A 96164-nucleotide genomic window follows, 5' to 3' on the forward strand; every position below is an offset into this window, starting at 1 on the left:
AGGGCTCTTTCCCCCCCACTCGGCACCTCGCCTAGGCTCGGTGTGCCCGAACGCAGGCTTGAATCCGTGGGCCGCCGTCATGGGCCATCCCTGGCCCAGGACGGCTAACCCGGCGTCCTGCCGGGTTACCCACGGATTCAAGCCTGCGTTCGGCCAGCGTGGTTTAACGGGGCGCCTCAGATCAAGATCAAGAGCCTCGCTTCGCATTGTGGAGTGCTTTGGATCAAAAGCGGATCAAGAGCCTCGCTTCGCATTGTGGGGTGCTTTGGATTAAAAGCAGGTCAAGAGCCTCGCTTTGCATTGTGAGGTGCTTTGGATCAAAAGCGGATCAAGAGCCTCGCTTCGCATCGTTGGGCGGTTCTTTTTGGGGCGTTAGAAGGTGGTGCGCAGGCCCACTTGTACGCTTCTGCCTGCTGCCGGGGCGATGTCGCGCAGGATCGAGCTGGCATAGCGCACGGTTTGGTTGGTCAGGTTTTCGCCATTGACGAATGCCAGCCACTGGCTGCCGCCGACGTTGAAGCGATAGCCGGCGCTGGCGCCCAGTGTGGTGTAGCCGTCGGTGCCGCTTTCGTTGGAGGGCACACGGCCTTGTCCGGCGGCGTGTTCGATGTCGATGCGCGCTTGCCAGCGGTCCAGTTCCCACAGCAAGCCGCTGTTCAGGCGCAGCGGTGCGATGCGCGGCAGGGCTTCGCCGGTGTCGAGGTTGGTGGCGCGGGTGTAGTCGCCCGACAGTTCCAGTGCAAACTTGCCGTAGGCGCCTTCGCCGAGCTTCCAGTGATCCTGGGCTTCAAAGCCGGCGAAACGGGCGCGCACTCCCGAGTATTCGTATTCGGGGATGCCGCCGGCGTCTTCTTCACCTTCGTCGTTCAATGTGCGACCTGTGCCCAGCAGGCCGATGTAGTTGGAGAAACGGCTGTAGAACACGCCGAAGCTGCCCTTGTGCGTGCCGTTGTCAAAGCGCAGTGCGAGGTCGCTGGATACGGCTTTTTCTTTCTTCAGGTTGGCGTTGCCCAACTCGTAGGTGCCGGTGGCGACGTGAGCGCCGTTGGCGTACAGCTCGTAGAAGGTTGGCGCGCGTTCGGTGTAGCCCAGGGTTGCGGCCAGCGACCAGATCGGCGTGAGGGTGTACACCGCGCCGGACGACAGGCTGCCGGCGGTGAAGTCGTTGGTCTTGTCGGCATTGGCGAAGCGCGCGTTGCCTTTGCTGTCCGGGTCGACGCTGGTGTGCTCCAGGCGCCCGCCGAGGCTGAGTTTCAGGCGCTCGGTGGCCTGCATTTCTTCGAGGATGAACAGCGCGCCGGCGTTGGTGTCGGTCTGCGGTACGAAGGCTTCTTCGCCGAGGGCCGAGAACTCGTTGCGGGTCACTTGTGCGCCGACCACGCCGTCGAACGGGCCGAGCGGCTGGTGGCGCGCTTCAACCCGGGCTTCATAGCCTTTGTTCTTGAAGATCGTGCCGGTTTCGCCGCCTTCGATTTCGCGGTGCTCGTAGTCGGTGTAGCCGGCGTCGAGTTTCACCGAGGTGAACGGGCCTTGCAGGTTGCGTACCTCGGAGGCAAACGCGTAGTGGTCCTGCTTCATGCGGATCCGCACAGCCTGTTCGGCGGGTGAGCCGTAGTTGCTGTCGTAGGTGCTGTAGGACAGCCCGGCATAACCGTCGTCCCAGGTGTAGGAACCGCCCAGCGCACCGCCGTCCTGGCGCCCGTCGCTGTTGCCCAGGCGGCCGTTTTTGCCGGGGCCGTCTTCGGCTTCCGGGGCGTGGCGGCTGCGGGCTTGGCCCGGGATTTTGAGGTCGTTGAATTCCCGTGCATTCGCGTCCAGGTGCAGGGCGAAGGTGCCGTTGCCGGCTTCGAGTTTGCCCGCGCTGCTGCGCGTGGTGTCGGCGCCGCCGTAGCGTAATTCGCCGGCGCCGTGGATGCCTTCGATGGCTTCGGTGGGGATGCGATTGTCGAAGGTGTTGACCACCCCGCCGATGGCGCTGCCGCCGTACAACAGGGCCGCCGGGCCGCGCACGATTTCGATGCGGTCGACGTTGACCGGGTCCAGCGGCACGGCGTGGTCGTAGGACAGCGACGACGCATCCAGCGCGCCCACACCGTTGCGCAGCAGGCGAATGCGGTCGCCATCCTGGCCGCGGATGATCGGTCGGCTGGCGCCCGGGCCGAAGTAGGACGACGACACGCCCGGTTGTTTGTTCAGGGTTTCGCCGAGGCTGCCTTTTTGCTGCAGGGTCAGCTCATCGCCTTCCAGCACGGTGGTCGGCGAAGCCAGTTGCGCGCTGCCCAGGGGGTTGGCGGTGATGACTTGGGGTTGCAGTTCCAGCGCATGGGCTTCGGAGCAGATCAGCAGGGCGGCGGCGAGGGGCGACAAGCGCCAGGCAGAGGAGAGGGACATCGGACATTCCTTGGCAAACGACAAAAAGAGAAGGCGGCAAACGGTAACGAACAGCTTACGGTTGATAATTATCGTTACAATATAACATCTCTTTTTATCCTGAAAAGGGCAACTTTTCCCCAGGGGCTATATTCAATGCGGTGCTTCCACCTGTTCGCCCCGTCGGCTAAGGTGCGCGGCTGTATTTCCTCTTTTTGCAAAAGGCCTGGCATGACCGCGACAAGCAACGACCCGCTTCACGGCGTGACTCTGCAACACGTCCTCACCACCCTGGTGGAACACTACGAATGGAGCGGTCTGGCCGAGCGCATCGATGTCCGCTGTTTCAAGAGCGACCCGAGCATCAAGTCGAGCCTGACGTTCCTGCGCAAAACCCCGTGGGCGCGGGAGAAAGTCGAAGGGCTGTACGTGAAACTGATGCGTACCAAACGCCCGTTGGACTGAGCCCATGAAACGCGGTGTGACGGCGGCGGCCCTGGCCGGTTGGGTGGGGTTGGCGATTCAGCAATACCTGATTTTCTATTCGCGCTGGTCGACGGGCGCGAGCCTGTTGGGCGGGCTGGTCAACTTCTTCAGCTTCTTCACCGTGTTGACCAACACCCTGGTGGTGGTGGTGCTGAGCTACGCCGTGGTTGATCGTGATTCAGCGGCGAAGCGGTTTTTCCTGGCGCCCAGGGTCAGCAGCGCGATTGCCGTCAGCATCGTGCTGGTGAGCCTGGCCTATAACCTGTTGCTGCGGCACCTGTGGCAGCCCGAAGGGTTCCAGTTCATCGCCGACGAATTGCTGCACGACGTGATGCCGCTGCTGTTTGTCGTCTACTGGTGGCGGTGTGTGCCCAAGGGCACGTTGCAGTGCAAACACATTGGCCTCTGGGTGTTGTACCCGTTGCTGTACTTCGCCTATGTGCTGCTGCGCGGGGATTTGCTCGGGCAATACCAGTACCCGTTTTTCGACGTCGGCACCCTCGGTTATCCACAGGTGTTCGTGAATGCCGGGGGGATTCTGGCGGGGTTTGTGCTGATTGCTCTGGCGGTGGTGGGGTTGGATAAAAGCATCAAACCCCACGGATGACTCACTCTTCCTCACTGCCCTCGGCGCGCCAGTAGCCGACGGCCTTGAGGAACGCTTCATCGACCTTGTGCGTATCCAGCAGCACCCGGCGCACCTGGCGCGACAGCTTGGTTTCCATCGCGACGAAGGTGTACAGCGCACCGCTCGGCAGCGTCAGTGCGCGCACGGTGTCGAGCAGGTCGGCCTGGCCGCGCACCACCCAAATCACTTCTACCTCGGCCGCGCTTTGCAGTGTTTGCCGTTCCGCCGCATCGGCGATTTCGATCACCGCCAGCACCGTGCGCCCGGCCGGCAGTTCTTCGAGGCGGCGGGCGATGGCGGGCAGGGCGGTTTCGTCGCCGATCAGCAGGTAGCTGTCGAAGATGTCCGGCACGATCATCGAGCCCCGTGGGCCGCCGATGTACAGGTGCTGGCCGACTTGAGCCTGCTCGGCCCAGGTGGAGGCGGGGCCGTCGCCGTGCAGCACGAAGTCGATGTCCAACTCACCGAGGTTCAGGTCGAAACGCCGTGGTGTGTAGTCGCGCATGGCCGGCTGCGGGCCATCGCCCTTGATACTGAAGGTCGGGCTTTGCAGCGCGGCTTGCTCGGCGGCGTTCTGCGGGAACATCAGCTTGATGTGATCGTCACTGCCCAGGCTGACAAACCCCGCCAGTTCGGGGCCGCCGAGGGTGATGCGGCGCATGCGCGGGGTGATATCGACCACCCGCAGCACGTCGAGGCGACGGCGTTTGATCTCGTGGCTGACGCGATGGATGACGGGCGTATTCATTGATTTTCCCCCTGGACAGCTTGAACGGCCGGGCCGTCGACGATGGCTTGTGCGGTGCTGTTGAGCAGCGTGGCGACCCGCGCGATTTCTTCGGCGCTCCAGCGTCCGTGGTGCAGTTGCAAGGCATGACGCAAGTTATGCACCGCCTCGTGGATTTCGGGCGGGCGATCATGGCCGCGCAGCGAGCGTTTGCTCACGTCGATACGCATTCGCACGCCTTCCAGTGCAATCGCCTGCTCACTTAAAGAAAGACGACCGGCGTCGGTGATGGTGTAGCGTTTTTTTCCGCCTTCGGCATCGCCGCTGATCAATTCGCTTTCTTCAAGGAAGGTCAGGGTCGGGTAGATCACACCGGGGCTGGGGCTGTAGGCGCCGTCGAACAGGCCTTCGATCTGGCGGATCAGGTCGTAGCCGTGGCACGGCTGCTCGGCGATCAGCGCCAGCAACAGCAACTTCAGGTCGCCGGGGGCGAACACGCGTGGGCCGCGACCACCGCGTTCACGGCCGGGGCGTTTTTCGAAGCCGTCGCGGCCGTCGCCGTGGGAATGGGGATGATGCTCTCTCATTTTGGGTCTCTCCGTTTTGGTTAAGATATAACTTAAGATATATCTTTAGACTGTTCAAGATCAGTCGACCAACGGTCGCGGCCTACTTAACTACCACCGTCCCGCGTGATACGCCCAGCATGCTGATGGCTCTTCCCATGTGCATGGAGCCAGTGCGATGAGCACATTGATTTCTCCCCCTTACTCGCCAACCTCCTTGGAAATACGCGGTTATCTGCATCAGATCGGTCACCAGTTGCTCGAAACCGACACCCCGTTACTGTCCAAGCGGCCGCTCCCCGTCGAGTTACAACAGCTTGAAAAACTCAACCAGACGCTCACGGCGCACGCGCGCGCTCACTTCGACCGCTGTCGTGCGCTGTATGCCGATGTGGCTCAGGCCGACCTGCAAAGTGACGAGGGCAAGCAACGGCTGGCGACGCTCAAGCGCGACCTCACGGCGCACTTGCAGAAACTGGACGAAACCGGGGTGTTGGGCGGCCAAAGCCTGCGCACGTTCATGGCCAACGACGCCGGCCTGGTCGCGTTGGAACTCGAAGCCAGGCTCAACATCCAGGACTCTCTGCTGCATCGTGAAGAGGCCCGCCTGGTGCAGAACCTGGGGCTCGGGCCGAGCTTTCGACCGGGCATCTATGCGCTGACTTTCAGCTATCGAGCCCAGACGATCGAGTTCGCCGGGGCCTTTGTGTTGACCGAAAAAAACACCCCCGTGGTCGCGCAGCTGACCCCGGCCGACGATGCCGGCTACGTCGTGCTGTTCACGCCGGCCCGCGGCTTCGAGTCGTTCAGCTCGCTGGCCGAGATGAACCGCCGACTGCGCGAGACGATGGCGGTCGGCGGCTGGCGCAAGGAGTTCATGCGCCTGCTGCCGCGCCAGTACTGGGGGCTGTCCGTCATGGGCGTCTGGCCGTTGCAGCTGGTCCCCATCAACAGCGAACCGCTGTGCGAACACACCTACGACGCCAGGCTGGCCAAACGCGCGCTGGATATCGATTGGGCCTTGAGCCTGGACGCCAACCCCGACCATAGCGCCCGGCAGCTGCTTGCCGAGTTGGACGACGCGATTCGCGCGGCCTTGCCCGACCTCAGCCCGCGCCTGGAATTGCGCGCCCAGCGCCTGCTCGACCGTTGCCTGGAGCACAGCGCCCCGGCCTGGTATCGCAACGCGCCGAGCCACCAGCGCGAGGCCCTGGCGCGGCAGCTGAGCGAGTACGACGAGGCCCGCCAAGCCCTGCTGAACCTGTTCGGCCATGCCGCCTCGCCGCAGGCCCTGGCGCGCTATCAGTTGCTCGAACAACTGGCCGCTGACCTGGAAATCACCGACCTGGACCCCGACCGCCTGCAAATCCGCACGCGCCGCAGTGTGGCCAGGGTCGGCGCCTACGAGCAGAAACACAACCTGACCGCGCTGGCGCTGCGCGGCCTGCACACCGGCGACGAACTGCCCGGCTCGGCGTTTTTGCTCAATACCACCCTCACGTATGCCGACGCGCCACTGCCCGAGCGCTATCAAGACCTGACCCCGGCCTATCTGGTCAGCCTGCTCGACAGCCTCAAACCGCGTGCGGAGTTTGAGGCCGTGCGCCGCGAGTACTACGCCAAGCCGCAGATCCACGCCGCCATCGAACAGATGCTCGACCGCCGCATCAATGCCCTGGCCTACACGGCTACGCTGCAAAACCACATCACCGAGGCCGACTATCAACGCGTTACCCGCCTGCGTCGCGGCACCGCCGCGCAACTGCACGCGAGCAGCGTTGCGCTCAATGGCTGCGTGCTCAAGGACCTCTGGCTGCTGCGCGAGCGCGACGAGCAGGGCGCGATCCAGCGCTTGCTGCTGTGTACCCCCGAAGCGCCGCAGGCCCAGCAGTTTCATGGGTTCGACACGGAAACCGGCTGCCAGGCGCATATCCTCGGCTGGTGCGCGGACGAAACCATGCGCGCTTATCTGCTGGGGCAAGTCGCCCTCAAGTCCCGCGCGGGTCTGGAAACGTTCATGGCTGGCCTGGGCTTCATTCCGGCGCGCCAGGAATATCGCCACGTCACCTTCAGCCAGGCGGCCGACCACGCCGATTGCCTCAAGGCCCTGCGCGCCCAACTGCTGCAGGTGCAGACCGACGATTACCACTGGGGCACCCCGACGTGGTACCGGGCCGCCACCGAGGCCCAGCGTCGACAACTGACTCAACTGGCGGAAAACGCCGAAGGCGCGGCGAACACCTATGCGCAAAACCCGTTATCCGACGCCCGCTTCATCAGCTTCGAGCGCTTCCTGCATGCCCAGGCCAAGACGCAGCTCAACGCCCTGCTGGGGCGCCAGCGGCAAAACGATGTCGACCCCGATACGGTGTGGGTGCATTACCCCAAAGACTTCCCGGCGTTGACGCGCCCCGCGTCGGTGTCCTACACCCGCCTGTATCGCGATGGTTATGAGGATTCGCTGGGGTTTCTCGACGCCAGGTTCGACACCGTCGCCACCTTCATGGGCCCGGCCGGGGTCGACCTGAGCAAGCTCACGCCGCGCAACGTCGCGCTTTCGGTGCGCGGCGTATGGATCGGCCAGCGCTACGCCGATGAAGTCCAGGCCACACTGCAAAACCCGGCCAGCCCCGGATATGCCCTGCGCCGCGACGCAACGCTGGCGATCAACCAGTTGCAGTTGCACAGCGCGGCGCTCGAATCGCGCCTCAAAGGCCATATCGCCCAGGTCGATCTGGATTGGTTTGAACGCGCCATCAAGAGCCTGGACGACACCTCGGTCGAGACGCGCAGCACCTACAACGTGCATCGCCTGATGATCGACGGCGACTGGGTGATCGACACCTTGCTGTTCAGCCACGGCGCGAATCCGGTGTTGCTCTATACACCGCAGGCGCCGGACGGCGTGTTCTTGCGCGAAGCCCGGCTGTTCAACTACCTGCTGAAAAAAGTCGACGGCATGCTCGATTACTTCAGCGCCCGCGTCGGTGTGCAGTCCCGGGTGCGCGTCCGGCGTTTTCTGCAAACCGCCCAGGCCGGCCTGCCCGCAGACCTCAACAGCACCGACCTGAGCCTGGCGCGCTACGACGCGATCGAGCGCGTGCCGCCCGTGCTCGACCTGCGTCACCTGCTGCACGACATGAAGCTGCAACGCAAGATCGACGACGTTGCCGCCACCACGGTCAATCGCACCGACATGATCATGGGCCTGGTCTGGAGTTGCCTCGAACCGCTGATCGCCATTGCGACCGCGCCGTTCCCGGTGTTGAGCCTGAGCCTGGGCCTGCTGCTGGCGCTCAAGGACGGCATGCTGGCCCTGCACGCCTACAACCAGGGCGACACCGATGCGGCGCTGCAACACTTCGTCGGCTACCTGAGCAACAGCCTCGGCGCAGTGTTCACCGACCTGCGCCCGGCGCTCAAGTCCATCGGCCCGCTGCTCCGGCCGATGCGCCACCTCATGCGCCCAGCAGCGCCGCGCCAGGCCATGGCGTTGATCCAGCAACTGCAGCCGCCGAGCCCCGCGCTCGCCGGTATGCAGGCGGTGTGGTTCGAGGGCCGGCCGTTGTGGGCGGGCAAAACCCCCGATGCCCTGGGTCGCTATCTGCTGTTTCGCCAGGACCCGGTGAGCGGCAAACTCGTGTCGACCACCCGCCTGGTCAACCAGAACGCCAAGGGCCGCTGGGTGCGCTCGGGCCTCACCGGCGGGGCGCCGAAACGCCCCGCGCCAAGCCCCCCCGCGTTGCAGCGCTATGAAGTTCCGCCGGAGCTGGCCAAGGACTACGAAAGCGTTCTGAGCGTGGAGTTTCGCAACACCTCCAGCGTCGATGAGTTGTTGGGCGAGGGCACCCGCGACAGCCTGCTGACCTATGAAATGGCCCCGCTCCAGGCCCCTTACCTGCACGCCTACCTGCAGTTGCGCGGCGATGCCGACACGTTCTTCGCCCAGCTCAATCCCATCGTCCCCAGGGCCGATGTACTGGCCTTCGAAGCCAGCGCGAGCCATCGGCACATCCTGGAAAGCGCCTTCAAGGAAAACCCCGGCTTGGTGGTGGGCGCCGTGCCTGGCTCGCTCGCCGCCAAACAGCTGCTGATCGACAATATGCACACCCTCTACGAGCAGGGCGTGCGGCGCCTGTACATCGAGTACCTGCCGGCGGACCTGTTCCGGGTCAAACTGGACAAGTTCAACGCCGGCGGCAGCTACCGGCACATCAGCGAGTACCTGAAAAAAGTCGAGGCAGCCCTGGGGATCGCCAACGACTCGCCGCATTCCTATCGCGCCCTGATCCTTGCGGCGCGCCGGCAAAACATCGCCGTCTGTGGGCTGGACGCGTCCACCGGCTACGAGGTGGACAAAGCCTTCAACCTGAAAAACGGTGCGCTGGTCAGCCCTCGGCCCAACGCCCAGCGAAACTTCTACTCCCACACGCTGATCGAGGCCGACCTCGGCGCAAAACCCGGCGAAGGGTGGGTTGCCCTGGTCGACAGCCGCCGTCTCAACACGCACACCCAGACCCCGGGCCTGGCCGACCTGCAAAAGACCCTGAGTGTGCGCGTCGAAGACGCCGCCCCCGGCCAACCGGTGGGCATCTGGAACGATACGCCCGGCGCGATCGTCGACGACCCGGCGGCCAAAGCCGACTTCAAGCTGACCCTGCAAACCGCCTACACGGCGCCCCCGGCATTCGTCACCGCGCCTGGCCGCGCAAGCGCGTACAGCGAGTTCGACATCGACTCGCGGTTCGTCCCCGAGCTGCATGAAATGGGCAAAGGCGCGCATGCGTTCGACACCCGTTATGGGTCGCTCAACCCGAAAATCGCCGCTGCCGAAAGCGCCTTCCGCAAGACCCGCGAGCGCCTGAACACAGCGGCGCAGGCGTTCTTCAAAACCCCTGAACTACCCCCCAGGCCGACGTTGCCGGACCTGCCGGCGAACACCACGCCCGCCGACTTTATCGCGCAAAGCTACCAACACGCTCGGGGGCTGATTGTCTGCGAGAGCCACGTCGAGCAATCGAGCAAGGCGCTGCTGATCGATCAGATGAAGGCGCTCAAGCAGCAAGGCGTCAAAACCCTGTACATGGAGCACCTGTTCACCGACCTGCACCAGGCCGACCTGGATACCTTCCAGCACACGGGCGTATTGCCCCCAGCGCTCAAAGACCGCCTGTGGACCCTCGACCGGGGCCACATGCCCGAGTACCGTGGGCCGCACACCTACACCAGCGTCGTGGAAGTGGCAGGCAAACACGGCCTGCGCATCCGCGCATTGGATTGCGTATCGAGCTACCACACCAAGGGCATGAGTGCGCCGCAGACGTCGCGCATTGCGATGTTCAACTTCTTTGCCGGCGAGGTCATCCGTCTAGACCAGGCTGCCGAGGGCGCGCACAAGTGGGTGGCGCACATGGGCAATGCCCATGTGCATTCGGTCGAAGGGATTGCGGGGGTGGCCCAGACGCAAGGGGCGATCAGCCTGCGGCTCTCAGATGTACCGGCGGGTACGGCCAGCGAGCTGCGCTCAGGGCTGCAATGGACCGTCGCCTACGGATCGTCGTTGTACCCCAACCGGCTGACGGCGATCCGCAGCGACTTCACCCTGGCTGTCGGCGTCCCTGGCATGCGTCCTCCTCGCGCCTATGTTCCCGCCGATCGTTCACGCTTGATGCGACCGGGGCAGTTCATGGTCGAGCAGCTTTCACCCCATGAAGTGAATCTGGTGCATCACTCGCGCAGCGGCGAGATCCTTTCCACGCCGGTGCAGATCGACGATCAAGGCCGCTTCTTCATCGAGCGCTGGGCAGAACTGAAGGACGAGCGGTTCAGCGCGTTCGAACGGCTGCTCTCGGCCCTCGATCAGGTGGTGAAACTCACCCACGTCCAGTAAACCTGACCCCCCTGCCGGCGCGGGCAGGGGGGTGGAAAAGTCCAGATCCTACGTCAATAACAGCGTCGTCAATCTAGGCGGTGGCCGTTGAAGGCGTAGAGTGATGCCCTCGTGTAGTTCCAATACTACAGATATGAAGTTGTGCGTTAAGTGTCTCCTGATAACTGTACTGCTTTTATTGAATTATCTGTGTGTCATTAACGTCTTACAGTCGTTTTTTTAAAAATCGTATTTATTGCATTTCTTCCTCCAGCGTAATGGCCTATTGGCCTGCATGTTTCTCGGAGCTTGCCTGCTTACTTTTAAAGCGCATTGGTCGAATATTTCCCGGCGTTGAATGTTCAGCCAAACAATGAACATTGCGCCGCGCTGTTAGTTGGAAGTGAGTCTTGACTTGCTTTTTAGTTAACCGCCTTCCTTTAAATGACTACTAGGTATTCAAGCATGATCAAGAAGTTTGCTGTTCTGCTCCCGCTGGCTGTTGCGGTATTGGGTTCTTCGGCTGCCATGGCCGCCAACGATGCAAGCACCACGATCAACATCAAGGCCGACATCCCTACCAAGCAGTTCCACGCCCAGCCCCTGGACCCCAACTTCGGTCGCGACGAAATCATGACCTACAACACCGTGACCGGCGAACTGAGCACGCTGTCCTCGATGTTCACCCTGAAAAACACCGGTGGCTCGATCGACGCCTACCTGCAGGACGGCCCGGCGGCGCTCACCAACGGCACGGACTCGATCCCGCTGACCATCACCCTGGGCACCGTGGCCCTGACCGGTAGCCCGCAAGAAGTGGCCGCCGACGCAGAGTCCAACCCCGGCCTGCAAAAGCTGATGACCATCAAGGCCGCCAAACCGGCGGACACCCAGACCGGTCTCTACACCAGCGTCGCCACCGTGATCTTCGACAACGTGCCGCGCACCGCTTTCTAAGCACCCGGCACGCGATAAGGCCGCACCTTATCGATCACACCCACCGCCCGCAGGTTGTGTTCGCCTGCGGTCGGTTTCCAGATGGTTTGCAGTTCGCCATAGAGTATTAAGTTCATGTTCCCGATGAAACCCATCGCGGCGGCGCTGGCCCTGCTTGCCTGTTCGGCTGCCTGGGCGACGGCTGATAACAGTTATACGCCACGCAGTTTACTGGCTCAGGCGAAAGGTTTGCCGAGCGAATTCGAAGAGCATTTTTTTGATGTGCCCCTGGCCGTGCGTATCGAACGCGACGAAGTCTTTCTGGGCGAGGCGATGGTGATACTTTCGCGCGATGACCGCCTCACGCTGCTGGACTTTACCGATATCAGCGACAGCCCGATACAACCCGCTGAGCGCGATACCTGGAGCGACTACCTGCAACAAGGCGCGGCCCTGGGAAGTTGCACGCAAACCTGCCCGGAGAAGATGTTGGCGGTGCATTACAACCTGGAAAACTCGCTGGTCTCGATCCTCACGGAGAACGCCGAGCACGACACCGATCATCAGCGTTATTACCACCAGCCCCAGGATGGCAGCACGGGCTTGATTGTCAGCAACCAGTTGAACCTCAACGGCGGCCAAGCGCAGGAACTCGGCGGACGTTTCGGGGTTGAAGCCAGCAGCAGCCTGGGGAACTGGAGCCATGCGCTCAACCTGCAACTGGCACGCCTCGGCGGGCCGGACACCCAGCTTTATCACGCACTGTATTCGCTGTACGCCCAGCGCGAATTCGAAGGCCAGTTCCTGCGCCTGGGCTATTTCACGCCCACCTCCGAGGGGCTCAATCGCCAGCCGCGTGCGTTCGGCGCCGCGCCGGATATCGCCGTGGGTGCGATGCTCGGCAGTTCCGACAGCCTGGCTATCAACAACCCCAAGCCCAGCGTGTACCCGATCTACGTCACCTCCAACCGCCAGGGCTCGGTAGAGATTTACCGCAACGGCCTGCTGATCAACACCCAGGCGGTGGCCGCCGGTTTGCAGAGCATCGATACGCGGCCGTTGCCCGGTGGCATTTATGAAGTGGAAGTGCGCCTGGTCGAGGACGGCCAGGTCACTGCCACCACCCAGGAGTTGGTGTACAAGCCCAACAACTGGCGCAACCATGACGAGCGCTGGCGCTACAACGTGTTCGCCGGCCGCGAAAGCACCTTGTTCAACAACTGGGAGCAACGCGACAAAGGCGATATGACCGCCGGCGCTTCGCTCAATTACCTGCTGCACCCGCGCGTGATCGTCGGCTTGTCCGGGCGCCAGGTGCAGGAGCGCATGCAATACGGCGTTTCCATCGACTGGACGCTGGCGACCCAGGCGAGCCTGTACGCCAACGTCTACCAGACCCAGGACCACGGCACCGGCATGGACGTGCAAGGCCTCTACAGTTATGGCGCCGGCAGCGTGATCGCCAGCCACAACCGCAGTTGGCTGGACACCCGCAACACCTACGACACGCTGCCCGACGGCACGCGGCTGCGCACCCGGCAAACCTTCGTCGGCCAGACCAGTACCTCGTCGCTGTCGATCAACCACCGCCTGATCAACCAGCATTCGCTCAATGCACGCCTGTCCCACAGCCAGGGCAACGTCGAGGGCGTCGGCCTGGACCTGGGTTGGAGCAAGCACGACCGGTTGTTCGGCAGCGATGCCAATTGGCGCCTGTCGCTGTTCGACCGCCCCGCCAGCCGCAGCACCGGCGACCGGCGCAACCGTGGCGTCGACCTGACCCTCAACCTGGCCCTCGGTGGGCCGGGCGAGCAGTGGTCGGGCAGCATCGGCTCGCGCACCTCGCGCGACGGCAAACGTGACAACAATGGCTCGCTGACCTACCGCAAAGACCTCAGCGGCCATGTGCTGCAGAACGTCTCGGCCACCGTGCTGACCGACACCTATGGCGTCGGCCTGTCCGGCATGACCAGCTTCCACGGCGACATGCTCGCAGGCGATGCGTTTGCCCAGCGCTCCTCCTTCAACGGCAACCTCACCGGCGGCCTCAACCTGCACAGCACCTTCGCCGTCGGCGGCCAGAAGATGGCCCTGACCAGCCAGTACCACGGCGACGGCGCGGGCATGATCGTCGATGTGGAAACCGACCTCGACGACATCACCCTGCGCGCCGACGACCTCAGCGGTGGCAGCACCGCGCTGCGGCCGGGGCGCAACTTCGTGCCGCTCACCGCTTACCGAACCGGCTCGGTGGCGTTCGACTTCGACGGCAACCACCCGCCGGCAGCGAACATCCAGCCGCCGCGCAGCGCCTACCACATCAACAAGGGCGGGGTGGACTACCGCAAGATCCGCGTGATGAAAACCGTCACCGTGCTCGGTCGCCTGCTCGACCCGCAGGGCCGCCCGCTCAAGGGGCATCACGTGATCAACCATGCCAGCCGTGGTGTCAGCGAGGTCGACGGGTTCTTCTCGATGGAAATGAACGCCGGCTCGCCCACCCTGGAAGTGCGCCGGGGCAACCAGTTGCTCTGTCAGTTCCGCCTCGATCCGAGCAAGGCCCGCAGCGAAAACGATGTGCTGATGATCGGCGACCTGCGTTGCACGCCGGATACCTTGGCCGATGGCGCATTCGAGCGGCCGACGTCGGGGTGATTCGCACAGGGTGTAAGCCATGAACATCGATACGGATAGGCCTGTTCGGGCGCGGGTATTTGCGCTTCGCAAGTCGAGTGGGTTGGCTTCAGGCCAACCGTTAATGAGGTGTAAAGCAATGAAAGTATTAGCCGCAATCCTGGGCGTGTGGATGGTTTCCCTGGGGGTCCAGGCGGGCCCGAATATCAACGTCGGCGTGGTCTATGACTACCTGGACGGGAGCAAGAGCAGCTACCTCAAACGCATCTTCAACGGCGGCACCAGCACCGCTTTCGTCAAGGTCGAGATCCTCGAAATCGTCTACGACGCCAGCGGCGTGCCCCAGGAAATTCCCGTGCAATCCCAGGCCGACGCCAGCGCCCGCGATGGCCTGATGGCCAGCCCCGCGCGCCTGATCGTGCCGGCCAACGGCATGCAGGGCACGCGCTTGCTGTACATGGGCGAGCGCGCCAGCGAGCGTTACTTCCGGGTGCGCTACATCCCGGTGGTGCCGGAAAAAGAGGACGCGTTTGCCCTGTCCGAAGAAGAGCGTGAGGAATATCAAAAGACCCTGCAGGCCGGCGTCAGCGTGCTGGCCGGCTATGGCACGGTGTTTTTCGTGCGCCCCAAGGACACCCGCTACGACACCCGCATCAACGATGGTGCCACTCGCTATGAACTGCGCAACAACGGCAACAGCGTGATCGTGGTCGACGAGTTCAAGAACTGTGTGGCCGGCAAGCCGACCGATTGCCATCCGACCACCAAGAACCACGTGCTGCCGGGGCGTGCCTTTACCTTCGATAAACAAACCGGGCGCCACTACACCTTCAAGCTGGTGGAAGGCGACACGCAGAAGAATCAAGAGGTGAAAGGATGAGCCGCTGGGCCGTGTTGGCGCTGTTGAGCGCGCTCAGCTTCAGCGCCCTGGCCGCCCGCGAGGAGGCGGTGTTCCAGGTGTCGGTCAAAGTCCCCACCAGTGACTTCTATGTATTGCCGCTCAACCCCGGCTTTCTGGAGCGTGAGCAAACCCTGAGCTGGAACCCGGTGACTGAAACCCTGAGTGCGCTGCGCGAGCCTTTCGATGTGAAAAACGTGTTGGGCGCGGTGGACGCTTACCTCGCCTATGAACCGGTGCTGTTCAACGGCCGCGACAACATTGCGCTCACCGTCACCTTCAATCAGCAGGTGCTGGGGCTCGACGCCATGCGCGTGGTGCCGGAAGCCGAGGCCCGTGTCGGCAAACGGGTGCTGCTGGAAATTGCCGCGCAGAAGCCTGAGGACGGTTACCTCCCCGGCCAGTACTTCGGCAACGTGCAGATCATTTTCGATGCGTTGCGCCCATGAACCGGGGGCCACGCTTGAGTTTTTTCAGAACGAGTGAACCCATGCAAATCAAAAACAAGGTGTTGGGGCTGTGGTTGGCCGGGCTGCTGGTGGGGCTGCCCGCCGACGTAACGGCGGCCACCGTGGACATCCTGGCCTCGTTCCGGCCGGACCCCAGCCAGCCGGCGCGCAACGTGTTCAAAAACCACACGCCGCCGGGTAACAGCTATTGCACCTGGGCGCCGCAGTACTGCAACGAGACGCGCTACAGCATCGGTCTTCCGATCGATTTTCGGATGAGCGCGCCGATCGTGCCGGGTGGAGACGATCGCAATCATCTGTTGTTTCATGCGCCGACCGAACGCAGAAACATCACCGTCGTGCATGACGAAACGGGAGAGGCCGAAACCCTTCAGTTCCGGATCAGTGGCATTGGCATGGTGTTCCGGTGGCTGCGGCAGGACCCCACTGTGCGTTGGGAACACGATTATCCACCGCCACCGTGTCAATCCAGCGGGGTGAGTGTCGGCAACCAATGGCTTTTCGCGTTCACCTGGTTTTTGCCGGAAGGCGTCAGGGGGTGTGCGCAAAGAGCCGCCAGCCATATTCCCGCCGAGACATTTTGGTTCGATGGCCTCGGTTTCACCTACGAATTGGTCACGCCCGACCCCCTGGGGATGAGGGCCGGGACCTACCGCGGGCAGGTGACGTACAGCGTCGGGCCGCACAAGGACTTCGACCTGGGCAACGTGATGTTACCCAACGATGAGCAGATCACCCTCAATTTCATTCTTTCGGTCGATCACATCCTCAAGGTCGAGATCCCGCCGGGCGGTGAGCGCGTCGAGTTGCTGCCTCAGGGTGGCTGGCAAGGCTGGTTGAGCCAGGGGCGCAAACCGACGCGGCTGTTCAGGGACCAGACCTTCAACTTCTATTCCACCGCGCGCTTCAGGATCGGCATGGAATGCCAGTACGTCGAGGCGGCAGACAACACCTGCCGGATCCGTGACGCCAGGTCGGGGCGCTCGGTGCCGTTGCAGGTCGGCGTGACCATGCCCCACGGCATCGTCGACCCCGAGGGCCAGCCGGTCCAGCGCCGTCCGCTGCGGCTGGACGGCAGCGGCACGCACCTGTTGCTGTCGACGATGTTCGTCGACCGCAAGCCTGGCACCCTGCATTTCGAAGTGGCGCGCGACGACGTGGAGACGATGTTGCAGCCCGGTGAGTCCGGCACCTATGAAGGGAACGTCACAGTGATCTGGGATTCGGAGGTGTGACCCGCGGGGGTTGCAGGCGCGGGCATGCGCGCGCCTGCAGTGCCCTCATGTGTCGGACAACGGCGCCCGGTTACGCTGTTGAGCGGCGTTTTTCAGGGCTGTGCGGGTCAGGTCGCGCATCCAGTCCTTCTCCTTGTAGCCCAGGTCGTTGAGCAGGCGGTTGTAGAGCGCGTCGCTGATCGGCGTGTCGCTGAGCACGAGGTTTTCGGCCGTGTCCAGTTCGTCGGCCAGGGCCTTGAGCTGCTCGGCGAGCCGGGCTTTTTGCTGCGGCTCCTGTTCCTCGCGCCATTGCGCCTGCAGGGTTTGCAGGTCGTCCAGGCGGTAGAACTTGTGCGTGTACTCGGTGAGATTTTGTTGATAGCGGTTGTCGTAGGTTTCCTGCAGGAAGGTCTCCCAATACGGCTCAAGGAGGATCTGGTTGACCAGGCCGTCGCCCTGGCCCATTTCCCTTACCGTGGTGTACGCCTGCTGGATGCGGTCCGGGCTGACATTGGCGGTGTCGCGGTAGAGCATGTGGTCCGACAGCCAGGGCAAATCCAGCCTGTTGGCCAGGGCGGTCTGGTAGGCCAGGTGGATATCCACTTCGTCCACCGCGCCGGCCTCGCCGTCCACCAGCTCGGAGCGCAAGCGCTGGCCTTCGCCGCCGGCGTCGATGGGCCGCAGGCGCCGGGCGACGTCCGCCTGGGCCACCAGGTTCAGGTGCTTGAGGCGCGCCGCGCCCTTGGCCAGGGTCACCAGTCGGCCTTCGAGTTCAGCCAGTGACGCGGAAAAGCGCCGGGCTTCGCTGGCCATGACCTCGATCCCCATCTCATTGAAAATCTGCGCGCCGCCGTCGCCGCACAAACCGGGGAAGCTCGACAGCTTGAACAAGCGCTCGCGCAGGGCGCTGTCGGCGTGGGTGGCGTTGATCAAGCGCCATACCCGTTGCGTCAGCTCCGCTTGGTTGCGGGCGTAGCGCTGCTGGTCCTGGGGGTTCTCGAAAAACTCGGGCGGCTCAAGCAGTTTGATGACTTCGAAAAAGCCCTGGGAGCCGTGTTCGTCTTCGACGGCGTCCCACAGCTGCTCGCGGACAAGCCGGGTGTTGGCGTCGACGCCTTCCAGCCAGGGATCGCTGCTGCCCTGGGGCTCATAGGTGCGATACGGGTCCAGCCCGGCCTCGCTGCGGTAGCGTTCGTACAGAGTGCGCTGATCGTCGTTCAGCGTGTTGCGGTCCAGGCGGGTGCGCGCCACGGTGCGCGCAGCCGTGGGTTCCGGCGTCAGGGTGGGCAGGGCGCGGATCGGGTTGCCGCTCAGGTTCAGGTCGAACGCATCGTTCCTGGGGTGGGCAAACAGGCCACGGGGCCATTGGCCGATCTGTGTGTGGCTGAGGTCGAGGCGGCGCAGGTTGGGCATGCGCGTGATGTCCGGCGCGAGGCTGAGCGGGTTGTGGCTGAGGATCAGGACTTGCAGGCGGCGCAGGTTGCGCAGGCGCGTCACGTCTTCGGGGAACAGGGCCAGGCGGTTGCTCGCGAGGTTGAGGTTGCGCAGCAAACGCATCGCGCCAAGCTCGACCGGCAGGCTGGTCAGGTGGTTGTCGCTCAGGTCCAGGGAGTGCAGCGCCGGGAAGTGCTTGAGCAAGCCGCAATGGGTTTGCCCGACGCTGCTCTGGCTCAGGTCCAGGAACGTCACATGTTCAAAGTTGACGGTCAGCGCGGGCAGCGATTCGGGTAACGGCATGCCGTTCAGGTCCACGCGCGCGCCGTGTTGGGTGCGGCCCCAATCGTCGGTGTATTCGGCGTAGCGGTCGGCCCAGGTCTGTTCGAGGAGCAGCGCCAGGCGTTTGCGGCTGGCCAGTTGTTGACGCTCCTGGACGCTGCCTTTGGGGTGATGGGTGGGCGATTGTTTCCAAGTCTGCAATTGGCTGTGCAGGGTTTGTTTCTCCAGGGTCAGGTCGTTCAGGGTGGTGCCCAGTTGGTCGGTGGGGATCGCCTCGATAAAGCGGCTCAGCCGTTGCTCGCTGAGGCTCGGAAACAGGCGTTGCAAGACCTCCCTGGCAAACGTCGCCGGGTGATCGGCAGGCGCGGCGCGGCAGCGGCTGAGCAGCGGGCCGCCGAGCAACTGTTGGGTGTGCCGCTCCATCACCCGGTGAGTCGCCGGCTCAGCGAGGAGCGTGCGGCGCTCGGCCAAGGGTTCCAGGGCGGTCATCAGCCAGTGCCGCAGGTCTGCGCCTTCGCCGGGGCGGTAACCCAGCCCGCTGTGCGACGCGGCGGGCAGGCTCGACAACACGGCTTCGTACAGATTGGCCGGGCTGTGCAACGGTTGGCCGGCGCCGTCATAGACCGCATAACCGAGGCTGTTGTGGACCAACACCCGGCGAGTGGTGGCAGTGTCCGGGCCGGCCTGGCTGCGCAGGGGGCCGGTGACGGCGCCGTTGCGGATTTCAAGGTGCAGGTCGCTGAGCACGTCGGCGTGCAATTGCAGGGTCTTGAGTACCAGGGTTTCCGTGGCCGGGCTGGGCGACGCCGGTGGATAGAAGCCTTCGTAGGCGCGTGCCGCCTCGGCGGCCACGTGCAGCTCGTCGGCCAGGTTGCGCAGGCGCAACGGCCCGCGCCGGTGCGCGGCCAGGGCCTGGCGTTCGGCGGGGCGGGCGGTGTCGAGCAGGCGGCGGGCCAGGCTCAGGTCGAGGTCGGGATGGTCGTGGCGCAGGCTGATAATGCCGGGGTCGTCGCTCTCTTCACGGGCGCGGTAGACCGCCGGGGCGATGTCGCGGCTCTGGCTCAATACGTAGTCGGCCAGTTGCTCGCGCAACGCGTGTACCCGCTGCGACTTCGGCACCTCGGCGCCCAGCAGGCGGGTGATTGCCGCTTCATCGAGAAAGCCCAGCACCCGTTCCGGCAAGTGCCCGGACAGCACTTCGCCGAGGCTGATGCGCAAGGTGTCGGCGGCGCTGGCTTGCGCAGCGCCATAGCGGTGCGAGCTGCCGCTCAGGTCGGGCTTGAGGAACACTTGCAGTGCTTTGTTCGGGGGCCAACCGTCGAGTTCGGTGACCATCTGCTCGAACCAGTCCGAACTCGGGTCGGCGCTCAAAGCCTGCCCGGCGCGGATTTTTTCGCTGGCCGCCTGGATGGAGTCGGCCGCTTCGAGCCGTTTGAGGCCGGCATCGAGCAACGGTGGCAGTGTTTCGTTGTACTCGTACATGCGGCGTAGGGCGCCGTCTTCGGTGGCGCTGGCGACCCTTAGCTGTTCCAGCTGCGTGTCACTGAACGGTTGCACCCGATGCCCGAGACGTCGCAGCAACTGCGCACGCTCCCAGGTGCGCGGGCGTTCGCCCTCGTGGGTCGCCGCGCCGTCGCCGTTCAATTGCAGGCGCGGGCGGTAGGCGTCCGGGCGATCGGGGTGGACCACGCGGTGCGCGTCGCTGAGCGGGTCGTATTGCACCTCCAAGTGATGCTCGCCCAGGGCCAGCAGGGTTTTGCCGTCATGCTGATGCAGGCCCGCGGGCGACGGTATCGAATCGGCGGGGATCGGGGTTTTCCGGGCGAACGCGCTGATGTCCGGGTTCCACAAGCGCCGGCTGCCGTCGGCCCGCTGCACCGGGACCAGGCTTTCGATGAAGGGCGAGAGCTTGAGCCGCGCCAGCTGACCGATGTGGCCGCCCGCGGCAAACAGGGCGAACTGGATCACGCTGTCGGCCACCCCCGCCACATGTTCCCAGGCTTCGGTGCGCCGGCCTTCGCTCCAGTCGACGACGCCTTCGCACACCTCGTCCATGATCTGGTAGGCGCTGTAGACCAGCATCAGTTCGCCGAGCACCGGCACGAAGGGCGTCAGCACCAGCAACGCGGCATTGAGGAGGTCGGCGAGCATCTGCTCCAGGTTGTCCCACCAGGCCCAGCGGGCGTGGCGTTCGACGTCGGTGCTGGACACGGCGATAGTCCGCGCATCGTTGACGATTTTGTTCAGTTGCACGCGAAACAGGTAGCTCCACAGGTTGTCCGCGTGGGGTGTCGGCGGGCGTTGGCGATAATCGTCCTGCCAGCGTTGCACGCTGAAGTGCAGGTTGGGGTCGCTGATCGGCGTGTCTTTCCAGCTCGGCCCGCTGTCGGTGCGGGCTTTTTGGTGCCATTGGATGTGGCTGAGGCGCGCATTGAGCCCGGCAAAAAAAGCCCCGCGCTCGGCATGGGGCACGAACTGGCTGAAGAACACCTGGTAGCGCGCCTTGTCGCGCAACTGACGGGTCAGTTCGGCCATGAACGCCTGGGGCGACGGGTATGCCTTGAGCGGGTGTTCGGGGTCGTCGGCGACATAGGCGATCACCCGAGGGCCTGGCGCGGCGATAAACAGCACGATGCCCACCAGCGCGACGTTCATCACGCTGAGGGTGTAGGCCTGGAGCGGGCTCGGCCGGTCGTTCAGCAGGTCAAGCATCAAACCGTGCGTATCGGGCATGAGGTCGCCCTTGGCCAGGGCCAGGTGGGCGGCGCTGTTCAACGCGGCTTTGTGGCGTGCGACCACTTCGTCGTGAACCGTGCGGGCCAGCGGCGGGTTGTTGAAGCCGAGCGCCTGGCTGAGCTTGAGTTGATACTGCGCGCCGAGATCCAGCTGGCGGCAAATAGCTTTGAACCCCTGCGCCGTGAGGCGGGCGCCGCTGGTGCGGTGGGTGATCGACAGCACATCGCGCTGGCCGCGTGCATCGCTCGGGCCGAGGAAGGCGAAGTCGAGAAAGTCGTCACTGGCGGCGAAGTTGCCCAGCGCCGCATCGAGCAATGACACGGTCTTGCTGGTCTGTGCGCCGCTGATGTTGATCTTCCACCAGGCCAGGTTGGCTTCGACATAGAGGCGCAGGTAGGTGTTGCGCACATCCACCGTGCCATAGTCGCGCAGGGCGTGTTTGAGCAGCGGTTCGGCGAAGGCGTACACATCGTTCAACCCGGCGAACCGTTGGTCCAGGCGGTTTTGTCGCTGCCAGTGCTCGGCAATCGCGGCCTTGAGCGGGGCCGGTGCGCTCAGGCTGTTGAGGCGCGCGGTTTTCAATGCGCCGAGGCGTGCGGGCGTGGCCTGGGTGAGCCAGGCCGGCAGGGCGTTGCGGATATGCGCGTAGTGGGCGCCGTTGAAGGCGCTGTCGAGTGACGGTAGAGCGGGCATGGATCAAGTCCTGTAAAGGGTGATCCATGAGTGTGTGTGGCGGCGTCGCGCCGCGGTGGCAGATAGGTAGTGCAGCCAGGCGTCAGGGTTGGCGGGCCAGGCACAGCGTCGGGTCGCCTGGTTGCAGCAGCGGGTTGAGCATCGGCGCCATGCCCTTGAGCACCTGCACCGGCAAGGCCGAGGTGAAGGTGAAGTGCTGCGCCGACGCCCCCGGCACAAACGCGGTGAGGGTGCCGAAGTGATGCGCGCCGATGTAGAACACGAAGGTCGCCGTGCGGTTGATCGATTTCGAACTGAGCATGCGCCCGCCGGGCCCCATGGCCTCGATGCGGTTATCGCCGGTGCCGGTTTTGCCGCCCATCGCCAGCGCCGTGCCGTCCGCCAGTTTGAAGCTGCCGGCCACTCGCTTGGCGGTGCCGGCGTCGACCACTTGCGACAGCGCGCCGCGCAACGCCGTGGCGACTTCGCTGGGCAGCACCCGTTTGCCGCGGTTCGGGTCGTTGACCACGCGGGTTTCATAGGGCGTGCCGCTGGCGAATTGCAGGCTGTCGATACGCAGCACCGGCAAGCGCACGCCGTCGTTGAGGATGATGCCCATCAGTTCCGCAAGGGCGGCGGGGCGGTCGCCGGAACTGCCGATGGCGGTGGCCAGCGACGGCACCAGATGGTCGAACGGGTAGCCCACGGCCTGCCAGCGCTGGTGGATATCGAGGAACGCTTCGATCTCCAGCATGGTGCGGATCCGGCTGTCACGCGCACTCTGGTGACGGCTCTTGAACAGCCAGCTGTAGACCTCCTGGCGTTCGAATTCACTGGCTTTGACGATTTTGTCGAAGCTCGCCTCAGGGTGGTTGAGCAGGTAGCCCAGCAGCCATAGGTCCAGCGGATGCACCTTGGCGATATAGCCCTGGTCCGGCAGGTCGTAGGCGCCGGGGCCGTAACTCTGGTAGAGCCGTTCGAGGCGCTCGTCGCTGAGCGTGTCGGGGGGTTTGAGGTTTTTCAGGTGCGAGCGCACGAAGGCGTTGAAACTCGCCTGGCTGGCCTGGGGCAGCAAATAACGGTGGACGGCGGCCAGGCGGATCGCGGTGGGGTGCAGGCTGTCCATGAAGGTGTCGAGCCGGGCCTGGGTGTCTTTGTGGCGGTATTTTTTCCAGAACTTGAGCAGGAACGCGGTGCCTTCGTGGTCGGCGAACTTGGCCAGGTATTCCTGGCGGCGCGGGTCGTTGTCGTCCTTGAGCAGCCGTGCGCTGTTGTCTTCGCCCGAATAGGTGGTGTAGCGCACCAGGTCGCGCATCAGGCGAATGAACGGCAGGTTGATCGACTCGCGCAGGGCATCGCGCAAGGTCGGGTTGCGGCCGTTGTCTTCGTTGCGAAAGTTATGGAAGCGGTGCAGGCCGCCGCCGGTGAAAAACGCCTCGCCGGGGCTGGCCGAGTAGGTGCGGTCGAGGGCGGCGTCGAGCATCTTCGCCAGGTCGCGGTCGCTGTGCTGGATCAGGTAATTCAGCGCCCAGCGCGAGAGCACATCCTGCTCGGGCAGCTCGACGCTTTTCAGCTCGGCGGGCGTGCGCGCCTGGTAGCGTGCATGCAGCTCGGTGACGATCTGCAGGTAGGTGGTCAGCACCCGCAGCTTGGCGGTGGAGCCCAGTTCGAGTTTGCTGCCTTCGTTGATATCGAACGGCTGGTCGGTGTTGTCGGTCTGCACCCGCACGCGTGCGCCGTCGGGCGTCAGTTCGTAGAGGGTGAAGCTGTAGCGCACCTGCGGTGTGCTTTGCGGCGTCAGCAGGCGCGGGCCGAGCAGGCCCATCTGCGCGGCGAACGCCGGGTCGGCCAGGTGCTTGAGGTAGTCGGTGGCCTGGGTTTGCAGCGCGTAATGCAAGGTGCTGGTGGCCGACAGGTCGAGGCGGTCGAGGTCATACAGCGAGCGGTTGAGCAGGCTGGCGAGACGGCTGCGGGCGACGTTGATGGCTTTGTTGGTTTCTACCGGCTGGAGGGTCGGTTGCTGCTGCCAGTCGCGGTAGGTCACGTGGCTGGCGAGGGCTGCGGCGGACAAGGTGGCGGGGATCACCTGGTTCTGCGCGAGCAGGCGGATATGGCTGTCGGTCAATTGCGCCAGCTCTTCGCGACCTTTGGTCAGGTAGTGCGAGGGCCGGCGTTGGGCAATCATCAGCGACAGCACCTGGCGCAGGGCCAGGCCGCGTCTGGCCAGGCTCGCCGGGTCTTGCGCGCTGTCGCTCAGCGCCTGGTTGACCTGATTGAAGTCGGCGCCGTACCACACCCGCAGGCCTTCGGCCAGGCCATGCACTTCGCCGTGGCCCGGCACGGCGGACAACGGCACGCTGTTGAGGTAGTCGCGCACGATATTGCGCCGGCTGCCCGAGGTGTCCGGCCCGGCCTGGTAGGCCCGCACGCTGGCGGACATCATCTGGCGGACTTTCTCGCCGCCGGACAAGGTCAAGCCGTCGGGCGAATGGCGATATTTCTCGAGCTGCGTGGCCAGGGTGCTGCCGCCGGCGGTCTGCCCCGGCAGATGCAGGAGTTTGGCCACTTGCGACCAGGCCGCCTTGGCAAAGCGCGGCCAGTCCACCGCCGGGTTGGCCAGCGGTTGCGTGGGGTCCAGCAGGTCGCGGTCCTCAATGAACAACAGGCTCTGCACCACCAACGGCGGGACCTCGGCAAAGCTGGCGTAGAGCTGTTGCGGGTAGGTGAAGGCATACAGCGGCGCGGCGCGGCAATCGGTGATGCTCAGGCCGGCCTGGACTTTTTCCGCGTAGGGCACGAACAGCCCGTGCTCGGCATAGCCCAGCAAGGCCGGGGAGAAGCGTGTCTGGGCCTGGATCAGGTAATTGCGCTTGAGCAGGCGCGGTAGGAATTCATTCAGCGCGCTGTAGCCCAGGCGCCGGTCGAACGGGCCGTCGCCGGGGTACACGATGGCATCGCTGGCGCCGGGCTCCAGGCGATAACTGAGGGTGGCGGCCAACGGGCTCAGGTAGCGGGCCTGCAGGCGCGAGGTGTGCATTTCCACACTGGCGGCCCAGCCCAATGCCAGCAGCGCGAGCAACAGCACCAGCCACACCAGGCGCCACCACCCGGATCGCCGGCGGGCGCTGTGTGGCAATGGCAGTTGATCCGGGCTGTCGGTTGGCAGCGCAGCCTGTTTCGAATCGGTTTGCCATAAAGCGCCCATAGTCGATTCATCCATTTACGCAGATTGATCGGACTTGGGTGAAGCTTAGTCGTTGGTGACGAAATGTGTCGGCTCACGGCTGCGGGCGTTTCACGCCGTTGCGCAGCAGCGCCAGCCAGTTGCGGTCGTTGGCCTGGCCCCAGCGGTAGGTGCCGCGATCGTTGAAAAACACCGAAATGTCTTCCAGGTACCACATGTGCATTTTGACGTTGAGTTGACGCACGTAGTCGCTTGCCGGGCAGACGATGGCTGCCCAGGGGTCGCATATCCACAGGCCGACCCAGCCCGCTTCGCTGAAGTCCAGGGTCGAGCCCAGCGTCGCCGGCGGGTTCCCCACCACCACAAACGCGTGGGCGGGCGGGCTGGTGCCCCAGACGCGCGCGGCGCCGCCGTTGAACCTGATCAGTTCGCTCGCCACGTGGGCCATCTGGTCGCAATTGCCTGCGCCGGTCTTGAGGATCACTTCGGTGTAGTTAGGCTGGCCCGCCCGGCTGTACTGCCACATCACCAGCGGTTCGGCGATGGCCAGCCGTTCCAGCTCGTCGACCCCCGTGCCCACGATGTTGGCCGAGCCGATCCCGGTGCTTTTGACCAGCGCCACGGTGCTGGCCTGGGCCTTGCTGGCCAGGTACTGATTGAGGGTCTGGCCAGGCTGGGCGAGGTAGGGCGGCCAGGTGTCGAGTTTCAAGGGTGTGACGGCCACGCTCATGCCCAGGCGCTGCCCCTGATCGCTGGCGTTGAGCAACAACTCGCGCTGCTTGATAACCCGCAGGCCGCGTGACTGCTCGAGCAGGCGCTTGAGTTTGGCCGCACCGAAGCCGCGCCTGGCCAGTTGTTGGCTCAGTACCTCCAGGGTGGGCAGTGTGACCAACGGGCGGTTATGCACAAACCCGGCGGCGCTCAAGTAGTCGAGCTTGCGCTGGCTGAATGCGCGGATCAGCTGTTCGGGTTCACCGCCGAGGTTGAAGTCCAGGCGGTTGAACAGCATCGCCGGAGCGGGGGCGATGGCGATGCCTTCGTAAAAGACCCCAGCGTCGGCCTCCACGATAATCCGCGTGCCTCCCGCCGGGGTCAGTTCGATCGCCATGGCGCGCAGGGTTCGGCTGTCATCGGTGCCCACTGTCAGCCCGGTCAGCTCGACCACGCGCGTGTCGCGGTTGAGTTGATTGTCCAGCTGATTGTTGGGCAGGCCGAATTGCGCTTCGTTGGCGATGAGCCGACCGGTGAGCTGGGGCTTGTAGGTCAGCGGCGCGGTCCTGGCCACTGGCGTCAGTTCAAAGCTGGTGCCTTGGGGCAGCGCTTCGTACAGCCGACGGTTGTGGACCAGCTTGCGCGGGTCGGGGCCGACGGCGGGGGCGGGGATCAGGCGCAGGTGCTCGATGGCCTGGGCGCGGCGTTGCTGGATCGAGGCGTTGAACGCGGTGAGTTTTTTGGTGAAACAGATCAGTGGGATCGGGCTGCGTTTGCTGCGCGCCGCACCGCACAGGCTGTCGAAGCCTTCGGCGGCCTTGAAGTAGGCGGGCGAGGCCAGGTCGTCCAGGTGGGTCGGCGCCTGGTGCTCCAGGCGGAACAGGTTGTCGCCGTCGAGCAGGTCGGTGGCGTCGCGACGCGCAATCAGCAGCGGCTGGGTGGCGAACAGCCGTTCGCTGACCAGCACCTGCTGCTCGCGGGCATTCTGCATCGGCGCCACGCCAAGGGCGCTGTCCAGGCGAAAGGTGTGGCTCGGTGGCCCATAGGGTTTGCCGGTGAACGGGTGGCACGGGTACCAATATTTTTTGTGCAGCAGCGCGTTGATCCGCAGCAGGTCGCTGCCGCGCAGCAGCGTGCCGCTGCCGAGGTCGGCGCCGGCGAGCAGCCGGGGGTAGTCGAGCAGGAACCGGTCGGCGGTGCGACGTTGAACCTGTTCGATGGCCGTGTGGAGGATTTTCCGCGCACCGCCGCTCAGCCGGATCACCCCGCTGCGAGCCAGCCTGAACAGGCCCGGAAGGCCGTCCAGCGGGTTCAGCGCGGTGTTGAGAAAGGCGCCGCTCAAGCGGGCCAATTGCAGCAGTTTGATCGGCAACGGCGCGGTTTTTTTCAACACCGCCAGGGAGGCCGTGAGAAAGCGCTGGGTGGGGAACAGCAGCGCCAACAGGTCGATAAAGCAGGCGTAGCCGCCGTCGATGACACGGCGGGTGTCGCCGGAAGCGAGGTCCTCGGCGCAGGACCAGAACGGCACGAGGGCTTTGAGGCGTGTCCACAACCGATCCCAGCGCTGTTGCATCTGCTCGCGCTGCGTGGTCCCCCGGGCTTGCAGGTGCAAGGCGTCGACTTCGAGGAAGAAGTGCTCGCGCACGATGGCTTGGGCAATGGCGCGGTTGAGCGTCGAACCATAGGTCAGCGCCGCCGCCGTCGGCGGCTGGGCGGGGGGCGGGCTGAATGACCACAGCGTCTGCACAATGACCTTGGCGCGCACCCCAGGCCGTGGCGGGCGCCCGTTGGCATAGGCGTCCCAGTCCAGCGGCAGTTCATCGCCCATCAGCAGTTGGGTGACCGGGCGGGTGGCGTGGGGTGTGCCGGTGGCCACCGACATCAGCGTGCCGCCCTCGCGGAATGCCAGCGGTGCGCCGCGGCGTTTGTCGACGCGGTTCAACAGCGGGAACAGCTCGTATTCCTGCACCGCGCTGGGCGATGTGCCGCGCAGGATCACGCCCATTCGGGCACTGCGCGCCAACGCTTCCTCCGGGCTCAGCAGGGCGAGGTCTTTGCCGGGTTCTTTTTTCAGCACCAACAGCTGCAAGTCGGCCTGTTGCAGGTGGTGTCGGTCGGCCAGCGGCAGTTGCGCCAGCAGGTCTTCGATCAGGCTGCTGTAGGCCTGCTTCAGGCGTTCGATGTAGGCCGCGAACGCGCTGTCGAAGCGTTGATGGATGTTGCCCAGGCGCCCGAACGATGGGCGCAGTTGTGCCAGGTCCAGTTGGGGCTCGATGGACTGCCAGCGGCTGTCGCCCAGTTGGCCATCCATGTGCAACTCCACCAGGCTGTGCAGGCTGTAGTTCCGGCGCTCGTGATGGTGCATCGGGAAGCGCAGGCTGCCGCCGGCGAGCGGCGGGACGGGGCGCCACAGGCAGGCTTTGTCCAGCAGCGTCTGGTTGGGGAATAGGTTTTTCAGGTCGGCCAGGGCAATGCTGCGGCGGGTCGGTGGCGCGTCGGCAAAGGTGATCAGGGCTGCCTTCAAGGCGTGCAGGCGTTGGCTGAGGCGCAGCTTCAGCGCGTCGATTTCATGCGCGAGGTAGGCGGTGTTGTCGCGTTCGGGCAGTTCGCCCACGGTGATGGCCCAGTCGAGCAGGGTGCGGGTGGCGAGGTATTCGCGCCACTGTTGTTGCTGGCCGGTCGTGGCGGGCATGGATGCCAGGGCGAGCATGTCGTGGTAGCTCAACTGGCGCGGTGAGCCGGGCGCCATGGCCTGCGCGATCAAGACCCCTTGCTTGAAACTCATCCAGGCGATCGAGCTGCGAAAGCGCATCGTCGCGGGCAGCCCGCGCACCAGAAACTCCGGCGCGGCGCCGGCCAGCAACAGGTGGGCGGCGAGGGGCGCAGCGCGGGTGGAGACCTTGCAGGTTCGCACCAAATGCAGTTCCAGGTCTTGGCGCACTTCACCATGGGGCTTGCCCGCGTGGGCGCTCAGCTCGAAACCGGCGATGGGAGCGCCTGCTTCGCCGGCTCCAGGGTCGAGGTCGAGGATCAGGGCGCTCAACACCAACAGGTCGAGGCTGGTCTGGCTGGCGGCTTCGTCCGGGTGCTGGCCGTACCAGTGCAGCGCCGTCACCAGTTGTTGGCCCAACTGCCGCGCCGGTCCGCGCCGCAGCAGTTGTTTGAGCAAGTGGTCGGCCTGGGCGCGGATCGCGTCAGCACTCAGGTCGCCCAGCAGTGTGCCGCACAAGCGGTCAAGCAGGCGTGGGTGGCCTTCGGGCAGGCCGTGATTGGCGGTGGCGAGAACGCTGTGGCGCTGTTCGCTGAGCAGTCGCACCGGCGAGTGGGGCGTGGCGCTCAACAGCCCATGATAGTCGTCGAACTCGGGGCGGCGGGGCAGGTTCATCTCCAGGGTTTGCAGGGTGTCCTGGGCTTCGTCGACGCTGGTCGGTGGGGCAAGATCATGCTGTTGCAGCAGTTGCTGGAGGGTGAAGGGGCCGCAGATGGGGTGCGGGACAACGGCGGGATGGTGCGGCGCGCCGGAGTCCGGTGCGGGGTGCAACGTCACGCTGGCCGTGTCGATCACGTGGTCGTTGGGCGGGGCTTGGATCAGGCCTTTCAAGCACTCGGCCATGACGTCGCGGTCATGGTCCTGGGCCAGCCACTGCTGGTGCTGCATCAGGGCGAGATCGGCGTTGGCCAGGTCGCTGACCGGCAGCGTGGTCAACGCCGTCGACTGGCGCAGCGTGTCGATCAGCACGCGGGCTTCGGCGGGTGTGTCGGGCACCGGCAGATCATGGCAATTGAGCAGTTGGGCGAGGCTGAACTGGCCGCTCTGGTGGACAAAGCTCCCCAACTGCTCGGCGACTTCGACCAGGTGTTCGAGCTGGCCGTCCAGGGGCAGCGCCAGCAGTTGTTCGATGCCGATATCCGCCAGCCCGCCCCAGGCTTTTTTGCCGCTGAGCCGGCGTGTGGCGGGATCGAACATATACGTGCCGGGTTGCAGGCCGTCGACCGCTTCCAGCGCCAGGAACGACGGGCTGCGGGTGATGGCGTCGAGTAACGCGGCGCCGGTTTGCTGGGCGGTGGCCCAGAACGAACCGGAGTCGAGTTTGAAATAGCTCCTGTAGCAGGAAAACAGACTGAAATCGTCGTCGTCGAGCAGGGTTTGCAGTTGGTCGGCGATCTGTTGCCGGTCTTGATTCAACCGCTTCAACCCGTCATCCAGCCCCGCCTTGGGCTCGGCGAAACTGTTCGATTGATCGAGTGCCTGGGAGATCACCCTGCGCTCGCCGCGATGCTCGGGGTAGGGATAGCCATAGAAATTCAGCACCGATTGCGCCGGCAGTTCGAGCGGCGCGGTTTCGAGCGGCACGTCCAGGCCGGCCAGCTCCACCGGCAGGCGCGTGGCCCAGGCCCGCAGGTGTGGGCGGCTGAGTGCGCGGCGGTACACCTGCAGCCAGCAGCCCAGGGTGGAGTGCTCGGGCACGATCACTGTGGTGGAGTCGCCGTTTGTCAGGTGATTGAACAACGCGCTGATCAATTGGCCATCGGCGGCCAGGCGTCGTGCCCGGCCTTGTTGGAGTACGTCGAGGGTGGTCGGCATGGGGAGATCCTTTCGCTGGGATTGCCGTCCTGGCAATCGAAGCACCCCATGGTGAAGGGGCGGCCCGGCGGCGGGTATGGCGATGCTTCCCGTTCGGCCGTGGCCGGCTTCCGCGTTGTCCGCCCGATGGGCTGAAAGTATTGAAGCAGAGCCTTCGGCTGGGTATATACGGCCTAGGTAGGGGCATGACGCTGCACCAAAGCTGTGCAATACTCGGCGCGCGTCAAACGGAGAAAATCCTTACGCTATCCAGGTAATGCCCCTCCACAAAAGCCGCTTTTACCGCGAGTTCTCGCTGAATCTTGCCGTTTATTAAGTGAAAAACCCTGGGTTGAGCTTTTTATACTGCACCCCCGCTGAACTGGCCCTGGCCAGACGGGTTGGCCCATGAGGCGAACCCGGTGTGAGGCGTCCTGGCGGACCTGCTGTGACGTCGAGTACTCGGTGGCTTAATCCAATAACAAGACGAGGTTGTACCCCTATGCCAGTTGGCAACCACCTGCCTCATGGCGAGACCGCTCAGGGCGGCCCGCTGAAACGTGAACTGGGCGAACGGCATATTCGCCTGATGGCCCTCGGCGCCTGCATCGGTGTCGGCCTGTTCCTTGGCTCGGCCAAGGCCATTGAAATGGCCGGCCCGGCGATCATGCTCTCTTACATCATTGGCGGCCTGGCGATCCTGGTGATCATGCGCGCGCTTGGCGAAATGGCGGTCCACAACCCCGTCGCCGGCTCGTTCAGTCGCTATGCCCAGGATTACCTCGGCCCGTTGGCGGGCTTTCTCACCGGTTGGAACTACTGGTTCCTGTGGCTGGTGACCTGCGTCGCGGAAATCACCGCCGTGGCCGTGTACATGGGCGTCTGGTTCCCCGATGTGCCGCGCTGGATCTGGGCCCTGGCGGCCTTGATCAGCATGGGCACGATCAACCTGATCGCGGTCAAGGCGTTCGGTGAGTTCGAGTTCTGGTTCGCCCTGATCAAGATCGTCACCATCATCGCCATGGTGATCGGTGGCGTCGGCATCATCGCGTTCGGTTTCGGCAATGACGGCGTGGCGCTGGGGATTTCCAACCTGTGGGCCCACGGCGGCTTCATGCCCAACGGTGTGCAGGGTGTGTTGATGTCCCTGCAAATGGTGATGTTCGCCTACCTGGGCGTGGAAATGATCGGCCTCACCGCCGGTGAAGCGAAGAACCCGCAGAAGACCATCCCGAATGCCATCGGCTCGGTGTTCTGGCGCATTCTGTTGTTCTACGTCGGCGCGTTGTTCGTGATTCTGTCGATCTACCCGTGGAATGAAATCGGCACCCAGGGCAGCCCGTTCGTGATGACCTTCGAGCGTCTGGGCATCAAGACCGCCGCCGGCATCATCAACTTCGTGGTGATCACCGCTGCATTGTCGTCCTGCAACGGCGGCATCTTCAGCACCGGGCGCATGCTCTACAGCCTGGCGCAGAACGGCCAGGCCCCCGCGACCTTCGGCACCACCTCGCGCAACGGCGTACCGCGCAATGCGTTGCTGCTGTCGATCGCTGCGTTGCTGCTGGGCGTGCTGCTCAACTACCTGGTGCCGGAGAAAGTCTTCGTCTGGGTCACCTCGATTGCCACCTTCGGCGCGATCTGGACCTGGGTGATGATCCTGTTGGCGCAGCTCAAGTTCCGTAAGAGCCTGAGCCCGGCGGAACAGGCGGGCCTCAAGTACCGCATGTGGCTGTACCCGGTCAGTTCCTACCTGGCATTGGCGTTCCTGGTGCTGGTGGTGGGCCTGATGGCGTACTTCCCGGACACCCGCGTCGCGCTGTATGTCGGCCCGGTATTCCTGGTGCTGCTGACGGTGCTGTTCTACACGTTCAAATTGCAACCGACCCAGGTTGCCCAAGGCGTCGCGCGCTCGGCGTAACGCTTGTTCAAGGCGGCCTGTGGCGCACAGGCCGCCTTGATGCGCTCAATCGCGCGGCAACGCGTGAAGGGCGGCGTCCGTCAACTGGCCGATGAGGCGGTTGCGCTCGGCGGTCTGCGTGTCGATCAGCGCTTGCAGGCGGTCGAGGTGTTCATCGGAGTGTTTGTCCGGCAGCTCCTTTTGCAAGAGCCCGATCTTGTAGCGGGTCACTTCCTTGATCGTTAAGAAGGGCGCGGGAAAGCGTCGTTCCAGGTAGTCGAGCCAGAAGTCGCAGGTTTTGTATGCGTTCGCCAGCCCAGGGGAATCCTTCAACCCGCGCAGCATTTGACGCGCCTGTTGGACATCGTTGTCGACCACGCCGTACCCCTCCACTGAATACAACATTTGGTCCGCCTGGACCGGCAGGTTGAATTCCTCGCGCAACATCACCCGATAGAACAGGGTGATTTCGGCGGGGTCCGGCGAACGCCCTTGCGCGGTCAAGCGGCTGATGTGATCGTCGGCGAACTGGTCGAGCTGCTCCAGGTAATACACTTGTTTGGCCAGGCCGAGCAGTTCGCGGTCGATGCGGTTTTCGTCGTATCGAGCGAGGGTCTGATGCACTCGGTGCATGAGCTCCATGTTGTTGAACAGCAGTATGGCGCCGTCGCCACAGGTGCCCGCCGCATGGGTGTTGAGGAACACTTTTTCGCGCAGCTCGGTGGAGTTGCTCAGGCCATCGAGCAGGTTCCAGACCCGGAATGTCAGTTTTTTACGTGCATTTCCAGCGACGGTGTACTCCAGAGACTTGGTCAAGTCCGCCAACACTCTGAAGACATCATCGGGACGGGCGCCTTCATGGCTTGACAGACCGTTCCACAGTTCTCTGGCGCTGTCGTGTTTAAAGGGTTTCAGGTGGACCAGCCAAGGCAAAATGCCGCGTTCGGCGGGCGGCGTGTGGGCGATGCCGGGGAGGGAGCCCCCTACGGCCATGCCAATGTCGACGTGGTATTGCCTAACGCGCTGCAAGGTTTGGGGCGACAGCGGATTGTCATGCAGGAACGTCGAACGATTTCGGATGATGGCTCTGGGGTGGGTAAACACGCGCTCGGGGATGCTGGAGATCTGGTTTTCCTGCAAGTACAGGGTGTTCAGATTCGCGTGATCTGCGGCGCCGATCGGCCATTGTTGGGTATGGGTTGCTCTTAAATCCAAGGTCGAGAGTTGGCTCATTCGCGTGACGTCGAGCGTGATCCCCAGGGGGTTGTAACCCAGGTTGAGGTTTTCCAGGTTGACCATGGCGGCGAGGCGTGCGGCGGACTCCTCGGTTAAAACCAGCGCGTTGCCTTCCAGGTTCAGGCGGGTGAGTTGCGTCATCTGGGTGATGGCGCTCGGTAGCTCGCTCAACTGGCAGTCGATTTGCAGGGCCCGTAAGCCTGGGAAGAGCGCGAGGAATGCATGGCCCGAGGCGGGGAAGCTGTCCCCGGCGATACTCAGGTGCTCGATGTGCTCGAAGCCCCTGAACCCGTTGATAAAGGCCGCCGTGGGCAGATCGATGGTGTCCAGTTGCAGTGTTAATGACTCAGCATGAAACAACCCATCGATGTAGACCTGTGGCGGCTCATCCCGTCGCCAGGCCCTGCGCAGTGTGTTGGCGATATGGCGACGACGGCCCAGATGGAGGCCCAGTGGGTCGGTTTCGTCGTTGTCGGTGTCACGGGGGGTGTCGCTCCAGCGGGTCAGTTCAATGTCCATGAAGCTGTATTCGGCCTGGCGTCGGTCAAGCTCGATCAGGGCGGCCGGCTCATCCAGGTTGAGCCAGCGGATGAAGGCGCGGGCGGTGTCATTGTCGAATCGGGGGTAGAGTTCCTGGACCCTGTTCACCAGGTCCGGCGCGCGATTACCGCCGAATGGCCACAGCCAGTTCCAGACGGGGTACACCAGAAATGAGCGATCCAGGCCCATCGGCGGTTGCAGCCAGGGTTGCAGGTGCGGCAGGTCCAGCAGGCTTTTTATCGCCACGCGCTGGGACAGCGCCAGCTTGGCGATCTGCTCCTGGAGTGGCGCGAGGTCGTCTTCATGTGTGATTCCCAGCGTGCTCCGTTCGGTGTCGGTCAACGTCTGGATGATGGCCGACAGCAGGTTGCTGCCGCTGCCGACGGGCGCGGCGAGAGGCGCTCCTTGTGAGTCGTAGGCGCGGTAGACCTGGTGTTGCTTGACCAGCACTTTTTGGCGCGTCCCGGCCGGGTTGCCGGCGGCTTCGATGCTGGAGCCGCTGAAGTGTCGGTCGCGGACTTCGATGCGCAGGTCGCTGGGCCAGCCGGGCACGGTGTTGAGCAGGTGCAGGATGATCCGGTCGCTGTCCGGGTTGATCAGGTTGTCCAGGTACAAGCCCTCGAAGGCTCGGTTCAGACGCACCTCGTGGGCGGTCAGTCGGGCTGTTTCGCCGAGGCGCAGGCTCACCTTGCCGTGTTCGTGCAGTTGCTTGAGTTCGCGGGGCGTTGCGTGGTCGAGGATGCTGTCGACGGTGTTGTTGGGTAAGTCGGCATGTGCGGCCTTGAAGCGTTCGCGCGCGACGTTGGGGCTGCGGTGCTCGCTCTCTTGGTAGAGCGAATTGAACAGATGGTTGGTTTCTTTCTCGGCGAACTCGACGATTTTTTTCACCAGTTTGAACAAGCGCTCTTCAGCGGAGCTGGGCAATTCGCCCAACAAGGCATTGATCAGCGTGTCGTCGCCGGTGAGTTGGTTCAGTAGTCGGGCGTCCCTGTAGTCCTGCTCGGTCACGAGGATTGTTTCAGCGTTCGGGCCCGCACTGGCCGGGTATTGATAGCGCACCTCGTTCCCGGTGCCGACGATCTGCAGTCTGTGGTTGTCCGGCCATCCCGGCAACGCGGAGATCACCAGCAATTGCAGGGCCGGCTCGGCTTCCTGGGTGTTGGGGTTCACCCGCAGTGCGTTGATGAAGTGTTGAATCTGTTGCTCGATCTTGAAGCGTTTGCAGGTGTCGGCCAACAACGGCGGCACCGGGTGGGTGGCACGGTGTACCTGGCGCAGCACGTGGTCCGGGGTGTCGGTCAGGGCGAGGATTTGACTGGCCCGTTCCTGCGTAAACGCGTAGTCCTCGTGCCCCAGGCGGTGGAATAGCTGGTGGGTGTCCCAGGTCATCGGGTTCTCGCTGGCCAGACGCCAGGTGCCCTGGCCGTTGTGCTCCAGGAGCGGGGTGTCGACACCGATTTTTTTCGGGTGCTTGAGCCGCCATTTGAACAGCGTTTTATCGAAGACGATGCGGAACAGGCTGCCGAACAGCGGCAGGTATTCGTTGCCCTCAATCATGAAGATCCCGTCGGTCCTGGGTTTGAGGCCAGGTGACAGCATTAGGTTGTGTTGGTAGGGCACCAGCGAGCCATTGACCAGGCTGACGTGACCTTGGGGGTTGCGTCGGGCGCTCATGTTGTCCCCCAGGGTTTTGCGCAGGCCCTTGGCGTCGGTGACACTGCTCATGCCCAGTTGTTGACGTTCGTGGGGGTGGAGCACCGAGGCGATGGCCAGGTAGAAGCTGTCTTGGGCGGGTGAGACGGGGATTTCACTGTCGTTGCGGATGTCATAGGCCTGGTAGCGACCGCCGGGGTGCAAGCGCAGGTTGACGGTGAGGTCGTCCGCACCGCTGGGCACGAAGGTCTCGCCCTGGCTGACATCCGTGACCACGAAGGGACGCTTGAGGGTGTCGCGGATCAGCGCGCCGGCAAATTCCCGGGCCCAGAGGTCGGTGTCGGCATTGAAGTCGCGGGGGTTGTACAGGCTGTCGATCACCGCGTCGATGCGCAACGCGGTACGTTGGCGATCGAGTGTTTCAACGAACGCTACCGGCAGGGTGCCACCGCTCAGAAACGCCTCTTGCTGGCGTGCTGTCAGCGGGTGCTCGGCGAGTAATCGCGCAAGGTTGGCGGCGGTCAGGGGCGGATTCAGGTCGCGCAGTTTTTTCAACAGGGGCGTGACGGTAATCAAGGCCGGTGACACCTTGACCGGCAGAAACCGTCTTGCCGCCGGTGCGGCGGCGAGCTCCGCTTTTTCGTAGCCCCAGTAATCGAACAGCGCCGAAAACAGCGCGTGGCGCTCGAGGCTTGCCAATGCGCCAACCTGTTGGCGTACGCTGCTGACGCGCGCGTCCTCGGAGGCGTTGGGTTGGTCCTCTTTACCCAGGGCCGAGTCGCGTGGTTGCTGGCGGATGATCAGTTGAAGCAGGTGCTCGTTGCCCTCGGGGCCGCTGCCCGCGTCGTTGAGGTCTGTGTAGCTGCCATCCTCGCGGCGCTTGAGGTTGATGGCATGGGCGCGTGGGGGTGGTTGCTCGGTTTTGCCGTAGGTCTCGATCCGCGTGCCTTGTGCATCGTGGATATGCAGCAGGGTGTCGGTCGGCCAGCCGTTGAGTTGGGTCAGCAGGCAGAAGACCGTGCTGTCGGCATGCGCCGGCAGTTGGCCGGGTTGGGGGAACCGCTCGATGATTTGCTGGATGACCTGATCGACCTGCAGTCGCCGGGCGCCTTCGATCAGGTTCAACGGTGCCGGCTGGGCGCGCCACACGCGATCCAGCGTATCGCGAGTGGTGGCGGTGCTGCGTAGCATGTGTTCAAGGTCGGCCGACGGGATCGTCGACGCCCCGTTGGGCAGCATGCGTTGCAGCAACTCCGGGTTGGACAGGAGATGGGCATTGTGCAGATCGAAGGTCCAGGCCTGGAGCTCTGGAGCGAATATGATCGCTGGGGTGTAGCCGTCTTTACCGCGTGTGAGTACATAGCGTTTGTGCGCGTCGTCGAATTTGACTTCGATCAGCACGTCCAGCTCGCCCTGGCGCAGTTTGGCGTAGAGGTGACCCTCGACCGTGTAAATGCCCAGTGCGTTGGGGGTGATACCGTTGACCAGGCGCTGGTTGTCGTGGGCATACGGTTGGGCGTCGGCTTTCCAGAGCCCATGGCTGCCGTCGGCGCGCGTGATTTTGTATGGGTTGCCGAGTTTTTCCAGGTACGCGTGCATGCGTTGGCGATGGGCCCTTCCGGCGGTTGAGATCAGCTTGCCGCTGACGGCCAGGTCGGTGACATCGGCCAGCGCCGAGGCAAATCCGCTGGCTTCGCCCTTGGCCAGCTCATTCACGCCCTGGGCGGCGCTGTAGGTCAGGCTGCCCATGACCGCGAGTTGCATGACCCGGTTCATGCCGGTGACGCCGCCGGGCAATGGCGTAAGCAGCATCTGCAGCACTTCACCGGCAATCGCCGCCGCCGCATCTTTGAGGGCTTGCCAGTCTTTTTCCGAGCGGGTTTGCGCCAGTGTGTCGAGGTCTGACTGAAAGCGCTGGATCTGGCGATAGGCACACGCCTGCACCAGGGTGATTGCGCGCCCGGATTTGATGTCGGTGTTGAAGCGGATGTTGTCCAGGGTCTTTGTTGAGAAGGCCAGGTGAAAACCGTCGTACACATAAGCGCCTAACCAACTGAACCCCTTCAGATGCGGCGCTTTGTTGATCAGTGATCTGAACACCGACAGCCCGATCAAGGGCAATTGCCGGGAGAACCAGCCCAGGTCTTTTTTCGCGTGGCTGTCAGTGAGTTGTGTGCGAAACGCGTACTCGGCGGCCTGGGTATCGTCGTGGTATTGCAACGCCCCGCCGGGACGGAAAGGGAAGTAGGACAACACGCCCAGGCTGGCCACGCGAATCAGCATTAAGGGCACGGGGATGCAACTGTCCCAGGGGACGAAGGGCACCGAGATCAGGGGGGTGATACCGGAGCTCAGGTTCAGCGTGTCGAACGGCAATTGCGCACCAGTGCCTTCGATGGCGGCGTTGAGTCGCGTGTAGATCTCCAGGGTGACGCCGGTAGTGGCACGGTTGCGGTAGGCTTCGATTGCGTCGAACAGCAGGCTGGCCTTGGCCGACGCCTCGAACAATGGGCGCAACGGCCCGCCCGGCGCCATGGCGGTACGGGCTTTGTCGCGCAGTTGAGCGCCCAGGTCCAGCGTGCGGGCGGCTTCGATGAAGGCCAGTGCGCCCAGGCTTCTGTCGTTGTCCGGCCCCACGATATAGCTGGCCTCCACCAGGCTGAAACCCGAGTCCCCGTGAATGGAGTGGGTGAAACCGTAGTTGAGACAGGCCGCTTCCCACAGCGACATGTGCTTGAGATGCTCAATGTAATGGAAGTCGTAATGGGCCCGACGATAGCGCGCGGCGGGCAAGGGCACGGTATTGAGCGGAAGGAGCGGCTGCGGCGGGTCCCAGGGGAAGCCCTGCTCCCGTTTCTCCTTGTAGCGGGTGAACAGGGTGTATTGCTCGGGATCGCGCCCGCCGATTTTTTCCCGCAGTTGCGCAAGGCCTTGAGTCTTGAAGTCGCGGGTCAGTGCTTGCTGGGCGTGTTCCAGAGCGGTCAAGGCGCTCAATGCTTCGCGTTGCAACCTGACGTAGCGGGCTTTTTCCTGTGGGTTCAAGCTGCTCATGGCTTGAATCACGTTGTTCTGAATCTGCTCAAGGGCTTGTTGCCGTGACCAGGAACTGCTGGACTGCAAGTTGCCTGATAACCCGTTGAGTCGTTGATAAGTTGACATCAGCCATACCCTTTCACGATAAGTGGAAGGGCATGGAAGCACCGTCGCGAAAACGGCCGGGGCTATCTATTTAATGATGACGTGGGCAGTGCGCGACGCGCTTGCAACCTGCTGTCCAGGCGTTTGTTGAATTCCAGCCAGGTCGCCAGAGCGCCCATCAACACCACGCCTGCCAACGCGCTGAATAGCTGCATGGCCAACGCGTCGCCGGCCAGGGCGTTGAGCATGTCCGCCAGCGGTGCGAGCAGCACGCCGAGACAGAACACCTCCAGGGAATAGCGGCCCATGCGGCAAGTCTGTTGCGCCAGCCAATGGCGGGTCCAGCCGGCATGGGGCAAGAGCTTGGCGGTGACATAAGCCAGCGCCAGGAAGTGCACCAGGCGCACCGGCGACAGGTCGGTCTTGCTGATGGGGTACAGCCGTTCGCTGAGCCACGCGGGCATCAGCGCGTCATGCACCTCGGGCCAGCGCCAGGCCAGCGTGATGATCGCGGCCAGCAGCGAGTAGCCCGCCGCCGCCACAAACAGCGGCTGACGCAGCAGCGCGCGGCGCTCTGCCGGGCGCGGCCGGCGGGCATGAATCGCCGCCGCGCCGCCGAGCACAAACAGCAACTGCCAGGTGACGGGGTTGAAGTACCACACGCCATCGGCAATCGCCCGCAGGTTCCAGCCCATCCACGGCGCCAGCAGGTACACGCTCAACGACACGCCCACCACCGCCCAGGTCTGGCGCAGCAGCAACGGCAGCACCAGCGGCAGCCCGCCGAGCAGCACGATGTACAGCGGCAGCGGGTCCATCAGGTTGGGCTTGAAGCGCAACAGCAATTCATCGGTGAGCGCCTGCTGCGGGTGGGTGACGAAGTGCGTCAGGCCCATCTCTTCGACCAGGTCGCGGGTTTCCACATGGCTGTTGGCGAAGAACACGATGCCCATCAGCATCGCCAGCAAAAAGATATGCACCACATACAGCACCCAGGCGCGCCGCAGGATTTTCAGCGAGGCGATCCAGTAGCCGTCGCGTTGCAGGACGTTGCCGTAGGCCAATACGGCGGCGTAACCGGCGAGGAATACAAACACCTCTGCCGCATCGCTGAAACCGATGTTGCGCAGGGTGATCTGGCCGAGGGGGTTGTGGGGGACGTGATCCCAGAAAATGAAGATCAACGCCAGGCCCCGAAAAAAATCGATGCGCGGGTCGCGTCCGTTCAGCATGGCAGCGGGCTCTTGTACGAAAGGTTTAGTAATGACTGGCGCGCGCGGCTGTTGTCTTACGCCGCACGTCGAGCGGGCGCAGGTTGGCGGTATTTGTAAGCGATTGCAAAGGCTGGGTATTACTGAATGTCTCAATGGCGGCACGGGGGCAACATGGGCCATCGCCAGAAAAATCTGGCGATGGCCGCGAAGTCCCGCAACGGCATGTGAACCTGCTGGTTTCAATAGTGCCGTCGGTGGTCCGCTTCAGCGCGGTAAAGGCTGGGTCAGAATGCGTCCATCAGCAGCACCCTGCAGGGCTTGGCTTGGTGCTCATTGATCTGCGGCACCAGCCGAGTGAAGTGTTCGGTCTGGCAATGGGTATCGAGTGCCGCCTGATCGGGCCATTGCTCGACAAAGATAAAGTGCCCCGGGTCTTTCTGATCGACAAACAGATCGTAGGCGATGCACAGCGGTTCCTGGCGGGTTTTTTCCACCAGTTCGGCGTACCACGGGCGCACCGTGTCCAAGTGTTCGGGCTTGATGAAATCTTCCGCGATGACTTTCAACATATCATGGCTCCCTTACGCCGCAACGACTTCCTGCGGCTCAAAACTATCCGCCCGCGCCATCTGCCACATGCGCGAATAAAACTCGCCGTTCACTTCCCCGGTCAACAATTCCCCAGGCTTGAGGAACACATGCAGCTGTGAGAACAGCTTGATTTCGGTCGCCGACATACGTCGCACCAAATGCTTGGCCGACAATTGCGACGGGTGTTCCAGGCCCGCTGCCGCGAGCATTTCGGCCAGGGCCTTGAGGGTGTTGCTGTGGAAGTTGAACACGCGCTGGGCCTTGTCCGGCACGACCAGGGCGCGTTGGCGCAGTGGGTCCTGGGTGGCGACGCCGGTCGGGCATTTGTTGGTGTGACAGCTTTGCGACTGGATGCAGCCGATGGCGAACATGAAGCCGCGCGCCGAGTTGGCCCAGTCGGCGCCGATGGCCAGCACGCTGGCGATGTCGAAAGCGCTGACGATCTTACCGCTGGCGCCGAGTTTGATCTTGTCGCGCAGGTTCAAGCCCACCAGGGTGTTGTGGACGAACAGCAGGCCGTCGCGCAGCGGCACGCCGATGTGGTCGGTGAACTCCACGGGCGCGGCGCCAGTGCCGCCCTCCTTGCCGTCGACCACAATAAAGTCGGGGAGGATGCCGGTTTCGAGCATGGCCTTGGCGATGCCCATGAATTCCCACGGATGACCGAGGCAGAACTTGAAGCCCACCGGCTTGCCGCCAGACAACTCACGCAATTGGGCGATGAAATGCATCAACTCGATAGGCGTGGAAAACGCGCTGTGGCGCGACGGCGAGACGCAATCTTCGCCCATCAGGATGCCGCGTGTCTCGGCGATTTCCTGGGTGACCTTGTGCTTGGGCAGAATCCCGCCATGGCCAGGCTTGGCGCCTTGGCTCATCTTGATTTCAATCATGCGTACTTGCGGGTTCTGGGCCTGCACCGCGAAGCGTTCCGGATCGAAATGGCCGTCGCGGGTGCGGCAGCCGAAGTAGCCGCTGCCCAGTTCCCAGGTGAGGTCGCCGCCGTTTTCGCGGTGATAGGGGCTGATGCTGCCTTCGCCGGTGTCGTGGGCGAAGTTACCCAGCTTGGCGCCCTGGTTGAGCGCGCGGATCGCGTTGGCGCTCAGAGAGCCGAAGCTCATGGCCGAGATATTGAATACCGAGGCCGAGTACGGCCGCTTGCATTGCGGGCCGCCGACCATCACGCGAAACGAGCTCGGGTCAGTCAACGGCGCGGGGCGCATGGAGTGGCTGATGAACTCGAAGCCCGACTGGTACACGTCGATCAGGGTGCCGAAGGGTTTGTCGGCGGTTTGGTTCTTGGCGCGCGAGTAGACCAATGAGCGTTGCGCCCGGGAAAAGGGCAGGGCGTCGCTGTCGGACTCCAGCAGGTACTGGCGGATCTCCGGGCGAATGCCCTCGACCAGGTAACGGATATTGCCCAGGATCGGGTAGTTGCGGCGTATCGCGTGGGGGCTTTGCAGCAGGTCGAAGAGGCCGAGCAGGCTGAGGGCGCCGGTGACCAGGGTAATGGGCCATAACCATTCATGTTCGACAAAGGGCAGGCTGGCGAGGGTGAACATCACGCATACGGCAAACACCGCGTAGCGGCTTAGCAAGGACAGGCTCATACGGTTACCTTGGGATCGGACTCTTCTGGTCGGTGCGGCATTCTGCGCCAGTAAGGAAACCCTGAACAACCTGTAGGTGCATTCGCTTGGGTCGCATAGACACGGCGGACTGGCCCGATATAGACAGTTGGCGTGAGGCGTTCCGGCCTTACCTCTAAGGCCGTTCCAGTGTCTGGAGCGGCTTTTTTTGACGGCGGCACTGACCGCTCGTCGCCCTCCCTCAGCGCCTATTCAACTGTCGGTTGAATATATCGACAACCCATGTAGAACTGGTCATTAACGAATAACGTTAAGCATTAAGCGATGATCAGAAGCTTTAAATGCGCCGAAACCCCAAAACTGTTTGAAACCGGTCGAACCCGACGTTGCTCCGCTGTCGTTTCCGTGGTGGAACGACAGCTGAGCATGCTGGATGCGGCGGTTGAACTCGCTGATTTTCGCTCACCGCCCGGGAATAGGCTGGAACCGTTATACGGTGGCAGAGAGGGGCAACACAGTATCCGAATCAATGGTCAATTCCGGGTCTGTTTCATTTGGGGGCCTCACGGCCCTGAAAATGTTGAAATTGTGGATTACCACTGAGGTGAATGATGTTTAAGAATGGCATGCGACCTGTACATCCTGGGGAAATACTCAAGGAAGAGTACCTGGAGCCGCTGGGCCTGACCGCAGCCGCTCTCGCAAGGGCGCTGCATGTTTCCGCCCCTACGGTGAATGACATTGTATTGATGCGTCGGAGCATCAGTGCGGACGTTGCATTACGCCTGGCAGTCGCGTTGGAGACATCTGCACAGTTCTGGCTGAACCTGCAGACCGCCTATGATCTGCGCACTGCGGAAATTGCCAAAGGCGCCCAGATTTACAAAGAAGTCGAGAGAGTTGCGCATTGCGCATGAGCTCGTATCGGGTCCTATTCGAACTCGATGGAAAGTTCGGGCGTTGATCCAACCGTTGCGTGATGCTTTTTCGAACGGGCCTACACCGCTGTTTGGCGAATGGGCAGCACTACCCGGAACGTGGTGCCTTTGCCCAGTTCGCTGCTGACGGAGATTTCGCCATGGTGTTTCTTGACGATGCCGTAGGAGAGTGACAGCCCCAACCCCGTTCCTTCGCCCACCGGCTTGGTGGTGAAGAACGGATCGAAGATTTTCAGCTGGGCGTCCGGGGCAATCCCGCAGCCGTTGTCCGCGATTTCCAGCCAGATGTTCTCGCCGTCCACGCCGTCGCTGATGGTTATGGTGCCGCGCTCCGGCCCGATGGCTTGCGCTGCGTTGATCACCAGGTTCATCACCACTTGGTTGAGCTGCGAGGCCAGGCATTCGATTTCCGGCAAGGGCGCATAGTGCTTGATGACGTCGGCTTTGTACTTGAGCTCGCTGGCGACGATGTTCAGGGTCGAATCGATACCTTGTTGCAGGTTGGCCCACTGCCAGGTCTGGTCGGTGTCCACTCGGGAAAAGTCTTTCAAGTCCTTGACGATCTGCGCCACACGGCCAATGCCCTCCTTGGATTCGTGAATCAGCGTCGGAATATCTTCCCTGAGAAAGTCCAGGTCCAGGCGTTGGCGCAGGGCTTGGAGCTGATCGTCGCCGATCGCGGCTTCGGCCTGGCGGTAGGCATCGAGCATCTGCTGCAGCTGTTTGAAATAGCCTTCGAGGGTGCCGAGGTTGGAGGAAATGAACCCTACCGGGTTGTTGATCTCGTGCGCCACGCCCGCGGCGAGTTGCCCCAGGGACGCCAGTTTTTCCGATTGCACCAACTGGCTTTCGAGCTGTTTGCGCTCGTCGATCTCCAGTTGCAGGGCCTGGCTGGTCTGGGTCAGCGCTTGGGTACGCTGTTCCACCAACAGCTCCAGCTGGCTGGTTTGCAAGGATGCGCGGCGGGCCATGTCCCATTTGGCGGTCAGGGTGTTGGCCATTTGCTGGACTTCGATATTGTCGAACGGTTTTTTCAGGATCAGCAGCCGGTCATGGGCACGCAGGCGAAACAGCAGCTCTTCCCAGGAATAATCCGAGTACGCCGTACACACCACCACCTGCAGGTTCGGGTCGACCTTCCACAGTTCTTCGATGGTTTGCGCGCCGTCCCAGCCCTGGGGCATACGCATGTCGACGAAGGCCAGGGCGTAGGGCAGTTGCGCCGCCATGGCCGCCTCGAGCAGTTGTAAACCTTCCTGCCCACCGTAGGCGGAGTCCAGCTCGAACAGCGGGCTTTGCGGTTGTTTGTCGCTGGTGCCGAACAGCGCGGCTTCCATCGCGTCCAGGGCCTGGTTCTGTTCCAGGGGCGGCTTGAGGATCTTGCGGAAATCTTCGTGAATCGAGGGCGTGTCGTCGATCAGCAGAATGCGCCGGTTCGGTGGTTGGTTCATGCGGGGCCTGCAGCATCGTTGAGGGGGATTTGCAAGGTGAACAGCGCGCCTTTGCCCGGACCATCGCTATAGCCGGTAAGCCGGCCATTCATTTCAATCGCCGCCAGGGCGCAGCTGTGCAGACCGAAGCCATGGCCTTCCTTGCGAGTGGTGAAGCCGTGGGTGAAGATCCGCGTCATGTTTTCGGCGGGGATGCCTTCACCTTCGTCTTTGACGCTGATTTGCAGGATGTTGTCCTCTATCGTCTGGATCGACAACGTAATCTGCCGAGGCCGGTCGGTCAGGTTGGACATGGCGTACTTGGCGTTGCTGATCAGGTTGACCATGATCAGCAGCAGCCGGTGTTTGTCGGCCATGATCTGCGGTACGTCGGCGTATTCCTTGACCACCGTCACATGATGGCGATTCAGCGCGCCGGAATTCATGCGCAGCGCGTCGTCCATCAGGGCGCTGACCTGCAAGGGCTCCAGCACGCTGGAAACGCCGGCGTAGGATTGCTGGGTGGAGACGATGTCCTTGATGTGGTCGACGCTTTTGCTCAATTGCGCCAGCTCGTCGGTCAGGCCCTGTTGCTCGACGGCAATGGCTTCCACCAATTGGTTGAGGTAGCCCGGCAGCAGTTTGCCTTTTTCGTCTTCGCGCAGGTAAGTGCCCAGGTCATCGGGGTGTTCGTTGATCAACTGCATGGCCTTGCCCAACCCCAGTGCTTTGCTGGTACGCAGCTTACGGGCGACCAGGTCGGCGGAGATGTTCACGCTGTTGAGCACGTTGCCCACGTTGTGCAGCACATTGGTTGCGATTTCCGCCATGCCGGCCTGGCGGGCGCTGTCGAGCAGTTCGCTTTGCGCATCCCTGAGCTGGCGCGTGCGTTTTTCCACGCGCTGTTCCAGGCTGGCATTGGCGGTGTGCAGGGCGCGGTTGACGCGGTTGATCACGGTGAAACTGCGCAACAGCCTGATGGCCAGGTACAGCAGCAATGCCACCAGCAGGGTGGAGAACACCAGCAAGTAGTTGTGATACTTCTGGTCGATCAGGTCGGCGGCCTGCTGATCCTGGTTGAGGTGGGTGGTCAGTTCGTCCAGGCGTTCGGCCACGGGAACCGCGGCGATGCGTTCCAACAAGGTGTTGACCAGCGGCTGTTCGCGCAGGATCAGCGCGACGTGGTTGCTGAGAATCTCCACCGGCAGGTGGAAGTCGGCCGGCAAGCGTTCTTTGTTCACCGCCAGCAGGTTCAGGCCCAACAGAATCTCAGCCGCGCGGTCGGCACTGGCGACCTGGGCGAACTCCATGCTGCTGAGCAACAGGTCATAGGTGTCGGTGGCCACGCTTTGCAGTGGCAGCCGCTGTTCGTCGTCGAGCCGTGTGAACGCGGCCTGGATATCGTTTTCAGCGGTCGGCAGGAACGCCAGGGAGTTGCGCAGCACGGCGTTATGGGACTTGAACTGGTCGACCAGCCGCGCTTTATCCTGGATCGCCGCCTGACCGGCCTCCAGGCTGGCTTGCCAGCCGGGCAGGTCGTTGGGCGCGTGATACGACTCGTGCTGGCGCAGTTCCTCCCAGATTCTTGTGATCTGCGTCAGCGGCGTCACCAGGGGGTCGTAATTGTGGGTCAGGGCGATTCTGGCCTTGAGCACCTCACTGTCCCACTGCGCGTTGAGCTGCTGCATCTGGCGGATCAGGTCGCGGGATTCGGTGTAATGGCTGGTCTGGTCAGTACTTGATTTGATGTACAGGAACACCAGTATCGATGCCAGCAGCAGGGTCGCGGTGCCCAGTAGTAGTTGGATGACGTAGTGGCGGGAGAGTCTCATGACCGTCTGCTCATAAAGGTTTGCCCGCCCATTGGCCGGTCAGGGTCTTGAGAAACTTGATGATCTGGTCCTTGTCTTCCGCCGAGGGCACGCGCCCCAGTTGGAATCTGAACATCACGTCCACGGCTTCTTCGAGGGTCTTGGCCGAGGCGTTGTGAAAATACGGCGCGGTGACGGCGACATTGCGCAGGCTGGGCACCTTGAACACGTTACGGTCTTCTTCGTCGTGGGTCACCAGATAGCGGCCCAGGTCGGTCTCGGCGGGCGTGCGGCCCTTGAAATAATCATCCATCACGCCGAACTTCTGGAACATGTTGCCGCCGATATTCATGCCTTGATGGCAGGCGATGCAGCCATATTCCTTGAAGCGTTGGTAGCCGTATTTTTCTTCGATCGTGAGGATCTCGGTATTGCCCAGCAAGTACTGGTCGAAGCGGGAGTTGGGCGTGAGCAATGTGCGTTCATACGTCGCCAGGGCATTTTGCACGTTGGCCGCCGTCACGCCGTCGGGGTACACCTGACTGAAGGCGGCCTGGTACTGCGGCATGGCGGTGAGGTTGTCGACCACGGTTTTCCAGTCGCTGCCCATTTCCACCGGGCTGATGACCACTTGTTCGATCTGGGCCTCGAGGGTATCCACCCGACCGTCCCAGAACTGCTTGAAATTCAGGCTGGCGTTGAACACCGTGGGTGTGTTGAGTTTGACCGGCTTGCCATCAAAGCCCAAGGAAAACGGCTTATCGTCGCCCCCGCCCGTTGCCAGTTGGTGGCAACTGGCACAGGACAGGCTGTCATTGACCGACAGGCGTTTCTCGTTGAACAACTGGCGACCCAGCTCAACTGTTGCCGCATCCAGCGGCGGCACCGGCGGCAGCGGTTTGAGCGGCTCATCCAGTGGCGCGGCCACTGCGGGCAGGGCGGCGCCGACCCCGAGGGCGACGGCAAGGCCGAGTGCCCAGGGTGACGGGCGAGGAGAGCGGGTGAGGGGACGGATCAAGCGTTCGTTCCTTGAATAGACAGTCACTGGGGGGGCATCAGGCTGCGTTGCCCGGCTTGCATCAATTGGGCGAATTCAGCGGCCGCCACGGCTTTGCTGAACAGGAAACCCTGGCCCTCCTCACAGCGGTGGGCTTTGAGGAATTCCAATTGCTCAAGGGTTTCGACGCCTTCGGCAATGATGTTCAAGTCCAGACTCTTGCCCAGGCTGATGATGGCACTGATCAGTTGTGCATCCTGGCTGTTTTCGCCCAGGCCGCGCACGAAGGATTGATCGATCTTCAACACATCGATGGGAAACCGGCGCAAGTAACTGAGGCTGGAATAGCCGGTGCCGAAATCGTCGATCGACAGCCGCACGCCCAAGGCTTTGATGTCTTGCAGGGTGACGAGCGTGTCCTCGACGTTTTGCATCAGTACGCTCTCGGTGATCTCCAGTTCAAGCAAACTGGGCGTCAGGCCGGTGCGTTGCAGAATGGCCGCCAGGTTGGCGACAAAATTGCGCTGGCGAAAATCAATCGCCGAAATATTCACCGAGATACACAGTGCAGGCAGGCCGGCGGCGCGCCAGGCTTGTGCTTGCTCGCAGGCTTGGCGCAACACCCATTGGCTCAAGGGCACGATCAGGCCGCTGTCTTCGGCCACGGGAATGAAGGCTGACGGGTAGATCCAGCCGTGATCGGGCTGGTGCCAGCGAATCAGGGCTTCGGCGCCGACGATCCGCCCGCTGCTCAAATCCAGTTTCGGTTGGTAGTGCAATATGAACTCATCGCGCTGCAAGCCCTGCCGGATCGCGCTTTCCAGGCTTTGCTGGGCCTGGGCGCGCAGGTTCATCTCGTTGACGAAGAAACTGAAGTCGTTGGGGCCATGGGCTTTGCTGGTGTGCATGGCGGTTTCGGCGTTCTTGATCAGCTCCACCGCGCTGAAACTGTCGTTGGGGTAGATGCTGATGCCCAGGCTTGCGGTGACACTCAAGTCATGCCCGGCCACATAGTGTGTCGTGCTGATGGCGCCGAGCAGTTTTTCGGCAATGTACTGGGTTTGCTGGGGATGCTTGATGTCGTTGAGGATCAGCACGAACTGGTCGGAGCCGTAGCGAAACACCGAATCCGACGCGCGCACCGTGGCCACCAGGCTTTGGCTGACCTGCTTGAGCATTTCATCGCCGACCGGATAGCCCAGGGCATTGTTGATGCGCTTGAAGCGGTCCAGGCCGATAAACATCACGGCCAACTGGGTGTCATGGCGCCTGCAGACGGCAATGGCCTGCGTCAGCCGGTCGCCCAGCAGGGTGCTGTTGGGCAGTTCGGTCAGGGCGTCGTATTGCAGCAGGTGTGAGACCTTCAGCAGTTCCTGCACGCGTTCTTCGACCGTGCGCTCCAACCCCATCAATTTGAGCGCGGCATCCTGGGCCAGCTGCCATTTCCAGGTCAGCGCGCTGGCCATCTGACGGATTTCCAGGTTGTCGAACGGTTTTTTCAGGATCAGCAACTGGTCGCTGTATTGGATGCGCGCTTCGATGGCTTCGAAGGAATAGTCCGAGTAGGCCGTACACAGGGCGATCTGCAGGTTCGGGTCGACGTTCCACAGTTGTTCGATGGTTTCCAGGCCGTCCCAGCCCGGCGGCATACGCATATCGATGAACACCAGGGCGTAGGGCGCGTTGTCGGCCAGGGCCTGGTTGACTAGGGCGAGGGCTTCCTGGCCCTGATAGGCGGAGTCCAGCACAAAAGTCTGGCGCACGGTGGGGGCGGTGCCGAACAGGGTTTCTTCGATGCTGTCCAGGGACTGGCCGCCTGTGGTATCGGCGCACAGGATCTTGCGGAAATCCTCGTGGATGGAGGCCGCGTCATCGACGATCAGCACCCGTCGATTGGCCCTTCCTGAGCACGGATTCATGGCTGACACCGGGACGCAGGCAACTGAAGATTCTTACGCATCGGGCTTCCTTACCTTGAATGCTTCAATAAACGGGGAACAGTCATGGCTTCATGCTACTAGCATAGTCGGGTCCCTTGAATAAGTACGCCAGTTGGCGTCAAATCACCCTCAGTTACCCCAGCCTGCATCTAGCGCTCATTGCTTATGCAAGTACAGTGATCGATCACGCCGGGGCGCAATGAAGCAACCGAGTACCATCGCCAGGAGGTGTCGCCATGGATGAACAAACTGCTACGACGTCCCCTTACAGACCTACTATTTTGCTGGTCGACGATGAAGAATCGATCCTCAACAGCCTGCGCCGTCTGCTGCGGGGCCAGCCTTATGATGTGCTGCTGGCCAGCAGTGGTGCCCAGGCCCTGGAAATCATGGCTGCCGAGCCCGTCGACCTGCTCATGACCGACGCGCGCATGCCCGCGATGGACGGGGCGATGCTGCTGGCCGAGACCCACCGCCTGTACCCGGCCACCACGCGCATCCTGCTGACCGGCTATGCCGACATGACCATGATGATCAAGGCGATCAACGAAGGTCAGATCCACCGCTATATCAGCAAGCCCTGGAACGACGAGGAAATGCTCCTGACGTTGCGCCAGTCCCTGGAACACCAGCATTCCGAACGCGAGCGCGTGCGTCTTGAGCAGTTGACCCGCGATCAGAACGAGCAGTTGAAGGCCCTCAACGCCACCCTGGAAAAGCGCGTCGAAGCGCGCACCAGCGAGCTGCAGCAAACCGCCGACATGCTCGACCTGGCCTACGACGAGCTCAAGCGCAGCTATGTGACCGGCACCGAAGTGTTTTCGCTGCTGGCCAACCTGCGCCTGCCCAAGCAGAAGCAGACCAACCGCCAGTTGATCGAGCTGATCCGCGTGTACTGCAAAGCCCAGGCGCTGGACGAAGCCAGCGCCCGTGACCTGACCATGGCCGCCGCGCTCTACAACATCGGCAAATTGAGCTGGAGCGACGGCATGATGGCCGTCCCGTCGGAACTGCTGCACAGCAACGACCGCGAACGCTATCGCGCATACCCGGCGCAGAGCGAGTCGTTGCTGATGACGCTCGAGCCGATGAAGGACGCCGCACGGCTGATCCGCCATCACCAGGAGCGGTGGGACGGCACCGGGTTTCCCGATCACCTCAAGGGTGAAACGATTCCCGTAGGCGCGCGCTTGCTCAAACTGGCGGTGGACTTCATCGAACTGCAGAAGGGCCTGATCCTGGAACGGCAGATGAACAGCGATGAAGCACTGCTGTACATCCGCAAGTACGCGGGGCGGCTCTATGATCCGGACATGGTCGAAGACTTCGTCCTGGCCTGCGCCGCGTTCCTCAACGACGTGACCCTGGGCGACCCGAGTGTCAAAGTGCTGAGCACCCGCGAACTGGCCGACGGCATGATCCTGGCGCGCAACCTCAACGCCGATAACGGCATGTTGCTGCTCAATGCCGGCAAAGTGCTCAACTTGCCGCTGGTGGACAAGCTGATCGCGTTTGAAGCCATGGAGGGCGCCAAGTACAGCGTGTTTATCCGCGAACCGGAAGAGCCCCATCTTTTGAGCTGAGGCGATTCATGGGATCATTGTGTCTTTGCATTCAAGGTGATTTTGTCCATGCCAACCACTATCCGTATCGCCGCCGCGCTCCTGATCGGCGGCGACGGCCAGACGTTGCTGGTGCGCAAGCGCGGCACCCAGGCATTCATGCAACCGGGCGGCAAGATCGATGCCGGCGAACAACCGGTCGAAGCGCTGGCCCGTGAGCTGCACGAAGAGCTGAACTTGCGCATCGAGCCGAGCCAGGCGGTCTACCTCGGCCGTTTCTCGGCCCCGGCCGCCAACGAGCCAGGTTTTACGGTGCAAGCCGAACTGTTCCAGGTACGGATCGACGTGCCGGTGACCCCGGCCGCCGAGATCGAAGAAGTGCGCTGGATCGACCCGGCCGGAGACGGCGGCCTGCACCTGGCGCCCTTGACGCGTGAGCTGATCCTGCCGTTTTATCGCAAATCGCTGACCACCACCGCCTGATTGGCGGGTTCCAAGGACTGAGCCGTGCCCCTCAACGCACGGCGCTGACCCCATCCAGTGTGGAAAACGACGTGTCCTTGGCCGTCAGCAGGAAGTCGCGCATGTACGGCGCGTCCAGCATGTCTGCACGAATCCCCGCATACAGCGTCGCAAACAGGCCTTTCTCACCCAGGCGCTTGGCCTTGACGTAACCGCGCGAGCTGTATTCATGCAGCGCCCAATGCGGCATGCCGCAAACACCACGACCGCTGGCGACCAGTTGCATCATCATCACCGTCAGCTCCGAGGTGCGTACCTGGGCCGGTTCGACATCGGCGGGTTCGAGGAAGCGGGTGAAAATATCCAGGCGGTCGCGTTCCACCGGGTAGGTGATCAGGGTTTCGCTGAGCAGGTCTTGCGGCACGATGTACGACTTGTTCGCCAGGGGGTGCTGGTTGGCCACGGCCAGCATGGCTTCGTAGGTGAACAGCGGCACATACGTGATGCCCGGCAGCTCCAGCGGGTCGGAAGTGACCACCAGGTCCAGGTCGCCACGGGCCAGGGCCGGCAGCGGGGCGAAGGCGAAACCGGACGCCAGGTCCAGCTCGACCTCGGGCCAGGCATCGCGGAACTGGTCGATGGTCGGCATCAGCCACTGGAAGCAGCTGTGGCATTCGATAGCCATGTGCAGGCGCCCGGCGGTGCCACCGGCCAGGCGCGCAATGTCACGCTCGGCGCCGCGCAGCAGGGGCAGGGTAGCGTCTGCCAGTTGCAGCAGGCGCAGGCCGGCGCTGGTGAAACGCACCGGTTTGGTCTTGCGCACGAACAACGGCATGCCCAGTCGCTCCTCCAGTTCTTTGAACTGGTGGGACAGGGCGGATTGGGTCAAGTGCAGGCGTTCGGCGGCTTCGACCAGGCTGTCGGCCTCGCGCAAGGCGTGCAGGGTTTTCAGGTGGCGGATTTCCAGCACCATGGTCTCCATGAGCAATATTGATGAGCAATTCGAATAGGGTGAGTTTGTCTCATGTTGCGCGGGCTGTCGACCTGCCGGCCGGCGCACGAGGTTCATATCCCGCCATACATTGCGAAACGGCGCTGGCCCGGAGCCCCGGCGGGCCCCGCGTGTGTCGACATAGTCAATTACGCATTTCTTGTTTCACCGTAGGGATGAGTGGGTATTTTTGCCGCGACATTCGTCCCGAAGGGCGCTCCATGCGTCGTTGGGACGACACCGTACCGCCCCGCCAAGGATGTGCCCCATGACCGCTAGCGCCGCTGCAATGCCCTTCATCCCTCGTCTGTACCCCGCTGTACCGCCGGCCAATCCGAGCCTTTCGCCCTCTGCACCCGCGCCCACCTCCCTGAGCCGTGCCGGCGCCATCGCCGAGGTGCAACCCCGGCCCCGCGCCAGCCACCTCGCCGCCCACGTCGTCAGCAGCCAGTTCGCGACGCGGCCCGACGTGCGCTCGGTTGTCAGGGACATGCTCGGCGAGGCGATCAACAGCCTGTATCCCACGCTGGAATTCGACGTAGCGCGGACCTCGGTGGCAGAACCGATCGCGGAAAACCCGGTTCAATACCGCTTGACCCCGCTGCTGGATGTCGCGCTCAACCACCTGGCCGCCGGGGCCGATATCGATTTCGCCGACAAGTATTCATGGCCGCAGAAACTGGTCAAACAAGGAACCGGCACCACCCTCAGAGTCCCCGACGCTTCAGGCAACCGACGCGAAGACATCGACATGTCGGCCATCGAACTGGCGATCCGCAGCCTTCGGCCCAGCCTCAAAGAAGCGTTTGCGCGAGCCTTGACCCGTTACTGGGGACAAAATGCTGGCGGGGCGGACAACCGCTGGTTGTGGCTCAGCGGCATGCTCAGCGACAACCTGCGCAGTGCGGCGCTGAAACAGCCCGGCCTTACCGATGCGCAACGCGCCACCCTTGACCAGGTGGTCACCTGGCCCGAGCGTGCGCAACGCGTGCGTGCCAACGGCGACGACGCGGCGCGGGTCTTCGTGCTCGACACCAGCGTCCGCTACGGTGGCGGTGCCTCCACCCAGCTCAGCCCGGATCTTTTGATCACCCGTCAGATCGGCGCCAGCACCCAGGTTCTGCATGCCGCGGCCAACGGCCAGATTACCCCTTACGACTCGCTGGAAGCCTTCGGCAAGGCCTGGGGCGAGACGCTGGAAAACGACTTCGTCTTCGACCACTTGACCTGGAAACGCCAGGAGCCGGACGCGAATATCTTCGATGCGCAAGCGGGCATCATTCTGAATAACCAGTTGCAGGCGATAGACAGCATCGAACTCCCGCCAGCCGGCAGCCTCCAGGTTCTGGAGCAGCGCTTCAGCGTGCTCAGTGATCCGAGCCCGTGGTTTGTCGGCGCCTATGCCGCAGATTCTGCGGAACTGGCACGGCTGCAGGAAAAACTGCCGCAGTGGATGCGCAACGCCGACCCGGCCGATCGCCTTGCCTACCATCGCCACGCCCTCGAACTGGCCAGCGATGTCCAACGCAACCAGGGGCGTAACTTTTTTTCGGACATTCCCGATATTCGCACCTATACCCAGCAACAGCTGCAAGCGCAGTTGCAGAACACCGGGCTGCTCGCGGACCACCTCGACGTCACCTTCAAAGTACCGGTCGGCACGTTGGGCAGCGGCTACATCGAGCGCGTCACGATGAGCCTGACCGACATGGCCTTGCGCAATCTGGCCGGGCTGCCCAAGGGCGAAATCGAAGTGCGCCACTTCGGTCAACCGATCAGCGACCCGACAATGCCGCAGCGCTTGAAAGACATCGTCAGCCAGGTGGACATCGGCAAACACTATCCTGCGTTGCTGCAAACCCACCTGCTGGGTGACAGCGATGAGTCACGTCGGCGCAGCGCCTTGTTCGCCCAACAAGTCCCGCGCCAACTGGCGATGCAGGCGCTGGAGCTCAAGCTCAAGGGCGAAGCGGGCATCACCGCGCACGGTTACCGGTATGTGGAGGCGCTGCTGACGCCCGGCGCTGGAGCGAAACAGGTCGATGGGCAAGACATCGTCATGCGGCCCCTGGCGTTTATCCGCAAGCCCGGCGCGACACCCGATGTAGTCCAGAACATGTTCGTCATCGAGCCAGCGAATGCGGCTGTCGGCCCGCACCTTCTCTACCGGCCGATGTTGTCCCCGGTATTGCAGGAATTTGCCACGCGCCAAGCGCTGCTGGAGGCGGTGCAACAGCCCCGCCCCTTGCAGCAAAGCGTGCTGGCCTGGTTGCCCGACGACAGGACGCGCGCGGTGTACGGCAACGGCGGCTTCAAGATTCCCAACATTGCCCGCTACAGCGTCTTCAACGAGTTCGACGCGCCCGCCCAACCGGCACCGACGACACTCGCCGTGGACGGCTATGACGCCGCCAGCACATTACGCCAGGACCTGGAGCAAGGGCGCCTGATGCAGCACCTGTACCAGAGCAACACCCACAGCCTGGTGAACCTGGCCCAGGGGCAATCGGTATCGGACGCGCAGAGCCGCTGGGCTTCCTTCAAGGAACTGGGCGGGTTGTTGTTCAACACCCTGTTACCCGTGTTGCGTGGGCCTGGGGCGATGGCGGGGTGGTTGTTGCAGTTGGCCGGTAGCGAGGACGATATCCGCACACTGTCCAACCCCGCCGCCCAGGGCGACAGCACGGCCAGCGTGGTGGACCTGTTGCTCAATATGGGCATGGTCTTGACCCATTCCGCGCCCGCCGACGCCGCGCAGCCGCCGCTGACGCTCGACGCTCTCAAAGCCATCGCGCCAAACGATGGCCCGATGCGCCGCGCCCCGGGCCAGACGCCGGGCGCCCATCGCGCGAGCATCCGCCAAGGCAGTGTGGAGCCTTCTGCCGGCGTCATCGGCGGTCATGCGAGCAGGCTGGATTTTGCGTTCTCCAGCCCGCGCCGCCTGAGCCCCGGCCAGCTCGCGCAGATCGAGTCATTCCGGGTAGCCGCGCCGGTCGATGTCGGTGCGGCGATTGCCGAGGGGCCAAAGCAGGGCTTGTACCTGAGCCAGGGCGGGCTGTACGCCAACATCGACAAGCAGTGGTTCCGGGTGGCCAACGACCTCGACGGGGTGTTCATCATCGACGCGAACAACCGCGCGCGTACCGGCCCGCCGATCAGGCGTGACGCACAGGGGCGCTGGAGTTTCGACAGTCGCCCCCGGCTGCGCGGTGGCATGCCGCGCAAGAACGGCGTCGCCGAGCGAGTCAAACAAAACAGGCAGGCACAACAGGCGCGAGGGGAAGCGTTCAGTCAGGCCGTCGAGGCCGCACTTGTATTGGATGGACCGAGGGCAGACGCGCGTAATCAAGTGATTGCGAGCATTACCGACTACTACAACGGCCGTAAAAAACTGCGCACGCTGTGGGGGTTGTCTACCACCGGGGAGCATCAACAGCGCTTTATCGCGCCTTACCTGGCGCAGTTGGAACTCACGAAGAACCTCAGGCAGACCATCGACCAGCAACTCGTGCAACTCAAGCAACGCACTGAGGTACACAGTGCGGCGGCTCAGACCGCCATTGACCATCTGGTGCCGAAAAAACTCGGCGCAGTGGATGATCTTTCCGAAGAAAAACAGGCGCGCTCCAATCTCTATGAGACGGTGCTCGACAACTACCGTGAAATCGAACAGTTCTACACCACGCTGGCCGAAGACAGCAATCAACACGTCCCCAGCGGACGCTCGATGGCGGAGGTGGTGAGCGAGGCAAGGACCGGCTCCAAAAGCACGTATATCGAGCTGATGGACAACTTCGCCAGGGTTTACCGCGACTTGGAAAGCGTGCGGGAAGCCGCCCTGGCCTCCGCCGCCGTGCTGGAAAAATGGACGGACGATTCGTCGTTCGGCAAAACCAAGGCCGCGCACTTCCTCAAGCAGCAAGAGCGACAGCCACCTGCGATTACGGCCCTGCGCATGAAGCTGACCAGCCTGACCAACCTCAAAGAACTGAGCCTCGATCGCTATGCGCGAACGAGCGACCCAGTGGAGTCGTTTTACCTGCAGCGCTTGAGTTCAACCAACCTGATCCCCGTCTACAACGCTCACCTGGACCTGCGGCAGTACACCGGTTACAGCTTGAGCGAACGCAAGGCGACGCTGGAAACCGTCGTCGGCACCTACCAGCGCGTGCTCAGCGACAGCCTGGCGATACAGGACACGAATCCCGGCCTTCAGCGAGCCGAGTATCAGCAGCTGTTTGCCGAACGCCTGCGCGATGTGATCAACGATGCCCAAACCGACCTGGCCGAAGTGATGCGCGAGGAACAAGCGCTGGTGCCTGCCGCCGTCGTGCGTATCGATCAACGGCAAAAACCGGCGGGCCAGCGCACGTTCAAGACCCGCGACAAGGAAACCCTGATCGGCACCGCGCGCCCCCAGGCGGCAGGCTCCGGCGCGATCATCGATGTGCTGGACCCGCAATCCGGCCGGTCGGTCGCCAGTTACAGCGAACACGCGAGCGATGGCGAGTGGGTAAAGATCGTTCCCGCGCAACCCGCACGGCCCGCGTCATCGCCCAAGTCGCTGTCAACGCTCAAGTCCGACGCCAGGAAACTGCTCGAAGAAAGCGCCGGCATTGAACGCACGATCGCGTTCCAGAAACGCAAACTCAACGACCCGCAACGCCGGGAGGGCATCAACCCGCTGGACTGGAATGACATGCTGCAAGCCCAGGCCGAGCGGCTTCAGGCGACCGCCTTGCTGGCCGAAACCCGTCACGGCGGCAATCCCGAAACCGAACAATGGGTCAAACAGTGGCGCACGGCGGCGGACGAACTGCTTGCCAAGGCCCGCCAACATTGCGCCGATGGCTACAAGGTCCTACCCCCCAAACCGGAAAACATCGACTACCTGTGGAAACACGGGTTCGTCGACATCAACCTGGTCCAGCGAGACATCGCGACCAAAAGCGGCGATGTCTTCACCGAGTACGCCGTGCGTGAAAAAGGCAAGGTCGACGTCTTGTGGTATGCCCATTTCCACTACCCGGCCAAAGGTTCGCCGCGCAATCTCTACACGGCGGCGCACCTGAAGATCCCGTCGCAGCGCACCAAGACCCAGAAAGACCTGGTGGCCGAGGCGGGCAATAACCGCGTGGTGGAACAGATCGTCAGGGCGCGGATCGGCCCGCCGCTGGATGAAAAACTGTTTTTGACGCTGTGACCGAAGCGCTCCGCTGACAGCCGCAGGCCGGCGCGGTTATTGGGCAACCCACAGCGGCCGGATATGCGGCAATGCAGCGGACTGCCTGCCGATGTCCGAAAACGGCAGCGACGGGTCGTCGGCATGGGTCAAGTAACGATGCTCCGGCAGTTTCAGGTGGGCCTTTTCGAACTCGTCGAAGATCGCCGTGCGGCGGTTGTAATGAAAGTGCGCGTACCACAACGGGCGCGGCGGGGGGGCGGTCAGGTCCCAGACTTCATATTCCTGCATGAAGTCGCGATGCCCGTTGGCACGCCTCGCCAGTTCGCTCATCGACGCGGTTCGACGCACCTCGACCACATGATGCCTGACCAGGTCATCGAGCATGCCGTCGGTGGGTTTGCGACTGGCCAACGATTGTCGGGTGCGCAAGGCGCGGCCGGCGGCAGTCAGTTCGCTGGCGGTCGTGCGCAATGGCTGGAGGCTCGGCTCCTCGGGGTCAAGGCGCGCGATGCGGTTTGCGCGCAAGGTGAGTTCGGCGGCTTCGCTGACCAGCATGTGTTCAAGGTCCACCGGCAACATGCCCTGGCGGGCATAGGCGTCAACTTTGGCCTGGTACGCCGGTACGGCGCGCAGGCGGTTCTGGGCTTCGCTCACCATCACCGACTTCACGTTCGCCTCCGCCGGGAACTCCACGGGCGGCGCCGGTTGGCGCTGGGCTCGACCGTCCGGGCGTTGCTCCCAGGTCTCGGTGTGGCCGCTGAGGTTGTCGATGGTGTAGCGCGTGGTGTTGGTGCGAGGGTCGGTGCTTTTTATGCCGATCAGCAGCCGGTTGTCTTCGCTTTCAAACACCGTCCCTTGGGGTTCATCGGGCTGCGGGCGCCGCAGGCGAGGTGTTGTGCCGATACGGTGGCGGGCCAGTTGAATCATGCGCTCGAGGTTGTTCAGCAAGGCGTCCAGGTTATCCAGGTCAAAATGTTGCGGGTAGCCTGCGCTCAAGGTTTTAACGCTGAGGCTGAACCGCGCGTAGGCATCGATACATTCGTTGAGGATCCGCGTGCGCTGGCTGACGGTGGTGGGTGTTTTTGTCAGTGCGAAATGCGTGTTCAGGGCCAGGTGAGCGTCGAGATAGACGCGATTGACCTCACTTTGCAAATACAACCAGGAAGGATCGCTGACGTGATCGTAGCGGTTGAACGTATCGATGCTGTGGACGGTGCGCAGGTGCGTGCGAAACCCTTCATCGTAGAGCTCGTTCCAGCGCGCCGCGTCATCGCGAGCCTCGCCCACCAGCGTGCGCGTATTTTGCAGGTCCGCGTCGATCTGTTGCGCGGTCCTGCGCGTGCTTCTGCCTTGGAGGCGCAGATCGGCCTCCAGCGCTGCCAGGTTGATCTGGCTGCTCCATTCGTTCATGACCAGGAAGATGCGGTCGATCCGGTCGAGTTCCTGCACGATTTTCTGGCTGAGACCTTTGCGGGTTTGCAGAAACTGCAGAATGGCGGCGAGGCGTGCGGGCGGCACCTGGATATCAGCGAATTGCCCGGTCAATTCCTGCAGCGCGGCTGCGGCGACTTTCAGGCGTTCCACGGCTCTGCTGGTGACAATCAAGGCAGCGCGGCTTTGCAAGCCTTTGAGGGCCAGGTGCTCTCTGTTGGGGGGGAAGGCGATCACGTCCTGAATGGCGTTGGCCTGCTGAATCGCCAGCTCGATGTCCTGGGTGTAGGCCTGATCAAGGGTTGGCTGCAATGTCTTGCGGGTGGCGAAGTCGCTTTGGTTGGACAGGTGTTGCAGGTTGCTGGTCGCGGCCAGTTGAGCGTCGAGCCGACTGCTCAGCGTATTGAGCGCATTGCTGAGCGCCAGTTGGCGGCGCAGGACATGATCGGTCCACCAGATCGGCAGCCGTTGTCGAATCGCCATCGGCCAGAGCGGCTCGAGGGTGTCCGCCAGGTGCCCGAGCACGCCGCCGCCGCCCGCCAGGCCCGCCGGTTGCGCGGTGCCGTAGACGCCGAAGTGGGTGTCCCATTGGCCGGCGTCATCCAGGGCAATCGGTTGTTTGTAGGTTTTCAGCGCGTTGCCGCTCAAGCGCCAATGGCCGTTCTGCAGTTCGACCTGATAGACGTTGCCCTGCCGCACGATGAAGTGGCCGTCGGCATGGCGGTAGATGTTGCGATAAATACCGTGGCTCGCCGGGGTCAGATGGGCCAGGGCGATCTCCTTGTCGTACTCATACCCGCTGAAGCGCTCGGCGATGCGGCGCGCCTTGCGGCTCATGGGCGGTTGCAGGTAGCGGCCGCCCTTGAAGGCATTGCGCAACTGGCGCCCAAGCGTGCGCGTGCGCGCTGCATTGGGCGTAATCAGCACCCCACCGGCCACATCCACGCCGGCGTCGATCATTGATTGCAGGACCTGGGTGATGTCGTGCATGCCTTGGGCATGATCGCCGCGTCGAAATGCATCTACCGCGTCATTGGCGCTGACCCAGCCGTCGTAAAGGCCGATCACCGTACCCACCACGGGGACCACGCCGAGCGCCATCTTGATATAGCTGAAGGCCTGCACGCCTTTGATGGCATAGCGTTCCAGGTACAGGTCGCTGTTGGAACGGGAACTGGCGCGGTGGGCCTCCTTGACGCGGCCCATTTGCGCGTTGAGCAAATGGCCGGCCAGCGACGGGGTGACGGGCCAGGGGCGGCCGACGCCGATCAGCGCGTCGAAATGCCGGAGCAGCGCTTGATTGATCCGGCTGACGTGGTTGGCCACGTTGCCCAGCAAGGCGCGGCCGGCCAGGTAATTGACCATCGTGCTGCTCAGGCACAGGCGGTACAGCGCCAGCCGCGCGGCTTCAAGGTTGGCGTAGCTGCGCAGGTAGTGGCCGTCCGGGCTCTCGGGCAGATAGAGCAGGGTGAGCCCGGAGTTTTTCTGACGGATGAAGGTGACGCCGGACAACGTGCTTGAACCGTCCTGGGTGTCTGGCCCGCCGACACTGAGGTGGGCGGGGAGCAACTCAATGTCATTGCCATCGGCGCGCCAGGCTTCGGCCGTGCTGGCATTCACGGCGATGTTGAAGGTGTTCAGTTCGGTGGCCGTGATGTGCTTTTGCAGGAACGCCAGGCGCCCCTGGAGCGTAAGCATCAGGCGCTGAGGTTCGAGCAGGCATTCGAGGCGATAGTCACGGCTGAAGTCCGTTTCGCGATCCGAGCCTTGGTAAGCCTCGACGATCAGGTCTTCATACGCTTGGGCCAGGTCCAGTTCCGGCACCAGCTTGCGCAGGTAGTTGGCGCTGAGCCCGGCGGTGAGTGCCTGGCCTTCCGTGGCGTCCTGGCTGCTGACCTCGACCTTCATGAACGTCAAGCGCTCGGCGATCGGCGTATCGATGTTGCTCAGCGCCAGCTCATCCAGGCTCATTTTGACCCGGGTGGCGCTGGGGACCTGCACCGTCTTGGTCGGAGTGCCCGGCGCGCCAGGGGCTCCGACGAAATGCTGTTGATGCGTGACCGATTCGGGAACGTCGAGCTGAACGCTGAACGGTTGTTTGAGCGAGAAGTCCCGGGACAGCCTTGCGTGCAGGCGTTTTGTGCAAAAACTGCTGATCAGCGGCAGCTTCAGGTTCAATACTTCATCGGCGCGTTGCAACGCCACGATGTAGCGCTCCAGCAGGGCCTTGAGTTCGGCCCTGTCGGCCGCTGAAACCTGGCCGAGCCAGACCGGCAGTTGCGCCGCCAGTGCGCCGCTCTGCTGCTGCTCCAGAAGCTGCGCATAGGCCAGTTCGCGCGCGGTGTTGGTCGATACGCCCAGTTCCTGGATCGCTTGCACGCGCATGGGTTGCAGCTCCCGGGCTTGGCGCTCGGTGTCGTCCGGGGCGCGGCGAAGCATCGCTTCGATCTGGGCGACCCAGTCGTCGAGTTGCACGGTGAGGCTGTACTCGAACGGGGTCTGATTGAGCAGGGCCAGTTCCAGCGACGACGCGTCCGAGGGCGTTACGCCGAGCCACTGTTCAAGCGCCTGGCGCGAAGCGAAGTGCTGCAGCCCGCCCTGGCTGCCCGGCCAGTACAACAACAGGTCCTGAGGCGTTGACGCATCGAGCAGCGCCGCTTCCAGGGTGATCAGCAGCGCGCCGTCCAGTTCTTTGCGCTGGGTGTTGATTGCGTCGTTGCTGCGCTCGCGGATCGACAGCGTCAAGGTCGCCACCGACACTTTGAGTTCGGGGTCTGGCGCGTTGAGCGGGTCAAGCGCGGCCAGGAGCATGGCGTACCCGGCCGGGCTGATCTGGTTGAGTTGGCGCTGCAGGCTGGCTTCGGCAAGCAGCCCGTTCAGCCGTGCCTGGAGCAAGCGGTGATAGTCGGGGTTGGCCTGTTGGGACAGCTCCAATAGCTGGTTCTGGGGTTGATTCCACAGCGCGCTGGCCGCTTCATGGGCTTGCTGTTGCGCCTCGTGCAAGCGGTTGAGTTGGCTGCGCAACGCAGCCTGTTGTTCATCGCTCGGCGGCGGCAATATGGCAGGCGCCTGCACCGTACCGAAGAGCGGCTGTTGTTGCCGCGACAGCGCGTGGCGGCGCTGGGCCAGGGGCAGGTCGGCGGTCAGTCCGGCGAAGACTATGGGCGCTCTGTCGAGGGGCGCGTCGTCCTCGGCGGGAGCGAGCGCGGATGCCGGCGGCAAGGCGAAAACCCCCTGGCTGCGCTGTTGCCGGTCCACCTGATCGGCTGCTTCCAGCGCTCTGTGTCCATGTTCGGCGAGGTCCCGGCCGTGGGGGTATTTCAAGCTGGCCTGCTTTTCTTTGAGGCGATGTTCCAACAGGTGCGTTACGCCGGCCTGCAAGGGCTCGTCGACCTCGCGGTAGTCGATCAGGTTGTCTCGCGTGATGGCCGTCACGCCGGGGAACAGCGTGGGGTGATCGAGCAACCACTGCTCCATGCCGACGCGGCTGTTGAACAGGTTCAGCGCCGGTTCTTCAGAGGGCAGGTACAACAGCTGGAGGACGACCTCGGCATCCAGGGTAATGACCAGCGCACCGGGTATCTCGGCATCGGCCAACCCGGTGCGTTTGAGCAGCAGTTGCTCGGCGTAGATCTTCTGACCGTCGAGCTGCAACGCGCCGCTTGGCGGGTCGAGGACCGTGAGCAACGGTTTCAATTGATCGGCCGTGATCGCCCCCGAGGCGCAGGCCAACTGCGCGGCGGCTTGGAGATGGCTGCTGTACTGCGCAACCGCGTGATCGCGACGCGAGACCGCTGTGCCAGGCGCGCGCGTGAACCACCAATAGCGGACCCACGCGGTTCGCAGGGCCTGTTCCACGTTGAGCTGGGTAAAGGGTTTAACCAGCTCGAACGGCTGCGCTGCGTACTGGGTTTTGCTTTCCGGCAGGCCGATCACCCGGCAATGCTGGTAAAGCGCGGCGTAGGCGGGAAATTGATGAACGAAGGCACTGGCCTGGGTCAGTGTGATGGAGCGCGCCGGTCTTTCATCGGACGCGGCAAAGTGCAACTGCACGCTGTCGCCGTCCAGGTCCAGTTGCTCGTTGATGAACGCGTAGAGCGAGGCGTGGACACTGGGCGCATCGGTGCTGAGTCGGAGCATCTGTTCGCGGCTGGCGTGCCAGCGGGCCGTGGCTTCCAGCAGCAGGCTTTCGTTCACGGGGCGAACCTGCGCGTGGGAAAACGGCGGAAAATCGCGCACGGCAAGGGGGGAGAGCGGGTTGGATGTATCGGTCATGTGACGGCACTCGAAAAATAGGGGCAGAACGGTGCTTTACCGGTCGGAGCCCTATTTAAAGGTGGAGAACGAGGCGCGCAGGGATAGATAGTTAGTGAGCCGACCGTTGAGCGACATTCATTAAACTGTCACGCAACTGTGGCAGCGCGCTTGAACAAACTTCATCAGACTCGCGCTCTACTGGGGTTCTGTGTTTCGGTGTTTTTCATGCGCGTGTTGCTGTTACTGGCCGCTCTACTGTTCGGCCTGCCGTCTTTTGCGGCGTCTCGATGTGATGTCAATGTCCCGACCCAAACGGTCGATCTGGCTCAGGTGAGCATCGCCTACCAGAGCATCGGCCGTGCGTCCGATCCGGCCTTGTTGCTGGTGATGGGCCTGGGCGGGCAACTGATCCACTGGCCTGACGAGGTTGTCGTCGCCCTGTGCCAGCAAGGTTTTCGGGTGATCCGCTACGACAATCGCGATGTCGGCCTGTCCACCTGGCGCCAGGCTCCGGCCAGCGCCAACCTGACGTTTGAAGTGTTGCGCTACAAGCTCGGCCTGCCCGTGGCGGCGCCATACACGCTGACCGACATGGCCGATGACGCCCTGGGTTTGATGGATGCGTTGCAGGTCCAGCAATTCCATGTCCTCGGGGCGAGCATGGGTGGCATGATTGCCCAGCACCTGGCCGCGATGGCGCCGCAGCGGGTGGAAAGCCTGACGCTGATCATGACCAGCTCCGGCGCCGAAGGCCTGCCGGCGCCGAATGCGGCGCTGGTGCAATTGTTGTCGCGGCGCAGCGCACCCAATCGCGCAGTGGCCCTGGAGCAACAGGCCGATTTGCTGGCCGCGCTGGGCAGCCCGTATGTCAAGGATGACCGCCAGGTGTTGCTGCATCAGGCCGCGCTGTCCTACGACCGTGCGTTCAACCCCGAGGGCGTGAAACGCCAGATCATGGCGATCCTCGCCGAACCGAGCCGCGTGCCGTTGCTCAACCAATTGCGCGTGCCGACCCTGGTGGTGCATGGCACCGCCGACCCGTTGTTGCCGGTAATGCACGGCGTACACCTGGCCGCGCATATCCAGGGGAGCCAGTTGAAGCTGATTCCGGGCCTGGCCCATCGTTTCCAGGAAGCGTTCAAGGCGCCGTTGCTGGCGGCGGTGCTGCCGTACCTGCAAGCCCATCGCGAAGACGCCACCCATTGGGCGCAGATCGAGCCGCCGGTCTCGGCGAAGGTGTTGTGACATTGGTGTATCGTGCAGCTTTTGCGGCGCATTAATGCCAGCGAGGTTGCCTACCATGAGTACTGCCCTGAAAATCGATTTCGTCAGCGATGTGTCCTGCCCCTGGTGCGTCATCGGCCTGCGCGGCCTGACCGAAGCCCTCGACCAGCTCGGCAGCGAGGTGCAGGCCGAGATCCACTTCCAGCCGTTCGAACTGAACCCTGGCATGCCCGCCGAGGGCCAGAACATCGTCGAGCACATCTCCGAGAAATACGGCTCCAGCGCCGAAGAGTCCCAGGCCACTCGTGCGCGCATCCGCGACATGGGCGCCGAGTTGGGCTTTGCGTTCCGCACCGATGGCCAGAGCCGCATCTACAACACCTTCGATGCCCATCGCCTGCTGCATTGGGCCGGGTTGGAGGGCTTGCAGTACAACCTCAAGGAAGCGCTGTTCAAAGCCTATTTCAGCGATGGCCAGGACCCGTCCGATCACGCGACGCTGGTGCGTATCGCCGAGAGCGTCGGCCTGGACCCGCAACGCGCCGCGGCGATTCTCGCCAGCGATGAATACGTCGCCGAGGTGCGCGAGCAGGAACAACTGTGGGTGTCCCGTGGTGTGACGTCGGTGCCGACCATCGTGTTCAACGGGCAGTACGCGGTCAGCGGTGGCCAGCCGGTCGAAACGTTTGTCGGGGCGATTCGCCAGATCATCCGCGAATCCCGATCCTGACGCTGGTCCCATGTGGGAGGGGCTCATTGTCCTCAAGAGAGTCCCTGGCCCGTCCCTTGCATTGACCCCCTAAAGCCCATCCGCAATCCGGTTGGGCGCTGCCATTGGGGGTGAAACATTACCTTGAATATTCTTGACCTCGACCACAGCCTTACGGGCCAGGCGCCGATTGCCCGGCGTTTGGCCAGTGGTCATGCCACCCGTCTCGACTTGCTGGACCTGGGCCCGAAACTGCGCCTGTGGTCCACCGAAAAAACCTGGAAGCGCTTCACCGAACGCCTGGCGGCACGGCCCCGGCCCACGGACGCGCGGCCGGAAATCCTGTTTGTCGGCTCCGGCGATTATCACCACCTGACGCCGGCATTTCTGGCCGACCTGAAAGAACCCATCAGCCTGATCCACTTCGACAACCACCCCGACTGGGTCCGCTTTGCACCCAAGCGCCACTGCGGCTCGTGGGTCAACCGCGCGCTGAAGATGCCGGCGATCAAGCGCATCGTCACCCTCGGCCCGTGCAGCGATGACCTGCATAACCCGCAGCTGCGCGGCGGCAACCTCGGCGCCCTCACGCGCGGGCAATTGCAGCTGTTTCCATGGCAGCACCCGCCGTCGAAAGTCTGGGGGCGGGTCGGTGATGGCGCCGGCCACCAGCAGCAGGAAAACTACCTGTACTGGCGCAACCTGGCGGAGCTGGACTGGGCCGCATTCCTTGAGCAAATGATCAGCAGCCTGCCCACCGAAGCCATCTGGATCACCATCGACAAAGACGTACTGGCCAGCGAAGACGCGGCCACCAACTGGGACCAGGGCGGCATGCGCCTGAGCCATCTGCTCCAGGCCCTGCGGGCCCTGGCGGCGCGCAAACGGATCATCGGCATCGATGTGTGCGGCGAGTTCGCCAAGCCCGTGTTCAGTAACGCCTTCAAGCGTTGGGAGGCCAAGTCCGACCAGCCGCCGGCCGAGCGCTGGAGCGCCGAGGACCTGCAGCGCAATGCCGCGACCAACGAAGCCCTGATCAACCTGTTTGAGGAGCTGTTCCCGTGACTTTGACCGTGGTGTTGCTGGTGGCCTTTTCCATCGTGCTCGATGTGGTCGGCCAGTTGTTTTTCAAGATGGGCCTGGACCGTTTGCCGGAGTTGGAGGGCGGCTTTCGCCTGAACGCGTTCTGGGGCCAAGTGTTCAATGCGCCGTTGTTGTGGGCGGGGCTCGGGGCCTACGCCATCGAGTTTTTCGTCTGGCTTGAAGCCTTGTCCCGCGCGCCGTTGAGCCTGTTGTTTCCGGCGGCGGCGCTGGCTTATTGCGGGGTGGTGCTGGCGGGCAAGCTGGTGCTGGGGGAAACCGTCAGCCGCCGGCGCTGGATGGGCACGCTGGTGATTACTTTCGGCGTGATGTTAGTCGCGATTGCAGGGGGTCAGGCATGAGTACGCAAAATATCGATCAGGGCTGGTTGCACGAACGCCTCGGCACCGTGGTGCTGTGGGCGTTGCTGATTTGCACCGAGAGCGCCGGGCAGCTGTTTACCAAGGTCGCCGGGGACCAACTGGGGCAGATGGATTTCAACTGGCAGTGGTTGTCCGAAGTGGCGCGCAACCCGGGAATTCTGGCGGCGATCGCCAGTTACATCGGCGCGTTTTTCGTGTGGATGCTGATCCTGCGGCGCAGCAGCCTGTCGCTGGCGTTTCCGCTGAGTTCGCTGGTGTTTGTGGTGGTGTTGCTCGGTTCGTGGCTGGGGCTGGGGGAACATATCAGCCTGCTGCACTGGGTGGGCGTTGGGGTGATTATCGTCGGGATCGGGTTGTTGGCCGAAGGCGAGGAAAACTGAAAGTATCGCGATGAAATACTGGCTCCATGTGGGAGGGGGCTTGCCCCCGATAGCGGTAGATCAGTCCCGTATGTATTGGCTGACCCTGCGCTATCGGGGGCAAGCCCCCTCCCACATTTTTATCGATGTGCATCAGTCGAACTTGTAGCTGATCGCCGTCTGCACCTGGCTCTGGTTCACTTCGCCGGCCTGCTTGACGATGCTGCTGTTCGCCGCCGAACCCACCAGGCGGACCCAGCTGGCACTGGTCAACAGCGACCATTTCGTCGCCAGGGGAAACTCGAAGCTCTGGGTGAACGTCACGTTCTGGAAGCCGCCGCTGGCGTTGTAGGGGCGGAAACCCGAGGCGGCGGCTTCGCTATCGCTTACGCCGAAAAACGTGTTGGTCTGGCGTCGGTCGGCAAAATGCGCCATCAGGTCGCTGCTGCCGATGATCCCGCCGACCAGCGGATAGCCCAACTCGCCGCCGACCTTGCCGAGCACGCCGCCCTGACCCTGGGCGCCGCCCACGGCGCGACCCAGTTGGGCGTAGACGCGCCAGAAGTCGGCCGGCGCGTATTCCACGAACCCACCGACTTCGGCCATGCTCGACACTTCGCGCAACCCCGACAACGCGCCGTTGGACGTGCGGCGCGACAGGTAGTTGATGTACGGGCCGGCGCTGAAACCGTTGGTTTTCAGGGCGCTCCAGGACAGGCCGTCATCGGTGCTCAGGCTGACGTCGCCCCAGTCCAGGTCGAGGTATGGAACGGCCGCGGTTTCATAGCGGGTGCCGGTGGGTTCCTTGGGCTGGTAGCTGATACCCGCGCCTGCTTCACCGGTGATGCCTTCGGCCTGCGCGGCTTGTGAAACGCTCCACAGCCCCAGTAACCCGGCGAATACAGCGGAGGTGATCCTGAACATGGTCACTGTTCCTTGATTGAATATGCGCGCATGAACGCGCAAAGCGCAGCCTTGGCGCAAGCACTCATCTTGTTTGTAGCAAGCTACAAAAATTGTAGCTCCTTCGACACAAAACCGTCTGACATCCGCGCAAACCCCCAGCGCCATTGGGTGCTGGCCAGTTGGCACAGTCCCTGCTCTACACCTTCTGCAAGCGCACAGAGCGCGCTCCTCCTCAAGGTAAACGCAGATGATCCACTGGCATATCGTGTGTGACTTCGACGGGACCATTACCCCCACCGATGTCATCGACAACGTCCTCCAACGCTTCGCCAGCCCCGAGTGGGAAACCATCGAGCAGGAATGGTTGGATGGGCATATCGGTTCACGCGAATGCCTGAGCCGCCAACTCGCGCTGATCAAGGCCACTCCAAGTGAGCTGCTGGCGTATTTCGACAGCGTCGAGATCGACCCGGACTTCCCCGATTTCGTCGATCACGTCATCGGCCTGGGTGCGTCCATCGAAGTGGTCAGCGACGGCATCGAGCAAGGCATCGCGCGGATTCTGTCGCGCAACTACGTGAGCTTGCTGCCGATCCTCGCCAACCGCCTGCGCCAGGTCGACCAGAACAGCTGGCGCATCGACTTCCCGTATGCCAGCGATGCCTGCCGTGCCGCTTCCGGCAACTGCAAGTGCAAATCCACCCCGCGCAACAAGCGCGTGCTGGTGATTGGTGACGGCAAGTCCGACATGTGCGTTGCCTCCACCGCCGACTTCGTTTTCGCCAAGGGCAGCCTTGCCCGGTACTGCGAGGCCAACAACATTCCCCATGCGCGCTTCGACACCTTCGCCGAAGTGAGCGCATTGCTGGCCAAGCTGCCACAGGGCATCGCCGCCAACGCCACGACCTTTGCCCCTACTGACCTCTCTATTGAAAATCAGGAACTCTTCCACCATGTCTGATATCCGCATCGCGAGCGCCGAAGACCAGATTCTTCTGGATAAAGAAGCCAAATACTGCTCTTACGGCGACACCGTTCACTACATCGAGCCACCGCGCATTTTCAGCCGTTGCGAAGGCTCCTACGTGTGGGACACCGAAGATCAGGCCTACCTCGACCTGCAAATGTGGTACTCGGCGGTCAACTTCGGCTATGCCAACCCGCGCTTGAACAATGCGCTGAAACAGCAGATCGACACCCTGCCGCAAATCGCCAGCCAGTACCTGCACAAAGGCAAGATCGAGCTGTCGGAAATGATCGCGGTCGACGCCAAGAAGAAGTTCGGCCTCGACGGTCGCGTCCACTTCAACGTCGGCGGTTCGCAGTCCATCGAAGACTCCCTGAAAGTGGTGCGTAACGCTACCAACGGCAAGAGCCTGATGTTCGCCTTCGAAGGTGGCTACCACGGGCGCACCCTCGGCGCGTCGTCGATCACCTCCAGCTACCGCTACCGTCGTCGCTATGGCCACTTCGGCGAGCGTGCGCAGTTCATCCCGTTCCCGTACCACTTCCGCGGCCCTAAAGGCATGACCAAGGAAGAATACGGCAGCCACTGTGTGCAGCAATTCGCCCGCCTGTTCGAGACCGAATACAACGGCGTGTGGGACCCGAAAGTCGGCCAGAGTGAATACGCCGCGTTCTACGTCGAGCCGATCCAGGGCACCGGCGGCTACGTGATCCCGCCGATGAACTTCTACCGCGAGCTCAAGCAGGTGCTGGACCAGCACGGCATCCTGATGGTGTCCGACGAAATCCAGATGGGCTTCTACCGCACCGGCAAGCTGTGGTCGATCGAACACTTCGACGTACAACCCGACGTGATCGTGTTCGGCAAGGCGCTGACCAACGGCCTCAACCCGCTGGGCGGCATCTGGGCCCGTGAAGAACTGATCAACCCGAAGATCTTCCCGCCAGGTTCGACCCACTCCACCTTCGCCTCCAACCCGTTGGGCACGGCGGTAGGCCTGGAAATGTTCAAGATGACCAACGAAGTCGACTACGGCGCGATGGTCATGGCCAAGGGCAAGTTCTTCCTGGAAGGCTTGCAGGACCTGCAGAAACGCTTCCCGATCATCGGCGACGTCGACGGCCTGGGCCTGGCCCTGCGCTGCGAAATCTGCGGCCCGGATGGTTTCACGCCGGACAAGGCGACCCTGGACTACATGGTCGAAGAAGGCATGAAAGGCGACATGGTGGTGGACGGACGCAAACTCGGCCTGATCCTCGACGTGGGCGGCTACTACAAGAACGTGATCACCCTGGCACCGTCCCTGGAAATCAGCTACCCGGAAATCGAACTGGGCCTGAAGCTGCTCGAGCAACTGCTGGTGCGAGCGACTAAACGGTGAGCAACGTCGGGATCGACCTCGGTGAGGGTGATGCCGGCTTCGTTCTCGGTGAAGGGCCGGTCGGCATCCTGTTGATCCACGGCCTGACAGGCACGCCGACGGAACTGCGCCAGGTCGCCAAGGGCCTGGCCAAGGTGGGTAATTGCACGGTGTACGTGCCCACCCTGGCCGGGCACTGCGGCGACAACAGCGACCTGCAGGCCACCGGCTGGCTGGACTGGTACGAAGGGTTGCGCCGAACCTTCGCCCAGGTCCGCCAGCGCCATGAACAGGTGTTTGTCGGCGGTCTGTCGATGGGCGCGGTGATGTCGATGTACCTGGCCTCGGAGCATCCGGGCCAGGTCGCCGGGCTGCTGATGTATTCGACCACCTTGAAGTACGACGGCTGGAGCATCAACAAGCTGGCGTTCCTTACGCCGTTGCTGATGAAAATTCCGTTCGGCGTGCATATCTGTCGCTTTGAAGAGAAGCCGCCCTACGGCATCAAGAACGAACGCCTACGGGCGATCGTCGAGCGGCAGATGAAGGAAGGGGAGAGCAGCGAGGCTGGCCTGCTGACCATGGAGGGCATCACGGTGCGCGAGTTGCACCGGATGAACGCCGTGGTCAAGAAGCGCATGCCTCAGGTCAAGGTGCCGGCCCTGGTGCTGCATTCGATCGAGGATGACATCACCAGCCGCTGGAACGCCGATTACGTGGAACGTCACCTCGGCGGGCCGGTGACCAAGATCCTGCTGGACAACTGCTACCACATGATCACCGTCGACCTGCAATACCGCCGGGTGATCGAGTTGAGTGCGGAGTTTGTCGAGCTGCACACCGCTTCCGTGGACGCCGGTGCGTTGTGGCGAGGGCGCTTGCCCGCGTCAGGCAGCGAAGCGAGCCTGGAACCTGCCACCTCGTTCTAGTTGTAAGGAGCGCGTGTCATTGAGGGGGCTGCTGCGCAGTCCAGCGGGAGTACGCTCCCTCGCTACAAAGGATTCGATGTGATAACCACCCAAGCCTTCCCGACCATCCGGGCCATCCGGCGCAGTGCCTGGAACGACTGTTTTCCCGGCGCGCTGGAGGACTGGGACTACTATGTTGCCGTGGAAAACGCCGCGATCGACGATTTTCAATGGCGCTACCTGGCGGTATTTGAAGACGGCGCGCTGGTGGCCGTGGCGGCCGCGTTCATCACCCATTACCGCCTCGATACCACGGTGTCGGGCGTCGGCAAGCGCTTGACCTCGCGGCTGGAGCGGCTGTGGCCGGGTGTTTTGCAAGTGGGGCTGTACGCCATCGGTTCGCCGGTGGCCGAGCGTTGCGACGCCGGGTTTGCCAGTGGCGTGCCTGAGGTTCGGCGCGCGCTGTTACTCAAGCACCTGCTGCTGGCGGCGCGCCAGGACGCCGATGAGTTCGGCATCGGCCTGGTGGCGGTCAAGGATGCCCCGACGCAGGACCCGCACTGGGCCGACAGTTGCCGCGCGGCTGGCTTTCAAAGCATGCCGAGCTTGCCCACGGGCTTATTGCCGCTGCCTTACGGCTCGGTGGACGCTTACCTGGGCTCGCTGGGCAAATCCACGCGCAAGGACTTGCGGCGCAAACTGCGCGCGCCAGGCCCAAGGGTGGAGTGGCGGCGCAACATCGACGATGTGCTGCCCGAGGTCATGCGCCTGTACGAAGCCACGCTGACCCGTGCCGAGCTGCAGTTCGAACGCTTGCCCGCCAGTTATTTCACCGGCGTGCTCGAACGCCTTGAACAACGCGCGGTCTGTGTTCTTTACTGGGTCGACGAGCACTTGGTGGCGTTCAACCTGATGCTGGTGGACGAGCATCGGCTGGTCGACAAGTTCTTCGGGCACGACGTGGAGTTTACCCGTGACTACAACCTCTACTTCCGTAGTTGGTTGACCAATGTCGACTACTGTATCCAACACAATATTGCGTTGTATGAGTGTGGCCAGGCCGGATATGCCAGTAAGCTGCGGCTGGGGTGCGAGTTCCAGGGCAACAGCCTGTTCTTCCGCCACCGTAACCGGCTGGTCAACGGCCTGCTCAGACTCGTGAAAATGTTTCTTCGACCGGATCGTTCCGACCCTGCCATGGCTGCTGCGATAAGCGAAACCTGATGATCACCAAGACCCGCCAGAAAGCCCGCCCCTTTGCCATTTCGCGCTGGAGCGTCCAGCGCAAGTTGGTGCTGGCGTTCTGGCTGGTCAGTGTGATTCCGACCATGATCGCGGCCGAGCTGGCCGCCACCACGCTGTCGCAGATTTTCGACAGCAACGTGCGGATCTGGCTGCAGGAATCGACCAAGATCGTCAAGGACGAGATCGGCGACATCCTGCATGACAACGCGCGCATGGCGAAATTGTTCCTGCGCTACGCCAGCCCGCCCTCCAGCCGGGAGGCGGCCAAGCACGACAGGCTCGCCGCCGATATCGCCGAAGCCACGGACATCGACGTGGTGGCCCTGATTCGCAGCAGTGACCACCGGGTGGTGTTCAGCACCGCGCCCAATGACATCGTCAAGCAGATCAACCTGACCAGCAACGCCGCATTGCAGACCGTGCAAGTGGCGGGGGTGAATACCGGCATCGTGGTCTCGACTTTCGAGACCAGCCAGGACGGCGTTGACTACGTGCTGCTGGTGGCCACCTACCTGGACAGCAGTTTCCTCACCAGCGTAGCCGACGTACATTCCCTCGACCTGCGCCTGTACCTGGCCAACCCCGGCGGTTTCTCGGAAATTTTCTCGACCCAGCGCTTCATGGATCACCCCTCGCACATCCCGAAAGGCGTCGAAGCCGAGATGCGCAGCAGCAAGCAACCCAGCGAACAGTTCACCAACAAATACAGCGGTTTGTACTGGCCGATCTTCAACGATGCCGGCGAGCTGCAAGGCGTGATCTTCAGCGGCCTGCTGCGCCATACCAGCCTGGTCGGGCTGGTGAACCAGAGCAACCTGTTCGTGCTGATTTTCCTGCTCAGCTCGGCACTGTCCCTGGCGGCGGGGCTGCTGGTGTCGCGGCGCTTGACCCAACCGTTGCGCGATCTGTCCCAGGGCGTGAGCGCCGTGATCTCGGGCAATTATGCCCACCGTGTGGTGGTCAGCGGCGGCGATGAGCTGGCGCAATTGAGCAGCACCTTCAACCATATGACCGAACGGCTGGGGGAGTTGCATCACCTCGAAGCCCAACTGCGTCGGCGCGACCGCCTGCATGCCCTGGGCGAAGTCGCCATGGGCCTGGCCCACGAAATCCGTAACCCGCTGGGGATCATCAAGACCGCCACGCAACTGCTGCACCGTCGCACCGACTTGCCGGAAGCCGACAAGCGCCACCTGGAATATGTGATCAGCGAAGTCAGCCGGATCAACGACCTGATCACCGAGTTTCTCGATTTCGCCAAACCCAACGCGCCGCTGCGCGTATTGCAACCGGCGCGCGCGCTGGTGGAGGAGATCCTCGGCTTCTGCAGCCCGGAACTGGCCAGCCACAAAATCGACGCCCACATCGACGACCAGGCGCCCGGCGCGACCATCTATGCCGACGCCAAGCAGCTCAAACAGGCCTGCCTCAACCTGATTCTCAACGCTATCGATGCAATGCCCGAAGGTGGCCGCCTGACCCTGGGCATTCGTTCGATGGGCGACAACACGGTCATCAGCGTCGCCGACACCGGCCAGGGTATCCCGGCGGATATGATCGAGCGCATCTTCACCCCGTTCGTCACCACCAAGGCTTCCGGCACCGGCCTGGGCCTGGCCAAAGTCTATTCGATCATGGAAAGTCACGACGGCAGCATCGAATGCATCAGCGAGAATGATGCCGGCGCTACGTTCAGCCTGTACATTCCGGCAACCGGCGAAGACGACGAGGACAGTCATGACGCATAACATATTGGTGGTCGACGACGAGCCCAAGCTCTGTGACCTGTTGTCGTCGGCCCTCAGCCAGAATGGCATCCAGGTGTTCACGGCGGGTAACGGCCTGCACGCGCTCAAAGTGCTGGAGCAGGAAGACATCGACCTGGTGATCAGCGACTGGCGCATGCCAGGCATGGACGGTCCAGCGCTGCTGGCCGAGATCAAGGCGCGCTATTCCCAGGTGCCGGTGATCGTGATGACCGCCTACAGCACGGTGAAAAACGCCGTACAGTCGATGCGCAACGGTGCGTATGACTACATTGCCAAGCCGTTCGATATCGACGAGCTGGACATCACCGTGGCCAAGGCCCTGCAGTTTCGCGACATCATGCGCGACAACGCCCGCATGCGCGCCGAGCTGGACGAGCAGGCGCAGTTCGACAGCCTGGTGGGCGACAGCCCGGCGTTTCGCAAGGTGTTGCAGGCAGTGGATTCGGTGCGCGACAGCAGCGCAACGATCCTGCTGACCGGCGAAAGCGGCACCGGCAAGGAAATGGTCGCCCGCGCCATCCACAAGCACGGCAGCCGGGCCGACAAGCCGTTCGTCGCGGTCAATTGCGCGGCGATTCCCGAAGGGTTGCTGGAAAGCGAAATGTTCGGCCATCGCAAGGGCGCCTTCACCGGTGCCGTGGCCGACCGGGTCGGGCGTTTTATGCAGGCCGACAAGGGCACGCTGTTTCTCGACGAAGTGGGCGACATGCCGCTGGCGCTGCAGGCCAAGATTCTGCGCGCCTTGCAGGAGCGGGTGATCGAGCCGGTGGGCGACCCCCGCGAGCGCAAGGTGGACGTGCGCGTGATCGCCGCCACCAACAAGAACCTGTTGGTGGCGGTGGCCAACAAGGAGTTTCGCGAGGACTTGTATTACCGCCTCAACGTGTTCCCGATCCCGCTGCCGCCCTTGCGCGAGCGCGTGGAAGACATCGCGCCCCTGGCCCGGCACTTCGCCCAGACCTTGAGCGTCACCGCTGGTAAACGCATCACCGGTTTCAGCCCCGAGGCCTTGCAGGCCATGACGGCGTATCACTGGCCGGGCAATATCCGCGAGCTGCAGAACTGCGTGGAACGCGCGACGATCGTGGCGTCATCGCCGGTGATTGAAGATATCGACTTGCCGGGTTATCTGTTCGCGTCCAAGCCCAGCGAGGGCGGCGTGACGGCGATCCTCAGCGACGGACCGGGCATTCCCCAGGACCTGGATGCGGCGCTGGCGGAGGTGGAGAAAGCCTACATCCAGGCGGCATTGCACGAGAGCAATGGCGTACAGGCGGCCGCGGCGGCGAAGATCGGGATTTCCGAGCGCAGCTTCTGGTATCGCCTGAAGAAGCTGGGGATTCAGGTCGACAAAATAGTCCGCTGAGTTGCCTGGCACAGCACTGTTCTAAATGTGGGAGGGGGCTTGCCCCCGATAGCAGTGGGTCAGACAGCCTATGTGTATCTGATCCACCGCCATCGGGGGCAAGCCCCCTCCCACGTTTGGATTGTGGTGTGTCAGGTCTGCAGGCGTACCCAGACGCTGACCAGAACAGTCGCTGCCATCAACCACGCTAGCGCTGCTACGGCTAAAGAGGCTTCCAGGCGCAGGCGATCGACCAGCACGTAGAGCGTCGCCAAATACACAAAGTACGGAATGATCGACCACATCCCGAACAGGATGGTGGTCTTCAAATCGTCCACCGAACGGCCTTTGCCGACGATGTAATGGGCGATCAGCGCAAAGGTCGGGAACAGCGGCACCAACCCGGCGATGTAGTAATTCCGGGTCTTGGCCAACGCGGCCAGTATCAGCACCACCGCCGCGCCCAGGGCGGCCTTCAATATCAGATCCACGCGCGGTTCCTCAGTGGCTCAAACCGTATTTCTTGACCTTGTCGAACAGGGTGGTCTTGGCCATTCCCAGTTCCTGGCTGGCCTGGGTCAGGTTGCCGCCGCTGCGTTGCAGCGCGTCGTTGAGCAGGTTGCGTTCGAAGGCTTCCACCGCTTCGGTGAAGGCCAGGCCCTGGCTGCCGCTGCTGGCGCCGCTTTTCTTGAAGGCGGGCAGGCCCAGGGCGAAGCGCTCGGCGACGTTGCGCAGTTCACGCACGTTGCCCGGCCAGTCGTGGCTCATCAGGTTGGATAGGGTCTGGTTGTCGAGGTCCGGCACGCTGCGGTCGAAGCGCAGGGATGATTGCTGCAGGAAGTGTTCGAACAGTTGCAGGATGTCTTCGCGGCGTTCGCGCAAAGGCGGCAGTTCCAGGGTCACGACGTTGAGGCGGTAGTACAGGTCGCTACGGAACTGGCTGGCGCGGCTCAATTCGTCGAGGTCGGACTTGGTGGCGGCGATCACCCGGCAATCCACCGCCACGCTCTGGTTCGAACCCAGGCGTTCGAGGGTGCGTTCCTGCAACACGCGCAGCAGCTTGATCTGCAGGTTGATCGGCATGCTTTCCACTTCATCGAGAAACAGCGTGCCTTCGTGGGCGTGCTCGATCTTGCCGATCCGACGTTTGCCGGCGCCGGTAAAGGCGTTGGCTTCGTGGCCGAAAATCTCGCTTTCGAACAGGTTCTCCGGCAGGCCGCCGCAGTTCAGCGCGACGAACGGGTGAGCGTGGCGTCGGCTGAAATCATGCAGGCACCGCGCGACCAGTTCCTTGCCGGTGCCGGTCTCGCCTTCAATCAGCACGTTGGCCGAGGTATCCGCGACGTTGGCGATCAATTCGCGCAGGTTCTGCATTGCCGGCGAGCGGCCGATGATGCGTCCTTCCAGGGAGTCGCGCTCGGCCAACTGGCGGCGCAGGGCCCAGACTTCCCGCGCCAGCCCGCGCTGTTCCAGGGCGCGGCGCGCGACGTCGACCAGGCGTTCGGGAGAGAAGGGTTTTTCCATGAAGTCATAGGCGCCGTTGCGCATGGCGCCGACCGCCATGGAAATATCGCCGTGCCCGGTAATCAATACCACCGGCAGGCTTTTATCCAGAGCCTTGAGGCGGGTGAGCAGTTCCAGGCCGTCGATACCCGGCAGGCGGATATCGCTGATGACGATGCCGGCAAAGTTCTCGCCGATGCGCTTGAGCGCCTCTTCGGCACTGCCCACGCCGACGCTGGGGATGTCTTCCAGTGCCAGGGCTTGCTGGCAGCCGAGCAGCACGTGGGGGTCGTCTTCGACGATCAGGACGGTGAGGTCAGGGTTTTTTTCTACGTTCATGACGACTCGGCTGTTTGAGCGCCCACCAGCGGCAGGCTCAGGACAAAGGCAGTACCACCACCGACGGGATGCTCCACGGCGAGGTTGCCGCCGGTGGCCGCGGCCAGGCTGGCGGACAACGTAAGGCCAAGGCCCAGGCCTTGCTCGCCGGGTTTGGTGGTGAAGAACGGTTCGAACAGATGCTTGCGCGCCTCGGGGTCGATGCCATGGCCGTTGTCGCGCACCTGCAGGCGGTATTTGCCGTCGGCTTCATGGCCTTCCAGCCACAGTTCCGGTGCCGGTTGTGCTTGCATGGCATCGAGGGCGTTGCCGATCAGGTTGACCAGGATCTGCTCCAGGCGCGTCTGGTCGATCTGCAATTGGGCCGGGGCAAAGTCGCGGTGCAGCGTCAGCGGCAGGCTGTCGAGACGCGCGCCGAGCACTTGGAACGCGGCATCCACGGCCTTGCCCAGGTTGGCTTCGCCCTGGTCGTCGCCGCGCCGCGCGAAGGAGCGCAGGCTGGCGGTGATGCGGCCCATGCGGTCGATCAATTCGTTGATGGTCTTGAGGTTGGCGCTGGCGGTATCCAGCGCGCCGCGTTCGAGGAAGCGCACGGTATTGCCGGACAAGGTGCGCAACGCGGCGAGGGGTTGGTTCAATTCGTGGGCGATGCTGGTGGACATCTGGCCGATGGCCGCCAGTTTGCCCGCCTGCACCAGCTCATCCTGGGCGCGGCGCAGGGTTTCCTCGGCCTGGCGGCGCTCGCGAATCTGCCCCTTGAGGCGCTCGTTGCTCGCGCGCAGGTCGGCGGTGCGTTCGGCAATCCGGCGTTCCAGCTGGCTGTTGGCTTCCTGCAAGGCTTCCCGGGCGGCGAGGCGGGTGGCGATGACTTTGCGTCGTTCGTTCCAGGCAATCAGCAGGAGCGCCACCAGGCCAAAGGCGACGGCCACCAGGATGCCCTGGTTGATCGCCGCACGGCGCAGGTCGTTGAGCGGGGTGAGCAGGGTGAAATTCCACGGCGTGTCGCTCAGCGGCCGGGTCTGGGCCAGGTAGCTGACTTCGTGCTCATCGGCCACCACTTCACTGTTGGCCGGAAAGGTCAGTTTTTCTGTGCCTTCGTTGAGGCGCTCGCGGGCCAGGGGCTCCAGCTCGTTCAGCGTCGCCCAGTAATATTGCAGGCTGTGCGCCAGGCGGTCCTTGGTCTCATCGCTCAGGGGGCGCACGGCCTTGAGGCGGCGGGCCGGGTCGCTGGAAAGGATGATGATACCGTTCTCGTCGCTGACAAACGCTTCGAGACGCGCGCGTTTCCAGCGTTCCTCCAGCGCTTCGAGGCGGACCTTGACCACAGCGACGCCGATGATCTTGCCGTGCTCTTCCAGGCCGTGGGCCAGGTAGTAGCCGGGTTCGCCATTGGTGCTACCGATGCCATAGAAACGCCCGGGCTGGCCGCGCACGGCGTTCTGGAAATAGGCGCGGAAGGACAGGTCTTCACCCTGGTAGCTGTCGGCATCGCGCCAGTTGCTGGTGGCCAGTACGCGGCCGGTGGTGTCCATCACATAGATGGCCCGACTGCGGCTGCGCCGGTTCAGGCCTTCGAGGTAGTCGTTGACGGTCTTGCGGGTGTCCTGGTTCGGCTCGGCCAGCAGCGTGGACACGCTGGATTCCAGTTCCAGGAGGCTGGGCAGGTACGTGTATTTGCTCAGTTCGCTTTCGACGGTGCGGGCATGCAGCTCCAGCTGGCGTTCGCCGGTATCGCTGAGGGTGCGGATGCCATAGTACTCACTGATCCAGAAGCCGATATAACCCAGGCCGATCATCAGGGCGATGATCAACGGCGGCAGGAACAGTTGGCGGATCAGACGAGGCTTCACGGCAAGTGATGGCGGCGCGGCGCGATAGAGGTTGGGGTCGCATTTCATCACAGATGCCTTGGGTCAGCTACCGCTCACCCCTTCCTGTAGGAGCGAGCTTGCTCGCGAAAAAACCAAGGGCACCGCGTTCATCCAGGATGTGCGCGTCATCGTTGCCGTTTTTCGCGAGCAAGCTCGCTCCTACAGGAGGAGCAAGCTGTGGCTTTTTTAGTGCTGCAGGATTTTCTCGAGGAAGTGCTGCGCGCGTTCGGAGCGGGCGCTGATGTCGCCGAAGAACTCTTCTTTCGGGCAGTCTTCGATGATCTTGCCGGCGTCCATGAAGATCACGCGGTCGGCCACTTTGCGGGCGAAGCCCATTTCGTGGGTCACGCACATCATGGTCATGCCTTCCTGGGCCAGTTGCACCATCACGTCCAGCACTTCGTTGACCATTTCCGGGTCGAGGGCCGAGGTCGGTTCGTCGAACAGCATGACGATCGGGTCCATGGCGAGGGCGCGGGCAATCGCCACACGTTGCTGCTGGCCACCGGAAAGCTGGCCAGGGTGCTTGTGGGCGTGCGCCGACAGGCCGACGCGATCAAGCAGTTGCAGGCCCTTCTTGGTGGCTTCTTCCTTGCTGCGGCCGAGCACCTTGATCTGCGCGATGGTCAGGTTTTCGGTGATGGTCAGGTGCGGGAACAGCTCGAAGTGCTGGAACACCATGCCGACGCGCGAGCGCAGTTTCGGCAGGTTGGTCTTCGGGTCGGCGATGGACGTGCCGTCGACGATCACGTCGCCTTTCTGGAACGGTTCCAGCGCGTTGACGCACTTGATCAGGGTGGATTTACCCGAGCCGGACGGCCCGCACACCACGATCACTTCGCCTTTTTTAACCTCGGTGCTGCAATCGGTCAGCACCTGGAAGTCGCCATACCACTTGTTGACGTTTTTGATAGAGATCATACGGCAAACCTTTTTTGCAGACGCTTGACCAGCAGCGAGGCGGAAAAGCTGATGATGAAGTAGACGACACCGGCGAAGATCAGGAACTCATTGGAGCGGCCGATGATGTCGCCGTTGGAGCGGGCGGAGTTGAGGAAATCCACCAGGCCCACGGTGTAGACCAGCGAGGTGTCCTGGAACAGGATGATGCTCTGTTGCAGCAGCAACGGGGTCATCTTGCGGAACGCCTGGGGCAGGATGATCAGGCGCATGGTCTGACCGTAAGTCATGCCCATGGCCTGCGCGGCCGCCATCTGGCCCTTGGGAATCGATTGCACGCCGGCCCGCACGATTTCACAGAAGTACGCGGCCTCGAACATCATGAAGGCCACGACGCAGGAGGCGAATGCACCGATCGGCGTGTCTTCGCCGGTGATCCAGCGCAGCACGAAGGGCACCGCCAGGTAGAACCAGGTGATGACCAGCAGCAACGGGATCGAGCGGAAATAGTTCACGTAGGCGCCGGCCAGGCGTGACAGCAACTTGCTGGACGACAGGCGCATCAACGCCAGGATCGTGCCGAGGACAATACCGCCGACCACGCCCATGACCATCAACTGCAAGGTCATGACCATGCCGTTCCACAGGCCGGGGATGGCGGGGATGATGCCGCTGAAATCGAATTCCATTATTTACCCCCCACGGAGATCAGGCCGGGCACTGCGACTTTCTTCTCGACCAGGCGCATCAGCAACATCAGGCTCATGTTCAGGGTGAAGTAGATCAGCGTGGCCAGGGTGAAGGCTTCAAACAGGTTGGCCGAGAATTCGGCGGTCTGCTTGGTTTGCGCCAGCAATTCCATCAGGCCGATCAAGGACGCCACGGAGGAGTTCTTGAACACGTTGAGGAATTCCGAGGTGAGCGGCGGAATGATGATCCGGTAAGCCTGCGGCAGCAGCACGTTCCAGTAGATCTGCGGCAGCTTGAAACCCATGGCGCGGGCGGCGGCTTCCTGGCCACGCGGCAGCGCCTGGATGCCGGTGCGTACCTGCTCGCAGACACGGGCGGCGGTGAACAGACCCAGGCACACCACAACGCTCAGGTAGGCCGAGGTGGTCGGGTTCAGGTCTTGCTTGTACCAGTCCTGCAGGTTTTGCGGCAGCAGGTCGGGTATCAGGAAGTACCAGATGAACAGCTGCACCAGCAGCGGCACGTTGCGGAACAGTTCCACGTAGCAGGTGGCGATGCCCGATACGATACGGTTTGGCACGGTACGCATGACCCCCAGCATGGAGCCCAGCAGCAAGGCGATGATCCATGCCACGACGGCGATGGCAATGGTCCAGCCCAGGCCGGCGATGTACCAGTCGAGATAAGTCTCGCTGCCAACGCCAGTGGACTTGAAGAACACGCCCCAGTCCCAGTTGTAATTCATTAGGGTCTCCCCTCGAGATCGATCGATGTACAAGCACCCGCTTGGGGAAAATCCGTTCCCGCCTGACGGTGAACGCCAGGCACACACGATCGGCTCGAAAACCGCCCGGTCGAGTGTTCCAAAATATAGCCAGCAGGTAGTAACAGACGCCTGAGGGAGGAGTGGCTCCCTCAGGAGATAAGGTTAGCCAGAAATCAGATTTTTACGTCAGGCGCAGGCTTATCGCTCGGATTGGCGATCAGTTCCTTGACCTTGTCGCTCATCGGGAAGTTCAGGTTCAGGCCTTTTGGTGGGATCGGGCTTTCGAACCACTTGCTATAAATCTTGTTGATTTCACCGGATTTGTAGAGCGCGACGATGGCGTCATCCACGGCTTTCTTGAACGCAGGATCTTCTTTGCGAACCATGCAGGCGTAGGCTTCGAAGGACTGCGGAGTACCAGTGATAACCCAGTCATTCGGCTTCTTGGCCTTGGCTTCTTCACCGGCCAGCAGGGCGTCGTCCATCATGAAGGCAACGGCGCGGCCGCTTTCCAGCATCTGGAAGGACTCGCCGTGGTCTTTGGCGGAGATGACGTTCATGCCCATCTGCTTGTCGGCGTTCATCGCCTTGATGATGCGCTCGGACGTGGTGCCGGCGGTGGTCACGACGTTTTTGCCTTTGAGGTCGGCGAAGTCGCTATAGGACGGCTTGCCATCCTTGTCTTTCTTGACCAGCAGGCGGGTGCCGATTTCGAAGATATTGGTGGTGAACGCCACTTGCTGGGCGCGCTCGGCGTTGTTGGTGGTGGAACCGCACTCGATGTCCACGGTGCCGTTCTGCACCAGCGGGATACGGGTCTGGGAAGTGACCAGGTTGTACTTGGCCTGCAGTTGGGGCTTGTTCAGGTCTTTTTTCAGGGCTTCGACGATAGCCAGCTGAATGTCGTGGGAGTAGCCCACCGGTTTACCCGAACCATCCGCGATGTAGGAAAACGGAATGGAGCTGTCGCGGTGCCCAAGGGTGATGGTGCCCGAGTCGTTGATTTTTTTCAGCGTGCCGGTGAGTTCGGCGGCGAAAACTGGAGTGCTGATCAGAGCGGCAGCGATAGCTGCGCCCAAAATATGGGGAACGATGCGCATCAATACTTCCTCGACATTTGTTTTTTTTATGAAGCCGGTTAAGCGGCTCTCTTATACAGCGAATGCCCGTGACGGCTCCTGAGGCATCTCAGGCAATCGTCCTGAAGTGTAGAGCATGAGTCGTGCCAGTCCACGAGTAAAAGGTTAACTATATGATTTATATAGGAATTAACTTTTTATGAGCGAGGATTTATAACGGCCAGGTCCGGCAAACCGAATCGCGCAGGGGAATGGTGTTCGGAAAACCGAATGGCTGAACCGATATGAAAAAGCCCCTGGGCCTTACGGCGCAGGGGCTTTTGTACGAGCAGTCTGTCAGGCCGCCTGGATCTTGCTGCGGTTATGCTCAACCTTGGACAGATAACGCCGCACATTGGCCTGTTCTTCCGGGGTGGTGAACAGGCCAAGCTTGGTACGGCGCCACAGCACGTCCTCGGGTTGGGTCGCCCATTCTTCGGCGCACAGGTAGTCGACTTCGCGGGTATACAGGCCGCCACCGAGGTGGTCGCCGAGGTCGGCCAGCGATTGCACGCCTTCGAGCAGGCGCCAGGTGCGGCTGCCGTAGGTGGTGGACCAGCGCCGTGCGATCTCGCTTGGCACCCAGTTGAACTGGGTACGGATGGCCGCAGCGAGGGCTTCCGGCGTGCTCATGTCTTCGCCGCCCGGCAGGCTGGCGGTGGCGGTCCAGCTTGGGCGCATCTGTGTGAAATAGGGCGCCAGGTGAGCCATCGCCGACTCGGCGAGTTTGCGGTAGGTGGTCAGTTTGCCGCCGAACACCGACAGGATCGGCGCCTCGCCAGCGCCGCCGGAGAGCGACAAGGTGTAGTCGCGGGTGATGGCCGACGGGTTGTCCGACTCATCGTTGCACAGCGGGCGCACGCCGGAGTAGGTGTGGACGATGTCGTCGCGGCTCAGTTGTTTCTTGAAGTGAGCGTTGACCACCTTGAGCATGTAGTCGGTTTCACCTTCGGTGATCGCCACTTTCGCCGGATCGCCGGTGTATTCGCGGTCGGTGGTGCCGATGATAGTCAGGTGGTCCAGGTATGGAATCGTAAACACGATGCGCTGGTCTTCGTTCTGTAGGATGTGCGCGTGGGCGCCTTCGTACAGTTTCGGCACGATCAGGTGGCTGCCCTGGATCAGGCGGATGCCGTAGGGCGAATCCAGCTTCAAGTCTTCCTTGATGAATTTGGCGACCCACGGCCCGGCGGCATTCACCAGCGCCTTGGCGCGGATCGAGAACAGGCTGCCGTCGGTGCGTTCCATGTTCATTTCCCACAGGCCCTTGCTGCGGTACGCGCTGACGCAGCGGGTTTGGGTGTGGATGTGTGCGCCTTTTTCACGCGCGGCCATGGCGTTGAGCACCACCAGGCGGGCGTCATCGACCCAGCAGTCGGAATATTCGAAGCCTTTGGTGATTTCGCTTTTCAGCGGGCTGTCGGGACCGAACTTGAGGCTTTTCGAACCGGCGAGCTTTTCGCGCTTGCCCAGGTGGTCATACAGGAACAGGCCGGCGCGGATCATCCACGCCGGACGCAGGTGCGGGCGGTGCGGCAACACAAAGCGCATCTGCTTGACGATGTGCGGGGCCTTGGCCAGCAGGACTTCGCGTTCGGCCAGGGCTTCGCGCACCAGGCGGAATTCGTAATGTTCGAGGTAGCGCAGGCCGCCGTGGATCAGCTTGCTGCTGGCAGAGGACGTGTGGCTGGCCAGGTCGTCCTTTTCGCAAAGGAATACCGACAACCCGCGCCCGGCTGCGTCTGCTGCGATGCCGACGCCATTGATCCCGCCACCGATTACGGCAACGTCATAGACTTCGGCAAGCGGTGGAGCAGGCAAGGTGGAAGGGTTCATCGGCTGGCCTCGCGATCTTTTCGTATTGGAAATCGAACATTAATGTTCATTTACGAAAATGGTAGCTGATAAACGCGCCCACAGCCACCCGACTTCGATTGAAAAAACTCATCGAAGGGCGAGAAAAGGAAAATTTGTGAACATGTGCCTGGGGAAGGCTCAAGGAAATGGGGCTGGATCAATTGCTATCGGGGGCAAGCCCCCTCCCACATTTGAATGGGTTCACACATCAAAGTGTGGGAGGGGGCTTGCCCCCGATAGCGTCAGTGCAGACGCTAGACGACTTCCAGCCGAACCTTATGCTGGTTCAACAACTGCACCAGCGCTGGCACCGGCTGCTGGTCAGTCACCAGGCAGTCCACCAGGCTGATCGGGCCCAGGCGAATCATGGCATTGCGCCCGAATTTGCTCGAGTCAGCCGCCAGGATCACCTTGCGTGCATTGGCGATGATCGCCTGGGAAACCCGCACTTCCTGGTAGTCGAAGTCGAGCAGGCTGCCGTCTTCATCGATACCGCTGATGCCGACCAGGGCGAAATCGACCTTGAACTGGTTGATAAAGTCGACGCTGGCCTGGCCCACCACGCCGCCGTCACGTCGCACACTCCCGCCAGTCAGCAGTACGTCGAAGTCGTCCTTGGCGCTGAGCATGGTGGCGACGTTGAGGTTGTTGGTGATGATTTTCAGGTGATTGTGGTTGAGCAACGCACGGGCGATGGATTCGGTGGTGGTGCCGATGTTGATGAACAGCGAGGCATGGTCGGGGATTTGTGCGGCGATCGCTTCGCCGATGCGCTGTTTCTCGTCGCGCATCTGGTCGGCCCGCATGGCGTATGCGGTGTTTTCGACGCTGGAATCATAGGCTGCGCCGCCGTGGTAGCGGCGCAACAGGTTGGCGTCCGCGAGCTGGTTGATATCGCGGCGGATGGTTTGCGGGGTGACAACGAACAACTGCGCCATTTCCTCGATACTGACGTAGCCGCGTTCGCGGACCAGTTCGAGGATTTGTTGCTGGCGGGGAGGCAGATTCATTGGGCGTCCTTTGGGCTGCCATACAAAAGTGGCCCATGATGACGCAGGAATCTGCTCCCTGCCAGTTACAACCCTAAGTGGTTCCGGTGAAGGGCTTATTCAGCGCCTTCGTGAGGTTCCCAATCACGGGTGCGGCTCACCGCTTTTTGCCAGCCGGCGTAGAGTTTCTCCTTGGCCGCTTCTTCGAGCTGGGGTTCGAATTCGCGCTCGATCACCGCTTTGCCGCGCAATTCCTCCAGACTGCCCCAGAAGCCGCAGGCCAGGCCCGCCAGGTAGGCGGCGCCGAGTGCCGTGGTTTCGCGCATTTGCGGGCGTTCGACCTGGGTGCCGAGGATATCGGCCTGGAACTGCATCAGGAAGTTGTTGGCCACTGCGCCGCCGTCCACGCGCAGGGATTTAAGGCGTTCGCCGGAGTCCTGCTGCATCGCGTCCAATACGTCGCGGGTCTGGTAGGCAATCGACTCCAGAGCTGCACGAATAATGTGATCCACGCGCACACCACGGGTCAGGCCGAACAACGCGCCACGGGCATACGGGTCCCAATACGGCGCGCCCAGGCCGGTGAACGCGGGCACCAGGTACACGCCGTTGCTGTCCTTGACCTTGCCGGCGAAGTATTCGGTGTCGTGGGCGTCGTTGATGATTTTCAGCTCGTCGCGCAGCCACTGTACGGTGGAACCACCGTTGAACACGGCGCCTTCCAGGGCGTAGGCCACTTCGCCACGCGGGCCGCAGGCGATGGTGGTGAGCATGCCGTGCTTGGATTTCACCGCTTTGTCGCCAGTGTTCATCAGCAGGAAGCAACCGGTGCCATAGGTGTTCTTGGCCTGGCCCGGTTCCACGCACATCTGGCCGAACAGCGCGGCCTGCTGGTCACCGGCGATGCCGCCGATGGCAATGCCACTCTTGGTGCGGCCGTAGATTTCCGACGACGATTTCACTTCTGGCAGCATTTCCCGTGGCACATCGAGGATGTCCAGCATCTTCGCGTCCCACTCCAGGGTGTGGATGTTGAAGAGCATGGTGCGCGAGGCGTTGGTGTAGTCGGTGACGTGGGTCTTGCCGCCGGTGAATTTCCAGATCAGCCAGCTGTCGATGGTGCCGAACAGCAGCTCGCCGTTGCGCGCACGTTCGCGGCTGCCTTCGACGTTATCGAGAATCCACTTGAGCTTGGTGCCGGAGAAGTACGGGTCGGTGACCAGGCCGGTGGTATCGCTGATGTATTGCTCGTGGCCATCACGCTTGAGCTGCTGGCAGATCTCGGTGCTGCGGCGGCACTGCCAAACGATGGCGTTGTAGATCGGGCGGCCGGTGACTTTGTCCCAGACCACGGTGGTTTCGCGCTGGTTGGTGATGCCGATGGCGGCGACCTGGTCATGGTGCAGGCCGGCCTGGGCCAGGGCTTCGACCATCACCGCGCTCTGGGTCGCGAAGATTTCCATCGGGTCATGTTCGACCCAGCCCGCTTGCGGGTAATGCTGGGCGAACTCACGTTGGGCGGTGCAGACCACGTTGGCGTCACGATCGAAGATGATCGCCCGGGAACTGGTGGTGCCCTGATCGAGGGCAATGATGTAGTTCTTATTCTGAATGTCGGTCATGTCGATTGCCTTGGACGAGAAATAAGGAAGTGGGTAAACCGCCTGGGCCACGAAGGGGCAGGGTGGACCAGGCTGGCTATCAGGAAATGCGGGTGTTGCCGTTGACGGCGCTGTCTTCGGTTTCGGCGACAGCGGGTGCGGCGCTTGGCAGGTGACGGGCAATCAGCCCGCGATACGCTGCAGCCCCCAGGCATGCGCCGACAATCGGTGCGAAAATCGGCACCAGGAAGTAGGGAATATCACGCCCGCCAGTAAAGGCCATTTCACCCCAACCGGCGAAAAAGGTCATCAGCTTGGGCCCGAAATCCCGTGCCGGGTTCATCGCAAAGCCGGTCAGCGGGCCCATCGCGCTGCCAATCACCGCGATCAGCAAGCCGATCAGCAGCGGTGCCAACGGGCCGCGTGGCAGGCCGTTGTTATCGTCGGTCAGGGCCATGATCACGCCCATCAGGATCGCGGTGATGACCATTTCCACCAGGAAGGCCTGGGCCGTGCTCAGCAGTGCATGGGGATAAGTCGAGAATACCGAGGCCAGTTCCAGGCTGGCCTGGGTGCCGCGCACCAGATGGTGGGTTTGTTCGTAATCGAAAAACAGGTTGCTGTAGAGCGTGTACACCAGGGCCGCGGAGCAGAAGGCGCCGGCGACTTGGGCGAGGATATAGAAGGGCAGTTTGCGCTTGTCGAAATCGGCAAAGAGACACAGGGCGATGCTGACCGCCGGGTTCAGATGCGCCCCGGAGATGCCCGCGCTCAGGTAGATCGCCATGCTTACGCCGATCCCCCAGATGATACTGATTTCCCATAAGCCAAAGCTGGCACCCGCGACCTTGAGCGCAGCGACACAACCGGTACCGAAGAAGATCAGAAGCGCAGTCCCCAGGAATTCGGCCATGCATTGGCTCGAAAGTGAAGGCTGTTGAAGTGCAGTTGTCATGGAAAACCTCAATTTGTTGTTCTTGTCTGGCGTCTGGCCTCAACGGGCCTTGCGCGATTTTCACCGTGTCGAGGATCCCCATCCCGGGCACGGCTTACTGCTGGAATGCTGCGGATGTATTCCTACAGTATTCGGAAACGAAAAAATATAGACAAGAATGACTGCTGTCAAAGGTCGAAAGTGAACTATCAGTCATTTTCGAACTATAGGTTTGATGAATAATCACGCTCGCCACAGTAAGTATTGCCATGAGTGAGGGGCGTACTAGAGCGTTTTGTGTGGGCTTGGCCTAGAATTAGCCATCCGTTTGCCACGCCTGGAGCGTCCATGACCCCTGCATTGGATTTGTTGAAAAAAGTTCGCGCCGAACATCGCATTCACAGTTATGAACACGATCCCAAAGCTGCATCGTATGGCCTGGAGGCCGCGGAAAAGTTGGGTCTGGACCCGGCGCAGGTGTTCAAGACCTTGCTGGCGAGCAGCGAGAAGGGTGAATTATTGGTGGCGGTGGTGCCGGTCGTCGGAAGTCTGGACTTGAAAGCCCTGGCGCACGCCGCCGGGGTGAAAAAAGTCGAGATGGCCGACCCGGCGGCGGCGCAGCGTTCCACTGGCTATCTGCTGGGTGGGATCAGCCCGCTGGGACAGAAAAAGCGTTTGCGCACCTTTATTGATATTACCGCGCAGCTGTTCCCGACGATTTTTGTCAGCGCCGGGAGACGGGGGTTGGAAGTGGAGTTGTCCGCAGCGGTTCTGGCCGAGCATACCCAGGCCACGTTCGCGCCGATCGGCCGGGCCTGAGTTCGAAGGCTGGAGCGGGTTTCTTCAGTTGGCCGGGCTGTAGCGCCGCACACCCGAATCGGTGTGCGGAATCTGCGCCGCCGTGCTGCCGGAAGCCCGGAACAGCACCAGGTGTTCGACGGCGACGCGGATCCCCACGTCTGCACCGACCTGATGGTCGGCGTGGCTGGGGAAGATCGACTCCAGCTGGGCACCCGTCGGCAGTTGCAGGCGGTACAAGGTCGAGGCGCCGAGGAACGTCTTGCCGACGATCCGCGCTTTCAACGCGCTGTCTGGTGCGTAGACGATGTCGTCCGGGCGCAGCAATACATCCACGGCGCCACCTGACGGCCAGCTATACGCGCGGTTGCCGCGCAGGTCGCCGAGCTCGGTGCTGACCGATTCCGGCGTACACAATTGGCCACGGATGAAATAGCCCTGGCCGACAAAGCTTGCGACGTAGGGTGTGAGCGGTTCGTGATAGAGGTTGTAGGGCGTATCCCACTGCTCCAGGCGACCTTCCTTGAACACACCGACGTGGTCACTCACGGCAAACGCTTCTTCCTGGTCATGGGTCACCAGGATCGCACTGGTGCCACGTGCCTTGAGAATCTCGCGCACCTCATGGCTGAGCTTGCGTCGCAGCTCGCCATCGAGGTTGGAGAAGGGTTCGTCGAGCAGCAACAATTGCGGCTCCGGCGCCAAGGCGCGGGCGAGGGCCACGCGTTGTTGCTGACCACCGGACAGCTCGTGGGGGAAACGCTTGCCCAGGTTCTTCAGGTTGACCAGCTCCAGCAATTCGGCGACCACGCGGTCTTTCTGCGGGTGCTTGCGAATGCCAAAGGCGATGTTGTCGGCCACGCTCAGGTGGGGAAATAGCGCGTAGTCCTGGAACACCATGCCGATGCGACGTTTCTCCGGCGCCAGGGTGAACCCTGCACTGGAGATGACTTCGCCGGCCAGGCTGATTTCGCCTTCGTGTACCGGTTCGAACCCTGCGATCGCACGCAGGGTGGTGGTCTTGCCGCACCCCGAGGAGCCGAGCAGGCAACCGATGTCGCCGGCGTTGAGGTGCAGGTTGAGGTTCTGTACCACCCGCTGATCTTGATAGCCGCATGCCAGATTGCGCAGGTTCAGCAGTAATGGCTTGCTCATGCGTGGTGGTACGCCGGTTCGACCAGAAATTCGAGCAGGGCCTTTTGTGCATGCAGACGGTTTTCTGCCTGGTCCCAGGCGACCGAGCGCGGGTCGTCGAGCAGATCGAGGCTGATTTCTTCGCCACGGTGGGCAGGCAGGCAGTGCATGAACAGCACGTCCGGCGCGGCCAGGTCGAGCAGGGCGCGGGTGACCTGGAACGGTGCAAACAGCTTCAGGCGCTTGGCGGTTTCGTCTTCCTGGCCCATGGAGGTCCAGACATCGGTGCTTACCAGGTGCGCGCCGACCACCGCGTCTTTTGGATCACGCAGGATCTGCACGCGACCATCGGCTTTGGCCAGGAATTCGGCGGACGGCTCGAAGCCTTCCGGGCAGGCGATGCGCAGGTGGAAGTCGAACTGGATCGCCGCTTCTATATAACTGTTGCACATGTTGTTGCCGTCGCCGATCCAGGCCACGGTCTTGCCCTGGATCGAGCCACGGTGCTCGAGGAAGGTTTGCATGTCGGCCAGCAACTGGCACGGGTGCAGGTCATCGGACAGGCCGTTGATCACCGGTACCCGAGAGTTCGCGGAAAACTCGGTCAGGGTGCTGTGGGCAAAGGTCCGGATCATCACCGCATCGAGCATGCGCGACATGACAATCGCGCAATCGCTGATTGGCTCGCCACGGCCCAACTGGGTGTCACGCGGCGACAGGAAGATGGCCTGGCCACCCAACTGGATCATGCCGGCCTCGAAGGACAAGCGGGTGCGGGTCGACGATTTCTCGAAAATCATCCCGAGCACGCGGTTTTTCAAAGGCTCGAACAGTACGCCGCGGTTACGCAGGTCTTTAAGCTCAATGCCTCGACGGATCACGCTGACCAGCTCTTCGGGCGTGCAATCCATCAGGGAGAGAAAGTGCCTTGCGCTCATCATTAACTACCTTTTTGCAACAGACCGCAGATACTCAAAGCCTTGTTTATTGTGAAAACGGGCGAGACCTGCGGCGAAAGCCGCACGGGGCGACGAAATAGGGGAAGGCGCGATCTTATAATTAAATGTCGCGTCTTACCAATAGGGCTACGGTGTTTAGGGGTGTTCAGACAGGCGCGAGAGCGCTTTTGAAGACGATTTCCTGACAGCAGCAGGTCATTTGTACACTGGCCCTGCGACCTTTTGCAATCCGCGAGGGCGGGGCCAGGCCAGGCTGCGTCGGTTTCAGGGGCACTTCGGCAGGTTTTGAAACATTTTCTCACGCTTGCCCATGGCCTGGCCTGATGCCCTTCGATTCACGCGACGAACGTTGCTGGTGCCCGCCGCAGTCGCGGCCCATAGTCAGGCCAAAGCCCTAATAAAGAGACTGGCCATGACCAAGACTCTCCACCACCGTGCCTGCCATCTGTGCGAAGCCATCTGTGGCCTGACCCTGGAAACCACCCAAGCCGAAGACGGCAGCCTGGCGATCACGTCGATCAAGGGCGACCCACTGGACACCTTCAGTCGCGGGCATATCTGCCCCAAGGCAGTGGCGTTGCAGGATATCCAGAATGACCCGGACCGCCTGCACCAACCCATGTTGCGGGTGGGTAGCGAATGGCAACCGATTGCGTGGGAAGACGCCTTCGCGCTGGTGGCCGAAAAACTGGCGGGCATCCAGGCTCGCTACGGACAGAATTCAGTGGCGGTGTACCAGGGCAATCCCAGCGTGCATAACTACGGGCTGATGACCCACAGCAATTACTTCCTTGGCCTGCTCAAAACACGCAACCGGTTTTCCGCGACGTCGGTCGACCAGTTGCCTCATCACCTCAGCAGCCACCTGATGTACGGCCATGGCCTGTTGTTGCCGATTCCGGATATCGACCACACCGACTTCATGCTGATCCTCGGCGGCAACCCGCTGGCGTCCAACGGCAGCATCATGACCGTGCCCGACGTGGAGAAGCGCCTCAAGGCCATCCAGGCCCGGGGTGGCAAAGTGGTGGTGGTCGACCCGCGGCGCAGCGAGACGGCGGCGATTGCCGATCAGCACCTGTTTGTACGGCCCGGTGGCGACGCCGCGTTGCTGTTCGGACTGCTCAACACGTTGTTTGCCGAAAACCTGACCCGTGCCAGTCACTTGCCAGTCGACGGCCTGGACGACGTGCGCCGCGCAATCGCCGGGTTTACCGCTGAGGCCATGAGCCGCCAGTGCGCGCTGCCTGCCGAGCAGATCCGCCAGTTGGCGCGGGATTTTGCCGCGGCGGACAGGGCCGTGTGTTACGGGCGCATGGGCGTTTCGACCCAGGCATTCGGCACGCTGTGCCATTGGCTGGTGCAATTGATCAATCTGGTCACCGGTAACCTGGATCGTCCAGGCGGCGCCTTGTGTACCACGCCAGCGGTGGACCTGGTGGCCTCCACCTCCGGCGGGCATTTCAATCGTTGGCAGAGCCGTGTGTCGGGGCGTCCGGAGTACGGTGGCGAGTTGCCGGTGTCGGCGTTGGCGGAAGAAATGCTCACCGAAGGTGAAGGACAGATCCGCGCCCTGGTCACCGTGGCTGGCAATCCGGTGCTATCGACGCCGAATGGTCGCCAGTTGGAGCAGGCCCTGGATGGGCTGGAATTCATGGTCAGCGTCGATCTCTACATCAACGAGACGACGCGTTATGCCGACCTGATCCTGCCGTCCACCTCGGCGCTGGAAAACGATCACTACGACACCACCTTCAATATGTTCGCGGTGCGCAATGTCAGCCGTTTCAATCGTGCGATCCTGCCCAAGCCTGACGGCGCGCTGCACGACTGGGAAATCTTCGTCGGCCTGGCCAAGGCGTTTGCCGCGCACACCGGGGTTGCGCTCAAGCCGACCCTGCCACCGGCGCAGATGATCGACTTCGGCCTGCGCGCCGGCGTGTATGGCGATACTTCCAGCCACCAATTGTCGGTGGCAATGCTCGCCGAACACCCCCACGGCGTGGACCTGGGCCCCCTGACGCCCAACCTCGCCGCGCGCCTGAAAACTGCGAATGGCCGGGTACAGGCCGCGCCGGCCGTGATTCTGGCGGACCTCGCGCGCTTCGCGGCGCAACCGCTGCCACCGGCCGACGAATTGCTGTTGATCGGCCGCCGCCATGTGCGCAGCAACAATTCCTGGATGCATAACTATCACCGCCTGGTGAAGGGCAAGCCCCGGCACCAACTGCTCATGCATCCGGAGGATCTGGCCCGCCGCCAATTGAGCGACGGGCAGCGGGTGAAGGTCAGTTCGCGCATCGGCATGATCGAGGTCGAGGTCGCGGCCAGCCTGGACATGATGCCAGGCGTGGTCAGCCTGCCGCATGGTTGGGGCCACGGGCGTCCGGGCGTGCAGATGACGATCGCCAGCCGTCAGCCGGGTGCCAGCGCGAACGACCTGACCGACGAGCGGCAGTTGGATGAGTTATCGGGCAATGCCGCGCTGAACGGCGTTCCGGTCCACGTAGCTGCGGCATAAGGTCTCCGAGCACCACGCTGGGATTTTGCGTTACAATGCGCCACCGTGCCGACCTGTGAGTCGCAAAGTTCCAGCCGAGGTGTTCCATGGATATCATCGAAACGATCAAAGAGCAGATTGCCAACAACACCATTCTGCTTTACATGAAGGGCTCTCCGAATGCCCCGCAGTGCGGCTTCTCCGCGAAAGCGTCCCAAGCCATCATGAAATGTGGCGAGAAATTCGCTTATGTGGATATCCTGCAAAACCCGGAAATTCGCGCGAACCTGCCGAAGTACGCTAACTGGCCAACTTTCCCGCAACTGTGGGTAGCCGGTGAGCTGGTCGGCGGCAGCGACATCATCAGTGAAATGTTCGAGAACGGTGAGTTGCAGACGTTGGTCAAAGACGCAGCGGCAAAAGCGGCAGCCCAGACTGAAGCTTGATTGGCCTGCAACAAAAAGCCCCGCTTCTCATACGAGAGCGGGGCTTTTTTGTACTTCATCTGTAGGAGCGAGCTTGCTCGCGAAGAACGTCAACGATAACGCGGGCCCCCTGATGGAATGCGGGGCCCTTGAGTTTTTCGCGAGCAAACTCGCGCCTACCGTGAATAAGGGTTATTCACCCATCTGCGATTGCAGGTAGTTCTCCAGGCTGACCTTGTCGATCAGGCCCAGTTGGGTTTCCAGCCAGTCGATATGTTCTTCCTGGTCTTCCAGGATATCTTCCAGCAGTTCGCGGCTGCCGAAGTCCTTGGTCACTTCGCAGTGAGCGATGGCGGCCTTGAGCTCGCTGTGGCTCTTGCGTTCGAAGCCCAGGTCGCTGCTGATCATTTCGTGGGTGTGCTCGCCGATGTTCAGCTTGCCCAGGTCCTGTACGTTCGGCAGGCCTTCCAGGAACAGGATGCGCTTGATCAGGGCATCGGCGTCCTTCATGGCTTTGATCGATTCCTTGTACTCACGCTTGCCCAGCTTTTCCAGGCCCCAATCGTCATACATGCGCGCATGCAGAAAGTACTGATTGATCGCGACCAGTTCATTGCCAAGGATTTTGTTGAGTTGCTGGATGACTGAGATGTCGCCTTTCATGATTGGGGTCCTGCCCTTTATTCGCGGTATATAAGCAGGAGTCTGCGTGGCGCACCCCTGAGTGTCAAACCTAAGTTATTGAATAATAAATGAAAATTAATCTGAATAAGAATGTTTATGTTCCGCGTCTTGGCCCTAACTAATTGAATTGCGGGCATAAAAAAGCCGGACACTAAGTCCGGCTCTTTAAAATACGTTGATTCAGGCGTGTGTAAATTCTGCTGAATAGGGCAGCGCGACCTGAGCTGTTTGCAGCTGCGTCAGGGTTTCCCGTACCACTTGCTTGGCGAGGCAAGCACATTTGCCACATTGGCTGGCAACGCCGGTCGTTTCACGCACTTCCTTGTAGCTGCAGCAACCTTCGTAGATTGCTTCGCGGATTTGTCCGTCGGTGACGCCAGTGCAGAGGCAGACATACATAAGGGAGAACCATCGCGGGTTTAAGGCTTAAGTGCGATGGATCTTAATGTTAACGAGAATGATTGTCAAAGTAGTTTTGCCGTGCTGGGCCGCGACTTTGCCTGTGCGCTGACGAACGGTTTTTTCAGTGTATGATGGTCGGTCTTCACGAAGCGTGACTGCGTCACAGGCTTGTCGCTTATGCGCGGCAGACTCGAGGCCGGTCCTTTTACTTCAATCGTCACCCCTGCATCAGGAGATATCCAATGAGCGTACTCGTCGGCAAACAAGCCCCGGATTTCGACGTACCTGCCGTTCTCGGCACTGGCGAAATCGTTGACAGCTTCAAGCTGTCTGAAGCCATCAAAGGCAAATACGGCCTGGTGTTCTTCTACCCGCTGGACTTCACTTTCGTCTGCCCTTCGGAGCTGATCGCTCTGGACCACCGCATGGACGATTTCAAGGCGCGTAACGTTGAAGTGGTCGCGGTTTCCATCGACTCCCATTTCACCCACAACGCCTGGCGCAACACTGCCATCAACGATGGCGGCATCGGCAAAGTCAAATACACCATGGCTGCCGACATGAAGCACGACATCGCCAAGGCCTACGACGTTGAGTCCGAAGGCGGCGTGGCGTTCCGTGGCGCGTTCCTGATCGATGACAAGGGCGTTGTGCGCTCGCAGATCATCAACGACCTGCCGCTGGGCCGTAACATGGAAGAGCTGATCCGTCTGGTCGACGCGCTGCAATTCCACGAAGAGCACGGCGAAGTCTGCCCTGCCAACTGGAAAAAAGGCGACAAAGGCATGAACGCTTCGCCAGAAGGCGTTGCAGCCTACCTGACCGAGAACGCCGGCAAGCTGTAAGCCACGTTTGCGGTAAAAAAAACCGGCCTGAGAAGGCCGGTTAATGAGATGGTCACCCCCAACACCCTGTGAGGGCTACGCTTTCACGGGGTGTTTTGTTTTCGGAGGCCATCATCATGAGCGAATCAGCACTGATCGGTATCGATCTCGGCAAACATACTTTCCACCTGCACGGCCAGGATAAGTCGGGCTGCGAGGTGTTTCGCAGAAAATGCTCACGAGCGCAGATGATGCAGTTTTTCGGCAATGTGCCGAGCTGTGTCGTGGTGATGGAGGCCTGTGCAGGGTCGCATTTTGTCGCTCGCCAACTGATGGCGATGGGACACACGGCCAAGCTGATTTCCCCGC

General features: G+C 62.5%; 61 protein-coding genes and 1 pseudogene. 30 read left to right on the plus strand and 32 right to left on the minus strand.

What is annotated here, in order from left to right:
- Nucleotides 1-372 precede the first annotated feature (372 nt).
- Nucleotides 373-2391, minus strand: coding sequence for a TonB-dependent receptor (locus tag INT12_RS15635; RefSeq protein WP_046384575.1), 2019 nt, complete (start codon nucleotides 2389-2391; stop codon nucleotides 373-375).
- 210 nt (nucleotides 2392-2601) lie between these two features.
- Between INT12_RS15635 and INT12_RS15640 the strand changes: the two genes are divergently transcribed.
- Both INT12_RS15640 and INT12_RS15645 read left to right on the plus strand, forming a co-directional pair.
- Complete coding sequence (locus INT12_RS15640; protein WP_010212838.1) at nucleotides 2602-2835, plus strand: VF530 family DNA-binding protein; 234 nt, start codon at nucleotides 2602-2604, stop codon at nucleotides 2833-2835.
- A gap of 4 nt (nucleotides 2836-2839) precedes the next feature.
- Nucleotides 2840-3463, plus strand: coding sequence for a Pr6Pr family membrane protein (locus tag INT12_RS15645; RefSeq protein WP_193039704.1), 624 nt, complete (start codon nucleotides 2840-2842; stop codon nucleotides 3461-3463).
- A 1-nt stretch (nucleotide 3464) separates the two neighbouring features.
- Here the strand turns inward: INT12_RS15645 and INT12_RS15650 are convergent, their stop codons facing one another.
- Both INT12_RS15650 and INT12_RS15655 read right to left on the minus strand, forming a co-directional pair.
- Nucleotides 3465-4232 carry a siderophore-interacting protein gene (locus tag INT12_RS15650; protein WP_169881176.1) on the minus strand — a complete coding sequence of 256 codons (768 nt, stop codon included), beginning with the start codon at nucleotides 4230-4232 and terminating at the stop codon, nucleotides 3465-3467.
- Nucleotides 4229-4798, minus strand: a complete 570-nt coding sequence (locus tag INT12_RS15655; protein WP_017844567.1) for a PadR family transcriptional regulator — start codon at nucleotides 4796-4798, stop codon at nucleotides 4229-4231. Before INT12_RS15655 ends, INT12_RS15650 begins: the two co-directional genes overlap by 4 nt.
- A gap of 157 nt (nucleotides 4799-4955) precedes the next feature.
- Between INT12_RS15655 and INT12_RS15660 the strand changes: the two genes are divergently transcribed.
- The 6 genes from INT12_RS15660 (at nucleotide 4956) to INT12_RS15685 (ending at nucleotide 16819) form a co-directional block, all read left to right on the plus strand.
- Nucleotides 4956-10667 (plus strand): membrane-targeted effector domain-containing toxin, encoded by a 5712-nt coding sequence (locus INT12_RS15660; RefSeq protein ID WP_193058909.1) that lies wholly within the window; start codon nucleotides 4956-4958, stop codon nucleotides 10665-10667.
- A 444-nt stretch (nucleotides 10668-11111) separates the two neighbouring features.
- Nucleotides 11112-11603: a CS1 type fimbrial major subunit gene (locus INT12_RS15665; RefSeq protein ID WP_017844569.1), complete on the plus strand. Its 492-nt coding sequence runs from the start codon at nucleotides 11112-11114 to the stop codon at nucleotides 11601-11603.
- A gap of 114 nt (nucleotides 11604-11717) precedes the next feature.
- Complete coding sequence (locus INT12_RS15670) at nucleotides 11718-14237, plus strand: TcfC E-set like domain-containing protein (protein ID WP_193039701.1); 2520 nt, start codon at nucleotides 11718-11720, stop codon at nucleotides 14235-14237.
- A gap of 118 nt (nucleotides 14238-14355) precedes the next feature.
- Nucleotides 14356-15096 (plus strand): hypothetical protein, encoded by a 741-nt coding sequence (locus INT12_RS15675; protein ID WP_017844572.1) that lies wholly within the window; start codon nucleotides 14356-14358, stop codon nucleotides 15094-15096.
- The gene (locus tag INT12_RS15680; RefSeq protein WP_017844573.1) at nucleotides 15093-15563 is read left to right on the plus strand and encodes a CS1 type fimbrial major subunit; all 471 of its coding nucleotides are present in this window, start codon (nucleotides 15093-15095) and stop codon (nucleotides 15561-15563) included. Before INT12_RS15675 ends, INT12_RS15680 begins: the two co-directional genes overlap by 4 nt.
- A gap of 41 nt (nucleotides 15564-15604) precedes the next feature.
- Nucleotides 15605-16819: a hypothetical protein gene (locus tag INT12_RS15685; protein ID WP_017844574.1), complete on the plus strand. Its 1215-nt coding sequence runs from the start codon at nucleotides 15605-15607 to the stop codon at nucleotides 16817-16819.
- Between the two features lie 45 nt (nucleotides 16820-16864).
- Here INT12_RS15685 and INT12_RS15690 read toward each other — a convergent pair whose 3' ends face one another.
- From INT12_RS15690 to INT12_RS15700, 3 genes are all read right to left on the minus strand, one after another.
- Nucleotides 16865-21943 carry an NEL-type E3 ubiquitin ligase domain-containing protein gene (locus tag INT12_RS15690; protein WP_193058910.1) on the minus strand — a complete coding sequence of 1693 codons (5079 nt, stop codon included), beginning with the start codon at nucleotides 21941-21943 and terminating at the stop codon, nucleotides 16865-16867.
- Nucleotides 21944-22025: 82 nt separating this feature from the next.
- Entirely contained in the window at nucleotides 22026-25127 is a 3102-nt protein-coding gene (locus INT12_RS15695) for a transglycosylase domain-containing protein (RefSeq protein WP_193039699.1), read from the minus strand.
- A 73-nt stretch (nucleotides 25128-25200) separates the two neighbouring features.
- On the minus strand, nucleotides 25201-30402 hold the full coding sequence (locus INT12_RS15700) for a hypothetical protein (RefSeq protein WP_193058911.1): 5202 nt from the start codon (nucleotides 30400-30402) through the stop codon (nucleotides 25201-25203).
- 481 nt (nucleotides 30403-30883) lie between these two features.
- Between INT12_RS15700 and INT12_RS15705 the strand changes: the two genes are divergently transcribed.
- Nucleotides 30884-32302: an amino acid permease gene (locus tag INT12_RS15705; RefSeq protein ID WP_017844578.1), complete on the plus strand. Its 1419-nt coding sequence runs from the start codon at nucleotides 30884-30886 to the stop codon at nucleotides 32300-32302.
- Between the two features lie 45 nt (nucleotides 32303-32347).
- Here INT12_RS15705 and INT12_RS15710 read toward each other — a convergent pair whose 3' ends face one another.
- The 4 genes from INT12_RS15710 to INT12_RS15725 all read right to left on the minus strand — a co-directional run bounded on the left by INT12_RS15710 (nucleotide 32348) and on the right by INT12_RS15725 (nucleotide 42263).
- Nucleotides 32348-38869, minus strand: coding sequence for an NEL-type E3 ubiquitin ligase domain-containing protein (locus tag INT12_RS15710; RefSeq protein ID WP_226926212.1), 6522 nt, complete (start codon nucleotides 38867-38869; stop codon nucleotides 32348-32350).
- Between the two features lie 62 nt (nucleotides 38870-38931).
- Nucleotides 38932-40080 carry an OpgC family protein gene (locus INT12_RS15715; protein ID WP_193039697.1) on the minus strand — a complete coding sequence of 383 codons (1149 nt, stop codon included), beginning with the start codon at nucleotides 40078-40080 and terminating at the stop codon, nucleotides 38932-38934.
- A gap of 266 nt (nucleotides 40081-40346) precedes the next feature.
- Complete coding sequence (locus tag INT12_RS15720; protein WP_017844581.1) at nucleotides 40347-40631, minus strand: putative quinol monooxygenase; 285 nt, start codon at nucleotides 40629-40631, stop codon at nucleotides 40347-40349.
- A gap of 12 nt (nucleotides 40632-40643) precedes the next feature.
- Entirely contained in the window at nucleotides 40644-42263 is a 1620-nt protein-coding gene (locus INT12_RS15725; protein WP_017844582.1) for an FMN-binding glutamate synthase family protein, read from the minus strand.
- A 303-nt stretch (nucleotides 42264-42566) separates the two neighbouring features.
- Here INT12_RS15725 and INT12_RS15730 point away from each other — a divergent pair, with 303 nt between their 5' ends.
- Complete coding sequence (locus INT12_RS15730) at nucleotides 42567-42845, plus strand: type II toxin-antitoxin system RelE/ParE family toxin (protein WP_193058912.1); 279 nt, start codon at nucleotides 42567-42569, stop codon at nucleotides 42843-42845.
- A gap of 8 nt (nucleotides 42846-42853) precedes the next feature.
- Nucleotides 42854-43159, plus strand: a complete 306-nt coding sequence (locus INT12_RS15735) for a HigA family addiction module antitoxin (protein WP_017844583.1) — start codon at nucleotides 42854-42856, stop codon at nucleotides 43157-43159.
- 80 nt (nucleotides 43160-43239) lie between these two features.
- On the opposite strand, the gene INT12_RS15740 is transcribed toward INT12_RS15735, so the two are convergent.
- Genes INT12_RS15740 through INT12_RS15755 form a run of 4 tightly spaced genes read right to left on the minus strand, consistent with a single transcriptional unit; the run spans nucleotide 43240 to nucleotide 49337 of the window.
- Complete coding sequence (locus tag INT12_RS15740; protein ID WP_046485811.1) at nucleotides 43240-44631, minus strand: ATP-binding protein; 1392 nt, start codon at nucleotides 44629-44631, stop codon at nucleotides 43240-43242.
- Entirely contained in the window at nucleotides 44628-46442 is a 1815-nt protein-coding gene (locus INT12_RS15745) for a DAHL domain-containing protein (RefSeq protein WP_104903844.1), read from the minus strand. The genes INT12_RS15740 and INT12_RS15745 overlap by 4 nt, the downstream gene beginning before the upstream one ends.
- 10 nt (nucleotides 46443-46452) lie before the next feature.
- A complete protein-coding gene (locus INT12_RS15750) occupies nucleotides 46453-47439 on the minus strand; it encodes a cytochrome-c peroxidase (protein ID WP_193039694.1) in 987 nt (328 codons plus the stop codon).
- A 23-nt stretch (nucleotides 47440-47462) separates the two neighbouring features.
- Nucleotides 47463-49337: a putative bifunctional diguanylate cyclase/phosphodiesterase gene (locus INT12_RS15755; protein ID WP_046485805.1), complete on the minus strand. Its 1875-nt coding sequence runs from the start codon at nucleotides 49335-49337 to the stop codon at nucleotides 47463-47465.
- A 257-nt stretch (nucleotides 49338-49594) separates the two neighbouring features.
- Here INT12_RS15755 and INT12_RS15760 point away from each other — a divergent pair, with 257 nt between their 5' ends.
- Together INT12_RS15760 and INT12_RS15765 are read left to right on the plus strand one after the other, a co-directional pair.
- Nucleotides 49595-50941 (plus strand): HD domain-containing phosphohydrolase, encoded by a 1347-nt coding sequence (locus INT12_RS15760; protein ID WP_046384557.1) that lies wholly within the window; start codon nucleotides 49595-49597, stop codon nucleotides 50939-50941.
- Between the two features lie 48 nt (nucleotides 50942-50989).
- Complete coding sequence (locus tag INT12_RS15765; RefSeq protein WP_017844589.1) at nucleotides 50990-51403, plus strand: NUDIX hydrolase; 414 nt, start codon at nucleotides 50990-50992, stop codon at nucleotides 51401-51403.
- A gap of 31 nt (nucleotides 51404-51434) precedes the next feature.
- Here the strand turns inward: INT12_RS15765 and metR are convergent, their stop codons facing one another.
- Entirely contained in the window at nucleotides 51435-52352 is a 918-nt protein-coding gene (gene metR / locus INT12_RS15770; RefSeq protein ID WP_017844590.1) for a transcriptional regulator MetR, read from the minus strand.
- Between the two features lie 289 nt (nucleotides 52353-52641).
- Between metR and INT12_RS15775 the strand changes: the two genes are divergently transcribed.
- Entirely contained in the window at nucleotides 52642-57576 is a 4935-nt protein-coding gene (locus INT12_RS15775) for a dermonecrotic toxin domain-containing protein (RefSeq protein ID WP_226926214.1), read from the plus strand.
- Between the two features lie 36 nt (nucleotides 57577-57612).
- Here the strand turns inward: INT12_RS15775 and INT12_RS15780 are convergent, their stop codons facing one another.
- Nucleotides 57613-63264, minus strand: coding sequence for a dermonecrotic toxin domain-containing protein (locus INT12_RS15780; protein ID WP_193058913.1), 5652 nt, complete (start codon nucleotides 63262-63264; stop codon nucleotides 57613-57615).
- Between the two features lie 207 nt (nucleotides 63265-63471).
- Here INT12_RS15780 and INT12_RS15785 point away from each other — a divergent pair, with 207 nt between their 5' ends.
- The 5 genes from INT12_RS15785 (at nucleotide 63472) to INT12_RS15805 (ending at nucleotide 67022) form a co-directional block, all read left to right on the plus strand.
- The gene (locus tag INT12_RS15785; RefSeq protein WP_057004338.1) at nucleotides 63472-64491 is read left to right on the plus strand and encodes an alpha/beta fold hydrolase; all 1020 of its coding nucleotides are present in this window, start codon (nucleotides 63472-63474) and stop codon (nucleotides 64489-64491) included.
- 55 nt (nucleotides 64492-64546) lie between these two features.
- Nucleotides 64547-65200: a DsbA family oxidoreductase gene (locus INT12_RS15790; RefSeq protein WP_193039692.1), complete on the plus strand. Its 654-nt coding sequence runs from the start codon at nucleotides 64547-64549 to the stop codon at nucleotides 65198-65200.
- Nucleotides 65201-65323: 123 nt separating this feature from the next.
- Complete coding sequence (locus tag INT12_RS15795; RefSeq protein ID WP_017844595.1) at nucleotides 65324-66244, plus strand: arginase; 921 nt, start codon at nucleotides 65324-65326, stop codon at nucleotides 66242-66244.
- Nucleotides 66241-66621, plus strand: coding sequence for a transporter (locus tag INT12_RS15800; RefSeq protein ID WP_017844596.1), 381 nt, complete (start codon nucleotides 66241-66243; stop codon nucleotides 66619-66621). Before INT12_RS15795 ends, INT12_RS15800 begins: the two co-directional genes overlap by 4 nt.
- Complete coding sequence (locus INT12_RS15805) at nucleotides 66618-67022, plus strand: EamA family transporter (protein ID WP_017844597.1); 405 nt, start codon at nucleotides 66618-66620, stop codon at nucleotides 67020-67022. Before INT12_RS15800 ends, INT12_RS15805 begins: the two co-directional genes overlap by 4 nt.
- 132 nt (nucleotides 67023-67154) lie before the next feature.
- On the opposite strand, the gene INT12_RS15810 is transcribed toward INT12_RS15805, so the two are convergent.
- Nucleotides 67155-67925, minus strand: coding sequence for a MipA/OmpV family protein (locus INT12_RS15810; protein WP_104903840.1), 771 nt, complete (start codon nucleotides 67923-67925; stop codon nucleotides 67155-67157).
- A 229-nt stretch (nucleotides 67926-68154) separates the two neighbouring features.
- On the opposite strand from INT12_RS15810, the gene INT12_RS15815 reads away from it, so the two are divergent.
- The 6 genes from INT12_RS15815 to INT12_RS15840 all read left to right on the plus strand — a co-directional run bounded on the left by INT12_RS15815 (nucleotide 68155) and on the right by INT12_RS15840 (nucleotide 75522).
- On the plus strand, nucleotides 68155-68868 hold the full coding sequence (locus INT12_RS15815) for an MtnX-like HAD-IB family phosphatase (protein ID WP_193040464.1): 714 nt from the start codon (nucleotides 68155-68157) through the stop codon (nucleotides 68866-68868).
- On the plus strand, nucleotides 68861-70255 hold the full coding sequence (locus tag INT12_RS15820; protein ID WP_017844600.1) for an aspartate aminotransferase family protein: 1395 nt from the start codon (nucleotides 68861-68863) through the stop codon (nucleotides 70253-70255). The genes INT12_RS15815 and INT12_RS15820 overlap by 8 nt, the downstream gene beginning before the upstream one ends.
- Complete coding sequence (locus INT12_RS15825; protein ID WP_046485794.1) at nucleotides 70252-71163, plus strand: alpha/beta hydrolase; 912 nt, start codon at nucleotides 70252-70254, stop codon at nucleotides 71161-71163. The genes INT12_RS15820 and INT12_RS15825 overlap by 4 nt, the downstream gene beginning before the upstream one ends.
- A gap of 78 nt (nucleotides 71164-71241) precedes the next feature.
- Nucleotides 71242-72366, plus strand: a complete 1125-nt coding sequence (locus INT12_RS15830) for a GNAT family N-acetyltransferase (protein ID WP_017844602.1) — start codon at nucleotides 71242-71244, stop codon at nucleotides 72364-72366.
- Nucleotides 72366-74135, plus strand: a complete 1770-nt coding sequence (locus tag INT12_RS15835) for a HAMP domain-containing sensor histidine kinase (RefSeq protein ID WP_126586129.1) — start codon at nucleotides 72366-72368, stop codon at nucleotides 74133-74135. The genes INT12_RS15830 and INT12_RS15835 overlap by 1 nt, the downstream gene beginning before the upstream one ends.
- Nucleotides 74125-75522, plus strand: coding sequence for a sigma-54-dependent transcriptional regulator (locus INT12_RS15840; RefSeq protein ID WP_193040463.1), 1398 nt, complete (start codon nucleotides 74125-74127; stop codon nucleotides 75520-75522). The genes INT12_RS15835 and INT12_RS15840 overlap by 11 nt, the downstream gene beginning before the upstream one ends.
- A 131-nt stretch (nucleotides 75523-75653) precedes the next feature.
- Here the strand turns inward: INT12_RS15840 and INT12_RS15845 are convergent, their stop codons facing one another.
- The 11 genes from INT12_RS15845 to INT12_RS15895 all read right to left on the minus strand — a co-directional run bounded on the left by INT12_RS15845 (nucleotide 75654) and on the right by INT12_RS15895 (nucleotide 88090).
- Nucleotides 75654-75983 (minus strand): GlpM family protein, encoded by a 330-nt coding sequence (locus INT12_RS15845; protein ID WP_162231505.1) that lies wholly within the window; start codon nucleotides 75981-75983, stop codon nucleotides 75654-75656.
- 19 nt (nucleotides 75984-76002) lie between these two features.
- Nucleotides 76003-77343 carry a sigma-54-dependent transcriptional regulator gene (locus INT12_RS15850; RefSeq protein WP_017844606.1) on the minus strand — a complete coding sequence of 447 codons (1341 nt, stop codon included), beginning with the start codon at nucleotides 77341-77343 and terminating at the stop codon, nucleotides 76003-76005.
- Nucleotides 77340-79241 carry a sensor histidine kinase gene (locus tag INT12_RS15855; protein WP_017844607.1) on the minus strand — a complete coding sequence of 634 codons (1902 nt, stop codon included), beginning with the start codon at nucleotides 79239-79241 and terminating at the stop codon, nucleotides 77340-77342. Before INT12_RS15855 ends, INT12_RS15850 begins: the two co-directional genes overlap by 4 nt.
- A gap of 159 nt (nucleotides 79242-79400) precedes the next feature.
- The gene (locus INT12_RS15860) at nucleotides 79401-80135 is read right to left on the minus strand and encodes an amino acid ABC transporter ATP-binding protein (RefSeq protein ID WP_017844608.1); all 735 of its coding nucleotides are present in this window, start codon (nucleotides 80133-80135) and stop codon (nucleotides 79401-79403) included.
- Nucleotides 80132-80803: an ABC transporter permease subunit gene (locus INT12_RS15865; protein WP_017844609.1), complete on the minus strand. Its 672-nt coding sequence runs from the start codon at nucleotides 80801-80803 to the stop codon at nucleotides 80132-80134. The genes INT12_RS15860 and INT12_RS15865 overlap by 4 nt, the downstream gene beginning before the upstream one ends.
- Nucleotides 80803-81549 carry an amino acid ABC transporter permease gene (locus INT12_RS15870; protein ID WP_017844610.1) on the minus strand — a complete coding sequence of 249 codons (747 nt, stop codon included), beginning with the start codon at nucleotides 81547-81549 and terminating at the stop codon, nucleotides 80803-80805. The genes INT12_RS15865 and INT12_RS15870 overlap by 1 nt, the downstream gene beginning before the upstream one ends.
- Nucleotides 81550-81743: 194 nt before the next feature.
- Nucleotides 81744-82670 (minus strand): glutamate/aspartate ABC transporter substrate-binding protein, encoded by a 927-nt coding sequence (locus INT12_RS15875; protein WP_017844611.1) that lies wholly within the window; start codon nucleotides 82668-82670, stop codon nucleotides 81744-81746.
- 315 nt (nucleotides 82671-82985) lie between these two features.
- Complete coding sequence (glpD, locus tag INT12_RS15880; protein ID WP_193040462.1) at nucleotides 82986-84524, minus strand: glycerol-3-phosphate dehydrogenase; 1539 nt, start codon at nucleotides 84522-84524, stop codon at nucleotides 82986-82988.
- Nucleotides 84525-84799: 275 nt separating this feature from the next.
- A complete protein-coding gene (locus tag INT12_RS15885) occupies nucleotides 84800-85555 on the minus strand; it encodes a DeoR/GlpR family transcriptional regulator (RefSeq protein WP_017844613.1) in 756 nt (251 codons plus the stop codon).
- Nucleotides 85556-85650: 95 nt separating this feature from the next.
- Nucleotides 85651-87156: a glycerol kinase GlpK gene (gene glpK / locus INT12_RS15890; RefSeq protein WP_017844614.1), complete on the minus strand. Its 1506-nt coding sequence runs from the start codon at nucleotides 87154-87156 to the stop codon at nucleotides 85651-85653.
- Between the two features lie 79 nt (nucleotides 87157-87235).
- Nucleotides 87236-88090, minus strand: a complete 855-nt coding sequence (locus INT12_RS15895) for an MIP/aquaporin family protein (protein WP_026139753.1) — start codon at nucleotides 88088-88090, stop codon at nucleotides 87236-87238.
- A 327-nt stretch (nucleotides 88091-88417) separates the two neighbouring features.
- Here INT12_RS15895 and ybaK point away from each other — a divergent pair, with 327 nt between their 5' ends.
- Nucleotides 88418-88888 (plus strand): Cys-tRNA(Pro) deacylase, encoded by a 471-nt coding sequence (gene ybaK / locus INT12_RS15900; protein WP_193040461.1) that lies wholly within the window; start codon nucleotides 88418-88420, stop codon nucleotides 88886-88888.
- A gap of 24 nt (nucleotides 88889-88912) precedes the next feature.
- Here ybaK and INT12_RS15905 read toward each other — a convergent pair whose 3' ends face one another.
- Together INT12_RS15905 and argF are read right to left on the minus strand one after the other, a co-directional pair.
- Nucleotides 88913-90022 carry an ABC transporter ATP-binding protein gene (locus INT12_RS15905; protein WP_017844617.1) on the minus strand — a complete coding sequence of 370 codons (1110 nt, stop codon included), beginning with the start codon at nucleotides 90020-90022 and terminating at the stop codon, nucleotides 88913-88915.
- Complete coding sequence (gene argF, locus INT12_RS15910; protein WP_026139754.1) at nucleotides 90019-90939, minus strand: ornithine carbamoyltransferase; 921 nt, start codon at nucleotides 90937-90939, stop codon at nucleotides 90019-90021. The genes INT12_RS15905 and argF overlap by 4 nt, the downstream gene beginning before the upstream one ends.
- 433 nt (nucleotides 90940-91372) lie before the next feature.
- On the opposite strand from argF, the gene INT12_RS15915 reads away from it, so the two are divergent.
- Nucleotides 91373-93481, plus strand: a complete 2109-nt coding sequence (locus tag INT12_RS15915; RefSeq protein WP_193040460.1) for a molybdopterin oxidoreductase family protein — start codon at nucleotides 91373-91375, stop codon at nucleotides 93479-93481.
- Nucleotides 93482-93567: 86 nt separating this feature from the next.
- Nucleotides 93568-93906, plus strand: coding sequence for a Grx4 family monothiol glutaredoxin (grxD, locus tag INT12_RS15920; protein WP_046384543.1), 339 nt, complete (start codon nucleotides 93568-93570; stop codon nucleotides 93904-93906).
- Between the two features lie 171 nt (nucleotides 93907-94077).
- Here grxD and bfr read toward each other — a convergent pair whose 3' ends face one another.
- Complete coding sequence (gene bfr, locus INT12_RS15925) at nucleotides 94078-94548, minus strand: bacterioferritin (protein ID WP_017844621.1); 471 nt, start codon at nucleotides 94546-94548, stop codon at nucleotides 94078-94080.
- Nucleotides 94549-94749: 201 nt separating this feature from the next.
- Nucleotides 94750-94968 carry a bacterioferritin-associated ferredoxin gene (locus tag INT12_RS15930; RefSeq protein ID WP_026139755.1) on the minus strand — a complete coding sequence of 73 codons (219 nt, stop codon included), beginning with the start codon at nucleotides 94966-94968 and terminating at the stop codon, nucleotides 94750-94752.
- Between the two features lie 245 nt (nucleotides 94969-95213).
- Here INT12_RS15930 and INT12_RS15935 point away from each other — a divergent pair, with 245 nt between their 5' ends.
- Together INT12_RS15935 and INT12_RS15940 are read left to right on the plus strand one after the other, a co-directional pair.
- A complete protein-coding gene (locus INT12_RS15935) occupies nucleotides 95214-95816 on the plus strand; it encodes a peroxiredoxin (protein WP_017844622.1) in 603 nt (200 codons plus the stop codon).
- A gap of 116 nt (nucleotides 95817-95932) precedes the next feature.
- A pseudogene (locus INT12_RS15940) lies at nucleotides 95933-96164 on the plus strand (IS110 family transposase); the annotation flags it as partial.

The organism is Pseudomonas sp. K8, from assembly GCF_014889455.1.
GTDB lineage: Bacteria > Pseudomonadota > Gammaproteobacteria > Pseudomonadales > Pseudomonadaceae > Aquipseudomonas > Aquipseudomonas veronii.

Bases quoted from the DNA above. Each gene is read 5' to 3' on its own strand.
- ybaK (WP_193040461.1), top strand. From the start codon at position 88,418: ATGACCCCTGCATTGGATTTGTTGAAAAAAGTTCGCGCCGAACATCGC.
- INT12_RS15745 (WP_104903844.1), bottom strand. From the start codon at position 46,442: ATGAGACTCTCCCGCCACTACGTCATCCAACTACTACTGGGCACCGCG.
- INT12_RS15665 (WP_017844569.1), top strand. From the start codon at position 11,112: ATGATCAAGAAGTTTGCTGTTCTGCTCCCGCTGGCTGTTGCGGTATTG.
- INT12_RS15690 (WP_193058910.1), bottom strand. From the start codon at position 21,943: ATGCCCGCTCTACCGTCACTCGACAGCGCCTTCAACGGCGCCCACTAC.
- INT12_RS15655 (WP_017844567.1), bottom strand. From the start codon at position 4,798: ATGAGAGAGCATCATCCCCATTCCCACGGCGACGGCCGCGACGGCTTC.
- glpK (WP_017844614.1), bottom strand. From the start codon at position 87,156: ATGACCGACATTCAGAATAAGAACTACATCATTGCCCTCGATCAGGGC.
- INT12_RS15790 (WP_193039692.1), top strand. From the start codon at position 64,547: ATGAGTACTGCCCTGAAAATCGATTTCGTCAGCGATGTGTCCTGCCCC.
- INT12_RS15865 (WP_017844609.1), bottom strand. From the start codon at position 80,803: ATGGAATTCGATTTCAGCGGCATCATCCCCGCCATCCCCGGCCTGTGG.
- INT12_RS15700 (WP_193058911.1), bottom strand. From the start codon at position 30,402: ATGCCGACCACCCTCGACGTACTCCAACAAGGCCGGGCACGACGCCTG.
- INT12_RS15740 (WP_046485811.1), bottom strand. From the start codon at position 44,631: ATGAACCAACCACCGAACCGGCGCATTCTGCTGATCGACGACACGCCC.
- INT12_RS15780 (WP_193058913.1), bottom strand. From the start codon at position 63,264: ATGACCGATACATCCAACCCGCTCTCCCCCCTTGCCGTGCGCGATTTT.
- bfr (WP_017844621.1), bottom strand. From the start codon at position 94,548: ATGAAAGGCGACATCTCAGTCATCCAGCAACTCAACAAAATCCTTGGC.
- INT12_RS15765 (WP_017844589.1), top strand. From the start codon at position 50,990: ATGCCAACCACTATCCGTATCGCCGCCGCGCTCCTGATCGGCGGCGAC.
- INT12_RS15840 (WP_193040463.1), top strand. From the start codon at position 74,125: ATGACGCATAACATATTGGTGGTCGACGACGAGCCCAAGCTCTGTGAC.
- INT12_RS15695 (WP_193039699.1), bottom strand. From the start codon at position 25,127: ATGGGCGCTTTATGGCAAACCGATTCGAAACAGGCTGCGCTGCCAACC.
- INT12_RS15850 (WP_017844606.1), bottom strand. From the start codon at position 77,343: ATGAACGTAGAAAAAAACCCTGACCTCACCGTCCTGATCGTCGAAGAC.
- INT12_RS15785 (WP_057004338.1), top strand. From the start codon at position 63,472: ATGCGCGTGTTGCTGTTACTGGCCGCTCTACTGTTCGGCCTGCCGTCT.
- INT12_RS15895 (WP_026139753.1), bottom strand. From the start codon at position 88,090: ATGACAACTGCACTTCAACAGCCTTCACTTTCGAGCCAATGCATGGCC.
- INT12_RS15735 (WP_017844583.1), top strand. From the start codon at position 42,854: ATGTTTAAGAATGGCATGCGACCTGTACATCCTGGGGAAATACTCAAG.
- glpD (WP_193040462.1), bottom strand. From the start codon at position 84,524: ATGAACCCTTCCACCTTGCCTGCTCCACCGCTTGCCGAAGTCTATGAC.
- INT12_RS15635 (WP_046384575.1), bottom strand. From the start codon at position 2,391: ATGTCCCTCTCCTCTGCCTGGCGCTTGTCGCCCCTCGCCGCCGCCCTG.
- INT12_RS15855 (WP_017844607.1), bottom strand. From the start codon at position 79,241: ATGAAATGCGACCCCAACCTCTATCGCGCCGCGCCGCCATCACTTGCC.
- INT12_RS15870 (WP_017844610.1), bottom strand. From the start codon at position 81,549: ATGAATTACAACTGGGACTGGGGCGTGTTCTTCAAGTCCACTGGCGTT.
- INT12_RS15905 (WP_017844617.1), bottom strand. From the start codon at position 90,022: ATGAGCAAGCCATTACTGCTGAACCTGCGCAATCTGGCATGCGGCTAT.
- INT12_RS15915 (WP_193040460.1), top strand. From the start codon at position 91,373: ATGACCAAGACTCTCCACCACCGTGCCTGCCATCTGTGCGAAGCCATC.
- INT12_RS15685 (WP_017844574.1), top strand. From the start codon at position 15,605: ATGCAAATCAAAAACAAGGTGTTGGGGCTGTGGTTGGCCGGGCTGCTG.
- INT12_RS15680 (WP_017844573.1), top strand. From the start codon at position 15,093: ATGAGCCGCTGGGCCGTGTTGGCGCTGTTGAGCGCGCTCAGCTTCAGC.
- INT12_RS15650 (WP_169881176.1), bottom strand. From the start codon at position 4,232: ATGAATACGCCCGTCATCCATCGCGTCAGCCACGAGATCAAACGCCGT.
- INT12_RS15715 (WP_193039697.1), bottom strand. From the start codon at position 40,080: ATGCTGAACGGACGCGACCCGCGCATCGATTTTTTTCGGGGCCTGGCG.
- INT12_RS15660 (WP_193058909.1), top strand. From the start codon at position 4,956: ATGAGCACATTGATTTCTCCCCCTTACTCGCCAACCTCCTTGGAAATA.
- INT12_RS15875 (WP_017844611.1), bottom strand. From the start codon at position 82,670: ATGCGCATCGTTCCCCATATTTTGGGCGCAGCTATCGCTGCCGCTCTG.
- INT12_RS15730 (WP_193058912.1), top strand. From the start codon at position 42,567: ATGATCAGAAGCTTTAAATGCGCCGAAACCCCAAAACTGTTTGAAACC.
- INT12_RS15805 (WP_017844597.1), top strand. From the start codon at position 66,618: ATGAGTACGCAAAATATCGATCAGGGCTGGTTGCACGAACGCCTCGGC.
- INT12_RS15755 (WP_046485805.1), bottom strand. From the start codon at position 49,337: ATGAATCCGTGCTCAGGAAGGGCCAATCGACGGGTGCTGATCGTCGAT.
- grxD (WP_046384543.1), top strand. From the start codon at position 93,568: ATGGATATCATCGAAACGATCAAAGAGCAGATTGCCAACAACACCATT.
- INT12_RS15645 (WP_193039704.1), top strand. From the start codon at position 2,840: ATGAAACGCGGTGTGACGGCGGCGGCCCTGGCCGGTTGGGTGGGGTTG.
- INT12_RS15675 (WP_017844572.1), top strand. From the start codon at position 14,356: ATGAAAGTATTAGCCGCAATCCTGGGCGTGTGGATGGTTTCCCTGGGG.
- INT12_RS15640 (WP_010212838.1), top strand. From the start codon at position 2,602: ATGACCGCGACAAGCAACGACCCGCTTCACGGCGTGACTCTGCAACAC.
- INT12_RS15820 (WP_017844600.1), top strand. From the start codon at position 68,861: ATGTCTGATATCCGCATCGCGAGCGCCGAAGACCAGATTCTTCTGGAT.
- INT12_RS15720 (WP_017844581.1), bottom strand. From the start codon at position 40,631: ATGTTGAAAGTCATCGCGGAAGATTTCATCAAGCCCGAACACTTGGAC.
- INT12_RS15885 (WP_017844613.1), bottom strand. From the start codon at position 85,555: ATGAATCTGCCTCCCCGCCAGCAACAAATCCTCGAACTGGTCCGCGAA.
- INT12_RS15815 (WP_193040464.1), top strand. From the start codon at position 68,155: ATGATCCACTGGCATATCGTGTGTGACTTCGACGGGACCATTACCCCC.
- argF (WP_026139754.1), bottom strand. From the start codon at position 90,939: ATGAGCGCAAGGCACTTTCTCTCCCTGATGGATTGCACGCCCGAAGAG.
- INT12_RS15725 (WP_017844582.1), bottom strand. From the start codon at position 42,263: ATGAGCCTGTCCTTGCTAAGCCGCTACGCGGTGTTTGCCGTATGCGTG.
- INT12_RS15935 (WP_017844622.1), top strand. From the start codon at position 95,214: ATGAGCGTACTCGTCGGCAAACAAGCCCCGGATTTCGACGTACCTGCC.
- INT12_RS15670 (WP_193039701.1), top strand. From the start codon at position 11,718: ATGTTCCCGATGAAACCCATCGCGGCGGCGCTGGCCCTGCTTGCCTGT.
- INT12_RS15930 (WP_026139755.1), bottom strand. From the start codon at position 94,968: ATGTATGTCTGCCTCTGCACTGGCGTCACCGACGGACAAATCCGCGAA.
- INT12_RS15705 (WP_017844578.1), top strand. From the start codon at position 30,884: ATGCCAGTTGGCAACCACCTGCCTCATGGCGAGACCGCTCAGGGCGGC.
- INT12_RS15775 (WP_226926214.1), top strand. From the start codon at position 52,642: ATGACCGCTAGCGCCGCTGCAATGCCCTTCATCCCTCGTCTGTACCCC.
- INT12_RS15860 (WP_017844608.1), bottom strand. From the start codon at position 80,135: ATGATCTCTATCAAAAACGTCAACAAGTGGTATGGCGACTTCCAGGTG.
- INT12_RS15760 (WP_046384557.1), top strand. From the start codon at position 49,595: ATGGATGAACAAACTGCTACGACGTCCCCTTACAGACCTACTATTTTG.
- INT12_RS15810 (WP_104903840.1), bottom strand. From the start codon at position 67,925: ATGTTCAGGATCACCTCCGCTGTATTCGCCGGGTTACTGGGGCTGTGG.
- INT12_RS15710 (WP_226926212.1), bottom strand. From the start codon at position 38,869: ATGTCAACTTATCAACGACTCAACGGGTTATCAGGCAACTTGCAGTCC.
- INT12_RS15835 (WP_126586129.1), top strand. From the start codon at position 72,366: ATGATCACCAAGACCCGCCAGAAAGCCCGCCCCTTTGCCATTTCGCGC.